We start from the raw sequence: 115,343 nt of genomic DNA on the forward strand, positions 1-115,343 counted from the left end.
TGGGTTCCCGCCTCCGCGGGAACGACGTGGTTTTTCCTATGAAGCGGGCTTATTCAAGCGCCCGAAATTATTCCGGACACCAGTGCGCCTGCGCGGGGACGACGTTTTTGAACGCTAACTCAGCAGCTTAACTGGACGGCATTAGAGCTGTGCCTTGATTATTGACGTACTGGCACTATCTATATCGTTTAGCCCTTGAGGGCAAACCGACCACCGAACACGGAGGCACCATGGATGACGACATTCTGGTCAGCAAGGCCGGCATCATCGAACGCTGCTGCCGGCGTGCCCGCGACGAGTATGAAAAAGACCCCAATACTTTCCCTGACGACATCACGCGCCAGGATGCCGCCACCCTGAACGTGCTCCGCGCCTGGGAAGCGGCGATCGAGATGGGCGATTATGTGATCGGCAACGCCCGCCTCGGCCTGCCGCAGGACGAGCGCGAAGTCATCACCTTGCTGGCCGAACATGGCTGGATCGCACCTACCCTGGCCGAGGATCTCAAGCGCACCGGCGAGTTCTGCCGCGCCGAATGGGATTATCAGGCGTCGCCGCTGCCGGCCCTGGTGACGATCGTCAAACGCGGCCTCGACGATTTCACCGATTATTCGGCTGCCTTGCTGGGCGGCGCACGACTCATCGAATAAACTTTCCAGCCAGTTGTCGGCGCGAAAAACAGGCGCCAACTGGTATGATTCGCCTTTTTCCGGGGGTGGCTCTCCCATTGTCTGACATGACAGGCAGCCATCCCGCACCTGATGACCAAGAAAAAAATGAGCACACCTACCAATCTGCCTGGCTTCTTCAGCCGCCTGTCGATCGCCTTCGGCGCCCTGTTCAAGTCGCTCGGCGACGCCGAGTTCGCCGCGCGCGTGCGCGATGACGGTGTTGGCCCGACCGCAGCACCTGCCCCGGCGCCCGTCCCGACTCCAGCCCCTACTCCAACGCCAGCCCCGGCCCCGACGCCCGCCCCGTCCCCACTGCGCGCGCCAAGCCCGGATTCGGCCCTGCAACTGCTGAGCCTATTCCAGCGCGAAGCCCGCCTGATCGACTTCGCCCACGAAAACCTCAGCGCCTATTCGGACGCCGACATCGGCGCCGCAGCCCGCGTCGTGCACGAAGGCTGCGCGCGCGTGCTGCGCGAGCATTTCGCGATCGAGCCGGTGCGCCTTGAGTCCGAAGGCAGCCGCATCACCCTGAACGAGGGCTTCGACGCCGCCAGCGTGCGCCTGACCGGCAATGTGGTCGGCAAGGCGCCGTTCAACGGCCTACTTTCCCATCGCGGCTGGCGCGCATCGAAAGTCACGCTGCCGCAACTGGCCGAGAGCCACGATGCGCGTGTGCTGGCCCCGGCGGAGGTGGAACTGTGAGCCAGCCGGAAAACGCGCGCTATGCCATCGGCATCGACCTGGGCACCACGCACAGCGCCCTCTCGTATGTCGACCTGCAGGCCAGCGACGGCGAAAAAGCCGTCGACGCCGTGCTGCCGATCCCGCAGCTGACCGCCCCCGGCACGATCGAGTCGCTGCCGCTGCTGCCGTCCTTCCTCTACCTGCCGCACCCGGACGAGATGCCGGCCGGCGAACGCGCCCTGCCCTGGAGCCAGTTCGATGAAACCGCGGTGGCCGGCGAGATGGCGCGCAGCCGTGGCGCCACCACGCCGATCCGCCTGGTGTCGTCCGCCAAGAGCTGGCTGTGCCACCCCGGCGTGGACCGCCGCGCCGCGATCCTGCCGCAGGACGCGCCTGAAGAAGTCACCAAGGTCTCGCCGCTGACAGCGTCGACGCGCTACCTCGAACACCTGCGCCAGGCCTGGAACGCGGCGCACCCGGAAGCGCCGTTCGACCAGCAATCGGTCACGGTCACCATCCCCGCCTCGTTCGACCCGGCCGCGCGCGAACTGACCGCGGAAGCGGCGCGCCAGGCCGGCTTCGCACCTACCCTGCTGGAAGAGCCGCAGGCGGCCCTGTACAGCTGGATCCAGGGCAGCGGCGGCCGCTGGCGCAAGCAAGTCCAACCGGGCGACATCATCCTGGTGGTCGACGTCGGCGGCGGCACCAGCGACTTCTCGCTGATCGCGATCCTCGAACGCGACGGTAAGCTCGAACCGCACCGCGTGGCCGTGGGCGACCACATCCTGCTGGGCGGCGACAATATGGACCTCGCGCTGGCCCATTTCGTGGCCCGCAAGCTCGCCACCAATGGCACACAGCTCGATGCCTGGCAGATGCGCGCCCTCACCTATGGCTGCCGTAGCGCCAAGGAAGAACTGCTGGCCAATCCGAACGCCACCACCCACCCGATCGTGGTGCCGAGCCGCGGCTCGAAGCTGATCGGCGGCTCGATCCGCACCGAACTCACGCGCGAAGAGGTTACCTCCTTCATCACCGACGGATTCTTCCCGCGCGTGGACGCGTCGGCACGTCCGGCCGTGCGCGCCCGCGCCGGCCTGACCCAGCTCGGCCTGCCATATGCGCAGGACGCCGCGATCACGCGCCACCTGGCCGCCTTCCTGGCGCGCCAGGCCGGCGCCACCGCCGAACTCGAAGGTTTCCAGGGCCGCGTGACCGCGGAGCACAGCTTCCTGCATCCGAGCGCGGTGCTGTTCAACGGCGGCGTGTTCAAGTCCGGCATCCTGGCCCAGCGCGTGATGGACACCATCAACGACTGGCTGTACATGGAAGGCGCGGAACCGGCGCGCATGCTCGAAGGCGCCGACCTGGACCTGGCGGTTGCGCGCGGCGCGGCCTATTTCAGCTACGCGCGGCGTGGCGGCGGCGTGCGCATCCGCGGCGGCACGGCGCGTTCCTACTATGTCGGCGTCGAATCGTCGATGCCGGCCATCCCCGGGATGGAGCCGCCACTCGAGGCCTTGTGCGTGGCGCCATTCGGCATGGAAGAAGGCAGCGAACTCGAACTGCCGGGCCAGGAATTCGGCCTGGTGATCGGCGAGCCGGTGACCTTCCGCTTCTTCGGTTCGACCACCCGCCGTCAGGACCGCATCGGCGACGTGCTCGAGTTCTGGGGTCCGGAAGAACTGCAGGAACTGAACGAGATCCAGGCCACGCTGCCGGCCGAAGGCCGCGTGGCCGGCGAAGTCGTGCAGGTGAAACTGCATGCGCTGGCCACTGACGCCGGCACGCTGGAACTGGCGGCTGTCGCCCGTGACGGCCAGCGCTGGAAGGTCGAGTTCGACGTTCGTACTGTCTCCGACGCACAGTGACGTACCTGGTAGGCATCGACCTCGGCACCACGAATACGGTGCTGGCCTTTGCCCACGACGGCAAAGGTGCAATCGAGCTGTTTTCGGTCGACCAGCTGGTGGCGCCCGGCGAAGTCGCCGGTGCGCCGCTGCTGCCGTCGATGCGCTACCACCCGGGCGCGGACGAACTCGCGCCCGGTGAACTGCAACTCCCCTGGAACATCACCGACGTGGCCGGCGTCGAACACGTCGCCCTCGGCCGCCTGGCGCGTGCGCTCGGCGCGGCCACGCCGGGGCGCCTGGTGGCCAGCGCCAAGAGCTGGCTATCGCATCCCGGCGTCGACCGCATGGCGCCCATCCTGCCCTGGGGTGCCGAAGGTGACGTGGCCAAGGTGTCGCCGGTGGCGGCCAGCGCCAGCTACCTGGCCCACCTGCGCGCCGCGTGGAATACGCGCTTTCCCAAACAGCCGCTCGAACGCCAGCAGATCGTGCTCACGGTGCCCGCCTCATTCGACGAAGGCGCGCGTGCGCTGACGCTGGAGGCGGCGAAACAGGCCGGCCTGCCGGACGTGCGCCTGCTGGAAGAACCGCAGGCCGCGCTGTATGACTGGCTGTACCGGCATCGTGCGAACCTGAGCGAAGATTTGGCTGATGCGCGCCTGGTGCTGGTGGCCGACGTCGGCGGCGGCACCACCGACTTCAGCCTGGTCAAGGTCGACGCCAAGGATGGCGAACCATCGCTCACCCGCATCGGCGTGGGCAACCACCTGATCCTGGGCGGCGACAATATGGACCTGGCGCTGGCCCACCTGGTCGAGACGCGCATGGCCGAACAGGCCGGCGAAGACGCCACCCGCAGCCGCCTGTCGAGCGCCCGCCTGGCCCAGCTCACCGAACGCTGCCGCGCCGCGAAAGAGCAGCTGCTGGCCGACGATGCGCCGGACCACGTCACCGTCACCCTGCTCGGCGCCGGCAGTCGTTTGATCGGCGCCAGCCGCAAGACCGACCTGCGGCGCGAGGACATCGAGCGCATCGTGCTGGACGGCTTCTTGCCGCTCAATGCGGCGCAGGAAGACGCGAAACGTGCGCGCGCCGGCATCGTCGAATTCGGCCTGCCGTATGCGAGCGACCCGGCCATCACGCGCCACCTGGCGCTCTTCCTGCGCCAGCACGCGGCCGCCGCGCGCGAGGCGCTTGGCCTGCCCGACGATGGCACGCTGCCGGTGCCCGACACAGTGCTGCTCAACGGCGGCGTGTTCAGGGGCGCGGCGCTGGCGCAGCGGCTGGTCGACACCTTGACGGCATGGCGCGGCGCTCCGGTGCGCGTGCTGCACAACGAGAACCCCGACATCGCCGTCGCCCGCGGCGCCGTGGCCTATACGCTGGCGCGCCAGGGCCTGGCCCCGGCCATCGAAAGCGGCGCCGCGCGCAGCTACTACCTGCTGCTCGATGGCGAAACGCAAGGAGACAAGCTGCGCACCGTCTGCCTGCTCCCGCGCGGCACACCCGCCGCGCTCGAGGTGGCATTGGCGGGCCGCAGCTTCGCGCTGCGCGTGGGCCGTCCGGTGCGCTTCCACCTGGTCTCGACCATCGCCGACAGTGGCGCCCCGCCGCAGCCCGGCGACCTGGTCGACCTGGATCCGTCAAAGGTGGTGCGCCTGCCGGCGATCGCCACCGTGCTGCGCGCCGCGCGCGGTGCGCCGACCGAGATCCCGGTGCGGCTGGTGACGACCCTGAGCGAAGTCGGCACGCTCGACGTGCATTGCGTGGCCGAGGATGGCGGCCAGCGCTGGCAGCTCGCCTTCCAGCTGCGCGGCGAAGACGACAGCGAGGCGCCGGACGAAGCGCTGCCGCTGGAACTTGATGCGGCAATTGACAAGATCGAGCGCGTGTTCGGCACCCGCTCGAAACAGGTCGAGCCGAAGGAAGTGAAACAGCTGCGCGCCGGCCTGGAACACCTGCTCGGATCGCGCGAACGCTGGACCACGCCCCTGCTGCGGCGCCTGTTCGATGCCCTGCTGGCGCGCGCGAAGGGGCGACGCCGCTCGGTCGAGCACGAGCGCGCCTGGCTGAATCTCGCCGGCTACTGCCTGCGTCCCGGCTTCGGCCATCCGCTCGACGAATGGCGCATGGAGCAGTTGTGGGCGATGTTCGAGGGCGGCGTCCAGCACCACAAGGACAGCCAGGTGCGCGCCGAATGGTGGACCTTGTGGCGCCGGGTGGCGGGAGGCCTGTCGACCGAATCGCAGCTGCGCGTGCTGGACGATTTCGCCTTCAACCTGCAGGCCGACGAATCGGAGCGCGGACGCCGGCCGGTCACCCTGGTCGACGGCAGCGAGGAAGACATGCTGCGCGTCGGCGCCTCGCTCGAACGCATCCCGTCGGCCTATAAAGCCGAGATCGGGGAATGGCTGCTGTCGCAGATCGATGACATCCCGTCCGCCGGCAAGCTCGATGCCCGTGCCAGCGCGCGCTATGGCCGCTACCTGTGGGCCCTGGGCCGGGTCGGTGCGCGGCAGTCGTTCCAGTCGAGCGCCCACGAAGTGGCCCCGCCCGAGGTGGCCGAAAGCTGGCTGGCAAAACTGCTGCAACTGGACTGGCGCAAGGTGGAGCCGGCCGGTTTCGCCGCCGCCCACATCGCGCGCATGACGGGCGACCGCTCGCGCGACATCAACGAGGAAGTGCGCGCGGATGTGCTGCGGCGCCTGGCATCCAGCGGCGCGCCTCCGATGTGGACGGCGATGGTGCGCGAGGTGGTGGAGCTGGACCAGGCCGTCGAGACGCGCCTGCTGGGCGATGCGCTGCCGCCGGGATTGAAGCTGCTGGGCTAGGCGACAGCACGTGCATCACGCAAGTGATAATTCGCGCTAATCCGTACGAATCCAAGTGATACATTGACATATTGCGCCGACCCGGACCATCGATAATGTCAATCCATCCCTCAGCGAAGATTCTCTCATTACTGCCATTAGTGGTAGCCTGCACGGCCTGCACTACCACGATGGCGCCATTACCCCCGCTTGACCCTGTCCTCGCGAAGATCGTCGGCACCTGGGGCGCCACGAACCATGCACCTTTTTCTTGCAGCGAATCTCCCCACGTTTTCACGATTTCACAAGACGGGAAATTCTTCACTACACGCAACAAGGAGAAACTGTATGCTGGCGGAGAGGGCACAAACGAAAGTGTCTCCCGCATACTTACTGTACGTGGGAATGTGGTGACCATGTTCAATGAGCGTGAAATGCGGCTTACCGAGAGTGGGGATCCTGCAGTGTGGTCACTCGTGCTCGTCAATGATGATCGATTTTACTGGCGCCGAACGGACTGGAAAGCCGATTTCGGCACCGCCCCATATGAGCGCTGTAAATAATTAAATCCGCAGCTTTACCTGGACAGCTGGCCAACCAGGATCAGCGACACAGGTTTGCCGGTGCGTGGATTGAGTAGCGCGCGGACGCCGCCATACCCAAGCATCAAGGTCGGGATACCTTGATGAGCAAAACTTACTATGCTAAGTTTTGCTCATCAGGTAATCAGGGGGTCGCTTCCCTGCATGTCCATGACCTCGTCCCCTCCACCTTCCGCGCCGGTCGAAAACTGGCATGCGATGCCGGCCGACGCCGTCCTGCGCCAGCTGACCTCCACACCCGACGGGCTCGACCCGGCCGAAGCGGCGCGCCGCCTGGCGCTGCACGGCCCCAACACGCTGCCATCGCCACCGCGCACGCCCGCCGTCCTGCGCTTTCTGCTGCAATTCAATAATGCGCTGATCCTGTTCCTGCTCGCCGCCGCGGCGCTGGCCGCCGTGCTCGGGCACTGGGTCGACGCGGCCGTGATCGTCGGCGTGGTCACCGTGAACGCCATCGTCGGCTTCGTCCAGGAAGGCAAGGCGGAGCAAGCCCTTTGGGCCCTGCAGGACATGCTGGCGCCCAATGCGCGCGTGGTGCGCGCCGGCCAGCATGCGACCGTCCCGGTGGCCACGCTGGCGCCCGGCGACGTGGTGCTGCTCGAAGCCGGCGACCGCATCCCCGCGGACCTGCGGCTGCTGCGCGCCCGCGCCCTGCTGATCGACGAAGCGATCCTCACCGGCGAATCGGTGGCCAGCGTCAAGACCGGCCACGCCGTCGATGTGGGTTCGGCGCTGGGCGACCGCGAAGGCATGGCGTATTCCGGCACCCTGGTTGCCGCCGGCCAGGGCCTCGGCCTGGTGGTCGCCACCGGCAGCCATACCGAGATCGGCCACATCAGCACCATGCTCGGCAAGGTCGAGCCGCTCACCACGCCGCTGCTGCGTCAAATCAACGGCTTCGGGCGGCGCTTCACCGTGCTGTCGATCGCCGTCGCCGCGCTGCTGTTCGCCTATGCGGTCGGTCTGAAAGGAATGGACTGGGTCGAGGCGCTGATGATCGTGGTGGCGATCGCGGTGGCGCTGGTGCCGGAAGGATTGCCGGCGGTGATCACCATCACCCTCGCCATCGGCGTGCAGCGCATGGCCGCGCGCCACGCCATCGTGCGCCGCCTGCCGGCGGTCGAGACGCTCGGCGCGACCACCGTGATCTGCTCCGACAAGACCGGCACCCTGACCCGCAACGAGATGACGGCCTGCCGCGTGGTGACCGAGGCGGGTAGCATCGGCGTGAGCGGCACCGGCTATGCGCCGCTGGGCGCGTTCGATCTACCCGACGACGGCGCCGGCCTGCCGGCCAATGCGCGCCGCCTGGTCGAAGCCGGCCTGCTGTGCAACGACGCCCACCTGCACCAGCATGTGGGCGGCTGGCGGGTCGATGGCGATCCGATGGAAGGCGCGCTGGTGGCGCTGGCGATGAAGGCCGGGCTGGAGCCGGACGCCTTGCGCGCCGGCCATCCGCGCGCCGACGAGATCCCGTTCGACGCCCAGCACCGTTTCATGGCCACCCTGCACGGCCTGGCCGACGGCGGCGCCGAACTGTTCGTCAAGGGCGCGCCGGAGCGCGTGCTGGGCATGAGCGGCAGCCAGCTCGATGTGGCCGGCGCACGGCTGCCGCTGGACGCCGCCTGGTGGGAAGACCAGATCGCCGCTGCTGCCTCCAGCGGCGAGCGCGTGCTGGGCTTCGCGCTGCGTCGCTTTCAATATGCGCCGCAGCAGCTGGACTTCGACACCGTGGACGAACTCGTATTCCTGGGCCTGGTCGGCTTCATCGATCCGCCGCGTCCCGAGGCGCTGGCCGCGATCGCCGATTGCCGCAGCGCCGGCATCGCGGTCAAGATGATCACCGGCGACCATGGCGCCACCGCCGCCGCCATCGCCGCGCAACTCGGACTGGCCAAGCAGCCGGTGGTGGCGACCGGCCAGGACGTCGATGCGGTCTCCGACGCCGAGCTGAGGCCCCTGGCGCGCCGCACCCACGTCTTTGCCCGCACCAATCCCGCCCACAAGCTGCGCGTCGTGCGCGCGCTGCAGGCCGAGGGCGAAGTGGTCGCGATGACCGGCGACGGCGTCAACGACGCCCCGTCGCTCAAGCAGGCCAACGTCGGCATCGCCATGGGCAACAAGGGCACCGAGGCTGCCAAGGAGGCTGCGCAGATCGTGCTGGCCGACGACAATTTCGCCTCCATCGTGGCGGCCGTGAGCGAAGGACGCACCGTCTACGACAACATCCGCAAGGTCATCGCCTGGACCCTGCCGACCAACGGCGGCGAGGTGCTGGCCATCGTCGCGGCAATGGTGCTGGGACTGACCTTGCCGATGACGCCTCCGCAGATTCTGTGGATTAACATGATCCTGACCATCACGCTCGGCCTGGTGCTGGCCTTCGAGCCGGCCGAACCGGGCGTGATGGGGCGCCGGCCGCGCGACCCGCAAGCGCCGCTGCTGTCACCCTTCATGCTGTGGCGGGTGGCGTTCGTGTCGGTGCTGTTCACCGCCGGCGTGTTCGCCGTGATGGCCTGGGCCGAACGGCGCGGCCTGGGCACAGAAGCGGCGCGCACGATGGTGGTCAATATGCTGTGCGTGCTGGAGATTTTCTATCTGTTCAACGTGCGCTACCTGCACATGCGCTCGTTTACCTGGCGCGGCGCGCGCGGCACGCCGGCGGTGCTGTGGGCAATCGTGGTCGTGGTGGTGGCGCAGCTGGCGTTCACCTACCTGCCGTGGATGCAGGCGCTGTTCGATACCCGCGCCGTAGCGCTGGTCGATGGCGTGGCGATCCTCGGCATCGGGCTGGCGTTCATGGTGGTGCTCGAAGTCGAGAAGCTGTTGCTGCGGCGCTGGGGCGTGTTCGCGGAAATCAGCTGACGCCGGCCAGGATCAGCGACACCGGCCTGCCCGTGCGCGGATGCAGTGGCTCACGCATCTCGACCACGCGCAGGCCGTGCCGCTCGAACAGCGCGACCCAGCTCGAAATCGTGCGGAAGTACCAGGGCGGCGCGTCCTGGAACTCGTCGCTGAAACCGGCCCAGCTGCCCGCGCGCCAGCCATCGGCATAGGGCGCGTCGCCGCAGGCCATCAGCGGATGCACGGTCTGCACAATCAGCGTTCCGCCGGCCCGCAGATAAGTCGGCGCGGCGGCGAACAGGCCGTCGACCGCTTCATGTCCGATCAGCGAGAAGTTGGCGACGGCGACGTCGGCCGCCAGCGCCAGTTCGCCGGCCGCGATCTGTTCATACGACAGCACGCGGAAGTCGCCGCCGCCGGCGGCACGCGCTTGCTCGACGAGGCCTTCGATCGCATCCACCCCAACCATTTCCACCTCGGGCAGTGCGCGTACCAGCCAGCCTTCGCCGCAGCCAAGATCGACGCCGGTGCGCGGCGCGCACGCGCGCACCGCCTCGACGATGGCGGCATTGGTCACCAGCGTGCGGCTCTCGATTTCTCCGCTACGCACTGCGCTGGTCCAGGGGTTCGCGTTGCGCGACCAGGATGCGAGGATTGCTGCGTCGGTGTGATCGGTCATGGCGTCTCCTTTGGCGCTCATTATGCATGACGCGGCGGCCCCCCCCCCAGGCATGCGGCAGCCATCGCGATCATCCAGTAGACTGGCCGGGTTTCAACGCATCCATCCTGTCGTCCATGAAATCTCCGCAACGCCTGCCGCTACTGCTCGTCGCCATCACGGCCGCCGCCATCATCTTCGCCTTCATCAAGAAGCCGCCCGAGCAGGACGTGCTTCCGCCGCCGCTGGTCTCCCTGGAAAAGATGGGCCACCTGGTCTCACTCAAGATGAACTACGCGGACGTCATCGAATTCACGCAGCCGAACGCGGTCGACATTCCCTGGTCGCAATGGGAAGTACGGCTGGGCAGCACCCGCGTGCTGCTGGTCGCGCGCGGCGACTGCACGGTGGCGACCGACCTGCGCCAGGCGCGCTATGAGGACATCGACGAGCGCGCGCGCACCCTCACCGTGGTGCTGCCGCCGCCCTCCCCATTGCAGGCGCGCATCAGCCACGAAGCGCGCAACCGGGGCGGCTCCTACTTCTATGCGGTCACCGAGCAGGGGCTGCAAGCCTTCATCCCCTCCGCCCAGACCCGCACCACGGCGATGAACAATGCACTGGGCACGGCGCAGAAGGCGGTGCAGGCGGCCTGCAGCCAGCCCGCCGTGCTCAATACCGCCAAGGAAAACGCGGCCACCGTCATGCAGGCCACCCTGGCCGCCACCGGCTGGATGCCGACCGTCATCTGGGAACCGCTGTCTGCTGCAAGGCCCTGAACGGCGATCAGGACGCGGGCGTCGCCTCAAGCAAGGCGTCGCGCGCGTCCTTGTACTGCCGCGATCCTTTCAAGCGCTCCAGGTAGCGAATTGGCCGCCGCTTGTCCATGCCGATGTCGTAATTGAGGCTGCCGCGCGCACCGCAATAAGCCTCGCAAGTACGCCCGGCATCGGAAGAGGCCCGATCGGTCAGTGTCAGCTTGCCGTTCTTCTCTCCAATCTTGAGCACGCACGGCGCATCACCCGCGGCCGGCGGCTCTGGATCGCGATAGACGAACATGCCGTCCTCGAAGCGCGCCATGCCGTATATGCCGCAGGTGTGGCCATTGAAGAAATCGAGGTGCACGCGCACGTAAACATGGTCGCGGTCGTACGGGACGATCTCGACGATGTCTTCGGCCTGGTAGGACTCTGTTTCGTCCTTGCCGGGCACGATGAATGCGCTCATGAAACGGTGCTTGTACACGCCAGCAATGCGCTCCATCGCCTGCACTGCCGGCGAGACCGGCGTAGCGGCAATGGCCGCGCCGGCAAGGATGGCGCTGGCCAGGAAAAAGCCTGTATATTTCATTTCCAACCTTGGATCGTAAGTACACACAACACTTTACAGGACAACGGAAACCGCACGTACTACTACGTACGCAATCCGCATGGGCATTCGTGTAAAATCGTTTCAGCAGGTTATCGAATAATCGCGTAATAATTCAACTATATAGGTGACAAAACCATGCGAGTCTTCCCGTCCAAAGGAAAATCCCTCGTCTTCGCTCTGGCAGCAACCGTCCTCTCCACCAGCGCCTTCGCCCAGAACTGGCCAACCGGCACCGTGACCGTGGTCGTGCCATGGCCGGCCGGCGGCCCGTCCGACATCGCGGCCCGCCCGCTGGCGAAAGGCCTGACCACCGACCTGAAACAGTCGTTCGTCATCGATAACCGCGGCGGCGGCGGCGGCAATATCGGCAGCGCGGCCGTGACCCGCGCCAAGCCGGACGGCCAGACCCTCCTGATCACCTCGAGCGCACCGATCGTGATCAACCCGAGCCTGTACAAGAAGATGGCCTTCGACCCGGCCAAGGACCTGATCCCGGTCACCAACCTGCTGCGCGCGCCGCTGGTGCTGGTCGCCCACCCATCGGTGCCGGCCAAGAACGTCAAGGAACTGCTGGCCCACATCCAGTCGAAGAAAGGCCAGTTCTCGTACGCGTCGGCCGGCAACGGCACCCCGCAGCACCTGACCGGTGAACTGTTCCGCGGCGTGACCAAGCTCGACATGGTGCACGTGCCGTACAAGGGCTCGGCGCCGGCGATTTCCGACCTGCTGGGCGGCCACATCCCGATCATGTTCGACTCGACCATCGCGATCATGCCGCACATCAAGAGCGGCAAGGTGAAGCCGATCGCCATCTCGGGCAACAAGCGCTCGCCGCTGCTGCCGGACGTGCCGACCTTCGCCGAAGCGGGCCTGAACATCGAGTCCTACGCCTGGTACGGCCTGTTCGTGCCGGCCAAGACCCCGAAAGCCATCGTCGACAAGATCAACGCCGAATCGCAGAAAGTCATGAAGCAGCCTGACTTCCAGCGCGTGCTGGCCGACACCGGCACCGAGTACGTGGGCGATACGCCAGAAAACTTCGCCAAGTTCGTGCAGGCCGAGAGCGCGAAATGGTCGAAGATCGTGAAGGACAGCGGCGCGACCGTCGACTGATCCACACGATCCTGTAGTACCCAATAAAGCGGGTGACGCGGCATGGCCGGGTCGCCCGTTTTTGCATTCAAGCCCGTTTCATCGCAACGTGGTGCAAATGCGGCGACGTCAACCTGACGCCGGCGGCATCGAACACGTCCAGCACGTTCTGATGCAGGCGGTTGCACACCTCGGCCCGGCTGCGCGGGCTGTCGGCCGCCGCGTGGGCGCACAGGCGGTATTCGATGTAGAAATCCGATAGCGCCGCCTGCACGATGAAGGGTTTCGGTTCGGCCGCGATGCCTTGCGCCGCGCCGGCTGCCTGCTCGAGCAGCGCGTGCACCGTGCGCCACGGCGTGTCGTAGCCGACCGTGACCTTGACCTCGGTGACGAAACCGTCCTCGATCACGCCGTCGCGCGAGAAGTTGCTGGTGGTGTTGGACAGCACCCAGGCGTTAGGCATCAGGACTTCTTCGCCGCTGCCGGTGCAGAGGCGTGTCTCGAACATGCCCATGTCGACCACCGTGCCCTCCTTGTCGCCCACGCGCACGTATTCCCCTTTTCTCAGCGAGCGGGTGTACATCAGGATCAGGCCTGCGGCGCCTTGCGCCACGATGCTCGAGGCGCCGATCGACACCATCAGGCCGGCCAGCACCGTCACGCCCTGGAAGGCCGCCGTGTGCGAGCCCGGCAGGTAGGGATAGGACATCGCCAGCGCGAACAGGGCGATCACGATATTGACCAGGCGCCGGGTCGGCGCCGCCGTGTCCTGGTCCAGCCAGCCCACCTGCAGTTCGCCGCTCTCGACCCGCTTGAACACCGAGGCCGCGGTCAGCATCACCAGGCGCGCCAGCGCGGCAATGACCAGCACCACCAGCAGGCCGGGAATCGCGGCCGCCATCGACTGGCCGATCCCCACCGCCATCTCGATCAGGTAGCCCTTGAGCCACTCGCCCCAGCTGCGGGTGTAGGCGAATTCGCCGAGCAGGAAGCTGATCCAGATATAGGTGGCCAGCAGGCGCAGGCCCCATACCACCGCCATCGTCACCTGGCGCAGGAAGCTCACATACAGGTGGGCGTCGAGCAGGCGCACGTTGCGGAAGCTCACCCGCGCCAGGCGCACGCCGAGCAGGCGCTCGAAGCGGCTCTTGACCGCGCTGCGCAGCAGCACCAGCGCGCGCAGCACAAAGACATAGGCCAGGGTGGCGGCGACGCACAGCGCCGCGGCTTCGACCAGCACGCGCGGGTCGCTCGCCTCGCGCCGCGCCGCCAGCGCGCGTTCCAGCTTGCGCGCGCTGTCGTGCGCGACGTCCTGGGTCGTGTCGCCGGCCAGCATATTGATGTCGGCCGGCGTCACCAGGAACAGCGGCGCGCCGTCGAGCAGCACCTGGCTGCCCTCGGCCAGCGCATTGACCGTGGCGCGCTGCGGCCCCTTGCCCGACAAGGCCTTGTCGAGGCGGCGCTGGGCCGCTTCGAGGCGGTCTTGCGGCGAGTGCCCGGCCAGGGTAGCGCGGAATACGAAGACCTTGCGGGTGGCGACGGTGAAGTCGGCGCGTACGGTCGGTTGGGCCGACGCGGCCATGGTCGCGACCGGCGCTGTTTCGGGCTGGGCGGCCCAGACGCAGGAATACAGCCCCATCAAGGCTAAAACAAGGAGTGCGCGGATGATCGCCATGGAAAAACACAAATCGGTAAAAACGAAATGTTACCCCAGAACACTTCCGCTCAGCAGGCAAACCACTTACTTACAACAGACCCAGACCAAGATCTTTCCGACAAGCTACCGTGTTCCGTGTCTTTTCGATAACGACTAACATCTTCGTCACTACCTGGCTGCGTTTGCAGCCCCACCCCATCGAGGAGCAAGCATGAGTTCGGAAGACCAGAAGCCAGAAAACGTGACGCCGTCGCGCCGCCGCTTCGTGAACACCCTCAGTACCGTTGCCGCAGGCGTGGCCGCCTCGGCCGCCGCCGTCCCGGCCCTGGCCCAGCAAGCGGCCGGCGGCAACCAGCCGGCGCCGGGCGCCGCGCGCGAGGCAGCCAAGCGCTATCCGCGTCCGCCCTTCCCCAAGCAGGACCAGCCGTGGCCGGCCCTGGCCAGCAAGATGACGCCGCGTCCAGACCACGGCGAAACCACGTATCGCGGCAGCGGCCGCCTGGCGGGACGCAAGGCCCTGATCACCGGCGGCGACTCGGGCATCGGCCGCGCCGCCGCGATCGCCTATGCGCGCGAAGGCGCCGACGTCGCCATCGGCTACCTGCCGGCCGAGGAACCGGATGCGCGCGAAGTCATGCAACTGATCCGCGACGCGGGCCGCAAGGCGGTCGCCATTCCCGGCGATATCCGCGACGAGGCTTTCTGCAAGAAGCTGGTGGAGACGGCGGTGCGCGAACTGGGCGGCCTGGACATCCTGGTCAACAATGCCGCGCGCCAGCAGAACAATAATTCGATCCTCGACATCACCAGCGAGCAGTTCGACTGGACCATCAAGACCAATGTCTATGCGGTGTTCTGGATCAGCAAGGCGGCGATTCCGCACATGTCGGCCGGCAGCGTCATCATCAATACCTCGTCGCAGACGGCTTACGATCCGCCGGAAAAACTGCTCGACTATGCGGCCACCAAGGCCTTCGAGGTGGCATTCACGAAGTCGCTGGCCAAGCAGATGGCATCGAAGGGAATCCGCGTGAATGCGGTGGCGCCGGGGCCGGTGTGGACGCCGCTGCAACTGGCGGGCGGCAATTCGCCGGAGGGGCGCGAGAAGTTCGGGGAAGATACGCCGATGAAGCGTCCCGGCCAGCCGGCCGAGCTGGCGGCAGTGTTCGTCACGCTGGCGTCGGACGAATCGAGCTATACCACCGGCCACGTGTATGGCGTGGCTGGCGGTGGCGGGCAGCCATAAGGACTCACCCCCAGCATTGATTGTAAGTATTTACTTCATTCCGCCCAGCGTTTCTGGGCGGTACTTAGTCGCAGCGCAAGATGCCGCAACATCGAAGCGAAGGAGCGAGTTCAGATCAGCTAGCCGACTAGCTCAGCTGAGACCAACTCATCTATCACACAATTCCCAGCTCAGTAGTACACCCGCCGTGGATTATCTCTCACAGGCCAGCCTTGCGCATCAGGCGTTCCACCATGCAGCGGGCGACATCGGCTCCCTCACACCGTAACTGGCGCCATAACTGATCGGCACCGCAGACCTGCATGTTCGCCTGCCAGCCCCTCTGAATATCGACGCTTCGCACGACGTCACGCTGGGCATGCATACAACGCAACTCAGAACTATGCTGGCATGACCTGGCAGATGGACTCAACGTTACAAGCACGACATACTGGTCGATAAAGCCATCATGGCTTGAAACAGCTTTGAGCTCCCCCTGGCAAAAACGCCCCTTTCAAGACACAAAGTCTCGCTGCCCTGCGCGGCTCTTGCTCTACGGCCCTGATGCATTCTTCTCCGAACCTGATCAGACTTGGATGCTGGCCGGCATCACGCTCTTGCTAGCCCACTCAGCAACGCAACGTTTCTGATGTGCAGCCGATCTTGGCCATGATCGAGGAAATCGCCGTTCATCCCGATTCGTATTAACCGCTCGCCACCTCGACCATGCATACAGAGCATTCGATGCGTTCGAGAGAATACTTGGGTTGCTATTTCATTGTGCCATTTTTAACATTGGAGCCTCTACAAACCTAAGGGGCTCACCCAGCTATTCCAGATGGCTGGAGGTAAATCAGCGACACTTCAATAGAGGCGCCTAACGTCTTCAAACCGGCATAGTGAGAAGCGCATGGGGCACTTCGTTCACAGTAAATCCGGCTTAAAGGACGTTAGCAAGCGGCGACGCAGAACGAAGCTGACAATTGCGGTGCCGTCAGAATGATAATTCGTCATTGTTCCACTTCACGAGCAGTTAACACGTTAATAAAACTACCCCGACTAACCCGCATGTGGTTGATGTGCTCGGCTGCGATGTTTTGCATGAGCGGCGGCTGCATTTCCCGCGCTGTTCCATTTGCAAAAAATATCAATAACGTGACAATTGGTGATATTTTCAGGCTGAAATATAGTTATATTTGTTCACTGAATTTCCTTAAGGCAATCAAAAAGCGCTAGCAATCAATCGCGCGTGATAGTCGGTTGAGAAAGCCAACAAGATGATACCGAGCGCCGTGGTTCAAGATGAATAGTGCGTAAGGAGGTCTCTCAGAGGAGCATGCCCCGCGGCTGCCATAATTTGAATGAAGGCACGATGCAGGGAGTCATAGCCTTTTGAATTAGAAGTATTCAAGAACATTCTGAAGTCATCAAATAGCGAGCAAATCTGTGACCAATCCCTCAATTACCGAATACCTGAAGTACTCCACGCTCCAGTTGGCGGCCGAAGCGTTTCTCAGAGATGAAAATACGTGCAAGTTGGCCACAACAGACGCTCAAATCGTCACGGCTCTTCTAAATGGCAACGGCCATGCTAGTCGGTTCACTAATACGGAGGCGGATGCGTTTATTGATAATGGCTGGAAGGTGCTGGACCAATGTGTGAATACGGGGACAGGCTTCTCTGGGACCCTATTTCAAAATATCGAGACAGACGAGTTAGTCATATCATTTCGCAGCACAGAGTTCGTTGATGACGCGGTGCGTGATAGCCTCGCTACAAATACTTACGAGATCAAGGCTACTGGCTTTGCCTGGGGGCAGATCGCCGATATGGAAGAGTGGTATGCCAAACTTCAGGCCGATCCATCGAAATTGGGAAATAAGTCGTTTTCCGTTACCGGATACAGCCTTGGCGGACATTTGGCGACAGCATTCAATCTTCTGCATACAGACGAAGCAGACCAGGTTGTCACTTTTAATGGTGCCGGTGTAGGTAAAGTTACACAAGGAACCTTGGCAAGTGCACTTGATGAGTTCAATAAACTGCGCGAAGACCCTGTTCAGATCACAGCACAGTTTGCGGACTCGGGGCTGACTGAGCTTTACAACACCATTCGCATGCATCTGTCGGATCACTCTTGGACCGCTCAGGAAGCTAAGGCGACAATAATTGAGGCCTATGTAGGAGAGACGATGAGTACTGATGCGCAAGCACTCTTGTCAGCGCTTAGCGAAATCGCTGAGTTGCAAGAGGAGGCCGCGCGTGTGCCGACTTTGCGTGCGGGCAGCTCTGGCATGGACCTCAATATTCACCCGAAAAAAGTGGATGAGAGTCAAGTTGACGCGCTTAGCTTGGACTATCGTATGGCAGTGAAGTTCGCAGCCAGGAACACGGAAGCGGCATCACTAGTGGATGGTGTGATTCAAGCGTATGGTAATAAGGAATATCTGGACATCAGATTCGCTAATCAGTATGACGTTGTCGGAGATACCAAGCCATCAGCCGTTGCACACAGCCTTTGGCACGCCGGGCAGGATGTGCGCATTTTCATTGAGGATCAGCCGTTGTACCGTGGCGGTATTGGCGCGGATCTCGCTAACGCGGCCCTCGACTACGGCTCTGTCAAGCTATTAGTGGATGGATATGCAACAAAAGGTTTTGGGGACACCCACAGTTTAATTCTGTTGGTGGATTCGCTCAGTATCCAAGATTCCCTGCTTAATCTGGTGGCAGCGAATCAGAGGAATAGTGTGCAAGCCTCGCTAGCCGAGATTTTAAGAGCTGAGTCCTATCTCAAAGGAGTAAATGGCGACCTGTTACTAGGGTCGGGCCAGGGCATGGCCGAGGGCGACGTTATGGAAAACGTTGTCAACACGCTCTCTGCACTCTTTTTTGGTCCAGATAGCCCCTATATGCTCAAAGGGGATCCTAACGGGAATACCTGGGCGCGCATTGATAACTTGAATGGCTATACTGGCCGTTCTCACTTGCATGATCGACTGGATGAAATAACTAACAGTACTGCCTACAAAAATCTTGTTGGAAAACTTGACTTCTCGTTTGCGGCCTCGCCAAGCGCCACTGCCGGACGCGAGGATTTCGGGAACTTCTTATCACTATATACGCTAAGTCCTCTCGCATTCCATTTCAGCTCTGTGACAGATGTTCCTGCAGCGTGGGATAGCGTTTATGAGGACTGGGTTGCTGACAATCTATTATTGGAGCAAGACGAGGATTCTGTGGAACTGGCCATCAGCAATAAATGGATGATTGACCGCGCCGATTTTTTGCAGCGCAAGCTCTGGTTTAATATAAATAATGTAAACCCTTCAAATGCTCGACCGATCGAGGCAAATGACTCGAATACGGGCCATCCGTATCTGACAGATTCGACTTACTTTGAGGACGCAGCCAGTGACTATATCATAGCCCAAGGTTACGCAGCAGGAAATCCATACGCCAATATTCATCGCTTCTATTTTGGCGACTCGAAGGATAATACGCATGTAGGCGGTGGAGTTGCTGACCATCTTTACGGAATGAGTGGCAATGATTATCTTTATGGGCAAGGTGGTGATGATTATCTGGAAGGCGGGAACGGGGCCGACAATCTCATAGGTGGGGCCGACAACGACGAGCTATGGGGCAATGCAGATGACGACAACCTTTGGGGGGGAGATGGTGACGACGAGCTTCATGGAGGTAGCGGAATAGATAAACTTATGGGAGGAAACGGCAACGACACGCTCTGGGGCGGTTCTGGCAACGATTCTCTTTGGGGCCAAGAAGGTAACGATGAACTCTATGGCGGCAGTGGAGACGATTACTTGTCTGGCGATGCAGGTAATAATGAGGTCCATGGCGGCAGCGGCGACGACTATGTTGACGGCGGGGCCGACTCCGACAAGCTATGGGGAGATGAAGGCGATGACGTGCTGCGGGGTTATGATGGCGACGACTGGCTTGACGGCGGCGAGGGCGACGATCTTTTAATGGGCGGCGCTGGCAACAACACATTAATTGGCGGAGGCGGGTCAGACGTGCTCAATGGCAGCGATGGAATAAACACATTCGTCGGCGATACGGGATCAACATATATAATCGGCGGCAGTGAGCACGACAAGTTTTTCTGCAATTCAGCCGGAAGCACTGAAATTCATCACGAGGATGGCGTTACTGGGACCGGAGTGATCTATTTGGATGGTGTAAAGCTTGGCGGCGTCTTCGAAACAAATTACCCTCTTGGATCATCCTGGCATGACAGCTACGGCAACTTCTATCGCCGTGATAGCTGGATGTTATATATAAATGACAGTATAACCATATTTAATTTCGCTAACGGTTCGTATGGGATAACGTATGTCGATAACTTTGCTAATGCCGATAGCGGCTATGGCCTTTCCCCAAATTTATCTACGGTTACCTCTGGCATCGAATTGGTCGGAGTTCTAAATAAAGGGGCGGGGGAAGCGCAGCTGGAGATATCGTTAGGATAAGAGGTACTCATGGTTGCCCATAAATGGGACCAGCATCGGGCGTTACTGGGAGCGCCCGACAAAACCTTCAGGGCTAATGCATCAGCGAATAACGAAGAAAACCACTTTCTCCGCCCCCCCCCCAAGTTCACCAACAAAAGGCAGACCCGATGTGATCGATCCTTGGCCAAGACGGCGGCTGTAACGTGGCCGCAACGGACTTTAACCGCGGCGCAGCAGGCGCGCCAGCAGCGAGGCGAAGGAACGGGTGCGGATCAGTTGCCCCAGGGGGCCAGCGTTGGTGCAGCGCGAAATGACAGTCATCTCTAATTCCTCCTGGACATAGCTTGGCAGATTAGCCATGCCAAGCGTACTCATCTGTGCGCTGCCTCGCATAAGTCTCCAGCCTGCTCGGCGCTAGCGCGCGCGCCCCGATCCCGTAGCGTTCTATCATGAACCCCTCGTAGGGCGAGGGTCTGCTCCAATCGGAGTGGCCGTCGCGTTGTTCGCAACGTCAATAGACAAGGAGGAACATATGGGCTACGCAGACCGCGATAAATACGGTATCTACAGGAACAGCAACAATATAGGTCCGGGACCGTCCCTGATGGGTGCAGACACCTTGATCGGCGACAGCGTCGTCAATGCCGCCGAGGAAGATCTGGGCGACATCAAGGAAATCATGCTCGACATGCAGACTGGCCAGGTGGCCTACGCCGTGCTGGCCTTCGGCGGCTTCCTGGGCATGGGAGAAAAACTGTTCGCCGTGCCCTGGCAGGCGCTGCACCTGGACACAGTCAACAAGCGCTTCGTGCTCAACGTCGAGAAAGACCGCCTCAAGACCGCACCGGGCTTCGACAAGGACGCCTGGCCGGATATGAGCGACCTGAGCTGGGCGACCGGCATCCACAGCTTCTATGGCACCGACCCGAACCGTTCGGGTGCACCGACCATGGGGCCAGGCGTGCCGATGGGCGGCATGGTCGGCGGCGCCGGCACCGGCAGCGCCACCTATGCGGGCGGCGCGATGGGCTCCAGCGTGGGCGCCGGGCACGCCGGTTCCAGCAGCCTGGGCGGCGCGGGCGCCGGCATGGGCGATTCGCGGGCCAATCAGGGTCCCGGCCATAGCACCGACCCACGCTCCGGCAGCCTGGGCGACGACAAGGACTTGAGCCGCATCCGCGGCAGCAATATCGGCTAAGACCGCATGAAGGGCGGCGGCGCGATCGCCGTCCTTCGCGTCATCACCCTGCCCTCAGCAGAACACGAAATCCTCGTTCGACCGGGGAACCCGGCGCAGTACGTCGCGCATCACATACCCTGCCAGTCCGGCCAGGGACACCACCAGTAACCACAATCCAGACATGATCGACTCCTTAAGCACAGCCCGCTTTCGCACAGGTGTGCGAAATTAAGTTAAAAAAAGGGAGCACGACGCCCTCCCCGGCCCGACCTTATTCGAGGTCGCTGAAACTCCGGTAAGTGGAAATGAGGCGGTTGAACGCCCGTTGCGCCCGCCTTGGCGCGTCTGCGTCATGCAGGAAGCGCGCGTCGTGCATCACGCCGATCACGAGGCTGTAGATCTCGAACACCAGCTGCTCGGGTTCGGTGTCGGGCCGCAGATGCCCTGCTTCCATCGCCTGCAGCACCGTCTTGCGCAAGGTCGCGCGCCAGCGCAGCACGCCCGCCTCGATGCGCTCGCGCAGTGGATGCGGCATGGGAATGTCGTCGAATTCGAAAGCGCCCGCGGTATACAGGCAAGAGCCGCGCGCGGTTTCGCCGGCAATCTTCCTGAGCCACAGATTGACCATCGTGGACAGGCGCGGCAAGCCGCGCGACGCCGCCAGCGCCGGCACGAAGATCTCCTCGGAAAAGCGGCGATCGTATTCGTCCAGCACGGCCGACTGCAGGGCCTCGAGCGAACCGACGCGCGAGAACACGCCGCTCTTGCTGATGCCGGTGCGCTTGGACAGCTCGCCCAGCGACAGCTGGCCGATGCCCTCGGTCGACGCCATCCCGACCGCCGCATCGAGGATGGTGGCGTAGGTGGCTTCGCTTTTGGCCGTGGTATTCATGCGAGTACTTTAGCACAGGCGTGCGAAAGAACAAGGAATTTATAGCGCGTAGGACGTGAGCGCGGCTGGCTGGACGACGACAATCGATCCGGCCCGCTGCCCAAAAACGTCATTCCCGCGGAGGCGCACTAGCGTCCGGAATATTTATACGCAACGTATGCATCGTCATCCCCGCGGAGGCGGGGATCCAAGTGAAGTCACAGAATGTTCATGCTCTTGCGCGACCCGAACGTTCATCGGAGGTCGATTTTTAGGCCACTGGCCGTGCACACTTGGGTTCCCGCCAAGGCGCCCGGCGAGGGCGGGAACGACGTGGTTTTTCCTATACAGCGGCCTTTTTCAAGCGGCCGAAATTATTCCGGACACCAGTGCGCGGAGGCGGGAATCCAAGGCCGATGCGTCGCCACTAAAGTCAGATCTTGTGGCGTGGCACGCAAACTTGGATTCCCGCCTCCGCGGGAATGACGTTTACAGGGTGCGGGCTGGAAGACGGCAGTCAGCCGATAACACAGCGGGCCGATGCCCATTAACGCAACATCGACTCCCACACCTTCTGCAGCCGCTTGGCCGACACCGGCATCGGCGTCCTCAGCTCCTGCGCGAACAGCGACACCCGCAGCTCTTCCAGCATCCACCTGAACTCGACCATGCGCGGATCATTGTTCTTGCCCGCCATATTCTTGAGCGTGCGCTGGAACTGGGCGGCGGCCGTCTGCCATTCGGCCATCAGCTGCGCATCGCGCGACGGATTGCCGCGCAACTTCTCGAGACGCACGTTGATCGCCTTCAGGTAGCGCGGGAAATGCGCCAGCTGGCTGTATTCGTTGTCGGCGATGAAACGCTTGTGCACCAGCGCCTGTAGCTGCGCCTGGATGTCCGACGACACCGCCGACGGCAGGGTCTGCACACGCTTGGGCAGGCCGTGGTACTCGCCCAGGATCTGCCCGGCCAGGCGCGCCACCTCGTTGATGAGCAGGCCAATGCGGCCCTTGCCCTGGTCACGGCGTTGGTTGAACGAGGCCGCGTCGACCGGCAACGGATCCTGCAGGCAGGCGATGTCGATCGCCTTGGCCACGATCTGGTCGCGCAAGTCTTCCTGCGAGCCGATGTTCATGAACTGCATGCCCATGCCCTGCAGGCCGGGGATATTCTTCTCGGCGAACTTGAGCTGTTCCTTGAACTGCAGCGCGAACAGGCGGCGCAGGCCCACGCGGTGGGTGCGCGCCGCCACGTTCGGATCGTCGAACACCTCCAGGTCGCAGTGCGTGCCCTTGTCGACCAGCGCCGGGAAGCCGATCAGGGTCAGCTTGCCCTGGTTGATCTCCAGCAGCTCGGGCAGCTCGCCGAAGGTCCAGCTGGTGAGACCCGCGTGCTGACGGCCCGATGCCGATTCCTGGGCCGATTCTTGCGCAGGCGCGGTAGCCGGTGCAGCCTGTGGCGCACCACCTTTGCCTTTGCCGGCAGGTGCGACGGGCGCGCTCGGCGCGGCCGCCACCGGCCGCGCTGCCTGCGCACGCGCATTGGCCGCGGCCGGCGTCGCTTCCGCCATCTTCTGGAAGCTCTGGCGCGCCTGTCCACCCAGCTCGGCCTGGAGCGTCGACAGATTGCGCCCCATGTCCAGCTGGCGGCCATGCTCGTCGATGACCTTGAAGTTCATGAACATATGCGCCGGCAGGGTCTCGATCTTGAAGTCGGCGGTCTTCACTCCCACGCCGGTCTGCGCGCGCACGTCCATGATCAGCACGTCGACCAGGTCGCCGCGCCCGAACGCATTCGTCGCATGGATGCGCTCCACAAAACGTGCCGCATACTCCGGCAGCGGCACGCAGTGGCGGCGCAGCTTCTGCGGCAGCGATTTGAGCAGCAGGTGCACCTTTTCCTTGATCATCCCCGGCACCAGCCAGGCCGGCCGCGCCGAGGGGATCTGGTTCAGCGCAAACAGCGGCACGGCGAGCGTGACGCCATCGCGCACGCTGCCCGGCTCGAAGTGGTACGTCAGGCCCATCTCGATGCCGGTGACGACCATCGTCTTCGGGAATAGCTCGGTGGTGACGCCGGCCGCCTCGTGCCGCATCAGTTCTTCGCGGTTCAGGTAGAGCAGCTTCGGATTGTCGCGCGCCAGGTCCTTGTACCACTTCTCGAAGCCGGCGCCGTTCACGACGTCGTGCGGGATCTCGTTATCGTAGAAGGCCGCGATCAGCTGGTCGTCGACCAGCACGTCCTGGCGGCGCGACTTGTGCTCGAGGTTCTCGATGTCCTTCACCAGCTTGTGGTTGTGGATGTAGAACGGCAGGCGCGTCTCGTAGTCGCCCGCCACCAGCGCGTCACGAATAAAGATCTCGCGCGCTTCACGCGGATTGCGCTGGCCGTAGTTGATGCGCCGGCCGCCATAGATGACGATGCCGTACAGCGTCGCGCGTTCGAGCGCCGTGACTTGCGCCTGCTTCTTTTCCCAGCGCGGCTCGCCCCAGGATTTCTTCAGCAGGTGGCCGCCGATCTTCTCCACCCACTCCGGCTGGATCTGGGCAATGGTGCGCGCATACAGGCGCGTGGTCTCGACCAGCTCGGCCGCCATCACCCAGCGTCCCGCCTTCTTGCCGAGCGTCGAGCCGGGCCAGATGTGGAACTTGATGCCGCGCGCGCCAAGGTAGACGCCGCCCTGCTCGTCCTCGGACTTGAAACCGATATTGCCGAGTAAACCTGTGAGCAGCGCCAGGTGCAGCTGTTCATAGGTGGCGGGGCTTTCGTTCAGGCGCCAGCCCTGCTCGCGCACGATGGTCAAGAGCTGCGAATGCACGTCGCGCCACTCGCGCAGGCGCAGCTGCGACAGGAAGTTGGCGCGGCAGTTGTCCTGCAGCTGGCGGTTGGTCTTCTTGTGCGCGATCGCGTCCTCGAACCAGGCCCAGATCTTCAGGTAGCTCAGGAATTCGGACTTCTCGTCGGCAAACTTCTTGTGCTTTTCGTCGGCCTGCTGCTGGTACTCGATCGGCCGGTCGCGCGGGTCTTGCGTGGACAGGGCCGAGGCCACGATCAGCATCTCGGTCAGGCACTGATTGTCGAGCGCGGCCAGGATCATGCGGCCCACGCGCGGGTCGAGCGGCAGTTTGGCCAGCTTGCGGCCCAGCGGGGTCAGGTCATTGTTGTCGTCGACCGCGCCGACTTCCTGCAGCAACTGGTAGCCGTCGGCGATCGCGCGGCCTTGCGGCGCCTCGATGAAGGGGAAGGTCTCGACATCGGCCAGGCGCAGGGACTTCATGCGCAGGATGACGGCCGCCAGCGACGAACGCAGGATCTCCGGCTCGGTGAATTTGGGGCGCTTTTGAAAATCGTCTTCTTCGAACAGGCGGATGCAGACGCCGTCGGCCACGCGGCCGCAACGGCCGGCGCGCTGGTTGGCCGCCGATTGCGCGACCGGTTCGACCTGCAGCTGCTCGACCTTGTTCCTGAAGCTGTAGCGCTTTACGCGCGCCAGGCCCGTATCGACCACGTAGCGGATGCCCGGCACGGTCAGCGAGGTCTCGGCCACGTTGGTGGCCAGGACGATGCGGCGCGCGTTGCCGCTCGGGCGGAACACGCGGTCCTGCTCCTCCACCGACAGGCGGGCGAACAGCGGCAGGATGTCGACATGCGGGGGATGGTGCTTGCGCAGCGCCTCGGCGCAGTCGCGGATTTCGCGCTCGCCCGGCAGGAACACCAGCACATCGCCCGAGCCGATGCGGCACAGCTCATCGACGGCGTCGACCACGCCATCCATCAGGTCGCGCTTTTCACGCGCGGCCTGGGCTTTCGGCACAGGCTTGCTGGCGTCGCTCGGCACGCCCGGAGTCACCGGGTCGCGGTCGATCGGACGGTAGCGCACCTCGACCTTGTACAGGCGGCCCGAGACCTCGATCACCGGCGCCGGCTTGTCGTTCGCGGCGAAGTGGCGTGCGAAGCGCTCGGCGTCGATGGTCGCCGAGGTGATGATCACTTTCAGGTCGGGACGGCGCGGCAGCAGCTGCTTGAGGTAGCCGAGCAGGAAGTCGATGTTCAGGCTGCGCTCGTGCGCCTCGTCGATGATGATCGTATCGTAGTTGCGCAGCAGCGGATCGGTTTGCGTCTCGGCCAGCAGGATACCGTCGGTCATCAGCTTGACCGAGGCGCCCTTCTGCAAGGTGTCGTTGAAGCGCACCTTGAAGCCGACGTGTTCGCCCAGCGGCGAGCCAATCTCTTGCGCGATGCGCTTGGCGGTCGACGAGGCCGCGATCCGGCGTGGCTGGGTGTGGCCGATCAGACCACGGCTGCCGCGGCCCAGTTCCAGGCAGATCTTCGGCAGCTGGGTGGTCTTGCCCGAACCGGTCTCGCCCGAGACGATGACCACCTGGTTTTCCGCGATGGCCTTCGCGATCTCGGCGCGGCGGCCGGAGACCGGCAGGTCTTCGGGAAAGGTAATCGGTGGCAGTGGATTGCGCACGAGCGGCGTCTCTTCGCGCGGCGCGCGCTCCTGGCGCGGGCGTGGCTCGCCCTGCGGCCGGCGCTGGCGGCGGTCGGCCGAGGGTGCGGTGGCGTTGGTGGCGGTGGCGCCTGCTTCGCGCGCCGGCTGTGGCGAAGGCTTGTTACTCTGTTCAGACATTGATTTTTACAAGGATTTGGTGCGCACAACGCGCAGCGAATTATAATGCGGCAAATGGAAACTCCTACCCAATTCGTCCAGTGGCTGCGCTCGGTCGCGCCGTATATTCACGCCTTTGGCGGCAAGACCTTCGTGGTCGCCTTCCCGGGCGAACTGGTGGCCGCCGGCGCCCTGCCGGTGCTGGCGCAAGATCTGTCCCTGCTGGTCGGCCTCGGCATCCGCATCGTGCTGGTGCACGGTTCGCGGCCGCAGGTGGCCGAGCAGCTGGCATTGCGTAACGTCGAGGGGCGCTTCCACAACGGCGTGCGGGTCACCGACACCGCCGCGCTGGAATGCGCCAAGGAAGCCGCCGGCGAACTGCGCCTCGACATCGAGGCCGCCTTCAGCCAGGGCTTGCCCAACACGCCGATGTCGAATGCCCAGATCAGCATCGTCTCGGGCAACTTCGTGGTGGCCCGCCCGCTGGGCGTGATCGACGGCGTCGATTTCGAGCTCACCGGCGTGACCCGCAAGATCGCCGCCGAGAAGATCCACCCGATCCTGCAAACAGAAGACAACCTGGTGCTGCTCTCGCCGCTGGGCTTCTCGCCGACCGGCGAGATCTTTAACCTGACGATGGAAGACGTGGCCGCGTCGGCCGCGATCGCCCTGCATGCCGATAAGCTGATCTTCATCACCGAGTCGCCGATGCTGACCGATGCCGGCGGCGCCGAGCTGCGCGAATTGTCGTCGCACATGGCAGAAGCCGTGCTGCAGGCGGGCTTTTTGTCCGATTCCGCCGCCTTCTACATGCAGCACGCGATCAAGGCCTGCAATGCCGGCGTCGACCGCGCCCACATCATCCCTTACGAGATGGATGGCTCGGCCCTGCTCGAGGTGTTCACCCACGACGGCGTGGGCACCATGATCAGCCACGAGAACCTGGAAAGCCTGCGCCAGGCCACAATTGAGGACGTCGGCGGAATTATCAAGCTTATCGAGCCACTCGAAGCCGATGGCACCCTGGTCTACCGCGGCCGCGAGCTGATCGAGCGCGAGATCGACCAGTTCTCGGTGATCGACCACGACGGCGTGATCTTCGGCTGCGCCGCGCTGTATCCCTTCCCCGAATCGAAGATGGGCGAGATGGCCTGCCTGACGGTGAGCCAGGACGCCCAGACCCAGGGCGACGGCGAGCGCATCTTGAAGCACATGGAAAACCGCGCCCGCGCGGCCGGTCTCACGAAGCTGTTCGTGCTGACCACGCGCACCTCGCACTGGTTCAAGAAGCGCGGCTTCGTGCCGGCCACCGTGGACGATCTGCCAAAGGATCGGCAGCACATGTACAACTGGCAGCGTCGATCACAGGTACTGATCAAGACCTTATAATAGCGGTCTTACCCGGATAACGCACAACAGGAGTACACAATGGCCCGCACCATCCACTGCATCAAACTGAACAAGGAAGCCGAAGGCCTGGACTTCCCGCCGGTCCCAGGCGAGATGGGCAAGAAGCTGTACATGTCGGTCTCGAAAGAGGCATGGCAGGGATGGCTCAAGCATCAAACGATGCTGATCAACGAAAACCGCCTGAACCTGGCCGACGACCGCGCGCGCAAATACCTGGCGACGCAGATGGAGAAGCATTTCTTCGGTGAAGGCGCCGACCAGGCGATGGGTTACGTGCCGCCACCGGCGTAATTCAAGCACCACTTACCTCAAGACCGTCATTCCCGCGCAGGCGGGAATCCAAGTCATCCGCAGACCACTTGATTCAATCGTAGTGGAACGCTGGCGAACTTGGATTCCCGCCTCCGCGGGAATGACGTTTTTGGGCCGCGGATCTACATCTTGCGGCACTGACGCAACTCACAGCGCGCCATGAATACCTTGCCATCCTGGCACTGCATCCGGTAAACCTCGATCGGCCCCGGCTCCGTGATCAGGCTGGCGCCCTGCTCGCTGGCGCAGGCTTGCGCCTTGGCCAGCTGCTCGACCGTGGTCGACGATACGCCGACCTTGAACGGCACGCGCTGGATCTCGACGACGTCGGGCGATCGTGCGGCCAACGTCGACTCCGACAAATCCACCCCACTGCCAACGACAGAACACCCGCCCAGCAGGACGGCCGCAAGCAGCGGCACCAGCGCGTATTTCATGGCCGGCCTCCCGATCAGAGCGACAGGGTCTTGACGCCGTCAAGCGTGCCCAGCAGGCAGACGTTGGCGCCGGCCTTGGCGAACAGGCCCACGGCGATCACGCCGGTGATCTGGTTGATCTGCTCTTCCAGCGCCACCGGATCGGTGATCGACAGGCCCGCCACGTCGATCAGCTCACCACCGTTGTCGGTAATGAAAGGCTGGTCGGTGCCTGGCTTGAGGCGCAGCTTCGGCTGGCCGCCGAGCGCCGCCAGCTTGCGCATCACGACGGCGCGCGCCATCGGGATCACTTCGACCGGCAGCGGGAATTTACCCAGCGTGTCGACCAGCTTCGAACCGTCGGCGATGCAGACGAACTTCTTCGACACCGAGGCCACGATCTTCTCGCGCGTGAGCGCCGCGCCGCCACCCTTGATCATCGCGCCCTGCGCGTCGATCTCATCGGCGCCGTCGATGTAGACGGCCATCGACTCGACTTCGTTCAGGTCGAACACCGGAATGCCATGGCCGCGCAGGCGGGCGGCGGTGGCTTCGGACGAGGCCACGGTGCCCTTGATGCGATCCTTGATCTTGGCCAGTTCGTCGATGAAGAAGTTGGCGGTCGAGCCGGTGCCGACGCCGATGATTTCGCCGTCGACAACGTAATCGATGGCGGCGCGCGCCACTGCTTGTTTCAGTTCGTCTTGAGTCATGATGCGGTTGGTAGAGGAAAGGAATACGCCATTTTAGCGGATTACAAGGACCTGTTCGGCCAAAACCTCCCCCCAGGTCGTCATCCTCGCGCACGCGGCCCGAGTCGTCGTCCCCGCGCAGGCGGGGACCCAAGTTTTTTACCTCATGCCACGATCATGCAATCTGCATTTGCTAATCTTTTACCAAGGCATCACACTCGATGCTTTATTTGCCGTTCGTTTGCCTGGAACCAATGAAAATCTTTACCAAGAAACGCATCGTCATCGCCACCGCCATCCTCGTCGCCGTCGCGACCGCGGCAGTGCTGCTCAAGCCCAAGGACAACGCCGTCCCGCCGTCGAAATACCGCAGCACCGCGGTCGACCGCGGCGCCATCAACCAGACCGTGACCGCCACCGGCACCATCAATCCGGTGGCCCTGATCAACGTCGGCTCGCAGGTCTCGGGCACCGTGGCCGAGCTGCACGCCGACTTCAACGACCGCGTGAAAAAGGGCCAGGTGCTGCTCAAGCTCGAGCCGACCATCTTCAATGCCCAGGTGGCGCAGGCCGACGCCAGCATCGCCTCGGCGCGCGCCAACCTGCAGCTGGCCCAGGCCACCTACAAGCGCAACGAGCAGCTGGTGGCGCAGAATTTCGTCTCCAGCCTGGCGCTCGACCAGTCGCGGCGCGAGATGGACGTCGCCGCCGCCAACCTCAAGCTGGCCCAGGCCCAGTTCGAGCGCGCGCGGGCGGACCTGAACAACAGCGTGATCCGTTCGCCGATCGACGGCGTGGTGATCAAGCGCACCATCGACCTGGGCCAGACTGTAGCCGCATCGTTCAACACGCCGAACCTGTTCCAGATCGCGAACGACCTGACCAAGATGCAGATCGATACCAGCGTGTCGGAGGCCGACGTCGGCCTGCTCAAGGATGGCTTGCCGGCGCGCTTCGTGGTCGACGCCTATCCCGACCGCGAATTCAACGCCACCATGCGCCAGTTCCGCCTGGCGCCAAACGTGGTGCAGAACGTCGTGACCTATAACGTCGTGCTCGACGTCGACAACACCGACGAACTGCTCAAGCCCGGCATGACGGCCCAGGTGCGCCTGGTGGTGGCGAACCGCCCCGACGTGCTGCGCATCCCGACCACGGCGCTGCGCTTCCGCCTGTCCGAAGAAGAGCAGGCGGCCGAGAAGAAGCGCGAAGAAGAAAAGAACAAAGGTGCGGGCAAGGAAATCAAGCAGGTCGCCGCCAGGCCGGCGCCAGCTGCGGCCGCGGCCATCGACGATGTCGCCTTCCGCAGCGACAGCGAGACCGCGCGCATGTTCAAGATTTATAAACTCGACGCGATGAACCAGCCGCAGCCGGTCGACATCCGCGCGGGTCTGTCCAACTTCCGCTACACCGAAGTGCTGTCGGGCGACCTCAAGCCAGGCGACCGCGTGGTGACGCGTGCGCTGGCGCAGCCGGAGAATCAATGAGCGGGCCGCTGATCGATATCCGCGGCGTCACCAAGACCTACGTCAGCGGCAGCGTCGAGACCCCGGTGCTGCACGGCGTCGACATGACGGTGCAGCGCGGCGACTTCGTGTCCATCATGGGCGCTTCCGGCTCCGGCAAGTCGACCCTGATGAACATCCTCGGCTGCCTGGACCAGGCCACCGGCGGCACCTACCTGCTCGACGGCGTCGACACCCGCCTGCTTTCCCGCCCTGCCCTGGCCGACATCCGCAACCGCAAGATCGGCTTCGTGTTCCAGAGCTTTAACCTTATCAAGCGCATGAACCTGGCCGAGAACGTCGCCCTGCCCCTGATCTACGGCGGCGTCTCGCGCGGCAAGGCGCATGCGCGCGCGCTGGCGGAGCTGGAGCGGGTCGGCCTGGGCAATCTTGCGGGCCGCACGCCCAACCAGCTGTCGGGCGGCCAGCAGCAGCGGGTCGCGATCGCCCGCGCGCTGGCGACCGATCCGCCCCTGCTGCTGGCCGACGAGCCGACCGGCAACCTCGACACGCAGACCAGCGACGACATCATGAACAGCTTCGCCCAATTGAACCGCGAGCGCGGCATCACCATCGTCCTGGTGACCCACGAACCGGACATCGCCGCCTGCAGCCGCCGCCTGGTGCGCCTGAAGGATGGGCGGGTGCTGTATGACGGACCGGCGGCCGAAGGCCTGCGCCAGTTCGCGCCCATGGGGACGGGAGTCGCGTCATGAACCCGGTCCAGATCCTGATCGAGTCGTTCCGCTCGATGGCGGCCAACCGCCTGCGCACGGCGCTGACCATGCTCGGCATCGTGATCGGCATCGCCTCGGTGGTGCTGCTGCTGGCGCTGGGCGACAGCATGCAGCGCTTCATCGGCAAGCAGCTGCAGATGCTGGGCACGAATATGGTCTACATCATGCCGGGCGGCGACCGCACGGCGGCGCAACGCGCGCGCGAAGGCAAGGTGGCGGTGCTGACCCAGGGCGATGCCGAAGCGCTGAACGCCCTGCCCAGCCTGACCGGGGCCGCACCCGCGCTGCAGGGCAACTTCAAGGTCAGCGCCGGCAACGAGAACCTGAGCAGCACCGTGCTCGGCGTGACCCCGGACATGTTCACGATCCGCAACTGGCGGGTCGACCAGGGCACGCTGTTCGGCGAGGCCGACGTGCGGGCAAGCGCGCGGCTGGCGGTGATCGGCCAGAAGGTGGCCGACCAGTTCTTCTACCGCGCCGACCCGCTCGGGCGCTACCTGCGCATCGAGAACGTGTCGTTCCAGGTGATCGGCGTGCTGGCCGGCGAAGGCCGCCAGCCCGACGGCACCGACCTGGCGGAACAGATCGTGGTGCCGATCACGGCGGCGAGCGCCCACCTGGTCAAGTCGCCGTTCCCGCAGAACGTCCACTACATCAATGCCCAGGGCCGGCCCGACGGCTCGATGGTCGACGCCATCGAGGATATCAAGGAAGTGATGCGCGACCGCCACCGGATCCGGGTCGACGATCCGGACGACTTCAGGGTGCAGAACCTGAACACCATCGCCGAGACGGCCAACAAGATCACCACGGGCATTGCGCTGCTGCTCGGCCTGATCGGCGCGATCTCCCTGCTGGTGGGCGGGATCGGGATCATGAACATCATGCTGGTGTCGGTGACCGAGCGCACGCGCGAGATCGGCATCCGCATGGCCATCGGCGCCCGGCCGAATGCCGTGCTGCTGCAGTTCCTGGCCGAGGCGGTAGTGATCTGCCTGGCCGGTGGCCTGGTCGGGATCGCGATCGCGGCGGGCGGCGCGGCGCTGATCACCAAGTTCGGAGGCGGCGACTTCGAGGTGTATCTCACCATGTCGGGCATCCTGGTGGCGTGCGGATTCTCGACGGCGGTGGGGGTGTTCTTTGGGTTCTATCCGGCGCGGCGGGCCTCGCGCCTGCTGCCTGTAGATTGCCTGCGTTACGAGTAGTTACGAGTAGGGTGGATGGCGAAGCCATCCACCCTACCGGATGACGACTATTTCTTGATGCTGCGCTTGCGCGGTGTTGCCGGCGCCGTTTCCACGCCATCTCCCTCCCCCGCATGCGCGTGGGTATGCGTCGACATCATCGACTGCATCTGCTCCTCGTCCGCACTCGACATCACGGTCAGCACCTCGGCCTCGTCGCAGCCTTCCGGCGTCAGGTAGGCATGCCCCATGCTCGAATCGAAATAGATCGACTGCCCTTCCCTGAGCACCACCGGATCGTAGAACTCGCTGTGCAGCACCACCGCGCCCTTGAGCACGTAGGTGAATTCTTCTCCCGAGTGATGCACCAGCTGCCCGAACTCCTTGACCGACTTCGCGCGGATGCGCGCGATCACCGGAATCATGCGCTTGCGCCTTAGCTCCGCGCACAGGTAGTGATAGTCATAGTTCGGCGTCTCGACCCGCACCGCCGATTGCAGGTCTCCCAGGCTGCGGCGCGCGGTGACGGGCGGCTCGGCCTCGGCTTCCTCCGCGAACAGTTCCGACATGCGCATGCCCAGCTTTTGGCTCAGCTGGTACAGCTTGTCATAAGTCAGCGTCAGCTGGCCGTGCTCCACCTTCGACAAGGTGGACACCGGGATGCCGCTTTTCACGCTCATTTCCTTCAGCGTCCAGCCCTGGCGGCTGCGCAGGCTGCGGATCAATGCACCGAGTGTTGGGGATTCAGATGTCATAAACCAATTTTTTTATATGTTGACACAGTCTCTGATTAGGAAGATATTTCTCCAATTAGAGAAAAATAACTCGGATCAAGCTTTATTTTATAGGCTGGCCCGGTGGATCGCAAATCAACCGAACGAACAGGGAGAAGGGAGACTCGATGAGATTTCTGAAGATTCTGCTACTTGGCATGCTGTGCTGGAACGCCGGCGCACTTGCCCAGCAGACCACGCAAACGCCCACCTTGCCGCCGCCGCCGATCACCCCGGGTCCGGCCAAGCCTTCTTCCGCCACGCCGCAGACGGCCGTCCAGTCCCCCGCTGCCAGCGGACGTACCCTCGACAAAACCGATCTCGACACCTGGCTCGACGGCTATATGCCGTTCGCGCTCAACACCAGCGACATCCCCGGTGCGGTGATCGTCGTCGTCAAGGATGGCCAGGTCCTGAGCGCGCGCGGCTTCGGCTATGCCGACGTCGACAAGCGCACGCCGGTCGATGGCGAGCGCACGCTGTTCCGTCCCGGCTCGGTCTCGAAGCTGGTGACCTGGACCGCCGTCATGCAGATGGTCGAATGGGGAAAAATCGACCTCGACGCCGACGTCAACACCTACCTCGACTTCAAGATCCCCGAGCGCGCCGGCAAGCCGGTGACGATGCGCGAGATCATGACCCACACGGCCGGCTTCGAAGAGTCGGTGAAATACCTGATCGTCTACGACAAGGGCAACGCCAGGCCGCTGGGAGAACTGCTCAAGGCCTGGATCCCCGAGCGCATCTTCGACGCCGGCACCACGCCCGCCTACTCGAACTACGCCACCTCGCTGGCCGGTTACGTGGTCGAGCGCGTATCGGGCATACCGTTCGACGACTATGTCGAAAAGCAGATCTTCGCGCCGCTGAATATGCGCACCGCCACCTTCCGCCAGCCGCTGCCGGCCGCATTGGAGCCGCTCATGGCCAAGGGCTACAGCAAGCCGGGCGAGCCGTCGCTCGGCTTCGAGATCGTCAATTCGGCGCCGGCCGGCGCACTGTCGGCCAGTGGCCTGGACATGGCCAACTTCATGATCGCGCACCTGGCTGGCGGCCAATTCAACGGCCAGCGCATCCTGTCCGCCGCCACCGCGAAGACGATGCACGACAGCCCGCTCGACAGGATCGGCAAGTCCACGCTGCTGCCCCCGCTCAACCGCATGGAGCTGGGCTTCTTCGAGACCAACGTCAACGGCCGCGACGTGATCGCCCACCTGGGCGACACCGAGGGTTTCCACAGCTCGCTGCACCTGTACATGGACGACGGCGTGGGCCTGTACCTGTCGGTCAACAGCGGCGGCCGCGCCGGCGCGTCCAATACGCTGCGCAGCGCCGTGTTCCAGGATTTCTCGGACCGCTACTTCCCCACCACCCTCCCCGCCGACGGCCGCGTGCCCGAGGCCGAGGCCAAGCGCCATGCAGAGATGATGACCGGTTCCTGGGAAAGCACGCGCCGCTCCGAATCGAACTTCTTCGCCGTGTTCAACCTGCTGGGCCAGGTGAAGGTCACGCTCGACGACAAGGGCAACCTGGTGGTGCCGGCCCTGCTCGGACCGAACGGCCGCCCGCGCGAATGGGTCGAGATCGCGCCCTTCGTGTGGCGCGACAAGAACGGCGAAGACCGTCTCGCGGCCCAGCTTGAAAACGGTCAGGTGGTGCGCTGGAGCATGGACTTCATGTCGCCCTTCATGGTGTTCGACCGCGTCCCGGCCGGCAAGGACGGCGCCTGGCTGATCCCGGCCGCCTGTGTCGCCGCCGCGGTGCTGCTGTTCGCCGTGCTGGCCATGCCGGGTGGCTGGATCGTGCGCCGCCGCTACAAGCTGCAGCACACGCTGGACAAGCCGGCGCGCCAGGCGGCGCTCGCCACCCGTCTTTCGGCGCTGGCCATCCTGGCGGTGCTGGCCGGCTGGGGCGGCGTCGTGACGGCCTTCGAGTCGACCCTGGAAAACGCGACCTCCCCGCTCGACCCATGGCTCTGGCTCCTGCAGATCGGAGGCCTCTTCGCCTTCGTGGCGGCGCTGGCCTGTGGCGTACGCAACCTGCAACTGGCCTTCAAAGAACCGGGACGCCTGCGCAAGTTCTGGAGCGTGCTGTACCTCCTGTCCGCGCTGCTGCTGGCCTACGTGGCCCTGCGCGGCGGTCTTCTTTCCATGACGGTGAACTACTGATGGCCCGCCTGACGATCTCGGTCGCGACCGAAAAGCTGCAACTCCTCAAACCATTCCGCATCTCGGGCCATGTGTTCGAGGCCTTCGAGGTGGTGGTGGTCACCCTGGGCGACGGCCGCCACCGGGGCCGCGGTGAAGCCTGCGGCGTCTACTACCTGGGCGACAATGCGGCCCACATGCTGTCCGCGCTCGATGGCGCCAGCGCCGCCATCGCCGCCGGTCCCACACGCGAAGAGCTGCGCGCCATCCTGCCTCCGGGCGGCGCGCGCAATGCGGTCGATTGCGCGCTGTGGGAACTCGACGCGGCGCGCGCCGGCGTGCCGGTGTGGCAGCTGGCCGGCAAGGCGGCGCCCAGGCCCTTGCGCACCACCTTCACGCTCGGCGCCGATACGCCGAAAGCGATGGCGACGACGGCCCTCGATTACGCCCAGGCCCACGCCATCAAGATCAAGCTGACCGGCGAGCTCGATCTAGACCTGGAACGGGTGGCGGCGGTGCGCGCCGCGCGGCCCGACGCCTGGCTCGGAGTGGATGGCAACCAGGGCTTCGTGGCCGGCCAGCTCGACGCCCTGATCGCCGGCTTGCAGGTCCAGGACGTGCGCCTGCTCGAACAGCCGCTGGCGCGCGGACACGAGGCCGAGCTGGAAGGCTTGCGCTCGCCGATCCCGCTGGCGGGCGACGAGAGCATCCTGTCGCTGCGGGACGTCGCCTCCGCCGTCGGCCGCTACGACGTGGTCAACATCAAGCTCGACAAATGCGGCGGGCTGACCGAAGGCTTGCTGATGGCACAGGAAGCACGGCGCCTCGGCCTCGGTGTCATGGTCGGTAATATGGGCGGCTCGAGCCTGTCCATGGGCCCCAGCTTCGTGCTGGGCCAGGAATGCGACATCGTCGACCTGGACGGCCCGATCTTCCTGGCCAACGACCGCCGTCCCGGTGTCGAGTACGTCGATGGCGATGTCTGGTCCGGCCCCGAAGTCTGGGGCGGGCAAGCCCCAATTGCCGGATTCACCTCCCGATGAGCGCCGGCATGCAAGCCGATGCCACCTGGTTCGGCCATCCGCGCGGGCTGACGATCCTGTTCCTGACCAATATGTGGGAACAGTTTTCGTACTACGGCATGCGCGCGCTGCTGGTCTACTTCATGACCAAGGAACTGCTGCTGGCCCAGACCCAGGCCTCGTTCATCTATGGCGCCTACACGGCGGCGGCCTACTTCACGCCGATCCTGGGCGGGGTGCTGGCCGACCGCTGGCTCGGCAAGCGGCGCGCCATCATCATCGGCGCCTCGATCATGGCGGCGGGGCACTTCATGATGACCTTCGACACGCTGTTCTACGTCGCGCTGGCCACCATCGCCCTCGGCAACGGCCTGTTCCTGCCATCGCTCCCGAGCCAGGTCGGCGACCTGTACAGGCATGGCGACGCCCGCCGCGGCTGGGCCTTTAATGTGTATTACGTCGGCGTGAACATCGGCGGCTTCCTGGCGCCGCTGATCTGCGGCACGGTCGGCGAGCTGTATGGCTGGCACTACGGCTTCGGCCTGGCCGGCATCGGCATGCTGCTCGGCCTCGTCGTCTACGTCGCCGGACAGCGCTACCTGCCGCCGGAGACACCGCGCACGCAGGCGGCCGGCGCTCCTGCCCCGCGCGGGCTGGGTCGCGAAACCGTGCTGGTCCTGGTAGGCATCGGCCTGGCGGTGACGGTGTTCCGCGCCGCCTACGAGCAGGTCGGCAACACGGTGGCCCTGTGGGCCGACAGCGGCGTCGATCGCACCCTGGGCGACTGGACCATCCCGATGACCTGGTTCCAGTCCCTCAACCCGCTGTTCGTGATGCTGCTCACGCCGCCGCTGCTGGCTTACTGGCACCGCCGGGCAGCCGCCGGCGTCGATCAGGCGCCGCTGCGGCGCATGGCTTGCGGCGCACTGATCGTGGCCGGCGCCTACCTGGTGCTGGCCACCGCCGGCTGGCGCGCGGACGGCGCCGCCACCGGCTGGATCTGGCTGGTGCTGTTCTTCCTGGTGCTGACGATCGGCGAGCTGTTCATCCTGCCCACCGGACTGGGGCTGTTCGCCCGGCTGGCGCCGCGCCACCTGGGCAGCACCACGGTCGCGGCCTGGTTCCTGGTCACCTTCGCCGGCAGCCTGTCGGCCGGCCTGGTGGGCAGCTTGTGGAGCCGCTTCGAACCCGGCTCCTTCTTCGCCCTGCTGGCGGCATTGGCCACTGTCGCCGCCGGCCTGCTGTGGCGGCTCAACGGTCCGATGCAGCACGCGGACCGGCTGCATACCGGCGGCGGCGTCGCCGGCGCCAACGCTTAGAGCCTATCCCGGTAGGTGGGGGGAAGCTCATGGCGATGCATGGCGGGCGTGGGCAAGGCGCGAGGAGGCAGCATGGCTGGCCATGCAACGACGAGCAACGCAGCACACGCTTGCCAGGCGCGTCAGGAGCGACTCCCACCTGCCGGGATAGGCTCTTAATGTCCCTGAAACGATAACGAGAAACAGGAGAGAACCACATGGCATTTCCCACGCCAAGAAAAGCAGCAGGCAGCATCGTCCTGACATCCATGGCGCTCGCGGTATCGGGCGCCTGGGCCGCCGGACAGGAACAACAGCGCCAGCGCGATGACGTCCAGCAGGTTGTCGTGACCGCCCAGAAGCGCGCACAAACCATGGTCGACGTGCCGCAGTCGATGTCGGTGGTCGGCGGCGACGCGCTGGAAAAACACCAGGCCACCGGCTTTGCCGACTACCTGAAACTGGTGCCGAGCCTGCAGCTGGTGCAGAGCACCCCGGGCGAAGGCCGGCTGGTGCTGCGCGGCCTCGATACCGGCGGCGTGGCCTCGACGGTCGCCGTGTACCTGGACGAGACGCCGTTCGGCTCGAGCAGCGGCCTGGCCAACGGCGCGATCCTGGCCGGCGACTTCGATACCTTCGACCTGGCGCGGGTCGAGGTGCTGCGCGGCCCGCAGGGCGCGCTGTACGGCGCCAGCTCGCTCGGCGGCCTGGTGAAGTTCGTGACCAATGCGCCGGACTTCGACGGTTTCGCCATGCGCGCCCGCATCGGCGCCGCATCGGTCGACGGCGGCGGCGTCTCGTACCGCACGAACCTGGTGGTGAATACCCCGATCAGCGAGACGCTCGCCGCGCGCGCCTCGGTCTCGTACCAGAAGGAGCCCGGCTTCATCGACTCGATCGGCACCGCCGGCTCGGACCTGGCCAGGGACATCAACAAGGCCGAGAACTATGGCGGCCGCGCCTCGCTGCTGTACAAGCCGCACAAGGACTTCGACCTGCGCCTGACGGCGGTCGCGCAGAACATCGCCACCGACGCGCCCAGCATGGTGGAAAGCGATCCAGATACCCTCGAAACGCTCTACGGTCGTCCGACCCAGTCGCAATTCGTGCCGCAGATGCGCGACATCCACTACCGTGTCTTCAACGGCACCGCCAACTGGAACCTGGGCAGCGCCAGCCTCACCTCATCGACCAGCTACAGCACCCAGAAGCAGTACGCGCGCGAAGACGTCACGTTCAATCTGAGCCAGTTTGTCGAAGACAACCTGGGCGTGCCCAATGAGCTGTACATGGGCATGGAACTGGAGGTCAAGAAGTTCACGCAAGAGCTGCGCCTGAGTTCCAACGGCGGCGGCCGGGTCGACTGGCTGGCCGGCCTGTACTACACCGACGAGGAAGGCGACCTGGCCCAGCGCTACCACGCCCTGGTGCCGGGCACGATGACGCCCGCCTCCGGCCTGCCGATGCTGGCCGACGTGAAACTGGGCTCGAACTACCGCGAGGTCGCGGCCTTCGCCAACACCACCATCCACCTGAACCCGGTGTACGACCTCGATATCGGCGGCCGCTACAGCCACAACAAGCAGGACGCACACCAGCTCGGCGACGGCGTGCTGACCAGCCCGGCCGACAACCGCGCGGAATCGTCGGAAGACGTGTTCACCTATGCCGTCTCGCTCAAGCGCAAGTTCAGCGAACGTACCGCCGTGTACGCGCGCGCCGCCAAGGGCTTCCGTCCCGGCGGGCCGAACGTGCTGCCCCCGAACGCCCCGCCCGGCACGCCGACCAGCTACGAGTCCGACAGCGTGATGAGCTACGAGGCCGGCCTCAAGACCCAGAGCGACGATGGCCGCTGGTCGCTCGACCTGTCGGCCTTCCACATCAAGTGGAAGGACATCCAGCTGCTGGCGAACGTGAACGGCTTCGGCATCAACGCCAATGGGGCCGGCGCGACCGCCGACGGGGTGGAGATCAGCGCCGGCTGGCGTCCGCTCCAGGGACTGCGCCTGTCGGCCAACGGCGCCTGGAACAAGGCGCGCCTGGACGACGACACCGACCCGGTGCTGGTCGGCGGCTACAAGGGCGACCGCCTGCCGTTCTCGCCGAAGTACACGGCGGCGCTGCTGGCCGACTATCGCTGGACCATCGGCGACACCACGCCCGCCTTCGCCGGCGCCTCGGTGCGACGCATGGCCGGACAACACGCCAGCTTCGATCCCGACTACCGCGTGGCCAACGGCCGCCAGCGCGAGATCCCGTCGTATAACGTGGTCGACGCCTATGCCGGCCTCGAACTGGGCAACTGGACCGTCGAGGTATTCGGCAAGAACCTGGGCAATAGCGACGGCAAGCTCTCGACGGCCGAGCTCATGCCGAACGGGATGTTCGCCTATCCAAACGGCGCCCTCGGCACCGGCGTGATCGCGCCGCGCACCGTCGGCTTCACCCTGACCCGGGAGTATTGATGCCTTCAGCACTGGAAAACCGCAGCGTCGACCGCTGCCTGCTGTTCCTCGGCGACGTCACCGAACCGGGCTTCGCCAAGACCGCCTTCGGCCTGCGCGACTGGGCGCGCGAACGTTGCGTCGGCGAGCTGCGCCTGCCGCAAGCCACCGTCTCGGCCGGCCTACCGTCGCTCACTTGCGAGCAGGCGGCAGCGCAAGGCGCGAGCGCGCTGGTGATCGGCGTGGCGGCGCCCGGCGGAGGCATCCCCGATGCCTGGGTGCCGGCGCTGGCCGCCGCGCTCGATGCCGGCCTGGACATCGTCTCGGGCATGCACGTGCGCCTCGACGCCCTGCCCACCTTGCGTGAGGCCGCAGCCCGCAGCGGCCGGCGCCTGGTCGACGTGCGCACGCCGCCGGCCGACATTCCGATCGCCACCGGCCTGCCGCGCAGCGGCCGCCGCATCCTGACGGTCGGCACCGACTGCGCGCTGGGCAAGAAGTACACGGCGCTGGCATTGAGCCGCGGCCTGGCCGCGCGCGGCGTCGACGTGAGCTTCCGCGCCACCGGCCAGACCGGCATCATGATCGCCGGCAGCGGCATGCCGATCGACGCCGTGGTCTCGGACTTCGTGGCCGGCGCCGCCGAAATCCTCAGCCCCGCCGCGGCGCCCGGCCACGTCGACGTGATCGAGGGCCAGGGTTCGCTGTTCCATCCGGCCTTCGCCGGCGTCTCGCTGGGCCTCTTGCACGGCAGCCAGCCCGATATGTTCGTGGTCTGCCACGATCCGCGGCGCGATCACCTGCTCGGCTATCCTGCGTCACCGCTGCCGTCGATCGAGACCGTGATCGCGCAGACCATCGCGCTGGGCCGGGTGACCAATCCCGCGATCCGCTGCGTGGGCGTGGCCCTGAACACCGGCGGCATGGACGCACAGACGGCCGAGGCTGAAATTGCTGCCTATGCCGCGCGCTTGCCGTATCCTGTCGCCGATCCGATGCGCGGTGGCCCCGCCTTCGAACGCCTGCTCGACGCCTGCCAGGAGACACCATGAAGTCCACGCTTTCCCTGCCGCTTTCCCTGCTGCTGGCCCTCGCCTGCGCACCCGCGCTGGCGGCGCCCCCAGCCGATTTCGAAGCCCGCGCCGAGCTGCTCCGCCAGCGCATCGGCGTGCCGGGCCTGGCGATCGCGATCGTCGAAGACGGCAAGACCACATTGGCGCGCGGCTTCGGCGTGCGCCAGCTTGGTGCGCCGGCGGCGGTCGATGGCGACACCCTGTTCCCGACCGGCTCCACCGGCAAGGCGATCACGGTGGCGGCGCTGGCCACGCTGGTTGACGATGGAAAAATCAAATGGGACGACAAGGTGACCGAACACCTGCCGGGCTTCCAGATGTACGACCCATGGGTGACGCGCGAGATCACGATCCGCGATCTGCTGACCCACCGCAGCGGCCTTGGCTACGGGGCCGGCGACCTGCTGTTCGTCCCGCGCAGCAAGCTCTCGCGCGCCGAGACCGTGCACCGCGTGCGGTTCCTAAAACCCGCCACCAGCTTTCGCAGCACCTATGCCTATTCGAACCTGATGTATGTGGTGGCCGGCCAGCTGATCGAGCAGGTCAGCGGCAAGACCTGGGAAGACTACACCCGCGAGCACGTGCTGCGCCCTGCCGGGATGACGGTATCGACCACCCACAATCTCGATAACTTCGCGACCGCGAACCGCGCCTATCCGCACGCCCGGATGAATGGCGGCCTGCGCGGCGCGGGCGACCAGGTGCGGCTCGACGAGCGCGACGACCTGGGACGCAACGCGGCCCCGGCCGGCGGCATCGCCAGCAGCGCCAACGACCTGGCGCGCTGGCTGCACACACTGCTCGGCGCCGGCGCCACGCCCGAAGGCAAGCGGGTGTTTAGCGCCGCGACCCACGAGCAGATGTGGACGCCATCGATGCCGATGCCCACCGGGCCGATGCCGCCCGAGCTCAAGTTGATCGAATCGAAGCTGTCGAGTTATGGCCTGGGCTGGGACCTGATGGACTATCGCGGCGCGCGCATGATCTGGCACGGCGGCGCGGTGTTCGGCTTCGGCACCGCCGTGGTACTGCTGCCGGAGCAGAACGTGGGCTTCGCCATCGCCATCAACAGCGAAGATGGAGAACTGGTGCGCGGCCTGATGTACGAGCTGGCCGACCACTACCTGGGTAAACCACAGGCCGACTGGCCCGCGACCTTCCAGGCCTACAAGGCGAAAAAGGTCAAGCAGGGACTCGATCTTGTGCAAGCCAGGCAGGCCAAGCCGGTGAAATCCACGCCGTCGCTGCCGCCGGCAAGCCTGGTGGGCGAATATGCCGATCCCTGGTATGGCAAGCTTGCGATCACCCAGGAAAAGAGTGGATTGCGGGTCGACTTCACCTCGACCCAGCGCATGGCGGGCCGGCTCGAGCACTGGCAGTACGATACCTGGATCACCCGCTTCGACGACCCTGCGCTGGAACCGGCCTACCTCAGCTTCTCCTTCGACAAGGATGGCAAGGTGGGCGGCATCAAGCTCGCGCCGGTGTCGCCGATCGCCGATTTCAGCTGGGATTATGCGGACCTGAACTTCACCCCGATCAAGACGACCGAATGAAAAAGACCACGACTGCCAGCCTCACCCTCGCTTCCTTGTTCGCGCTCGCCGGATGCGCCGCGCCCGGCGGCGCGCCGCAGATCGATGAGACGCACCGCCGCCTGCTCACGCTCGACGCCCACCTCGACACCCCGGTGCACTTCGGCCGCGCGGGCTGGGACTTTGGCGCCCGCCACGATCCCGCTGTCGAAGTCGCCCAGGTCGACCTGGGGCGCATGCGCGAAGGCAGTCTCGACGGCGGCTTCTTCGCCATCTTCACCGACCAGGGGCCGTTGACGCCCGAGGGCTATGCGGCGGCGCGCGCCCATGCGCTGGCGCGCTCGCAGCAGATCGACACGACGCTGGCGCGCCATGCCGACCGCATTGGCGTGGCCACCACGGCTGCCGAAGCGCGTCGCCTCGACGCCGCCGGCAAGCTGGTGGCGTTCAAGAGCATCGAGAACAGCTATCCGCTGGGCGACGGCGCCGCGGCGATGACGGCGCTGGCCCACTTCCAGCGCCAGGGCGTGCGCCTGGCCGGCATCGTCCACAGCAAGAACAACCAGTTTGCCGATTCGTCGACCGACAAGCCAACGTGGAACGGCCTATCGCCGCTGGGGCGCGACTGGGTGCGCGAGATGAACCGGCTGGGCATGGTGATCGACGCCAGCCATGCCTCGGACGCCACGGTCGACCAGATGCTGGCCTTGTCCGCCTCCCCGCTGCTGCTGTCGCACTCGAGTTCCCGCACCAGCTACGATCACCCGCGCAATATCGACGATGCGCGCATCCGCAGGATCGCGGCCGGCGGCGGCGCGATCTGCGCCTCCACCATCTACCTGAGCGAACTGAAAATGGGGCCGCAGCGCGCGGCGCTGTTCGACCGGCTCGAACACATCGGCACGCTGGCGCCGGCCGGGCAAGCCGCGTTGAGCCGCAAGTGGCTGGCGCTCGATGCGGTCGAACCCTTGTGGCAGACCAGCTTCGAACAATACATCGCCTCGCTCAAGCACCTGATTGCGGTGGCCGGCATCGATCACGTGTGCATGGGCGCCGACTTCGACGGCGGCGGCGGCCTTGCGGGACTGGACAATGTGGCGCACCTGCCGCGCATCACGGAACGCCTGAAGGCCGATGGCATGACGAATGCCGACCTGGCCAAGCTATGGAGTGGCAACCTGCTGCGGGTACTTGAAGCGGCGGAAAACGGCGCGTCGCTGTAAGCCTTTGTCGAAAATTTGTTAAAAATCGATTGCGGCCATATATATGGTGGCGATATAAATCTATACCAAAATTATATTGAATATTCAATAACTCTAATATGTAAGTGTTATTGACCGTTAGTTTCCATGCACTGTTTTGTTTCCCGATTGCAACATATCGGGCATCAAACATACTTTTGGGTTTCCTCTGCTTAGCGACAACGTGTACTTTTGACCGGATCAGATAACGCCCTCCCAACGTTACATCCTGCGATTTGACAAGTCACAAGGCTCTTCGTCCTCGGAACTGGAAACCATGAAAATCAAAGATCTCAATATCGGCATCCGCCTCGGCGGCGCCTTTGCCGTCATCCTCGCCATGATGGTCATCATGCTGGGCACCGCGCTATGGCAACTGAAGCACATCACCGCCGCCAAGGAAGCCATGGCGTCGGCCACCGAGAAGGCCAAGCTGGCCCAGGAAATGCGCGCCGGCATCATCACCAACGCCGTCAGCACGGTGGCAAAGATCCGGGCCATCGACCCGGCCGACGAAAAGTCGTATGAAGAGGGCATGAAGGCGATCAGCAAGCGCGCCGGCGAGCTGCAAAAAATCTTCGAGGAAGTGATCGTCAGTGCCGACGGCAAGGTGGTGCTGGCGGCGCTGGTCGAACAACGCGCCAAGTACAGCGCGGTGCGCAACCAGGCCTACAAGATGAAGACCGATCTCGGGGCCGGCAATCCGGAACTGCTGGCTTTCCTCGACACCAAGGTCATGCCCGAGATGCGCGCCTATACCGAAGCCGCCGGCAAGCTGGCCGACTTCCAGGAAAAGATGGCCGCCGACGCCAACGCGAGCATCGACGCCATCGGCGCCTCGGTGCAGCGCACCCTGACCCTGATCGGCGTCGCCGCGGTCGCCATTGGCGCCCTGTTCGGCTGGCTGCTCACCCGCAGCATTACCCATCCGCTGGCACGCGCCGTCGGCCTGGCCCAGCAAGTGGCGTCGGGCGACCTGACCGCCGACATCCACGTCGATTCGCGCGACGAACTGGGCACCCTGACGGCAGCGCTCAAGACCATGAACGAAAGCCTGCTCAAGACCGTCACCGCGGTGCGCGCCGGCACCGAGACCATCGTCACCGCATCGCAGGAAATCGCCTCCGGCAACCTCGACCTGTCGTCGCGCACCGAGGAGCAAGCCAGCTCACTGGAAGAAACCGCCTCGTCGATGGAAGAGCTGACCGGAACCGTGCGCCAGAATGCCGACAACGCGCGCCAGGCCAATGTGCTGGCCAAGAACGCTTCCCAGATCGCCTCGCACGGCGGCGCAGTGGTGTCGCAGGTAGTGTCGACAATGGCGTCGATCAACGAATCGTCGAAGAAGATCGGCGACATCATCGCCGTCATCGACGGCATCGCCTTCCAGACCAATATCCTGGCGCTCAACGCCGCCGTGGAAGCGGCGCGCGCCGGCGAGCAGGGCCGCGGCTTCGCGGTGGTGGCGAGCGAGGTGCGCAACCTGGCGCAGCGCTCGGCCGGTGCGGCCAAGGAAATCCGCGGCCTGATCACCGACTCGGTGGCCAAGGTCGACGCCGGTGGCCGCCTGGTCGACGAGGCCGGCACGACGATGCAAGAGATCGTGGATGGCATCACGCGCGTGACCGACATCATGTCCGAGATCGCCTCGGCCAGCGCCGAGCAGACCGTCGGCATCGAGCAGGTCAATGAAGCCATCACCCAGATGGACAGCGTGACCCAGCAGAATGCCGCGCTGGTCGAAGAAGCAGCGGCCGCAGCCGGCTCGCTGCAGGAACAGGCAGCCGCGCTGGCACAGATCGTGAGCGTGTTCAAGGTTGGCGATGAGAATGCGGTCCGCAGCGCCCGTCGCGCGCCAGCAGGCGGCGCGCTGGTCGTGCGCACGCCGCAGGCTGGCGGTCGCCGCGTCGAGCGCACCGTGCAGGCGGAAGTGGAAGAAGACGCGATCGCCTGATCCCGGCCTGTCACACCGGTCGCGGCGGCCCACCATCTGTGTGGTCGCCGCGCCAACAAACGATATCAATCGCTCACCGCCTCATATCGTTCCGCTACTTTTCTGTTCCCTCCTAGCAACAAGCATGGAAATTTGTGGACACCCGGTAGTCCACACTCCGCGATCCGTGCTTATCCTTGATGTAGAGCAATGAAATCTCACACAATGTCACACCCGTGACCTCACGTGGGATGACCGGCCACCTCGTCATTGGAACAGGAGACACAATGAAAATCAGCGACCTCAAGATTGGAATCCGACTCGGCGGCGCATTCGCCGCCGTCCTCGCCCTCGTGGCCGTCATGCTCGTCAGCGCGCTGTGGCAACTCAACCGCATTGCCGAGGCCAAGACCGTGATGGCGGACGCTGGGCTCAGCGTCAACCTCGCCCAGCAGTGGCTGCGCGGTATCGAGGGCAACGCCGTGCGCACCCGCGCCAAGGCCACCAGCGCCGATCCGGCCGAGGAAGCGCACTACGACGCCGAGATGAAGAAGACCAGCGCCGGCGTCTCCGCCACGCAGAAGCGGCTCGAGGCGATGGTCGACACCGATCAGGGCAAGGCGCTGATGGACGCTGTCGCCAGCCAGCGCAGCCGCTATACCGGCTTGCGCGACGAGGGTTTCAAGCGCAAGGCGGCGCTGGGCGCCGGGGATCCCGAGGTCCAGGTATTCTTCCGCGACAAGGTGATGCCCGAAGTCGACAAATACGTCGCGTCGGTCCAGGCGGTCGTCGCCTTTGAGGAGTCGCTGTCGGCCGAGGCCGAGGCCAATATCGACGCACTGAATGTCTCGGCCAGGCAGGTCCTGACGGCGCTCGGCGTGAGCGCGCTCGCGATCGGCGCCCTGTTCGGCTGGCTGCTCACCCGCAGTATCACGGTGCCGCTGGGCCACGCCGTGGTGCTGGCGCGCCAGGTCGCCGCGGGCGACCTGACCGCCCGCATCGACGTGGCCTCGCGCGATGAAGTCGGCCAGCTCCTCGCCGCCCTCAAGAGCATGAACGATAGCCTGCTCAAGACCGTCACCGCGGTGCGCGCCGGCACCGAGACCATCGTCACCGCGTCGCAAGAAATCGCCACCGGCAACCTCGACCTGTCGTCGCGCACCGAGGAGCAGGCCAGTTCGCTGGAAGAAACCGCGTCCTCGATGGAGGAACTGACCAGCACCGTGCGCCAGAACGCGGACAATGCGCGCCAGGCCAACGTGCTGGCCAAGAACGCGTCGCAGATCGCCGCGCACGGCGGCGACGTCGTGTCGCAGGTGGTGTCGACCATGGCCTCGATCAACGAATCGTCGAAGAAGATCGGCGACATCATCGCCGTCATCGACGGCATCGCCTTCCAGACCAATATCCTGGCGCTCAACGCCGCCGTGGAAGCGGCGCGCGCCGGCGAACAGGGGCGCGGCTTCGCGGTCGTGGCGAGCGAAGTGCGCAACCTGGCGCAGCGCTCGGCCGGCGCGGCCAAGGAGATCCGCGGCCTGATCACCGACTCGGTGGCCAAGGTCGACGCCGGCGGCCGCCTGGTCGACCAGGCCGGCGCGACGATGCAGGAAATCGTCGAAGGCATCACGCGCGTGACCGACATCATGTCCGAGATCGCCTCGGCCAGCGCCGAGCAGACCGTCGGCATCGAGCAGGTGAACGAAGCCATCACCCAGATGGACAGCGTGACCCAGCAGAACGCCGCGCTGGTGGAAGAAGCGGCCGCCGCCGCGGCGTCGCTCGAGGATCAGGCGGCCACGCTGGCGCGGTTGGTGAGCGTATTCAAGGTCGACGACGGCGGCGCCCAGTGCCATGTTGCACGCAACGCACGTCCGACGGGCGCGGGCCAGGCGCTGGCGGTGCGCGGTGCATCCGATCGCACCCGGCCAGCAACCGGCCAAACGAAAATTAACGAAACTATCGAATCCGTTCTTAATTAGTTCGTTTTATTACGTATTTGCTTAAATATCCTTTCGAATATTGATTGTAAACACAAAAGAGGTTGATTTAACGAAGTGGGGTGATTAGTATTTACGCACCATCACCCACTGGAGACACCTTTGAAACACTTCGAAGCCTTCCTCAAATTGACGGCCCCGGCCGCCGCAGCCGCGTGCCTGCTGGTCTCGACGCAACTGGCGCATGCCGCCGTCATCACGGTTGCGCCGGGCCAGTCGATCCAGACCGCGGTCAATGCCGCCGTCGCTGGCGATACGGTCCGTGTGCTGCCAGGAACCTACACGCAGAAAGTGCTCGTCTCAGGAAAGTCCGGTACGGCCGGCGCACCCATCCTGATCAAGGCCGATCCAGGCGTCGTCCTGCGCGGCGGCACCGGTGTGACACCCTCGGGTCGCCAGGGCCTGATCACGATCCGCAACTCGAATTACGTGCGCGTCGAGGGATTCGAGGTCACCGCATTCACGACCAGCAGCGTGAGCGCGTCGCCGGTCGGCATCCTGGTCGAAGGGAACGGGAGCAACCTGCAGATCGTCGGCAACAAAATCCATGGCATCAAGCATACGAGCACCTGCACGCAGGACGATGGGGATGCGTGCTGGGTCGGCGCCCATGGCCTGGCCGTGTTCGGCACCAATGCCACCGGCATCACCGACTTGCTCGTGCAAGGCAACGAGGTCTATCAGAACGTGTTGCAGTCCAGCGAGGCACTGGTACTCAACGGAAATATCGACCGTTTCGAAGTCCTGGATAACTACGTGCACGACAATAACAATATCGGACTCGATTTCATCGGTTTCGAGGGCGAGTGCAACTGCGGCGACAAGGATCGCGCGCGCAACGGCATCGTGAAGAACAACCGCGCGGTGAACAACTCGAGCAAGACCAATCCCTGGTATATGAACGTGGGCTCGGCAGCCGGCTTCTACGTCGATGGCGGCCGCTACATCGTCTTCGACGGCAACACGTCGAGCGGCAACGATCTCGGTTTCGAGTTCGCCAGCGAACATGCCGGCAAGGCGACCGAGGACATCGTGATGTCGAATAACTTCGTGTACAAGAACCGTGAAGTGGGGCTGACGATCGGCGGCTACAATGCAAGCGTCGGCTCGGCGCGCCGCATCCATGTGCACAATAACTCGTTCTACAAGAACAAGGGCTGGGGCACCGAGATCGTGTTCCAGCATAAGGTGATCGACTCGCGCCTCTCCAACAACATCTTCTTCGGCACCGGTCCCGCCGCCGACAATTATGGGAACTACGGCAGCGGCCATAGCGGCAATGTGTGGGGAACCAACCTGTGGTGGGGCACGAACGCCAGCGGCGGCAGCCTGCCGGGCGTGCGTGTGCTTGCCAATCCACGCTTCATCGCGCCGGACAGCGGCGACCTGAACCTGCAGGCGACCTCGCCCGCCATCGGTGTGGGCGCGACGAGCGTCGCATTGACGAGCTGGACCTCGCCGCTGTGGAGCCGCTACTTCGCCGGCGGCGCCATTGCCGTCAACGGCGTCACCGACATCAACGGCCAGGCGCGCATCGAAGGCACGATCGACCTCGGCGCCGACGAATACGGCTCCGCGCCGGCGGTGAAGAAGTAGCGGATCCGGGGGCGGTCATCGCCCCCTCCTCGAGCCCCGGCAGCGGCCGTCCAGCGCTCTGCCGGGCAAGGCTCTTTCGATCTCACAGTCAGGTCGGCTTCATTCAGGCCGGCTTCATTCTCACTGCCAGCCAGCGCGCCGGGCCGCGGTGCAGGTTGGCGCGATCGCCCGGCGCGCGCAGGAAGCCCGCCAGCACGCGTTCGAACAGCGCCAGACTGTCGCGGTAGCGCTGCTGGCGCATGGCGCCGGGTTTTCTCAGGAATTTCAGCACGAAATAATCGGCGAGAAGATCGCCCTGGGCTTCCATATTGTAGTCGGCCAGGGTGGCGCCTTCACACAGCGTATAGCCGTAGGACAGGCCGATGCGAAAGGCCCCGCGCAGCCGCACCGGATAGCCCAGCTGGTGCTGCCAGACGTGCACCATCTCGTGCATGAACCAGTGGATTGCCGGCGGATCGCCGCGCGCGTAGTCGGGCAGGAAGCAGGACGGGTGAAAATAGATGCTGCCGTTCGGCGTCATCGCGCAGTTGCGCGGCTGGAACGGCATATAGCGCCGGTTGTACACGCGTACCCGGCGGTAATCGATGGCGTCGCCGAACAGCAGCGACGCCATCGCCGTTTCGCCCTCGCTCAGGGGGCGAAAACAGACCCGGGGGCGCGATCGCAGCATGCGATCATCCTGCCATCAAGCCGCGCGCAGCGCCGCCGCAGCCTTGGCCAGCTCGGTGATATGCGCCCAGTCGCCGGCTGCGATCGCATCCTTCGGGGTCAGCCACGAGCCGCCGACACAGGCCACGTTCTTGCAGGCCAGGAATTTCGGCGCGGTCTCGATCGAGATGCCGCCGGTCGGGCAGAAGGTCACGTCCGGCAGCGGGCCGCCGATGGCGTTGAGCATGCCGACGCCGCCCGCCGGCACCGCCGGGAACAGCTTCAGTTGCCTGAATCCCTGCTCGCGCGCCGCCATCACTTCGGACGGCGTCATCACCCCCGGCAGCAGCGGCAGGCCGCTCGACTTGGCCGCGTCGATCAGCGCCTGGGTCAGGCCCGGCGACACGCCGAACACCGCGCCGGCGTCGCGCGAGGCGGCGAATTCTTCCGGCTGGGTCAGTGTGCCGACGCCAACGATGGCGCCTTCGACCTGGCTCATGGCGCGGATCGCGCCCAGGCCGTGTTCGGTACGCAGGGTCACTTCGAGCACGCGGATGCCGCCCGCAACGAGAGCTCGGGCAAGTGGCACGGCGTGGTCGGGGTCGTCGATGGCGATGACGGGGATGACGCTCGCCGAGCGCATGATCTCAAGCAGGTTCATTGGTTGGCTCATTGGGTGGCTCACTTGGTGGTCTTGAAAAGATGGTCTTCGTCGGAGCCGGGCATGATGTCACCGGCGTCAATGCCTTCGTGCAGCGGCACGACGGTCTGCTTCGGCGAAGGCAGCGGGAAAGTGGCAGCCCCCTCCTCCGCCGCGCTGATCGAATTGCGGAACATGGAAAACAGTTCGCGGCCCATGCCGATGTGGCTCGAAGTCAGGTCTGCGGTGGCCTGCTCGCGCTGCGCCCAGACGTCGGCCGGCACCAGCGCCTCCATGGTGCCGGTATTGGCGTCGACACGGATCATGTCGCCGTCGCGTACCAGGCCCAGCGGACCGCCGGCCAGGATCTCGGGCGACACGTGGATGGCCGCTGGCACCTTGCCGGACGCACCCGACATGCGGCCGTCGGTGACCATTGCCACCTTGAAGCCGGCATCCTGCAGATTGGCCAGCGCCGGGGTCAGCGCGTGCAGCTCCGGCATGCCGTTGGCGCGCGGGCCCTGGAAGCGGACCACGGCCACGAAGTCGCGGTTCAGCTTGCCGTCTTTATAGGCGTGCATGAAGTCTTCTTGCGAATCGAAGGTCAGCGCCGGGGCTTCCACCGAATAATGCTCTTTCTTGACCGCCGAGACTTTCATCACCGCGCGGCCCAGATTGCCCTTCACCAGCACCATGCCGCCGTTGTTGTTGAACGGGTTGGTGGCCGGACGCAGGACATTCTCGTCGCCGCTCACCGGGGTGGCGTCGCGGAACACGACCTTGCCGTCTTCGCCCAGGAATGGCTCTTTACAGTGGTTGCGCAAGCCATGGCCGAGGATGGTGTTGACGTCCTCGTGCGCCAGGCCGGCGTCGAGCAGTTCGCGGATCACGAAGCCCGGGCCGCCCGCGGCCTGGAAGTGATTGACGTCGGCATCGCCGTTCGGATAGATGCGGGTCAACAGCGGCACCACTTTCGACATCTCGTCGAAATCGTTCCAGTCGATCACGATGCCGGCCGCGCGCGCGATCGCCACCAGGTGCAGCGTGTGGTTGGTCGAGCCGCCGGTGGCGTGCAGCGCGGCGATGGCGTTGACGATGCTTTTCTCGTCGACGATGCGGCCGATCGGCATGTAGTCGCCGCCCTGCTGGGAGATCGCGACCGCGCGGTGGGCGGCGGCGGCGGTGAGCGCATCGCGCAGCGGCGTGCCCGGCGTGATGAAGGCCGATCCCGGCAGGTGCAGGCCCATGACCTCCATCAGCATCTGGTTGCTGTTGGCGGTGCCGTAGAAGGTACAGGTGCCGGCGCCGTGGTACGAAGCCGACTCGCCTTCGAGCAGTTCTTCGCGGGTGGCCTCGCCCTTGGCGTAGCGCTGGCGGATCGCGGCTTTCTCTTTGTTCGAGATGCCGGTAGTCATTGGGCCGCCCGGCACGAAGATGCCCGGGATGTGGCCGAAGTGCAGCGCGCCGATGAGCAGGCCTGGCACGATCTTGTCGCAGATGCCCAGGTACAGGGCGGCGTCGAACATATTGTGCGACAAGCCGACCGCGGTCGCCATGGCGATGGCGTCACGCGAGAACAGCGACAGTTCCATGCCCGGCTGGCCTTGGGTCACGCCATCGCACATGGCCGGCACGCCACTGGCGAACTGGGCCACGGCGCCGACTTCGCGCACGGCTTCCTTGATCACTTTCGGGAAATACTCGAACGGCTGATGCGCCGACAGCATGTCGTTATAGGAAGAAACGATGGCGACCGACGGCTCCTTGTGCTCGCGCAGCTTCAGCTTGTCGTTGGCCGGGAAGGCGGCAAAGCCGTGGGCCAGGTTGGTGCACGACAGCGCGCCGCGCTGGACGCCCTTGATGCGGGCCGCTTCGAGATGTTCGAGATAGGCTGCGCGCGAGCGCTTGCTGCGCCCGATGATGCGGTTGGTGACCTGTTCTACTACGGGGTGGAGCGCCATGTTCGTTCCTTCCTGAATTTAGTATCTGAAATTTTACTACAGATCGGTACGCCGCGCTCATCTCAGCCCTGGTTCTCTATGAGAAAAGACTGGTCGAGCGGCGCCACATGATGGGGAGAAGCAGCCTGTAAATTGAGTACGCGCTGTTTTTTGTAGTGAATTTACGCGCAGATGCTTGTATTATTCGATAATCTATTATTGCCAACATTGTGCCACGCACCCCGACCCCATGCGCCAGCCTCCTTTGACCAGTACCGCCAGCTTCCAAGCCCTCGCCCAACACGCCGACGCCGCCAGGACGTGGCAGATGCGCGAGCTGTTCGCCGCCGATCCCGATCGCTTCGAGCGTTACTCCGACGAGGCCGCAGGCCTGTTCCTAGACTATTCAAAAAATCGCCTCGACGGGCGCACGCTTGAATTGCTCGTGCAGCTGGCGCGCGAGCGCGGCCTCGATGCGCGCCGCGATGCGATGTTCGCCGGCGAAAAGATCAACAACACCGAGAACCGCGCGGTGCTGCACACCGCCCTGCGCGCGCCGCGCGGTGCGACCTTGGTGGTCGACGGCCAGGAAGTCAATGCCGACATCCACGCCGTGCTCGACCGCGTAAAGACCTTCACCGATGCCGTGCGCAGCGGCGAGTGGCTGGGCCATACCGGCAAGCCGATCACCGACATCGTCAATATCGGCATCGGCGGCTCGGACCTCGGCCCCAAGATGGTGGTGCTGGCCCTGCGCCACTATGCGCACCCGCGCCTCTCCATGCACTTCGTGTCGAACGTCGACGGCCACGACATGGATGCGGCGCTGGCCCAGGTCGATCCCGAGACCACGATGTTCATCGTGGCCTCCAAGACCTTTACTACGGCGGAAACCATGATGAACGCGCAGACCGCGCGCGCCTGGTTCCTGCAGCATGCATCTGAAGAGGCATTGGCGAAACACTTCGTCGCCGTGTCCACGAACACTGAGGCGATCAAGACCTTCGGCATCGACCCGGCGAACATGTTCCCGTTCTGGGACTGGGTCGGCGGCCGCTATTCGGTGTGGTCGGCGATCGGCTTGCCGGTGGCGCTGGCCGTGGGCTTCGGCTACTTCAATGACTTCCTGGCCGGCGCCCACGAGCTGGATGAACACTTCCGCACTGCGCCGCTCGAGCAGAACCTGCCAACGCTGCTGGCCCTGGTCGGCTTCTGGAACCGCCAGTTCCTCGACTGCGCCTCGGTGTCGATCGCGCCCTATCATCAAGACCTGAACCGTTTCCCGGCCTACCTGCAGCAGCTCGACATGGAAAGCAACGGCAAGCGCGTGACCCGCGACGGCCAGCCGGTCGATACGCCAACCTGCCCGGCGATCTGGGGCGAGTGCGGCACCAATGGCCAGCACGCCTACTTCCAGCTGCTGCACCAGGGCACCGACGTGACGCCGATGGACTTCATTGCCGCCCTGCGCCCGGCCCACGAGATGGACAACCACCACACCGCCCTGCTGGCCAACTGCTTCGCCCAGTCGGAGGCCTTCATGAAGGGCAAGACGGCGGACGAAGTGCGCGCCGACCTGCAGGCCCAGGGCCTGGCGCAGGAAGAAATCGAGCGTCTCACGCCGCACAAGACCTTCCCCGGCAACCGTCCGAGCAACACCATCCTGATGGAGCGCCTGACGCCATCGACCCTGGGCGCGCTGATCGCGCTGTACGAGCACAAGACCTTCGTGCAGGGCGTACTGTGGGATGTCAACAGTTTCGACCAGTGGGGCGTTGAGTTAGGTAAAGTGCTGGCGAAGAAGATCGAAGCCGAGCTGGCCGGCGAACCCGCGCCAGCCCAGCACGACAGTTCTACGAACGGCCTGATCGCCCGCGCCAAAGCGGCCTTCTGAACCTTCACCATCACACTATGGCAACGGAAAAATTTGAAGTAGTACACGATGCGCCGATGCTGGTCGGCGAGTCCGCGATCTGGCACGAAGTCGAATCGGCGCTGTACTGGGTCGATATCGAGGGCTACACCGTCAACCGCCTGCACGCGGCGAGCGGCAAGTTCACCTCGTGGAAGATGGGGTCGAACCCGTCGGCACTGGCGATCGACGACAACAACTTCCTGGTCGTAGCCACCCGCCACGGCCTGCTGCGCCTGAACACCACCGACGGTTCGGAAAAGCCGATCACCGACGCGCCCTATGATCCGTCCAAGGTGCGCTTCAACGACGGCCGGGTCGACCCTGCTGGCCGGTTCTGGATCGGCACCATGTACGAACCGCGCGACCAGCCGGCCGCCGAGATGTACGTGCTGGACAAGGATCAGTTGCGCCAGGCCTGGAGCGGCGGCATGACCAACTCGAACGGCCTGGCCTGGAGCCTGGACGGCCGCACGATGTACCACGCCGACACCACCACGCACCGCATCGACTGCTACGACTTCGACCCGGCCACCGGTGAGCAGAGCAACCGCCGCACCATCGTAACCTTCCCGAGCGACAAGTCGGCGCCGGATTACGGCGGCCGTCCGGATGGCGCCACGATGGATTCCGAGGGCATGTACTGGGTGGCGATGTTCGAAGGCGCGCGCATCCTGCGCATCGCGCCAAATGGCGAGATCGTGCGCGAGATCAAGCTGCCGGTGAAATGCCCAACTTCCGTCGCCTTCGGTGGGCCAGACCTGCGCACCCTGTACATCACCAGCGCCAGCCATGGCAGGTCCAAGGAAGAGCTGGAACAGTATCCGCTCAGCGGCAAGGTACTGTGCATCAAGATGGATGTGGCAGGGCGGGAAGAACCGGAATACCGCGCCTAGGCGTACCGGTGTCCGGAATATTTATACGCAAAGTATGCACGTCATTCCCGCGGAGGCGGGAATCCAAGTGAAGTCACAGGATGTTCATGCTCTTACGTCGCCCGAACGTTCATCGGAGGTCGATTTTCAGGCCACTGGCCGGGCACGCTTGGTTTCCCGCCAAGGCGCCCGGTGAGGGCGGGAACGACGTGGTTTTTCCTATGAAGCGGCCTTTTTCAAGCGCACGAAATTATTCCGGACGCGAAGGCGCCTAGACACAGATGGCGTGAGCCAGCGCACCGAAGAAGTCCGCCTTCGCAGTTATATTGCACTGCAACATAACTGCGGAGGCGGCAGTGGCAAAAACTACTTCGAGCACCCGTTTGCTGCGCGACCTGGCGCGCGCCGCCAAATCGCAACGCAAGCTGGTTGCCAAGCTGTTCGATATCTATAGCGCCAAGCCGAGCGCGCGTTCGGTGGCCAGGCCACCCAAGCCGGCGCGGCCGAAACCGGCGCCGCCTGCGCATGCGCGCCTGCCGGCCGCTTCAGGACAATGGCTCGAGGGGCATCACCTGCTCCCCTACTGGCTGTATCTTCCGCGACGAATTCCCGAGCACCCCGCACAAGCCGGCTGGCCGCTGGTCGTCATGCTGCACGGCTGCCATCAAACCGCGCCCGAATTCGCGCAGGGCACGCGCATGAACCGGCTGGCGCAGGCAAAGGGTTACGCGGTGCTGTACCCGCAACAGCCGGCGAGCGCGCAGGCGCAGCGCTGCTGGCGCTGGTTCGACCGCGCCGCTCAGGAAGGCCGTGGCGAAACCGGCGTGCTGGCGGCGCTCATCGACCATGTGTGCGCCGGGCACCGCATCGACCGCCGCCGCATCTATGCGTGCGGCCTGTCGGCCGGCGCCGGCATGGCCGCCGTTCTGGCCCTGAACCATCCCGAACTGATCGCCGCGATCGGCCTGCATTCCGGTCCCGTGTTCGGCGCCTGCAACACCCCGATCGGCGCCTTGCACGTCATGCACCGCGGCGCCGAGGCGCAGGCCGATGCGGCCATCCACACCCTGCTCGATCGCCACGCCATGGGGTCGCCGGGCACGCCAGCGAGGTCGCTGCCGCCGATGCCGGCCCTGTTGATCCACGGCGAAGACGATCCGGTAGTCAATCACGTCAACCAGCAGCAGCTGGCGCGCCAGTGGCTGCGCCTGAATGGCATTCCGCTTGCCACTGCCAGCCGCGTCGCCGTGAAACCGGCAGGACGCAGCGGCGCCAGCAACGCGCATGAAATCCACGATTTCACGGTGCGCCGCAAGGTCGTGGTGCGCGTGGTGCGCATTGCCGGCCTGCGGCATGCATGGAGCGGCGGAGATCCGGCGCTCAGGTTCAATACGAAGGCGAGGCCGGATGCCAGCCGCATGATGCTCGATTTTTTCGGCAAGCACCGGCGCTGAAGGCGAGGCCTATCCCCGCCGCGCCATCTGCCCGAACACTCCGTCACGCCTCACCCATGCATGGAATAGCGCTGCGCCAAGATGGGCCAGAATGGTAAAGAACAGGACATAGGCCAGCACGCCATGCAGCGGGCGCAGGAAGCCATACATGACCGGGCTATGCGGCAGGATCGGGGGCAAATGAATGCCGCCGAACAGCGCCACCGGATAGGCGCCGGCCGACAGCATGGCCCAGCCGATGATCGGCATCGCGAACATGAGCGCATACAGCAGCCAGTGCGAGGCCTTGGCCGCCCACACCTGGATGCGCGGCAGGTCCGCCGGCAGCGGTGGCGGTGGATGGCGCAGGCGGTTCACCAGGCGCACGATCGCCAGCAACAGGATCGCGAGCCCGAGCGGGCGATGCAGGTCGAGCAGCAGTTCGCGGTGACGCAGCGACACCACCATGGCGGCGCCGACGAACAACATGGCGAGGATCGCGACAGCCATCGACCAGTGCAGCACGCGGGCCAGCAGGTTGAAGTGAGGTTGACGGTTCATTCTGCGCTCCCGCTGCCGGACTTGGCCAGGCCCTGGCTGATTTCACGTTCACGACGGTTGAACGAGACCGAATAGACCGCCGACCGGGCATGCAGCACCGGATCGTCGGTCGCCGCGATCCCCTTCGGAAGGATCAGCGGATCGAAGTTCAGGTCGAAGCAGGCGCCGCCGGCCTGCGCCTCGGCGCGCACCAGCGTCAGGGTGCCGACGCGGGTCTCGGGCCGGGTATCGGGCCAGGCTTTCGAAGGATCCTCGATCGGGTCGCCCCGCGCGGCAAACTGCATCACCATATCCCATTGCAGCGGCCCGGCAGCCAGGCGCTGGTCGAGATCCTCGCCCAGGAAATCCCGGCTCGCGCTCTTGAGCCGTTCCGGGTCGGCCGCCACGAAAGGCGCATGCGGCCGCATCGACCAGCGCACCGCGCGCTCCGTGCCCTGGGCGTCGATCAGGCGGAATGCGTTGACGCCGTTGAAGCGCGTATTGGCCAGGCTGTCGGGCGTGGGCGCGTTCTTCGACCACGCCATGAATTCGGCGATCTCGGGATGGTTTGCCAGGACTGCCTTCATTTTTTCCGGGTCGGGCTTGCCGGTGGCCGGATCCGGCAGGCGCGCGACGTTCATCGCCTGGAAGCCTTCCGGCGTGGACGACGCGAAGAACGGGAAACTGTTCATCGCCATGCGCCACTCCTGCCCGTCGTCCGTCTTGAGCTGCAGCGCCATGCCGCGCACGGCTGCCTTGTTGTCGGGCGCATGGGGATCGTTGCCGGGATTGGAAAAGCGGCCCAGCACCGGCGTCGACGCCTGCGAGAACACGCGCGCCGTCGACAGTTGCGCCGCTGCGGGCGTCGGTGCGAAGGTGCCGGCGATGCAGATGCCCTTGCTGTGGGCGCGGCGGAAACCCGGCTGGGGCGAACCCGACGCTTCGGCCGTATTGGCCATGGCCTGCGGCGTGACGCCTTTGCCCCCGAACCAGCCGCCGACCCAGGCGAACAACAGCGCCAGGGCCGCGACGATCAGGGCGATCGGCAGCAACAGGATAAGGGAGCCGCGGTGCGGCGAGGGTCTGGTCATGGTGGACGGCTTTCTTCGGCTGATGGTGTCAGTACAGGCCGGCGAATTGTCGCATGAACATCGGGAATGGCTCGCCACGGATGGGCAGTCAGCTGGAACGCCCCATCATCCGCGCCGAGTCGTAGCCGATCCGCACCGCACCCCAGTGCTTGCCCTGGAACACGATCGGCATCGACAAGTCATTGATCACTTCTCCCGTATCGCGCAAATAAGTCTGCAACAGGAACGGCTCGCGGTTCTTGGCCAGCCGGATCCCCACCGGATCGTCGAAGATCCGTTTATTGCGGCAGTACACGAGGTCGTGCTCGCGCTGCCCGGTCGACGGCCGTGAGAACTTGGTGTTGTGGGTCGGCGCGTATCCCCGGTTGTCGACCGCCAGCGCATACGCCGCGCCCGGCAAGTCGGTCAGCACGCGGTCGAACAGCTGCTGCAGGTCGCGTTCCACCGCGCGGTCGTACGAGGTCGTGAAACGCGGCGGGTCGGATTGCGGGATCGGCCGGTACTGCTGGTCGAAGATGTTCGCGCCGCCGGCCGCGTGGCTGCTCAGGCAGGCCAGCACCTGGTCGCGCAGCGTGGTGGTGGTGTCCACCAGCGCATCGAAGGCCGTGCCGCCGGTGCGGAAGCCCGCCAGCACGCCCTGCAGCTCTTCGGTGGCCACCCGCACCTCGTCGACGCGGCGCGAAGCGTCCTGCATCGTGGCCTCGGAGCTGGAGGCGTTCTGCGCCACCTCTTCCACCTTCGCATTGATCTGCTGGTTGACGCCGTCGAGCGACTGCATCGCCGCCGCCATCTGGTCGACGGTGGCGGTCATGCGCTCGAAGTCGGCCACAAAGGCGGTGAGGTGGCTGGCCGCGCTGCCGGCTTCGCGCGCCGACACGTTCACGCCGTCGAGGATGCCGGCGGTGGCGCCGGAGGTCGAGGTCACCAGCTCGCGCATCGCGCCGCTGGCGGTTGCGATCTTGACCGCTTCGGCATTGACCACCTGCGACAGGCGCCGCACCTCGGAGGCGACTACCGCGAAGCCGCGCCCGGCCGGGCCGGCGCGCGCCGCCTCGATGGCGGCATTGATGGCCAGCAGATTGGTCTGGTTGGCCACGTTCTCGATGACGGTGCCGAACTCGCCGATCTCGCGCAGGTGGCCGACCAGCAGGGTCACGGTGTCCGAGAATCCCTGCACCTGTTCCTCGATGTGGCGCATGCGCCGTTCGAGGCTCGTCAGTTCTTCCATCGATTCGCGCGCCGCCGCCAGGTTACGCTGGGCGGTGCCGGCGATGCGCAGCGTGCCGGCATTGACGTCGGCCGACAGCTCGGCCACTTCGCGCGCGCTGGCCGCCAGCGCATCGGCCGCCTGGTGCTGCCGCGCCGCCTGGGCCTGGGCCTGGTCGACTTCCTTGCGCAGGCGCGCAGCATTGATCGCCGTGCGGATGCTGCCGTCGCGCGCCTTGACCACCAGCGTGCGCACGCTTCCGGTCACGCCGTGTCCCGCACCCGCCAGTGCGCGCGCCCTGCGGAGCAGTGCATTCATCCAAGTGTTCATTGTCCCCTCCGTTGCCATCATTGTGGCGATGCGTATTGATTTGTGGAAACTATAAGCGCAATTACCCATGATGTCATTCACACCGTACGACGAACCCAGCTTTCGTCGCTTTCGCACCACCGATTCGGGATGGCAATCCTTAAACCGAATTCTTCCGAGAGGATTCCACTGGACACATCCATATCTTGAAGATTTTCTCGGAAAGCCTTGTAGATATGTTATTTAACCTGAAAAAGAATATCTTCAATCATCGAAATCCAGTCCAATAACGCGAAAATAATCCATCGAAATTAACGACAAAAATAAATTTATCATTTTAAAACAATCACTTGTGTTTTATTGCCAAGTTATTTCGCATATTCTGAGCATTTTCCATAAATATCCCGGCATTTTGAAATGAATTCTACGAAGACTGGTATGATGAATTGACCGATGTTCGCGATTTTCGCGAAAAACGACAATCAAGGACACAATGAAAAATCATCGGCTAAGCGAATTCATTCACAGTGATATGGAACGCATCCTACAAACCTGGGAAGACTTCGCGCGGACCATCGAGCCCCCGGCCTTGACCATGGATGACGTCGAGCTTCGCGACCATGCCCGTCAAATGCTGCACGCAATCGCCGATGACCTGGCCACGACGCAGACGAGCGCCGAACGCACCGCCAAATCGCAAGGCCTGGGCAAGCGGGAACGTGCCGATACGGCTGCCGAAACACATGCCGAGGCGCGCCTGTTGTCGGGCTATACCGTGGTACAACTGGTTTCCGAGTACCGTGCGCTGCGCTCGAGCGTCCTCACCCTCTGGATCGCCGACGAACGCAAGGAATATGCAACAGACGTGGCCGATATCACGCGGTTCAACGAGGCGATCGACCAGGCGCTCGCGGAATCGGTCGCACGCTACGAGTCCATGGTGAAACGGTCTCAGAACATGTTCCTGGCCATCCTCGGTCACGACTTGAGAAACCCGCTGGGTACGGTCGTCACGGGGTCGCAACTCATCATGGCCGCGGTCGATATTCCTCCGAAGTACATCCTGGTAGCGACCCGCATGTACAACAGCGCCAAACGCATGAGCAAGCTGGTCAGTGACCTGATCGACTTCACGCGTACGCACCTCGGGCCGGGTATTCCGATTCACGTAAGACAGGGGGACCTGGTCCAGGTGTGCGAGGACGTCGCCAATGAATTGCGCACTTCGCAGCCGGAAATGCAGATCGACTTCCTTGCCCCGAACAGCATCGAGGCGATCTTCGACGGCGCGCGGATCGGGCAGATGCTGTCCAACCTGGCGGGCAACGCAATCCAGTATGGCAATGTCGACATGCCGATTACCATCAGGCTGCAACGCAGCGACGATGATGTCGTTATCACCGTCAACAACCATGGCGACCCGATCGATGCCGATGAGCTGGCGCGCATCTTCGATCCGCTGGTGCGCATTGCCGCCGAGTCCGGCACGGGCGAATGCACCAGTCTGGGCATCGGATTGTTCATTTCCCGCGAGATCGTTCACGCCCATGCCGGCCACATCAAGGTGAGCTCCAGCGCGCAGGAGGGCACCACGTTTACGGTCACCATGCCGCGCCTTCCCGCCGGCTTCTCCTCGCCTGCGACCGGGCGTAACCGGGCCGGCGAAAGAGCCGCGTGGTAGGCCCCGCGGCCGGCAAGGACGGCCGGCTGCCGCGCAAGGTCCTCGTGGTCGACGACGAGCCCGACCTCGTCGAGCTGGCACACGCCCTGCTGGGCTATCATGGCATGGACGTGTGCATTGCCCACAGCGGCGCAGAGGCACTGGAGATGCTTGCCGCCGATCCCACCATCGACGCCTTGTTTTCCGACGTCATGATGCCCGGGATGACCGGGCTGGAACTGGCTGACGCCACCTGTCTGCATCACCCGCACGTCCATATCGTTCTCACGTCGGGCTATACGGCGCCCGAACTCATCGTCCCACACGGCAGGCAATACGCGTACATCCCCAAACCGTACCGGATCGAGGATGTAATCGGGCGCCTGCGCCGCTAGGCCGTCGGCACTGCGATGGTGACGGCCAGGCCGGCGCCTCGGCAAGCTCTGCGCCCCAGGCAAACTGGATATGGCACACTGGTCGCGCGGATGCGTCTGTAGTAGATTTACTTGATCGAGAATAAATTATGTAGTAAATTTACATCAGCTTCCGATTGTCCTGTTCCTACTGCAGACCTATTCCCTATGGCTATTTCCGATTTCGACCTCGTTTTCTTTGGCGGCAGCGGCGACCTTGCGATGCGCAAGCTGTTGCCCGCGATGTACTCGCGCGACGTCTGCAATGACCTGCCCGACAGTAGTCGTATCATCTGCGTCGGCCGCGACGAGGCGACGCAGGAGGAATTCCTGCGCATGGTCGAGAACAACTCGAAGCCGCATATCAAGGACACGGTCCACGAGCCGAGCTGGGTGCGCTTCCTGCAGCGTATCACCTACGTGGCGCTGAACGCGACCGACGTCTCGACCTACCAGGCACTGGTCGAAGCCCTGCGCGACGACCCATCGCTCACCCGCGTCTATTACCTCGCCACGCCGCCGCAGCTGTTCGCCAAGATCTGCGACAACCTGGCCGCCACCGGCCTGGCCACGCCGAACTCGCGTGTGGTGCTGGAGAAGCCGCTGGGCCGCGACCTGGCCTCGGCCAAGCAGATCAACCTGGACGTCGGCAAGGTGTTCGCCGAATCGCAGATCTACCGCATCGACCACTACCTGGGCAAGGAGACCGTGCAGAACCTGCTGGCGCTGCGCTTCGGGAACATCCTGTTCGAGCCGCTGTGGCGGCGCGAATGGATCTCGGACGTGCAGATCACGATCGCCGAAAAGATCGGCGTCGGCAACCGCCTGGGCTACTACGACAATTCCGGCGCGCTGCGCGACATGCTGCAGAACCACCTGCTGCAGCTGCTGTGCATCGTGGCGATGGAACCGCCGACCTCGATCGCGCCGGACGCCGTGCGCGACGCCAAGCTGCAGGTATTGCGGTCGTTAAAACGTTTTACCCCGACCACGCTGTCGCAGAACATCATCCGCGGCCAGTACCGCGCCGGCTACATCGACGGCCAGCAGGTGCCGGGCTACCGCGAGGAACCGAATGCGCCGAAGAGCTCGCGCACCGAGACCTTCGTGGCGATGAAGGCCGAGATCGACACCTGGCGCTGGGCCGGCGTGCCGTTCTACCTGCGCACCGGCAAGCGCATGGCCGACCGCCTGGCCGAGATCGTAGTGCGCTTCAAGCCGATCCCGCACTCGATCTTCAACCAGCCGACGTCGAGCTTCCAGCCCAACAGCCTGGTGATCCGCCTGCAGCCGGACGAAGGCCTGTCGATGAACCTGATGGCCAAGACCCCGGGCGACTCGATGCGCCTGAAGCAGGCCGAGCTCGAACTCGATTTCCGCGAGCAGTTCAAGGCGCCGCGCATGGAGGCGTATGAACGCCTGCTGCTCGACGTGCTGCGCGGCCAGCTGACCCTGTTCATGCGCGGCGACGAACTGGAAGCGGCCTGGGAATGGGTCGAGCCTATCCTTGAGCACTGGGAACAGGACGACAGCGCCCCGGCGCCGTACACCTCCGGCACCTGGGGCCCGGCCGCCGCCAGCGCCCTGATCGGCCGCGACGGCCTGCAATGGCGCGAAGAATCGCTGCCGGAAGACTGACCGGCACCCGAGACATATTATGCTGCTCGACTCGATCCGCACCCAGCTCGACACGCTCTCCAAATCGGAGCGCAAGGTCGCGCTCGCGGTGCTGGCCGCGCCTTCCGCGACCGTGAGCCAGAACATCACCGCCCTGGCGCGCAGCGCCAGCGTGTCGGAACCGACCGTGGTGCGCTTTTGCCGCACGCTCGGCTACGACGGCTGGCACGAGTTCAAACTCAAGCTGGCGCAGGGCCTGGCGCTGGCGCTGCCCGGCGCCAGCGAGGCGCCGCACCAGGACGACCTGGCCTCGGACCTGATCAACAAGATCTGCAGCCGCTCGATCAACACCCTGCTCGACCTGCGCAACAACCTCAAGCCGGAACTCGTCCAGCAGGCGCTCGAGATCCTGGCGCGCGCCAACAAGATCGAGTTCTACGGCCAGGGCACGTCCGGCTTCGTGGCCGCCGACGCCCAGCACAAATTCTTCCGCTCGGGCGTGCCAACGGTGGCCTATACCGACCCGTCGATCCACTCGATCGCGGCAGCCCTGCTGCGCGAAGGCGATGCGCTGGTGGCGATCTCGCAGCGCGGCAACAACCCGGCGCTGACCCGTTCGGCCAAGCTGGCCAAGGCCGGCGGCGCCGACGTGATCGTACTGGCGCCGTCCGGCACGCCGCTGGCCGAGATGGCGACCCTGCTCATCCCGATCGACCTGGTGTTTGCGACCGATCCCTATACCCCGATCTCGGCGCGCCTGGCCTACCTGGTGGTGATCGACGTGCTGGCGGTGGGGCTGGCGCTGCGCCGCGGGCCGGAATTCCGCAAGAAGATGCAGAATGCGCAGAAGGCGCTGCAGGAATTCGATATGCAGTTCGATTCCTTCATCGGCTGACCGTGCGCTGACGGAAAGAAACGCATTTGGTCTAGAATGGACGGTTCCTGACGATTGCCGATCAACCCATGCCCCTCATTGTCTCAATGGCTGATCGGTCCTGACTAGCCAATGCCAACGTTCTACAAGCTACTCCTGTCGGCCCTTGTTGCGGCCGGCGCCCTGACGATGTGCATGGCCAAGTCCGAGCTGCGCTTGCCCGCTCCGGTCGTGATGCGCGGCGTGAGCGGCGTCGAGGACGTCGAATTGCGCCACATCGGGTTCGACCGGCCCGGCGCGGGCCCATTCCAGCCCCTGTTCGGCCTTGACGACGTGTTGTCGGCCAGCTATCCGTCCGTGCTATATCTCGACAAGGTCTATCGTCGTGCCGGCCCGGGCAGCTTCGTCGTGCATCCCCGCGGCGACGTCCGCTCGCGCTACGTGGTCGAGGAACTCGCGGACCGGTCCGACGACGGGCCCGATCGCATCACCAGCCTGTCCATCCGCGACCTCGACAGTCAAGAACTGCTCGGCCGGAAGTATCTACGCGGCCGGGTTGGCGAAGATGCGATGGCATTCGTGCGCAAGGTGCTGGGGACGGCAGACCCGGCCGGCGGCCAGCCCGACGCGCCAACGTATGGCGCAGCACCCGTGACGCACACGCCGCTTCGGGCCGGCCGCATCGACCCTCCCGTCCATGGCGGCGATGGCTGCCCTCCTTCCTACCGGATCGCGACGGCGGCGTCGCCCCAGCAGTTCGATGCCGGCGCGTGGTCGTTCCGGCCGCGGGGCGACGTCGACAGCTTTGCCTGCACCGGCAACTTCATCCTGGTGGCGTCGGGAGACGGCGCGCGCCTGCTGCTCGACCTGCTGGACCCGACCGGCAAACACCTGTTCCAGACCGAGGTTGCGATGCCGCTCGATGCGCGCGCCGACGCGACCGTGCTACGCCTGCGGGTGAACGGCGAGCGTCTGCAGACCGACGTGCATTATCGTCCTGGCAAGCTCCCCGACGGCAAGCCGAGGCTGCGCGAGCGGTTCAGGCTGCTTATTTCGATGACGCCGCCGGACGTCGGAGCGCCTGCGGCAGCGGTGGCTGTAAAATAGCGGTTTTCGACCAGCATTTTCGCCTGACATGCATATCAATCCCGAACGCAGCGACCGTCCCGACTATGACCTGCTGGTGCGTCAAGTGACCAGCGTCCTCGAGGGCGAGCGCGACCTGACCGCCAATGCATCCCAGTTCTCGGCCCTGATCTACGATACGATCTCCGACCTGAACTGGGCCGGTTTCTACTTCACCGTGCCTTCCAAGAAGGGCGAAGGCCAGGACCTGCTGGTCGGGCCATTCCAGGGCAAGCCCGCCTGCGCCCGCATCCCCTTCGGTCGCGGCGTCTGCGGCACCACCGCCGCCCTGCGCAAGACCATCGTGGTGCCGGACGTACATGCCTTCCCGGGCCACATCGCCTGCGATTCGGCGTCCGCCTCGGAAATCGTCATTCCGGTGATCAAGGATGACAAGCTCATTGGCGTGTTCGATATCGACAGCCCGAAGCCGGACCGTTTTTCGGACGAGGACCGTGCGGGGCTGGAGGCCATGCTTGCGGCGTTTGTTGCCGGTACCGATTTCTGATCAGGGCTGCGGGTTTGCAGGCAAGCTTGGGTTCCCGCCTGCGCGGGAACGACGTGCGTAGGCTTGTGGTACTGAAGCGCATCCCTTGTCTCGCAACCTAGCGACCGTCATTCCCGCGCAGGCGGGAATCCAAGTTCCGCCAACGAAGCCGCACCACCAGATCCCAAGTTCCACATCAACGAGACCACCATGAACCAACTCGAACAGCTCAAGCAATACACCACCGTGGTCGCCGACACCGGCGACTTCCAGTCGATCAAGGCCTATGCGCCGCAGGATGCGACCACCAACCCGTCGCTGATCCTGAAGGCCGTGCAGAAGCCGGAATACCGTCCGCTGCTGGAAAAGGCGATCGCCGATGCGCCGGGCGCCTCGGTCGAAGCGATCGTCGACAGCCTGCTGATCGCCTTCGGGGTCGAGATCCTGAAGTACGTGCCGGGCCGCGTCTCGACCGAGATCGATGCCGCGCTGTCGTTCGATACCGAAGCCACCGTCGCCAAAGGCCGCGAGCTGATTGCCCTGTATGAAAAGAACGGCGTGTCGCGCGAGCGCGTGCTGATCAAGATCGCATCGACCTGGGAAGGCATCCGCGCCGCCGAGATCCTGGAAAAGGATGGCATCCACTGCAACCTGACCCTGCTGTTCTCACTGTGCCAGGCAGTGGCCTGCGCCGAAGCCGGCGTCAAGCTGATCTCGCCGTTCGTCGGCCGCATCTACGACTGGTACAAGAAATCGACCGGCACCGACTATCAAGGCGCAGACGATCCGGGCGTGCAATCGGTGAAGGGTATCTACCAGTACTACCGCAAGTTCGGCTACAACACCGAAGTGATGGGCGCGAGCTTCCGCAATACCTCGCAGATCCTGGAACTGGCCGGTTGCGACCTGCTGACCATCTCGCCCGACCTGCTGCAGAAGCTGGCCGACAGCGAGGCGCCGGTCGAGCGCAAACTGGTCAAGGACGACAGCGCCAATATCGAGAAGATCGCGATCGACGAAAAGACCTTCCGCTTCATGCTGAACGAAGACGCGATGGGCACCGAGAAACTGGCCGAAGGCATCCGCGCCTTCGTGGCGGATTCGCTCAAGCTCAAGCAGATGATCGAAGGCATGCGTTAATTGCAGCGCGGGCGACTGCTACGTCAGCCGCCCGGTCAGGCCTTCTTTTGCTGGCCCTAAAACGTCGTCCCCGCGCAGGCGGGGACCCAAGGTGCGAGCGTCTCGACAGCGCAAGCAGTACTTGGGTCCCCGCCTTCGCGGGGACGACGTTTTTACGCTAACGAAGAAAAATGCGCTGGCTGCACAGCAAGCGCCTGGAGCCAGCGATAACCCTTACCGCGCCTTCAACCCCGCCAGGAAGGTATCGATCACCTCCCCGCCCAGCGCCATCAGGTCGAACGATTCCAGGTCGAACAGCCAGTTGCGCAGCAGGCCGTCGAGCATGATCCACATGCATGTGGCGGCATTGTGCGGATCGATGCTGGCCGGCAGCTGGCCGTTCGCGCGCGCTTCGGCCAGATGCGCCTCCATGCGCGCGCGCCATTCGGCCACCGCTTCGCGCTTGCGCACGCGGGCCGAGTCGACTTCGTCGGTGAACTCGGTCTTGAGGGTGGCGATCTCGAACACCCGGCGCGCCTTCTCGTCGTTGACGACGATGTGCAACACCGCCATCAGCTCGTCGCGCAAGCGCTGCAGCGGGTCGGCGACCTTGCGCTCGCCCAGCTGCTGGATGGCGGTATCCATCGGCATCGTGGCGCGGTCCATCATCGCGCTGAACAGCGCGCCCTTGTCGACAAAATGCCAATAAATCGCACCGCGTGTTACACCCGCCGCTGTCGCGATATGCTGTAATGTCGTTCGTGAAACACCCTGCTTAGCGAACAAGATTTCTGCAGCATCAAGAATGCTGTCGCGGGTCGCCGCTGCTTCTTCCTTCGTCCTGCGAACCATTTCTTTTGAGTAACCCTCGAATTAATAGGTGCTTAAAACATTTTACATACAGTCGTGATAGTATATAAAATTATTTGCAAAAGCCAGCGTTGATCTCTCATCCCATGCATATGTTGTTGACTGGGGTGTGACATTGGCGCGAATTACTAACTAGAAGGATGCACACGTAATGCGCTCTGCCAACTCCTCATCCATGTCCCTCACCCGGGTCGCGGCGGCCACCATGGCTGCGGTGGTCCTGCTGTCCGCCTGCGGCAAGAAAGACGAATCGGCCAAGGCCGGCGCCCCCGCCGGCCAGCAGATGCCGGCGCCCGAAGTCGGCGTCGTCACCGCCGCCTTCCAGACCGTCGCGCTGCAGAGCGAACTGCCAGCACGCGTGGAACCGATCCGCACCGCCCAGGTTCGCGCCCGTGTCGACGGCGTGGTGCTCAAGCGCTCCTTCACCGAGGGCAGCATCGTCAAGCAGGGCCAGTCGCTGTTCACCATCGACCCGGCGCCTTACCAGGCTCAGCTCGCCGCAGCCCGCGCCGACGTCGCGCGCGCCGAAGCCAACCTGGTCGCGTCGCGCGCCATCGCCGAACGCTACAAGCCGCTGGTCGAGGCCAACGCTGTCAGTAAACAGGAATTCGACAACGCCGTCGCCGCCCAAAAGCAGGGTGAAGCCGAAGTCGCTGCCGCCCAGGCCCAGTTGAAAGTTGCGCAGATCAATGTTGGTTACACCAATGTAAACGCTCCCATCTCGGGCCGCATCGGCCGTGCGCTGGTGACCGAAGGCGCGCTGGTGTCGGCGACCCAGTCGACCGAGCTGGCGCTGATCCAGCAGACCGACAGCATGTACCTGAATATTACCCAGTCGGCCACCGAGCTGCAGCGCCTGAAGAAGCAAGGCGGTGGCGCCGACAACGTGCCGGTGACCGTGCTGCTGGAAGACGGCACCGAGCTGCCGACCCGCGGCCGCCTGCTGTTCTCGGACGTGACGGTCGACCAGGGCACCGGCCAGATCACGCTGCGCGCCACCGTGGACAACAAGAACAATGCCCTGCTGCCGGGCCAGTACGTGCGCGTGCGCGTGGCGCAGGCTTCGCTGCCGAACGGCATCCTGATTCCTCAGCAGGCGGTCACCCGCGGCGGCCAGAACGGCGACACCGTGACCGTCATCGGCGCCGACAACAAGCCGGTTCCGCGCCAGGTCAAGATCGCTTCGCAGCAGGACGCGAGCTGGGTCGTCACCGGCGGCCTGAAGGAAGGCGAAAAAGTGATGGTCGACGGCTTCCAGAAGCTGCAGATGATGCCACCGGGCACCGCGGTCAAGCCAGTGCAGTGGACGCCGGCAGGCGCCCAGCAGGCGCCGGCCCAGGCGGGCGCGACCACACCGGCCGACAGCAGCCGATAAGAACAAGGAATAGGACTTTCCAATGGCACGTTTTTTTATTGACCGCCCGATTTTTGCATGGGTGATCGCGCTATTCATCATGGTGCTCGGTGGCGTTGCCATCAAGCAGCTGCCGATCGCGCAATACCCGACCGTCGCGCCACCATCGATCGTCATCAACGTCGCCTATCCAGGCGCATCGGCGCAGACGCTTGAAGACTCCGTCATCTCGATCATCGAACGCGAGATGAACGGCGCCCAGGGCATGATTTACATGGAATCGACCAGCCAGGCCAATGGCACCGGCTCGATCACCGTCTCGTTCGAGACCGGCACCGACCCGAACCTGGCGCAAGTCGACGTCCAGAACCGCCTGTCACGCGCCACCCCGCGCCTGCCGCCGGCGGTCACTCAGCAAGGCGTGCGCGTCGACCAGGCGCGCTCGAACTTCCTGCTGTTTACGATCCTGTCGTCGGATGACCCGAATATCACCAGTATCGAGCTGGGCGACTACGCCTCGCGCAACGTGCTGCCGGAAATCCAGCGCATCACCGGCGTTGGCCAGGCCCAGCTGTTCGGCACCGAGAAGGCCATGCGCATCTGGATCGACCCGACCAAGCTGGTTGGCCTGAACCTGTCGCCGGCCGACGTCACCGCCGCGATCTCGCAGCAGAATGCCCAGGTGGCATCGGGCACCATCGGCGACCTGCCGATCGCCAAGGGCCAGCAGATCAGCGCCACCGTGGTCGTCACCGGCCAGCTGTCGAACGTCGAACAATTCGGCAACATCGTGCTGCGCGCGAATCCGGACGGCTCGACCGTGCGCCTGAAGGACGTGGCGCGCATCGAACTCGGCGGCCAGGCCTATGCCACCACGGCGCGCCTGAACGGCAATCCGTCGGCCGGTATCGGCGTGCAGCTGGCGCCGTCGGGCAACGCCCTGCAGACCGCCGAGCTGATCAAGGAACGCATGGCGGAACTGCAGAAGTTCTTCCCGAAAGGCATGAAGTACTCGATTCCTTACGACTCGACCACCTTCATCGATATTTCGATCGAACAAGTGGTGCATACCCTGATCGAAGCGATCGTGCTGGTGTTCCTGGTGATGTACCTGTTCCTGCAGAACATCCGCTACACCCTGATCCCCACCATCGTGGTGCCGATTGCACTGCTGGGCTCGTTCGCCTGCCTGCTGGCGCTGGGCTTCTCGATCAACGTGCTGACCATGTTCGGCATGGTGCTGGTGATCGGTATCGTGGTCGACGATGCCATCATCGTGGTGGAGAACGTCGAGCGCATCATGAGCGAGGAAGGCTTGCCGCCGCTGGAAGCTACCCGCAAGGCGATGGGCCAGATCTCGGGCGCCATCATCGGCGTGACCGTGGTGCTGATCGCCGTGTTCGTGCCGCTGGCCTTCTTCGCCGGCGCGGTCGGCAACATCTATCGCCAGTTCTCGGTGGTGATGGTGACCTCGATCGGCTTCTCCGCCTTCCTGGCGCTGACCCTGACCCCGGCGCTGTGTGCCCACCTGCTCAAGCCTATCGAAGCCGGCCACAACCACGAAAAGAAGGGTTTCTTCGGATGGTTCAACCGCAAGTTCACGACCGGCGCCAAGAAATATGAAGGCTTCGTCGGCGCCATCCTCAAGCGCGCCGGACGCTGGATGGTCGTGTTCGCGGTGCTGGTGGCCGTGGTCGCCCTGATGTTCACCCGTATGCCCAACGCCTTCCTGCCGAACGAAGACCAGGGTTACGTGATCGCCAACATCCAGTTGCCGCCGGGCGCCACTGCCGAGCGTACCGGCACCGTGCTGCGTTCGCTGGAAGAGTTCGTGATGAAGCAGCCCGAAACCGCCAACATCGTGGCCGTGACCGGCTTCTCGTTCTCGGGCCAGGGCCAGAACATGGGCCTGGCGTTCATCCCGATGAAGCCATGGGACGAGCGCAAGGGCGACGGCCAGGACGCGCAATCGTTCGCCGGCCGCATCACCGGCCACATGGGCGCGGTGCGCGACTCGTTCATCTTCGTGGTGAGCCCGCCGCCGATTCCCGAACTGGGCACCGGCACCGGCTTCTCGTTCCGCCTGCAGGATCGTGGCGGCAACGGCCACAACGCCCTGCTGGCAGCGCGTAACCAGATGCTGGGCATGGCGTCGCAGAGCAAAATTCTGACCGGCATGCGTCCAGAGGGGCTGGAAGACGCGCCGCAGCTCAAGCTGAACATCGACCGCGACAAGGCGCAAGCCCTGGGCGTGACCTTCGGCGCGATCAATGCGGCACTGTCGACCTCGCTGGGCTCGTCGTATGTAAACGACTTCCCGAACGCCGGCCGCCTGCAGCGCGTGATCGTGCAGGCCGATGCGCCACAGCGCATGCAGCCGGACGACCTGCTGCGCATCAATGCCCTGAATGCCCAGGGCGAACCGGTGCCGCTGTCGTCGTTCGCGACCACTGAATGGACCACGGGCCCGATGCAGACCAACCGCTACAACGGCTATCCGGCGATGAAGCTCACCGGCGAACCTGCTCCGGGTTACTCGAGCGGCGACGCGCTGGACGAGATGCAGCGCCTGGCGGGCCAGCTGCCGGCCGGCTTCACCTTCGAATGGACCGGCCAGTCGCGCGAAGAGATCCTGTCCGGCTCGACCGCGGGCATCCTGATCGCCTTCTCGCTGTTGGCGGTGTTCCTGGCCCTGGCCGCGCTGTATGAAAGCTGGTCGATACCGGTGTCCGTGATGCTGGTGGTGCCGCTGGGCGTGCTCGGCTCGCTGATCGCGGCCAATATGCGCGGCTTGCCGAACGACGTCTACTTCAAGGTGGGCCTGATCACCATCATCGGCCTGGCGGCGAAGAATGCGATTCTGATCGTCGAATTCGCCAAGGACCTGCAGGCCGAGGGCAAGACGCCGTACGAAGCGGCGCTGGAAGCGGCGCACCTGCGCTTCCGTCCGATCATCATGACCTCGCTGGCCTTCATCCTCGGCGTGCTGCCGCTGGTGATCGCGGGCGGCGCCGGCTCGGCATCGCAGCGTGCCATCGGTACCGGCGTGATGGGCGGCATGATTGCCGCAACCGTGCTGGGCGTGATCTTCGTGCCGGTCTTCTTCGTGGTGATCCGCACGCTCTTCAAGGGCAGCGACCGCCAGAGTAAGATGTACGCGACTCAACATCAGAAGCACGTAGAAGAAGGAAGCAAACCATGATCAAGCACATCAAACTCGTGACGCCGCTGGCGCTGGCGATGACGCTGGCCGGCTGCATCTCGCTGGCGCCGGACTATGAACGTCCGGCGGCCCCGGTGGCTGCCGCCTTCCCGGAAACCCCGAAGGCCGGCAGCGAGTCGACCAGCCCGGTGCTGGCCGCGGCGCCAAGCACGGTCGCCTGGCAGTCGTTCTTTGCCGATGCGCGCCTGCGCTCGCTGATCGACGCAGCGCTGGTGAACAACCGTGACCTGCGCGTGGCAATCGCCAACATCGAGCAGGCGCGCTCGCAATACCGCATCACCCGCGCCGACCGCCTGCCGACCGTGGGCCTGGGCATCAGCGGCAATCGCCAGACCGTGGGCGAAGACCAGCCGATCGAAAGCGTGTACCAGTCGGGCCTGTCGGTTTCGCAGTTCGAGCTCGACCTGTTCGGCCGCGTGCGTAACCTGTCGGATGCCGCGCTGGCGCAATACCTGGCCACCGAAGAGGCGCGCAAGACCACGCAGATCAGCCTGATCTCGTCGGTCGCCAGCGCCTGGCTGCAACTGCTGGCCGATGAAGAGCTGCTGCGCATCACGCAAGACACGCTCAACACCCGCCTGGAATCGGACAAGCTGTTCCAGCTGCGCTTCGAGAACGGCGTGGCGTCGCGCCTGGAGCTGCAGCAATCGCGCTCGCTGGTCGAGACGGCCCGCGCCACCCTGGCCCAGCAGCAACGCCTGCGGGCCCAGGACATCAATTTGCTGACGCTGCTGGTCGGCGGCCCGCTGCCGGCCGACGTCAGCGCCGGCGCCACCCTGGCCAAGACCGAGCTGCCGGACATCCCGGCCGGCCTGCCGTCGGACCTGCTGGCCAACCGTCCGGACATCCGTTCGGCCGAGCAGCAGCTGATCGCGGCCAACGCGAATATCGGCGCGGCGCGCGCGAACTTCTTTCCGCGCATCACGCTGACCGGCAGCGCCGGCAGCGCCAGCAACGAGCTGTCGGGCCTGTTCGACAGCGGCACCTGGGGCTGGACCTTTGCGCCACAGGCGATCCTGCCGATCTTCGACTACGGCCGCAACAGCGCCACCCTGGGCAGCGCCCGGGCCCAGCGCGATATCGCGGTGGCGCAGTACGAGCAATCGATCCAGACCGCGTTCCGCGAAGTGGCGGACGCGCTGGCCGGCCAGGCGACCTTCAGCGAACAACTGCGCGCGCAATCCGCGGTGACCGAGGCCGAAGCCGACCGCTTCAACCTGTCCGACCTGCGTTACCGCAGCGGCGCGGCCAGCCAGCTCGACCTGCTCGATGCACAGCGTTCGCTGTTCCAGTCGCAGCAGTTGTCGGTGCAGGCGAATCTGCTGAGGTTGCAGAATCAGGTGGTGCTGTATCGCGTGCTGGGTGGAGGTTGGACGGAGCCGGCGGCGCCGGCTGAAGGCGGCGCGCCGGTGGCGGCGCGCTAAGCCGCTGAAAATGTTGTTATACAGACCGGGCCCATGTGGCCCGGTTCTTTTTTCGGACAGCCATAGAGAAGAATACCGTTTGATCTGACGTCGTCACCGGACTCCGTCCCCGATCAATTGTGGACGAAGTTCGTCACCGTTGAGATCAGCGTGGCACCGCAACTGGTCTTGTGGCCGTCATAAGCGACGGCGAGACCGCCAATGGTGTGGTTTGCCTCTCCGTCAACAATAGTGACTGAACCATGTACGGGGCACGTACATGTATCACCAACGCACGCCACGGCAACACCGCCGACAGTGAAGTGGGTCGCGGCGACTTTGCTTACCTTCCCACCGTGGCTGGTGGGGTCGTTCAAGCGAATCACGTTAGGCATCGTTTTCTTTCATATCATTGTCGGCCTGTGGAATGCCAGCACTTTTTGTATCGACCGAGAATGCAGATGGAGGGGCATATTCCATCAACTTCCACTCGACCGCCGCTATTTGATGCGTATTGCCGATCAGCGTGTTCCATAAACTCGCACCGCCATCTGCCAACACAGGTGGCAACTTGTCGCCTGCCTTGAAGAGTCGGCGCCGTTCACCCTCAATTTTCCGTTTTTCCAGGCATTCCCACCAACCGGACTGAGGACAGATGTCTTCCGATTTCTTCACACTTCCCAACGGTAACTTCGAAGCCTGTTTGAATTCGGCTGCATCACTTGGCTGACGTAGGCGGATAGTGGGCAATATTCGGTCCCACAGCGCCAAGGCCTCTGCATCGGTAATGCTCGGCTTAATCTTAGCTTTAGCGTTACCTTTCACACCAGAGTCCAATTGAATATCAAGCATCGGGTGAGATGCGTTATCGACCTCTCCCAAGCTGAAGAAACGAAATTCGTGAGCATTCGTATCATCTTTATATGCCGGTCTTCGTGTCAAAATTTCTTCACCGGCCCAGGCTCCTAACTGCCGCTGACTCTCGCGCAGAACTTTAATTCGAGAGAAAAAACCACCAAACCCATGAGCCTCCGCACGGATCCTTGCAGCCTCACGTGATTCTTTGAGTCCCCCGCCCTCCATCAAATAATCCTGATTCTTCCTCGCATCAATTGAGATATGAACATCTGGAAAATCGTGAAATCTCAAACCAATCGAAATTTTTTCGAAAGTTGGATCGATAGAAATAAACCCTGAATCCAAACAAATTCCCGGCGCAACTGGAATTTCTCCCTCAGCACGGCTACGCAAGCTATTTGCAACAGTATTTATAAATGGAATTTCATTGTTTTCAGGAAACGCTTTGGAGTCATAAATAAACAGATCATTGCCAACGGGGATGTAAGAGTGAATTTTATAACTTATGGAATTAGCAATTCCGAAAACCGTTTTCTGACCGGGCACAACACCATCTATAACCTTACCAACAAGAGGGAAATTGCTTAGAGAATAATCTGGAATTAGCTTTTGCTCCCTCTCAATCTCAGACAATCGAGCGGCTAGCATTTCCGGTATTTTTTCTGAGTCATCTCGATAAAATTTAATATCTCCATTGACCGTAGCGTCCCCGTACACTAGAGTTACCCGCTCTGGAATTTCCATTACAAATCTTCCAAAGCAAACTATTTTCGTCTTTTCAAACATCTTCTCAAATTTTTGGCTACGAGCTTCCATTGGCTCTCCTACGATGGCCATTTTTGAATAAAAAACATGGATGACAACTGCAACCATTAACGAAAAAGCAGCTACTATAAACTTCCTCAATGAAATCCATTTCATGGCCTAGACCATTTCATGGTGGAAATTATTTTAAATAGAACGTAAATTGTCGATGCAAGCACTATCGGGTCACTGTAGCTTGCCTGATGTTCATATCCAACTTGTCTAAACAGCCCTTTGAACTTGCCGCTGCGAAGTTGTGCATCTGCAGAGTGCAATGGGACAGTCTGATCTCCAGGCTCAGCCGCCTCACGCATATTAAGGCTATAAGGGGATGTAACACGATCGCCTTTTTCAAATCGTGACTCAATTACTTGGAGACTTCCTTTTCGATTGTCAGAGATTGTTTTCAGCAACTCCGGCTCTCGCAATTCTCCGTTACCACTGACTTCCCAGACAATTTTATGCCAAGCTCTTCTATTTATATCAGCCCCGTAGTGAGCATAGCTCTGTATATGATAAATACCATTGATTTTCTCATGGAACTTTCTAGCTTCATCTAGAAGCTTGGATGCTCTTAGAATTCCTCCATCCTTCGCTCCTGCTGGATTTATCCATTGTTCACGCAGCAGTGAGTACCACTTCCCGCGAACCTTCTATATTTCTTCATAGGGGCATTTCTCTGGCTGCAACAAGGCATGCGACGCCATTGCCCCACCCGCATATCCCGATCGCCGCTTTCACCCTGGAAGAACTTGGCTTCGTACTCCTTGCGCTGCATGCGCAGCACCCCAAGGCTCCGATAATCGTCGGCGTTGTCTCCAGCATGCGGGGAATCGATCAGGTACTCGTCGAGACTGGCCGCGAACTGGTTGCCCATCGCTCCCTGATCGGCCAGACTCGCTTCCTGACTACTCATGGACCATGTCTGGGCATAATCCCAGCTGTGGCGATTGACACGCCCAGCCGTCAGCTTACGTACCGCATGCCAGGACGTAATGCTGTCGCGTTGCTCGGTTCCGTGATCACGGTGGTAGCGCGCCGCACCGGCCGGATTCTGCTCCAGCGCGTTCGGGTTATCGAAAAGAACCAGCGTATGGACCGGGACATCGCTGCTCCCCCGTTCATTCGACGCGCCCGCCTTGATGAACCATGCGATACCTCGACGCTTCCAGAGGCGCCGCAAGAAAGCGGCATTGGATTCGTTGTACTGCATCGTGAACTCGCGAGGCGGGTACTGCTTCAACCCACCCGACTCGACACGAAATGCGGCCGCCGCGATTGGATTGGCCAGGCGCCACTCGCGCAAGATAGTCTCGGTGATGTCGATCTCGTTGCGATTGCGGAAGACCCGTGTATTACAGGTTTGCTCCAGCAGCGAAAAAGCGTCCCGAACCATCAACTGATAAGTTGCAAGCCCCCCATCGCTCTGGCCTTCGCTTACGCCACCGATAATCCCGCATACGGTACGAAGTTTGCCCGAGTCGGTTACGAACTGAAGTTCTACCGGATTGGCGATAAAGCGCTTGAGCTCCATCCCCGCCTGAAGTGAAACGCAGTGCAGCGCATATTCAATCCCCCCACAGATCGTCTCCACGCCGCTGACGTATTTCACCAGCAGCAGATCGTCGACGATACCGCTTGGGGTGGACAGACGCAGCCGTATGGCGCGGTTCATGTCGGTCAAACTGCTGACACCCGCTGCAAACTTATCGATGATCACGGTATCCACCTCATGAATGAACAGTTCGCTAGTGCCAATGAGCAAAGCCGATCATAGCCATGCCAAATCACGATGAGGTTGACAGGGCGCAACTGCGCCACGGGGCACCGTAGTTGCCTGACACCGATTGCAAATGAGAACAATAATCGATATCATTTGCGATTTACACTGACCATTCTTGCCGCAAGGCCTTTGCTCTCCCGGCGAACACCAGGCAGCGCGAAGCGACCCGCCATGTCTACCATCCAACTTCTGTACAAGGACAATCACGGCTGGCTATGCCGCTGGTTGCGTCAGCGGCTCGACAGTGCCGATGACGCGGTGGATCTCGCGCACGACACCTTCCTGCGCCTGCTGCGCCGGCCGGACGAAGTCCCCGGCATCGTCGAGCCGCGCGCCTTCCTGGCCACCATCGCGCGCGGACTGCTCAATGACCACTGGCGGCGCCGCACGCTCGAGCAGGCATGGCTGGAAACGCTCGCCGCCCTTCCCGAGGATGTCGCCTTCTCGCCCGAACAGCTCGTCTCCATGCAGCAGGAACTGCAGCAGCTGGACGCCATGCTGGGCCAGTTGGCGCCGAAGGCGCGCGAAGTGTTCGTGCTCTCGCAGCTCGAGGGTCTGACCTACGTGCAGATCGCCGCCCGCACCGGGCTGAGCGACCGCACCGTCAAGCGCTATATGGCACAGGGCTTCGAGCTGTGCCTGAACGCGATGTGCTGAACCACCGTGCCCGGGCCTGACCTCACCGCGCCGCTCGATCCCGACGTCGTCAAGGAAGCGGCGAACTGGCTGGTGCGCCTGCATTCCGGCGCGGCCGGCGAAGCAGACCACCAGGCTTTCGCGCGCTGGCGCCAGGCCAGGCCCGAACACGAACAGGCCTGGCAGCGCGCCGAACGGCTGAGCCGCAAATTCGGCGCGGTGGCCCCAGCGCTGGGCGTGCCCGTCCTCACGCGCCAACCGCGTGGCAATCGGCGCGCCATCCTCAAGACCGTGGCGACGCTGGGCGTCGCGCTGCCGGCAGGCTGGTTCGGCTACCGGGCGGCGCGCGACGAAGCGGACGGCGTCTACCGCGCCGGCGTCGGAGAACACCGACCCGTGGTGCTGGCCGACCGCAGCGTGGTGCGGCTCAACACGGCCACCGATGTCGCGGTGCGCTATTCGGAGAGCGCGCGCCTGGTCCAACTCGAACGTGGCGAAATCTATATCGAGACCGCCCGCGACACGCCCGGCCAGGCGCGGCCCTTCATGGTCGATACCGCCCACGGTCGCCTGCGCGCCCTCGGCACCCGCTTCACCGTGCGTGCGCTCGATGGCGATGGCGGCCGCACACTGTTGAACGTGCTGGAACACCGGGTCGAAGTCGTCCTGCGCGACAGCGGCGCACGCAGGATCGTGGAGGCCGGCGACAGCGTACGCTTCTCGGCCAGTACGTTCGAGGACTTCGAACCCGCCCGCCTGCCCTCGTCCGCCGCCCCGGCCTGGACCAGGGGCATGCTGGAAGCCGACGCCATGCGGCTCGACGCCTTCCTGCAGGAGCTGTCGCGCTTTCGCCCGGGGATCATCCGCTGCGCGCCGGAGGTGGCGAAGCTGCGTGTCTCGGGCGTGTTCCGGATCATTGATACCGACCATGTCCTGGACGTCATCGGCCAGACCCTGCCGGTATGCATCGTCCGGCGCACCGCCTATTGGGTCACGGTGACGTCGCAGGCCGGCTGAAAAATTTTTGCATTCTCCTGTCCCTTTTTGGTCGCCCGTTCGGCTACTACGCCGTCAAGCAAACGAAAGGAATCGAATTGGAGTCGCCGCACACCCCTGCCGCCCAGGCACGCCGCACCAGGACGGCCCTGGCCCATGTCACCCTGCCGGCGCTCATCTCCTGTATGACGCTGGGTGTAGCCGCGCATGCACCCGCGGCCCATGCGCAAGCCGCCACGCCCGACGTGCGGCACTACCGGATCGCCGCCGGTCCCCTGGCGCAGGCCTTGTCCAGCTTCGCTCGCGAAGCCGGGGTCACAGTCGCCTTTCGTCCAGAGGACATGGCCGGCCTGGCCAGCCCGGGCCTGGACGGACGCTACACGGTTGCCGACGGCCTCGCGGCCCTGCTGGCCGGCACCGGCGCGCAGGCCGCGCCGCAGCCCGGCGAGGGCTTCGTCATCGGGCGTCGGCTGGCGCCATCGAAGGCGGACGCCGCGCCAAGCGACATCGGCATGCTGGAGACCATCACGGTGGTCGGCGACTGGCTGGGTACGGGACTGGAAAACAGCGTGCAGGCGTTTGGCGGCGCGCGAACGCTGGTGCGGCGCGAACAGATCGTCGACAGCGGCGCCTCGACGATCTCCGACGTCTTGCGCGGCATTCCCGGCGTGCAAATCAGCGGCAGCACCAGCAACACCGGCAGCTCGGTCGGCCTGCATATCGGCATCCGCGGCCTGAACCCGCGCAACTCCTTCCGCTCGACCATGCTGATCGACGGGATCCCGCTGGCCATGGCGCCGTATGGCCAGCCGAACCTGGTGCTGGCGCCGACGAGTCTCGGCAACCTCAATTCGATCGACGTCGTGCGCGGCGGCGGCGCGGTGCGCTACGGCCCGCAGAACGTCGGCGGGATCATCAACTTCAAGACCCGTCCGGTGCCCAGCCAGGGCGGCCTGACGGCGGATGCTTCGGCGCGCTACAACAGCTATGAACGTGGCGGCTCGAACCGCCAGGTTTCGGCCTACCTCGGCACCGAACTCGATAACGGTTTTGGCGTCGCCCTGCTCTATTCCGGCATGGAGGGCGAGCATTGGCGTGCTGGCAGCGACGACCGCTACAACGACATCGCGCTGAAGTGGCGCCAGAAGCTCGGCCCATCGTCCGAGGTCTACGGCAAGATCGCGCACTACGACGTCAAGTCGATGACGCCGGGCGGCCTCACGCCAGTCCAGTACGCGCGCGATCCGTTCCAGAACACCCATCCCACCGACTACTGGAAGGGCGAGCGCGACCAGGTCGACGTCGGCTATGTGAATGCCATCTCGGCCACCCGCGAATTCGAAGTGCGCGCCTACGCCTACGACAGCGCGCGCGAAAGCTCGCTGGCCAATGCCGCCCAGGGCCGTATCGAATACCAGCCGCGCGACAACGAGGTGCGCGGATTCGAGCCGCGCTACACGCAGCGCCTGGCGTGGGGGCCGGCCACCCACGACGTCACGGTCGGCTACCGCTACATTCGCGAAACGGGCCAGGACCGGCGCATTCCGACGATCGCCGCCACCGGCCAGCAGGTCGGCGCCATCCAGGTGTTCGAGAACGGCACACGCGCGCACGCCGTCTACATCGACGACCGCATCGCCTACGGCAAGTGGCGGATCACACCGGGCGTGCGCTACGAAAAGATCGAGAGCGACCGCAACCCGAGCGGCACGGCCGACGACACACCCTTCCACGTGCGGAACAGCCGCGCGCTGCCGTCCATGAACGTTTCGTGGCTGCCGAGCGAGCGCCTGACCCTGTACACGGCCTATAGCACCTCGTTCGGCGCCGTGCAGTACACGCAGCTGAACTCGATGTCCGAGACCAATCCGCTCGACCCGGAAGTCGCAAAGACGTGGGAGGCCGGCGTGCGCTATGCAGGCCAGCAGCTGCGCTCCGAATTGACCCTGTTCGACCTGCGCTTCGACAACCAGATCCTGTCGATCCCCGGCACCAATCCGGCCGTGTTCCGCAACCTGGGCGCGACCACCCACGACGGCGTCGAGCTCGCGCTCGACTACGACTTCGACAAGGCCGGGCCGCTCGCCGGCCTGAACCTGTACGCCAACTATACCTATGTGCGCGCGCTCCAGGAGTCGGGCGAGTTCGAAGGCCGCGACGTGCCCTTCTACTCACGCCAGGCCGGCTCGCTCGGCGCACGCTATACGGTGAACGCATGGGCCTTCGGCCTGTCGGCCACGGCGCAGGGCAAGCACTACACCGACACCGCCAATACGGTGCCCGAGACGGCCAACGCGGCGCTCGGCCGGGTGGCGGGCTTCGGCGTAGTCAATGCGCAGTTGAGCTACAAGATGGCGGGCAAGAAGGGGCCCGACTTCCAGCTGGGGATTAATAACCTGGCCGACCGCCGCTACTACACGCGCAATACCGATACCAACGGCGGCCGCATGGTCGGCGCACCGCGCATGCTCTACGTCCAGCTGCGGCTGGCGTACTGATGACGGCATCGTTGCGCGGCCTCTGGCTCAAGTGCCACCGTTGGACCGCGCTCGGGCTGGGATGGCTGCTGATCGTCTCCGGGCTGACCGGCTCGCTGCTGGTCGTGGCGCGGCCGCTGGACCGTTTGCTGCATCCGGCCTGGTTCGTGGCCGCGCAGCAGCCGGCGGCGCAGGCGCTCTCGCTGGAAGCGCTGCGCGCGCGCCTGGCGACGGAGTTCGGTCCAAAGGCCGCCTTCTCCTTCCGTCCGCCGCGCGACGCCGGCGCCACGCTGGAGGTGCTGGTGCGCGGCGAATGGCGCGGCTCGCTCTATCTGCATCCGGCCACCGGCGCCGAACAGGGCCGGCGCGGAGAGCATGAAAGCACGGTGTCGCTGCTGCACGGCCTGCACAGCGCCCTGTGGCTGGAGCAGACCGGCAAGGCCATCCTGGCGCTGGCCGCGTTTGTCTACCTCCTGCTGGCGGTGTCCGGCATCGTGCTGTGGTGGCCGCGCCGGTGGCCGCCCTCGCTGCGGATCGAACTGGGCAAAGGATTCACGCGCGCCTCCTTCGACCTGCATCGCATCGGCGGCGTCGTGTTCGCGCTGGTCCTGGGGGTGAGCATCGCGACCGGCGCCTATCTTGCCTGGCGGCCGATCGGCGGCTGGATCAGCCGGCTCGCGGGCGCCCCCGTCGTCGCGGCCCCGAAGCTGCCCGCCGGTGACGGACCGGCGGCATCGCTCGACGCACTGGCCGCCGCCGCGCAAGCGGCCTTCCCGGATGGCCGCATCGGCCTGTTCCTGTACACGCCACACCTGGACCGTCCGCTAGCCGTGCGCATGCACGTGCCCGACGATCCACATCCCAACGGACGTTCGGTCGTCTGGCTCGACCCGCGCAGCAGCCAGGTGCTGGCGCGCCACCGCTGGGACACGCTCGATCCCGGCACGCGCATGAATTCCATCGTCTATCCGCTGCACACGGGGAAACTGGGCGGCGTCGCGGGCGAGGCGGCGGTGGCCTTGCTCGGCCTGGTGTTGGGCGCGCTCGGCGGCACCGGCCTGGTGCTGTGGTGGCAGCGCCGCCGGGCGCGCCTGGGCGCCGGTCGCCGCAAGCCGGCGCAGCCCGTCTTGTCCAAGTTGTAACGCGGAATTGCCGGTGCGCCGGCGCGTATCTGCGGCGATTTGGATACACTGGGTTCACCGACTGCTGCCAATGCGCCCCGCGGCGCAGTGTGACGCCATGCGCAATTTTTTCAACTCGCACTGGAAAGTCATCCTCGCCATCCTGCTGGCCATCGTGCTGGCGATGGTGACCATGGACACGAGTTCGAGCGTGCCGCCGCTGGCGGTGCGCATGCAGGCGCATACGCAGGCGCTGGCCGCGGTCGCGCCGGGCACGCCGAATTACACACGACAGGGCGCCCTGCGCCACGTCGAAACTTCGCTGCGACGTTACGGTTATTCCCCGCGTGTCCGGCAAGGCGGCGATGCTGCGCATCCGGGCCGCAGCATCGAGGTCACGGTGTCCAGGCTGGCGCCCGGCGAACGTCCCAGCCGCACCTTCATCGTCGGCGCCCACCTCGGCCACGACGCCGCCGCGGGCGCTGCCGGCGCCGCCGCCGTGCTCGAACTGGCGCGCGCGGCCAGGGCGCTGCATCCCGCTTACGGCACCGAGATCCGCTTTGTCTTTTTCGTGAACGATGAGCTTTCCGCAAGCGCGGAGCGACGCGCCAGCACCGGGCGCCGCGATGGCGGCAACTTCATGGCTTTCATTGGGACGCGTGAATCGTCGGCGCAGGTGCGCCAGGCATTGGCCGCCTTGCGCAGCGATCCGATGCTGGCCCACCAGGGGCTGGCGGCGCCGGCCCACGTGATGGGGCTCACCCTGTCGGGGCATGGCAGCGGGCCACAAGACGGGCCTGCGCTGGTGATCACCGATACCGGCTTCCTGCGCTTCCCCTATTTCCACGCCCAGGCGCCGCCCGGCCAGGTGCAAGGCCAGAACCAGGACCGCAACGACTACGACGGCATGGCGCGCATCGTCAGCGGCTTGTCGCTCACCCTCGGCGCGCTGGCCGGCGCGGTCGAAACGTAGGCGTTATTCGACCAGGAACATCTCCTGCAGGTCGTTCAGGAAGCGCTGCCCCAGCTCGGTGGGCTTGATCAGCTTGTGGTCGCGGTAGATCAGCCCCTTCGCCTCGGCCTCGTTGAGCGCCTTGGTGATCGCACTGATATTCATGCCGGTGCGCTCGCCGAACAGGTTCGGATCGAAGCCGCCGGTCAGGCGCAGCGCGTTGAGCATGAATTCGAAGCCCATGTCGGCGCGGCCGATCTCGTGCTCTTCCTGCACCGGGTTGCCGCGCTTGGCGGCCTCGATGAAGGACGCCGGCTGCTTGAAGCGCGCCTGGCGCAGCACGCGGTGCGGGAACGAAAGCTTCGAGTGGGCGCCGGCGCCGATGCCGAGGTAGTCGCCGAACTTCCAGTAGTTCAGGTTGTGGCGCGCGCGCCGGCCGGGCTGGGCATACGCCGACACCTCGTAGTGCTCGTAGCCGCTCGCACCGGTCACCTCGGCGATCATGTCCTGCATGTCGGCGGAGAGGTCGTCGTCGGGCAGCGCCGGCGGATACTTGGCGAATACCGTGTTCGGTTCCATCGTCAGGTGGTACAGCGACAGGTGCGGCGGCGCGAACGACAGCGCCGTCTCCAGGTCGCGGCGTGCCTCTGCCAATGTCTGCGACGGCAGCGCATACATCAGGTCGAGGTTGAAGTTTTCGAAAGTGTTCTTCGCGATCTCGACCGCGCGCAGCGCCTCGTCACCATCATGGATGCGGCCCAGCGCCTTCAGGTGCGCCGGGTTGAAGCTCTGGATGCCGATCGACAGCCGGTTGATGCCGCTCTCGCGGTAGCTCTTGAAACGCTCGGCCTCGAAGGTGCCGGGATTGGCTTCCATCGTGATCTCGGCGTCCAGTTCCAGCGGCAGCAGGGTGCGCAGGTCGGACATCAGGCGGTCCAGGCCGGCGGCCGACATCAGGCTCGGCGTGCCGCCGCCGATGAAGACGGTGTGGATCTTGCGGCCCCAGATCAGCGGCAGCGACTGCTCCAGGTCGAGGCGCAACGCGTCCAGGTAGGCCTGCTCGGGCAGTTCGCCCTTCGCCTCGTGCGAATTGAAATCGCAGTACGGGCATTTGCGCACGCACCAGGGCCAGTGGACGTACAGCGACAGCGGCGGCAAGGCGGAGAGGTTGAGCGCACCCGGCTGCAGGTATTGCAGCGCGGCGCTGGCCGGCGAACGCGGTTCGCTCGGCCCGGGGGCGGCGACTTTAATCGGAATCATGTCAGGCGGACTTCAGTTTCTCGACCAGCGCGCGCAGCGCCTGGCCGCGGTGGGACAGTGCGTTCTTTTCATCCGGCGCCAGTTCGGCGGTCGTCTTGCCGAGCGACGGAATCAGGAAGTGCGGATCGTAGCCGAAGCCGTTCTCGCCGCGCGGGCTGGCGATGATCTCACCATTCCAGCGACCATCGGCGATCACCGGCTGCGGATCGTCCGGATGGCGCACGTAGACCAGCACACAATAGTAATAGGCCGATTTATCGGCTAGCCCCGCCAGATCGCTGACGAGCTTCTGGTTGTTGCGGGCGTCCGATTTCGGTTCCCCGGCAAAGCGGGCCGAATACACGCCCGGCGCGCCGCCGAGCGCATTCACGCACACGCCCGAATCGTCGGCCAGCGCCGGCAGGCCGGTCAGGCGCGACGCGTGGCGCGCCTTGGCCAGCGCGTTCTCGACGAAGGTGCCGAACGGCTCTTCCGCCTCCGGCACGTCGAATTCGCCCTGCGGATGCAGCTCGAAACCGATGGGACCGAGCAGCTGCGCGAACTCCTTCAGCTTGCCGGCGTTGTTGGAAGCGAGGATCAGGCGTTGGGTCATGGTTATGCGGATTGGATTGAATGAGCCGGCTATTTTACCGGCTTCACGAAACGGCGGGGTCAGGTCTGACATTCGGACACAGCCTCAGCAATAATCGCTTTTACGGCTGAGATCGTGTCTGATTGTCAGACCTGACCCCGATGTGTAGCTGCAGGGCCTGCTTCTGCAGGTGGATCAGGTCGGCGATGCCGTGCTGCGCGAGGTCCAGCAGGCGGTTCATGCCGGCGCGGTCGAATGCCGCGCCCTCGGCCGTGCCCTGCACTTCGATGAAGTGGCCCGTTTCGGTCATCACCACGTTCATGTCGGTATCGCAATCCGAATCTTCCGGATAGTCGAGGTCGAGCACCGGCTCGCCGCGATACACGCCCACCGAGACGGCGGCCACGAAATGGCGCACCGGGATCGCCGGGATCAGGCCGGCCGCTACCAGTTTGGCGAAGGCGTCATGGGCCGCCACCATGGCGCCAGTGATGCTTGCCGTGCGGGTGCCGCCGTCGGCCTGGATCACGTCGCAATCGAGGTGCAGGGTGCGCTCGCCGAGGGCTTCCAGGTCGAAGGCGGCGCGCAGCGAGCGGCCGATCAGGCGCTGGATTTCCTGGGTGCGGCCGCTCTGCTTGCCGCGCGCGGCTTCGCGGTCCATGCGGCTGTGGGTCGAGCGCGGCAGCATGCCGTATTCGGCGGTCAGCCAGCCCTGGCCCTTCCCCTTCAGGAAGCCCGGCACCTTCTCTTCGATGCTTGCGGTGCAGATCACCTTGGTGTCGCCGAACTCGATCAGTACCGAGCCTTCGGCGTGACGCGTGTAGTTGCGGGTGATGGCGACGGGACGCAGCTGGTCGACCGCGCGGCCGCTGGGGCGCTGTTCAAATGTCATGGTAGTGCTTTCTTATTTGATGACTTGGGATGACTTCTCGATCGCCGCACGGATCTCGGCGATCGCTTTCTCGATATCGTCGTCGCCGAAGGCGTCCGCGCCGCCAGGAGCCGCATCGGCCTCGACGATGATCGACCTGACCATATCCTCACCCAGCAACTGGGTCGAGATCACATTGGGCAGGCCCGCATGCGCGGTGTCGGCGCCCTGCCAGGCGATGGCCAGCGCGGTCGTGTTGTCGGCCTGGGCGCCGCCGACGGCGGCCGCCATCTGCACCATCTCGGGCACGGCCTGCACCACGCTGCCGGTTGCCAGGCGGTGCACGATCTCGGCCTCGGGCAGCATCGACCACAGGCCGTCGGAGCACAGCAACAGCACGTCGCCCGGCTGCAGGCTGACCTGGTGCGACAGCTCGATCTTGGGCGCGCTCGAGGCGCCCAGGCAGTTGTACAGCTTGTTGCGGTCGGGGTGGGTCGCGCGCTCGCTCGGATCGGCGCGGCCGCGGTCGACCAGGTATTCGAAATGCGAATGGTCGCGCGTGCGCGCCAGCACCTGGTTGCGCCGCACCCAGTACAGGCGCGAGTCGCCGGCATGGGCCCATACCGCGCAGTTGTGCTGCACCAGGCAGGCCACGACGGTCGTGCGCGGCATCTCGGGCAGGCCGTGGGTGGCGGCATGGGCCTGGATATCGTGATGGGCCTGCAGCAGCGCTTCTTCCAGGAAGCGCTCGGGCCGCTTGACGTAGGGACGCGCCTGCGTGCGGAACATCATCGACACCGTCTGCAGCGCGATGGTCGCGGCGATCTCGCCGTTCATGTGGCCGCCCATGCCGTCGGCCAGCAGGAGCAGCAGCGAGTCGCGCGTGAAGCAGTAGCCCATGCGGTCCTGGTTGACCTTGCGGCCGCCGATATGGCTTTGCTGGTAGACGGAAAATTGCATGATTACCCCTGGCCGCGCCCGAATGCGCCGAGACGGTCGACAAGCGCGCGCCAGCCGCCTCGCGCCTCGCCTTGCTGCGCCGATGCCTTCATCGATGCCGATGCGGACGCCGCCGCGAGCGGCTTCGCCGGTGCGGCCTGCAACGCTTTCTGGATTGCGAACACGCTCTGCGGACGCGCGAGCGGATCGAGCGCCAGGCAGGCTTGCACGAGGTCGATCAGCTCGGGCGAATAGCGGCCCACCAGTTTATCGAGCTGCTCGAGCAGCTTGTCGCCGGCGCGGCGCGCATCGACCGACTGCGGGGTCGAACAGCTCATGCAGGCCAGCATGGCGGCGCCGAGGCTGTAGATATCGGTCCACGGTCCGAGACTGGCGCCGCGCGTGGACAATTCGGGCGCAGCGAAACTCGGCGTGTACATCGGCGCCAGCATCGGCGCATCGCTGTGCAGGGTCTGGCGCGCGGCGCCGAAGTCGAGCAGCAAGGGTGAGCCATCGGTGCGCAGATAGATGTTGGCGGGCTTGAGGTCGAGGTGCAGCAGCTTGTTGGCGTGCACCTCACGCAGGCCGGCGCAGACGCCCGTAAATACCTGGCGCACGAACTGCTCGCCAGGGCGGCTGCCTTTGGCGGCGGCGCGCGCGATGTGCTCTTGCAGCGAGTGGCCGGATTCGTAGGCCATCACCATATACACGGTGTCGTGGGCGCGGAAAAAGTTCAGCACGCGCACCACGTTCGGGTGCACGATGCGCGCCAGCGCCCTGCCCTCTTCGAAGAAACACTTGAGGCCGATGCGGAACACGGCCAGGTGCGGCTTGGCGACGACGGGCACCAGTTCGCCCGGCTGGCGCAGCGCGAGCGCGCTCGGTAAATACTCCTTGATGGCGACCGCATTGCCTTCGCTGTCATAGGCAAGGTAAACAATACTGAACCCACCGGACGCAATTTTCTTTACAATGCGGTATCCGGCAATGTCCAGCCCATCGGGCAGGGGAGCGTTATTCTGTGCAGCCATCCAAGTGGGTTTCCTTGCTAAACAGGGCGATTGTGTGGATAAATGTCGGCTTTGTAAAGAATAAAAACCGGGGATCCCATTGAGCATTTCAAGCATGACAGGTTATGCGGTCGCCACCAGCGAAGGCGCTGCCGGAACCCTCACGATCGAAATCAAGAGCGTCAACTCGCGCTTCCTCGATCTGCAGTTCCGCATCAATGACGAACTGCGCGCGCTGGAACCCGACCTGCGTTCGGCGATCATGGCCGCGATCACGCGCGGCAAGGTCGAGGTGCGGCTGTCGTTCGGCCGCAAGGTCAGCGGCGGCTCCTCGGCGCTGAACCAGGAACTGCTGGCCGACCTCGCCCGCCTGCAGGGCGAAGTGACCCGTCACTTTGCCCAGGCAACCCCGATGACGGTGGCCGAACTGCTGCGCTGGCCCGGCGTCATCGAAGAATCGACCATCGGCCAGGAGTCATTGCAGGCCGACGTGGCCGCCCTCACCGCCACCACCATCGCCGCTTTCGTCGACAGCCGCAGGCGCGAAGGCGCGGCGCTCGAAACGATGCTGCAATCGCGCATCGAGTCGATGGAAGCGATCGTCAAGCGCATCACGCCGCTGATCCCGCAAGTCATTTCGCAATTCCAGCACAAGGCCATCGAGCGCATGCAGGATGCATTGGGCCTGGCCGGCCACGGCAATCCATCGACGCTCACGCGCCAGGAAGTGCTGGAGCGGATCCGGCAAGAAGTGACGCTGTACGGCATCCGTATCGACGTCTCCGAAGAGCTGTCGCGCCTGTCGGCCCACCTGAACGAAACCCGCCACATCCTGAAAAAAGGCGGCCAGGTCGGCAAGCGCCTCGACTTCATGATGCAGGAACTGAACCGCGAAGCGAACACGCTGGGCGCCAAGGCCTCGGTCAAGGAACTGGCGGACGCGTCGATGGAACTGAAGCTGCTCATCGAGCAGATGCGGGAGCAGGTGCAGAATCTGGAGTGATCCGCTGACGTTGTTCAGCACGCACATTTATTTTTTTTGCCAGCCCCAAAACGTCGTTCCCGCGCAGGCGGGAACCTAAGTTTGCAAGCGTTATCGAGACGCCAAAAACTTGGGTTCCCGCCTTCGCGGGAAGTTATTTTTTGCAGTGCAAAAAATAACGTAGTTATGCTAGCGTGATTGTCATTATTATCGCGGCACGCACTCGCGATAAAACGTATTAACAAAGGAACCACCATGCTCCCACAAGCCTTCTCCGGCAGCCTGTTCATCGTCGCCGCCCCGTCCGGCGCCGGCAAGTCGAGCCTGGTCAACGCCCTGCTGGCGCAGGAACCGGGCATCAAGCTGTCGATCTCGACCACGACCCGCAAGCCGCGGACGGGCGAATTGGATGGCGAGCACTATCACTTCACCAGCGCCGAGGATTTCGTCACCCGCGCCGAACGCGGCGAATTTCTGGAATGGGCCGAGGTGCACGGCAATTACTATGGCACGAGCCGCCTGACCGTCGAACAAGAGATGAAAAACGGCACCGACATCCTGCTCGAGATCGACTGGCAGGGCGCGCGCCAGGTAAAGAAATTGTTCCCGGACGCGGCCGGCATTTTCATCCTGCCTCCGTCGATCGAGGCGCTGGAAGAACGCCTGCACAAGCGTGGCACCGACGAGCCGCACATCATCACGCGCCGCCTGCTGGCGGCTGGCGGCGAGATGGCTCACGCTCCGGAGTTCGAATATGCTATCATCAACGAAGAGTTTAACGTCGCCCTGGCCGAACTGCAGGCGATTGTCAAAGCGACACGTTGCCGATTCGCCCAACAAGCTGCCCGCAACGCTACGCTGTTTGCCCAACTGGGAATCCACGCGCATCAACCTCAATCCTGATCAGCGCGCCATTTAGGCGCGCTTTCACTGTTGTCGTTGCCCTCGCGTTTTGAATTTATTGCACATTAGGAGCACACATGGCCCGCATCACCATCGAAGACTGCCTCAAGAACATCCCTAACCGCTTCCAGCTGACCCTGTCCGCCACCTACCGTGCTCGTCAGTTGTTGCAAGGCCACACCCCGAAGGTCGAAGCCAAGGACAAGCCGACCGTTGTCGCCCTGCGCGAGATCGCCGCCGGCAAGGTCGGCATCGAAATGCTGAAAAAAGTGCCGATGTAATTCCCTTCGGGGTTGCCTGAATTAGCGTCATCCCGTCTTCTGTTATTCTGTACCTACTACGGCTTGACGACTAACGTAATGAACCTGTTTCCTCCAGATTCGACCAATTCACGCAACCCCGTTGCTCCACGCGAGCGGCGCGCCGACAATCGTCCGCCGGACTTTGCCGAGCCGGTCGCGCCCGGTGTGGCCTCGGTCACGCAGCTGATCGCGAAGCTGTCCGAATACCTCACGCCCGCCGAACTCAAGAAGGTCAAGGAAGCCTACCGCTTCTCCGACGAGATGCACCTGGGCCAGGTCCGCAAGTCGGGCGAGCCCTATATCTCCCATCCGATCGCCGTCGCCGAGATTTGCGCCGAGTGGAAACTCGATGCGCAAGCCATCATGGCCGCCCTGCTGCACGACGTGATCGAAGACCAGGACGTCAAGAAGGACGAGCTGATCGAGCGCTTCGGCGCCCAGGTCGCCAACCTCGTCGACGGCCTGTCCAAGCTCGAGAAGATCGAGTTCCAGAGCCAGCTCGAAGCGCAGGCGGAAAATTTCCGCAAGATGCTGCTGGCGATGGCGTCCGATGTGCGCGTGATCCTGATCAAGCTGGCCGACCGCCTGCACAATATGCGCACGCTGGGCGTCATGGTGCCGGCCAAGAAGCGCCGCATCGCCGGCGAGACGATGGAAGTGTATGTGCCCATCGCCCACCGCCTCGGCCTGAACAATATCTATCGCGAGCTGCAAGACCTCTCGTTCTCGCACCTGTATCCGCTGCGCTACCAGACGCTGTCGAAGGCGATCAAGGCCGCGCGCGGCAACCGCCGCGAAGTGGTCAAGAAAATCCTCGAGGCGGTCAAGAACCAGCTGGCCTCGAGCGGACTGCAGTTTGAAGTCGACGGCCGCGAAAAAACGCTGTACGGCATCTATAAAAAAATGCGCAACAAGCACCTGTCGTTCTCGCAGGTGCTGGACGTGTATGGCTTCCGCGTCGTCGTCGACAGCGTGCCCAATTGTTATGTGGCGCTCGGCACCCTGCACGCCCTGTACAAGCCGATGCCCGGCAAGTTCAAGGACTACATCGCGATCGGCAAGATCAACGGCTACCAGTCGCTGCACACCACCCTGATCGGCCCCTACGGCACCCCGGTCGAATTCCAGATCCGCACGCAAGAGATGCACCGCACCGCCGAAAGCGGCGTGGCGGCGCACTGGCTGTACAAGACGGGCGACTCCAACATCACCGACCTGCAGCACCGCACCCATGCCTGGCTGCAGTCGCTGCTCGACATCCAGCAGCAGACCGGCGACTCGGCCGAGTTCCTCGAACACGTGAAAGTGGACCTGTTCCCGGATTCGGTCTATGTGTTCACGCCCAAGTCGAAGATCATCGCCCTGCCGCGCGGCGCCACGGCGCTGGACTTCGCCTACTCGATCCACACCGGCATCGGCGACCACACGGTGGGCGTCAAGATCAACAACGAAGACCAGCCGCTGCGCACCGAGCTGCACAACGGCGACATCGTCGAGATCATCACCAAGCCGGAGTCGCGTCCGAGCCCGACCTGGCTCACGTTCGTCCGCACCGGCAAGGCGCGCTCGGCGATCCGCCACCACCTGCGTGCGATCGACGTCAACGAATCGGTCGAGCTGGGCCAGGAACTGCTGGCCCAGGCGCTGGCAGTGCGCAATATCAAGCCAGAACTGTCGGACGCCGTCATCGAGCGCCTGCTGGCCGAGACCTCGGCCAAGTCGCTGGAAGAAATGTATGCCGACATCGGCATCGGCAAGCGCATGCCGGCCCTGGTGGCGCGCCACATCTTCGGTCTGATGGAGGGCGACCCCGAACTGCTGCCCTCGAACAAACCGATCCCCAGCAGCGAGATCGCGCCAGTCACGATCTACGGCAGCGAAGGCGTGGCGGTGCAGCTGGCGCCGTGCTGCCTGCCGATCCCGGGCGACCAGATCACTGGCCAGCTGCGGCGCGACCAGGCGCTGGTGGTCCACACCTGCGACTGCCTGCCGGCCAAGCGCGTCCGCGCCAAGGAACCCGACCGCTGGATCGCGGTGCAATGGGGCGACGAGCTCAACCGCCGCTTCGACTGTCGCATCCGCCTGTTGATCAACAACGAAAAAGGCATTCTCGCCCGCGTGGCCGCCGAGATCGGCGAGTCGGACGCCAACATCACCTATGTCGGCATGGACGAGGATGACGAGCACAGCATGACGCAATTGCGCTTCACGATCCAGATCAAGGACCGGGTGCATCTGGCGCAGCTGATCCGTAATCTGCGCCGGGTGGCGGGGGTCAATCGGGTGGAGCGGGAGCGGTCTTAACGACCGGCCACGTGCGTAACCACGTCGTTCCCGCGCAGGCGGGAACCTAAGTTTTTACGCGTAGAGTTAAATTAAACAGCACCACTAAGCAAGCAGGCTTGGGTTCCCGCCTTCGCGGGAACGACGTGCCAGGGGTGCGTGCTACGACGAGTCTTCCTCAGGTGTTCTTGTCGACCTTGTCGATACTCAGCCCCAGAATACTGTCAAACGCCGCACACGCCCCCGCGCACGCATCCGCGATCTCGTCGGGCGACTTCACGTGCTCTTTCAGCGCCAGCATGAACGCGCGCCAGCGCGGTCCCGGACCTTCATCGGCCCCGCGCAGGTAGCGCAGCGGATGCGGCGCCAGCCGCTCCGAGAGATTCCCGTACAACACCTTCCCGCCCAGCTGAGAACCTTCGATCACGTACGCCACGCCCCAGCGGTAGGCGGCGCTGGCATCCCGCGGCCAGGCATGTGGATTGGACGGCGCGCGCAGAGGCGGCATGCCCGGCTCATTCAGATCGGCGTCGATCAGCGCCAGCCGCTCGACCGCCGGCAGCACTTGTTGCGGACCGTCGGCAAAGCCGTCCAGCCAGGTCTGCAGCGGCGCCAGCCAGTCGCGCACCATGGTCAGGTGGGTCGCGTAATCGTTCAGGTCGGGAGCAGGCCCGGACAGCGGCAGGCCGCTGTCGAGGCGTTCGTGGCGTTCGGAAGTGGCGGCGCGCAGCGCGGCCAGGGCGTCCACATCGGGCGCCGTATCGTGAGGTCGGTTCATGCCCTCATCTTAGCAGCGAACCAATAAATCAGTCGGCCACGGGCTCGGGATAGTCGACCGAGATGATCTCGAGCTCGTCCATGCCGAGCGGGGTCTGCAGCGGCACCACATCGCCCTCGCGGCACTTGGTGAGTGCGCGCGCCACCGGCGACACCCAGCTGATCTTGCCCTTCAACGGGTCGAGCTCGTCCACGCCGACGATGGTGACGGTGTGCTCCTCGCCGGCCTTGTTGATATAGCCCACCGTGGCCCCGAAAAAGACCTGGTCATTGCCGTAGTGAACAGTCGGGTCGACCACGAAGGCCGAATCCATGCGCTTGGTGAGAAAGCGGATGCGGCGGTCGATCTCGCGCAGTCGGCGCTTGCCGTAGATGTAGTCGCCGTTCTCGGAACGGTCGCCGTTGGAGGCGGCCCAGTGCACGATGCGCACCACCTCGGGACGGTCGACGTCGATCAGCTGCAGCAGCTCATCCTTGATGCGCTGGTAGCCGGCCGGGGTGATGTAGTTCTTGGCGCCGGCGGGAATCGCTTGCGCCAGGGCCAACGCGTCTTCGTCGTCGTCGTTGTCGGACTCTTTAACAAATGCCTTATTCATGACCTTATTGTAACGAGACTTGGCGTCGCCTGCGCCGGGATTCGCGCGCTTTTATCGTATGATGCAGACAACCCAAAAGCAGTGCAAAAAAAAAGAAGCGACGAGACAAACAATGAGCCTGCCCTCCTCTTTCCACACCGAACATCCTCCCACCTCCGGCCTGGTCTACCAGTTCGTCCTGCATCCCGACGGCGCCATCGGCTTTCCCTGCCTGAACGATGGCTGCAGCGCGCTGCTCGGCCTGGCGCCCGGCGAGCTGCAGGACGATCCCGCCCTGTTCGAAGGGCTGATCCTGCCGGAAGACCGGCGCGCCTACCACGAAGCGATGCAGATATCGGCCGCCGCCCTGGCGGCCTGGAACTGGGAAGGACGGATCCGCATTCCGGCCTGGAACGACGTCAAGTGGATCAACCTGCGCGCCACCCCGCACACCCGCGAGGACGGCGCAGTTCAGTGGGATGGCATCATGACCAATATCACGGCAAGCAAGCAGGAGCAGGAAGAATCGCACCGTTCGCGCGAACGCCTGGCCGAGCTGACCGCGCATATCGAGCAGGCCAAGGAAGACGAGCGCACCCGCATCGCGCGCGAAATCCACGACGACCTGGGCGGCAACCTCACCGCGATCAAGATGGCGCTGGCGATGCTGTCGGCGCGCCTGCCTGCCGATCAGCCGGACCTGATCGACAAGGCCAACTACGTCGACGGCCTGGTCGACCGCACCATCGAGGCGGTGCACCGTATCTCGCTCGACCTGCGCCCGAGCACGCTCGACCTCGGCATCGTCGCCGCACTCGAATGGCAGGCGCACGAATTCGAGAAGCAGATGGGGATCGCCGTCATCATGCGCTGCCCGGACAAAGACCTGGAACTCGAGCCCGACCATGCGTCCGCGCTGTTCCGCATTTTCCAGGAAGCGCTCACCAACATCGCCAAGCATGCCAGTGCGACCCGGGTCACGGTGTCGCTGCGACGCCAGCGCAATCTGCTCACCCTGTCGATCTGCGACAACGGCCGCGGCATCCAGCCCGCCGACCGGCTCAAGCCGCAATCGTTCGGCCTGCGCGGCATGAGCGAGCGCGCCAATGCCCTGGGCGGCACGCTGGCCTTGTCGTGTGCGCCCGGAGGTGGCACGATGGTGACCATCAAGACCAGGCTGGCACCCCGGACCTCCGCGCAGCAGGCGGCGACAGACAGGGCAGCACAAGAAGAAGAATGACCGAAAAAGTAACCATCCGCGTTTTCATTGCCGACGACCATGCCATCGTGCGCGAGGGCCTGAAGCAGATCCTGGCCGAGCAACGCGACATCAACGTCGCGGGCGAGGCCGAGAACGGCGTCGACGCCGCACGGCTGGTGGGCAAGTCCAAGGCCAATGTGATGCTGCTCGATATCTCGCTGCCCGACCGCAACGGCATCGACGTGTTGAAGCAAATAAAGAAAGACCGGCCCGAACTGGCGGTACTGATGCTGTCGATGCACCGCGAAGACCAGTACGCCATCCGCGCGCTCAAGGCCGGCGCGTCCGGTTATCTCACCAAGCAGAGCGCGCCGCGCGAGCTGGTGACGGCGATCCGCCAGGTGGCGGGCGGCCAGAAATACGTGAGCGCGGCGCTGGCCCAGACCCTGGCCAGCTCGATCGGCGCGGACCACGAGGCGGCGGTGCACGAAGGCCTGTCCGACCGCGAATACCAAACCCTGACCATGATCGCATCAGGGATGACGGTCAGCGAGATCGCGCGCGAGCTGTCGCTGTCGGTCAAGACCATCAGCGAATACCGCGCCCGCTTGTTGGTCAAAATGCAACTCAAGACCAGCGCCGAACTGACGACCTACGCCATCCGTAACGGTTTGGTGGATTGAATGTGACATTCCGTTGTGATAAGGCGGCAACCGATGCATTCACCGGCCGTGTTACCGTTTTTTAATTGATGCACGGCAAAAAAGCTGATTATCATGTCGCCAATCCCGCGAATTCGTCATTGCGCAGTAATCCATGTCCATCTCAACTCCTGCCGCGCCCGCCGTGAACCAGCCAGCCAACCCCGCTGAGATCGCTCGCGAGGCCTTCCGCCGCCTCGCCACGCGCCGCCTCGCGCCGACCCCGGACAACTATCGCGCCATCTACGACGAGATCGCCGGCACGCCATCGGTGCCGCCTCCCGTATCGAATCCCGCACCTGCTCCCGACCTTGGCGCGGTCGAGGTCCTGGCCGGCTTCGCGCGCCGCATGGCCGAAACGCCGGGCGAGCTGTCCGAGTATGGCCGCCGCATGGCGCGCGCGGTCAAGCTCGAAGACTGGACCGGCTATACCCAGGCGCTGGGGCAGATGCTTGACCGCCATCTGCGCCGCAATACCCCGGTGATGGCCCTGGGCGACGAGGAGCCGGACACCGTGCTGCTGCGCGAGATGCTGGCGCGCACCCTGTCGTTCGCCTGCGCCTCGCTGCTGAGCGGCGACGCCGAACTGTCGGCCGAGGCCGAGGCGCTGGGCGCGGCGGTCAAGACCGCCGTCGGCGAATCGGAACTGCAGGACATCGCGGCGCGCCTGAAGCAGTTGTGCTTCCAGATCGAGCTGCGCAAGGACGACGGCGCCGAACAGCAGGAACTGCTGCTGCGCCTGTTCCGCCTGCTGCTCGACAATATCGAAGGCCTGCTCGACGACGACAACTATATGCGCGGCCAGGTGCTGGTGGTGCAGGACCTGATCAAGGGCCCGCTCGACGCGCGCGCGCTGGAAGACGCCACCCGCGGCCTGAAGGACGTGATCATCAAGCAGGGCCACCTCAAGCACGGCATCGACGACGTGCGGGGGGCCATGAAGAACATGATGATGACCTTCATCGACCGCCTGGGCTCGGCCGCCGCCTCCACCAGCGACTACCACGCCAGGCTGGGCGGCTTCTCCGAGCGCATCGGCCGCGCCACCGACGTAAACGAGATCAACGGCGTGCTCGACGAAGTGCTGCGCGAGATGCGCAGCGCCCAGGACGAGGCGCTGGCCTCGCGCGACCGCATGGTCGGCGCGCATAAAGAGGTGCAGGAGGCCGAGCAGCGCATCCGCGAGCTCGAAGCCGAGCTGCAGCATATGAGCGAGCTGGTGCGAGAAGACCAGCTGACCGGCAGCCTCAACCGCCGCGGCCTGGACGACGTGTTCGAACGCGAAAGCGCGCGCGCCGACCGCAGAAAGACGCCGCTGTGCGTGGCCCTGCTCGACCTCGACAATTTCAAGCGGCTCAACGATACCTACGGCCATATGGCGGGCGACGCCGCGCTCAAGCACCTGGTGAAGGTGGTGCGCGAGACGCTGCGCTCGATGGACGTCATCGCCCGCTTCGGCGGCGAGGAATTTTTGATCCTGCTGCCCGAGACCACGGTCGACGCTGCGGCGGCGGCCATGGTGCGGGTGCAGCGCGAGCTGACCAAGCACTTCTTCTTGCACGATAACGAGAAGATGCTCATTACTTTCTCGTGCGGGGTCGCGCTGCGCACACCCAACGAAGAGCAGGCGTCGCTCATGGCGCGCGCCGACAAGGCGATGTACCAAGCCAAGAATAGCGGGAAGAATCGGGTGGTGATCGCGGATTGACCGGCGTCATGCCGGATGTAAACTCGGCTGCAATGTAGTCATCATCAAGCAGCCAGTCCATGCCCATCCTGCATCGCACCCAGTCCTTGTCCGCGCTCATGCCCCGCTTCGTCGAGCGGTTCCGCTGCATCGGCGCCAGTTGCGAAGACACCTGTTGCTCCGGCTGGGCGGTGTATGTCGACAAGAAGACCTACAAGGCCTATCGCAAGGAATCGGTCCCGGCCCTCGGGCGCATGATGGCCAATATGACGCGCCTGGACGGTGGCGGCGAGGATGCCTACGGTGCGATCACGGCGGTTGGCCAGGAACAGCGATGCCCGGCACTCCAGGATGGCATGTGCTCGGTGCAGACCCACCTCGGCGAATCCTACCTGTCCGACACCTGCCACACCTACCCGCGCACCAACCGCAGCGTGCATGGCCAGGTCGAGCAGTCGATCACCCTGTCCTGTCCCGAAGCCGCGCGCCTGGCCCTGCTGGCCGAGGACGCCTTCGATTTCGTCGAGGCCCCGGTCCAGCTCAGGCATGCGGCCATGCTCGGCGTCGGGCCGCGTTTCGGTGTATCGCCGGCGCTGATGGCCGAGACGCGCATCTTTTTCCTGAACCTGCTGCGTACCCGCGAACTATCCTTGTGGCAGCGCCTGGCGCTGCTGGGCGCCTTCTGCGACACCCTGAGCGCGCTATGCGCGAGTGGCGGTCAGGAGACCATTCCCGCCATGATCGACGACTTCGTGCGCCTGGTCGACAACGGCGAGCTGGTCGCGACGCTGGACCTGATCCAGCCCGACCATGACGCCCAGGCCATGGTGTTCGCCACCTTGTGGGCAACCAAGGGCTTCGAATCCAGCTCAACGCTCGAACAGGCCTTGATGCACCAGGTCGCCACCAGGTTCGGCGCCGATGCCCACGGCCAGGTCAGCGCCGAGCGCCTGGTGGGCGCCTACCGGCACGGCCTGGGCCGCCTCGACGAGGCGCTGGCCCAGGCGCCATGGCTGCTCGAGCATTACCTGGTCAATGAAGTCCTGGTCGAACTCATCCCGTTCAATGGCGCGACGCCCTACGACAGCTATGTGCAGCTGATGGCGCGCTTCGGGCTGTTGCGCCTGATTCTTGCCGTGCAATGCAATACCGAAGGCGAGCTGCCGCCGCTCGCCACCCTGGTGTCGACGGTGCAGCTGCATTGCCGGCGTTTCCAGCATGTGCCCGGCTATACCAAGCGCGTCAACGATTCCCTGTATGACAGCGGCTGGGCGGAACTTGGCAAACTGTACACATTACTCAAGACCTGAGCCCCAAAATAAAAATTATTTTTGCCCTCAAGTTCCTTTTTTGCCTGCCGCCAAGGCCAGCGCTTTTTGCCAGCGCCTTACTCGCAAGCCATTTTTTTCGAAACGGGGCCCTAAACTTTTTCCATAGGGCACCGTTACCAGCAACAACAGCGGTTTGAACGTCACGGAACAGCGCGACGGACCAAAGTACACAGCAGCACGGTCGCTGCACCCTGTAAGACCACGTCTCTGGAGTAGACACCATGGCATCCGTAATCAATACCAACGTTCCTTCCCTGAACTCGCAGCGTAACCTGTCGACCTCGCAGTCGCAGCTGAACACCTCGATCCAACGCCTGTCGTCGGGCATGCGCATCAACAGCGCCAAGGACGACGCCGCCGGCCTCGCGATTTCCGACCGCATGAACTCGCAGATCAAGGGCATGACCCAGGCTACCCGTAACGCCAACGATGGCGTGTCGATGGCGCAAACCGCCGAAGGCGCCCTGTCGAGCTCGGGCGACATCCTGCAGCGTATCCGTGAACTGGCAGTGCAGTCGTCGAACTCGTCGAACTCGTCGAGCGACCGTAAAGCCCTGCAGACCGAAGTTACCCAACTGACCTCGGAACTGAACCGTATCGCCAACACCACCGAGTTCAACGGCCAGAAGCTGATGGACGGCACGATGGGCACCGCGAACTTCCAGGTCGGCGCCAATGCAGGCCAGCTGATCTCGATGTCGGGCTCGAATTTCACCACCTCGACCTACGGCAATAACACCACCGACATCGCCGCCAAGAGCGCCGCTTCCACCGCGACCAACGGCGTGGTTGCCGGCACCGTCACCATCAACGGCTCGCAAGGTTCGAAGGGCATCAACGTTGCTGCCGGCGACACCGCCAAAGCCACCGCGGCCCAGATCAACAACGCCAGCGGCGAAACCGGTGTCACCGCGACTGCAAAGACCGACGCCAACCTGGACCTGGTCGCCAGCGCGTCGTACACGATGACGCTGGAGTCGGATAACGACGACGCCGTGACGATCTCGTTCTCGATCGGCACCGACGACGCCAACGGCCACGCCGGCGCCATCAGCGCTTTCAATGCCCAGTCGGCCAAGACCGGCGTCACCGCGTCGTACGATTCGAAGAACGGCGGCATCAAGCTGACCCACGCCGACGGCAACGACATCAAGGTAAAGAACACCACCACTGGCGCAACTGCCAACAACGCCGTTCTGTCCACGTACGATACGGACGGTGTCAAGGGCACCGCGGTTGACACGATGGGCGCGGACGGCGGCACCGCGATGGGCAAGATCACCATGAACTCGGAAAAGAGCTTCTCGGTGGTTGATGCGACCACCACGATGGGCCTGGGCGGTAACTCGGACCTCGATTCGGTGGCCGACCTCGATATCGGCACCTTCGAAGGCGCACAGGCTGCCATCCGCACCGCCGATGCAGCCCTGGCAGCAGTCAACAGCCAGCGCGCCGAATACGGTGCACTGCAGTCGCGTTTCGAATCGGCGATCTCGAACCTGGGTTCGTCGACCGAGAACCTGTCGGCATCGCGCAGCCGCATCGTCGATACCGACTTCGCTGCTGAAACCGCAAAGATGACCCGCGGTCAGATCCTGCAGCAGGCTGGTACCTCGATGCTGGCCCAGGCCAACTCGCTGCCGAACGGCGTCCTGTCGCTGCTGCGTGGCTAATCGCTAGCCAACGGTAGTAACAACGCGAGGTAAGCGGTTCCTCGGCCAGAGAAATCTGGCCGGGGAATTTTCATTAGGGAGTGCGACATGCAGATCCAGTCAATTGGTACGCCCAGCATCGCCAAGCCCGAGGAACGTCCGGCTGCGGCCGCTGCCACTGCGGCGGGCACGGTCAACGCTCGCCAGGTGCGTCCGGATACGCCGGATGCGCCCGATGCGCTGCCCGGCAAGGACGAAGTGTCGGCAGCCGTCAAGAAGCTCAATGAGGCGATGCCGCCCTCGGCCCAGTCTCTGGAGTTCGAGATCGACGAGGACAGCAAGGAAATCGTGGTCAAGATCATCGACCAGAGCACCAGGGAAGTGGTGCGTCAGATGCCGAGCAAGGAGGCACTGGAAATGGCCAAGGCAATCGACAAGATGCAGGGATTGCTGATCCGGCAAACCGCCTGAATCACTTTTGGGTGAAAAAGCGCCACCTCCGCGAGGACGTGGCGCTTTTTATATGGTTCTGGCCTGAACGGGATCGTAACTGTTTCGCAAAATCAAAATAAAGCCACATTTACCGCTCTTAAGTACCGTTTGTTTCTGCCGATAATCACTTACATTATCGCTTTCACGGGAGATACAAGTGGCACTCGACATCAATGGCCTGGTTTCACAGCTGATGCAGCAAGAGGCTGCACCGCTGGCCAACTACGACAAGAAGACGCTCGCGCTGCAGTCGCGCAGCGCCGCGTACAGCCAGGTCAGCGCCGCGGTCGGCACCTTCCAGTCCGCCCTGAGCAAGCTGAACACTCCCGCCACCTTCCTGGGCCTGAGCGCCAGCGCCAGCAACAAGGACATCTTTTCCGCCACTGCCGGCGCCGACGCCGTCGCGGGCAAGTACAAGATCAACGTCACCCAGCTGGCGCAGGCCCAGAGCCTCAAGAGCAATGGCTACGCCAGCACGACCTCGACCATCGGCGGCAGCGCGCCGACCACCCTGACCTTCCAGTTCGGCACCGCGAGCGGCGGCACCTTCGGCGCCAGCGGCAATGCGCTGGGCCTGGCCGCTGCATCGAGCGGCATCGGCAACGGTTCGCTGAGCCTGAACGGCGTCGCGATCGGCACCGGCCCGACCACCCGCAGCGCACGCGCCCTGGCCGAGGCGATCAATGCGCAATCCGACAAGACCGGCGTGGTCGCCACGGCCGGCGCCGCCAGCACCACCGCCGGCCTGTTCAACAACTTCGGCCAGGTCAGCGTGGACCCCGGCTCCAGCTATGCCCTGTCGGTCGGCGGCGTGCAGCTGGCCAACCTGACGCCGGGCAGCGCGCCCCTTACCGGCGCCGGCCTCGATACCGCGCTGGCGGGCGCCGGCGCCCGCAATGCCCTGGCCGCTGCCAATATCACCGTCAGCGGCAGCGCCGCAGCGGGCACGCTGCAGTTCAGCGCGTCCGACGGCTCCTCCATCGACGTGACCGAGACCGTGACCGGTACCGTGCGCGGCGGCATCGGCCTGGCCGCTACCGCGGCCAATACCGGCTCGACCGTGACGGCGACCGCCGGCGTCACCCTGAGCTCGAACGACGGTAACCAGATCACCGTCGGCGGCACCAACCCGGCCGCCGCCGGCTTCACCGCCGGCAGCGTCGGCACCCATATGGGCGCGGGCTTTTCTCTGAACGGCGCCATCAACAGCAAGACAATCACCCTCGGCACCGGCGACCAGTCGCTGCAAGGCATCCGCGACGCCATCAACAAGGGCGATATGGGCGTGACGGCCACCATCGTGTCCGACGGCAGCGCCAAGCCCTACCACCTGGTGCTGACCTCGAACAAGACCGGCGAAGCGACGACCATGAAGATTACCGTCGGCGGCGAGGACGGCGAGGCAGGCGATCCGGCCATCGCCGCCATGCTCGGCTACGACCCGGCCGGCACGCAGGGCATGACCCAGACCGCCGGCGCCCAGAGCACCAAGCTGAACATGAACGGCATCGAGATCAAGAGCGACAGCAACTCGGTCTCGGGGGCCATCCAGGGCGTGACCCTGGATGTGTCGGCCGTCGGCAGCTCGACGCTGACGGTGTCGAAGGACACCGCAGCCATCACCAGCTCGGTGAACGAATTCGTCAAGGCCTACAATGAACTAAACAAGACGATCAACGGCCTGACCGCTTATAACACCGAGACCCAGAAAGGCGCGGTCTTGCAGGGCGACGCCAGCGTGCGCGCGATCCAGAGCCAGCTGCGCAAGCAGATCAGCACGGTGATGGAAGGCACTGGCGGCAAGCTGACCTCGCTGAGCCAGATCGGCATCGGCTTCCAGAAAGATGGCAGCCTGCAAGTCAATTCGACCAAGCTCAACAAGGCGATCACGGACAATGCGGCCGACTTCGGCGGCCTGTTCGCCGCGATGGGTTCGACCACCGACAACATGATCAAGTTCGGCCAGTCGAGCGCCGCCACCAAGGCCGGCACCTATGCGATCAATATCACCAACCTGGCGACCCGCGGCAACCTGACCAGCAGCGCCGCGCTGAGCGGTTCGACCACGATCGCACCGAACACGGTCTGGAGCGTCACGCTGAACCAGACCGACCCGGTCACCGAAACCAAGACCCAGGAGATCAAGCTCCAGGCCGGCACCTACAGCAACGACGACCTGGCTGCCCTGATCCGCTCCGCGATCAACGGCAACTCGGTCTTCGCCGGCGCCGGTGACACGGTCGAGTCCGAGGTGGGTGACGATGGCCGCCTGAAGCTGTCGTCGAGCAAGTATGGCGAATTGTCGAACATCTCGATTGCCGCCGTCAGCGGCAGCCCGGTCGACAGCATCTTCGGCGGCGCCGCGCCGACCAAGGGCACGGACGTGGAAGGCACCATCGGCGGCGTCGCCGCCACCGGCAACGGCCAGTCGCTGACCGCGGCGGCCGGCTCGCCGGCCGAAGGCATCCAGGTGTCGGTCACCGGCGGCATGATCGGCGACCGCGGCAGCGTCACCTTCTCGCAGGGTTTCGCCCACCAGCTGACCAACCTGGCCGCGGGCTTCGTCGGCAAGGACAGCCTGCTGCAAACCAAGACCGATGGCCTGAGCGTCTCGATCAAGTCGATTGCCTCGCAGCGCGAACGCTTCGAGACGCGCCTGGAAAGCATCGAAAAGCGCTACCGCGCGCAGTTCGTCGCGCTCGACGCCATGATGAGCTCGATGCAGAACACTTCTAACTATCTCACCCAGCAGCTGGCGACCCTGTCGTCCAACTGGGGTTAATTCAGCATTACTGGAGAATCACATGTTTGGAACCCCGAAACGCGGTGTCGGCGCCTATGCCACGGTTGGCCTGGAAACCGGCGTTGCCGCCGCCTCGCCGCACAAGCTGGTGGTAATGCTGTACGACGGCGTGATCGTCGCCCTGCTCAGCGCGATCAACGGCATCAAGTCGTCGAACATCGCCATCAAGGGCGCCTCGATCTCGAAGGCCATCACCATCATCGACAACGGCCTGCGCGCCTCGCTCGACAAGAAGGCCGGTGGGGAAATTGCACAAAACCTGGATGCGCTGTACGACTACATGAGCCGCCGCCTGCTGGAAGCGAACATCAAGAACGACGCGACGATCGTCGAAGAAGTCCACGGCCTGATGGCCGACCTGCGCGGCGCCTGGGTCCAGATCGGCGAGCAGCAGGAAGCGCCCGAACCGATGCCGCCGGCGATCCAGAAAGCCCCTACCCTGATGAGCGTTTGAGGAAATGATGACGATGACGATGAGCGGACAGGAAGTCGTGACCACCTACGAAACCATGGTCGGCATCACCGAGCGCATGCTGGATGCAGCCAGCGCCAATGAGTGGGACCGCCTGGCCGAGCTGGAGCAGGAATGCGCGCGCCATGCCAACCGCCTGAAAGCCAATGAAGGCGGCGCGCCGCTGGGCGGCCCGGAGCGCCTGCGCAAGGTCAATGCGATCCGCCGCATGCTCGACTTCGACCGCCAGATCCGCGACCTCACCATGCCATGGATGGCGCACCTGTCGTCGCTGATGAAGAGCACCTCGACCGAACGCCGCGTCGTGCGCGCCTACGGCGTCTGATAATGGGAGGGCCCGATGCTGCCGCGTGAACTCGTCGGCAGCGTCGCGCCTGTCACCCCGGCGCGGCCGGCCGAGCAGGCCGCCGATCCGCGCCAGCAAGCCTTCGCGCGCGAGATCGCGCCGTTCCTGGGCAAGGCCATCCACGGCGCCATCCAGGCCCGCCTGACCGACGGCACCTTCGTCGTCAAGTTTGCCGACACCCAGGCCCGCATGCAGCTGCCACCCGGCGCCCAGGTCGGCGCCGACGTGCCGATGACCCTGGTCGGCCTGCATCCGCGGCCCACCTTCCAGGTCGGCTCCCAGGCCAACAACGCCACCACCGCCTTCGCCGAAGCCGGCCCCGCGCCGCAAGAAGATGCTGACGGCGCGCATGCGCCGCTATCGTACCGCGAAGGCGCCGCCGTCAGCCGCGCCAGCGCCCTGCTGGCTTCCAGCGGCGCGATGGCCGCGCAGGCCTTCGCCGGCGGCACCGAAGCGAAGAACACCACCCTGAGTCCCACCGCCCAGGCCCTGGCCGGCGTGCTGGCCGCGGCCCGGAAGGCCGACAGCCAGCTGTCCTCCATCGTCGGCCGCGCGCCGCTGGTGGGCGGCCCCGGGGCCGATCCGGCGGCGCTGGCCGCCGGCCTGCAGCAGGCCTTCGGCAAGAGCGGCCTGTTCTACGAATCGCACGTGGCCGAATGGGCGCGCGGCGCCCTGCCCATGTCCGAACTGGCTGGCGAGCCGCAGCAGCAGGCCGCGCAGGGCGGCGTGCGTCCCAATCCGCAAGATCCCGCCACCGCCCAGTTCATCAGCATGCAGCTGGCGGCCCAGGAACAATCGCAACTGGCCTGGAAGGGCCAGCTGTGGCCGGGCCAGCCGATGGAATGGGACGTGCAGCGCGAGGCCCATGGCGGCAAGGATGGCGAGGGCGAGCAGGCGATCTGGCACTCGCGCCTGCGCCTGCGCTTTCCGCAGCTGGGCGAACTCGAGGCGCAGCTGCGCATGGTGAACGGCGCCTTGCAGGTGCAGTTCGCGGCGGCCGACGACGCCACCGCCGGCCTGCTGCGCGAACACATGCCGGAACTGGCGAGCGCCCTCGATGCGGTGGGCACGCCGCTGGCCGGCTTCGATGCGCGCGCGCGCACCGGCAAGCCCGAAGCGAAGGATGCGGGCGATGACTGAATCGGCCGGCAAGCGGCGCCAGAACGCCGTGGCGCTGGCCTATGGCGCCGGCGAGCGCGCCCCGACCGTGGTGGCCAAGGGGTCCGGCATGATCGCCGAACAGATCATCCAGCGCGCCCAGGACGCCGGGGTGTTCGTGCACGAATCGAAGGAGCTGGTGTCGCTGCTGATGCAGGTCGATCTCGACCGCGAGATTCCGCCGGCCCTGTATCGGGCAATTGCGGAACTGTTGGCATGGCTATATCATATAGAGTCGGCTCGACAACATGGTGAGCTACTGCCTCCCGCGCCCGATCCGACGCCCCACCTCCCAATGGAACCAGCGGCAAGGACAGAAGCAAGCGATGAATGAAGCAGAACTGGAAGACTGGCACGATTTCGAAGTTGGATCGCGCCGCGAGATCGTGGCGCTGCTGCGCCAGATCGGAGAAAAGAACCAGCTGATTCGCATGCTGATCAAGGGCGAGGCCGACGTCTGCGTGACTTCGATCCTGGCGGTCGACGAAGACAGCGGCACGGTGGTGCTGGACCGCTCGGTCGACCGCGCCCAGAACGAACGCATCGTGGCCGCCGGCCGCGTGAAATGCGAAACCTCGCTCGACAGGATCCGCATCCTGTTCGGCGCCGACGGCCTGGCCGCCACCACCTGGCGCGGCGAGCCCGCGCTGCGCGCCGACATCCCGCCCACCCTGATCCGCCTGCAGCGGCGCGAGTACTACCGCATGCCGACGCCGGTCAGCAATCCGGTGCGCGCATTGATTCCGGTGCCGATCGACGCCGGCGGCGGCATGGGCGTGTTCCCGCTGCACGACATCAGCGTCGGCGGCATCGCCCTGCTCGACAACAAGCTGCAACTTGGCGCGGGCATCGGCCGCGTGATCGAGGGCTGCCGCATCGAGCTGCCCGAGATCGGTCCGATCGCGACCTCGCTCGAGATCCGCAACTGGCTCGACCTCACCCTGCTGAACCACAAGACCAGCCGCCGCCTGGGCTGCCAGTTCGTCGACATCTCGCGCGGCGGCCTGGCGGCCGTGCAGCGCTATATCACCAAGCTCGAACGCGAGCGGAATGCCAAGCTCGCCGGTTTGGCCTGAAATCGGCCTGAACCCTCAGGTGGCCTGACGCGCCGGCACGGCGTAGCGTGGCGCCGGCGCGGCATTGCCGAACATCCCGGCCAGCTCGCGCCGCGCCGCATCGTAGGCAGTCCATTTTTCTCCATCGTGCAGCCCCGGAATGGTGACCTGTTCGCCCTGCGCGAGGCCCGCCAGCGCGGCGTCGACCAGGTCGTCCACGCTCATCACGACCTCCGCCGGCAGGCGCTCCAAAGGATGGCCCAGCGTGTCCCAGAAGCCGGTGGCGGTCACGCCCGGCAGCACCGCCTGCACGCGCAAGCCCTTGGCGCCGAACTCGTGCTGCAGCGCCTGGGTAAATGCCAGCACATAGGCCTTGCTGGCGCCATACACCCCATTCATCATCTCGGTCGCGACCGCGACGATCGACGACACGTTGACGATGGTGCCGGCCCCGCGCGCCGCCATGCCCGGCGCCACCGCATAGCACAGGCGGGTCGGCGCGGTGACGTTCAGCGCGATCATCCGGTCCATTGCATCGACGTCGTCGCCATGCAGCGGCGCGACCGAGCCGATGCCGGCGTTGTTCACCAACAGCGTGACGTCGCCGCGCACGCGCAGCAGCGCTTCGACGCGGCGCAGCGCGTGCGGATCGACCAGGTCGGCGGCCAGCACCTCGACCTTGCGGTCGGTGGCGGCGCGCACCAGGCTCGCCACGCGCCCCAGGCGCTCTTCGTCGCGCGCGATCAGCACCAGGTCGTAGCCCTGGCGCGCCAGGCGGTCGGCATACACCGCGCCCATGCCAGTCGATGCGCCGGTGATCACGGCGGTTCCCTTGTTTGCGTGCGTCATTGGATGTCCCTTTCAGAAATTGGCGGGACCAGTGTAGCGAGCCGCCCAAAAAGATGCAATCTTGATGCCTCTTTAATCGGAGGGAGGCCGGCATCGCGCATCGGCAGGCCCGGGGCGGCGCGCTCCTCCTTTTGGGAGAGCTTCGAAAAAAAATCGCTCCGCATGTCACAGCCGCGCGCGCCCGCTCGTCTTATCTGCAAGAAGGCCGCACAGTGCGCCCTCGCCACCCTGAAAGGAACACATCATGTCCGCACGTCTGAACCTGTTCACCCTGGCCCCCGCCAACCTGAAAGCCATGGTCAACCTGTCGATGACCAACCGCCAGAGCTCGATCGGCGAGCGCCTGTTCGAGCTGGTGCAGCTGCGTGTCTCGCAGCTCAATGGCTGCGGAGTCTGCATCGACATGCACTGGCGCGACCTGATCAAGCAGGGAGCCGATCCACGCCACCTGAACTCCTTGGCCGCATGGCGTGAATCGCCGTTCTTCAGCGAGCGCGAACGCGCCGCCCTGGCCTGGGCCGACGCTGTCAACGCGCTGCCGCACCGCGACGACACCGACGCCGCGTGGCCGGCACTGCGCGAGCATTTCAGCGAGAACGAGATCGCCGAACTTGGCTATACTATCGCGGCGATTCGCGGTTGGAACGTCATCAACCTGAGTCTGCGCAACCAGATCCCGGTGCATCCCGCCCCGGGCATGTAAACGACGATCGATGGACACGGCCGCGCGCGAACCCTCTTCTTCCCTGTCGCTTCCCACAGCATCGCTGCACGGCCACGACACCGCGACCCTGTCCCAGGCGATGGGACTGCTCGCCATCGTCGGCGACCTGAGCATGGGCCAGCCGATCGACGGTTCGGAGCGCGCCGCGCGCCTGGCCGCGCGTGTGGCCGCGGCGGCCGGCTTTGACGCCGCGGCCTGCGAGCACGCGCGCATGGTCGCGCTGCTGCGCTGGTCGGGTTGCACCGCCAACGCGGCCGGCTTCGCCGCGATGATGGGCGACGACGTCGGCGCGCGCCATGCGCTGGTGAGCCGCACCCTCAATGCCCAGCAGATTGCGCGCCTCTCCGACACCACCGAGCTGGCCGAAGTCCACTGCGAAGTCGCGGGCGACATTGCCGCCATGATGGGCCTGCCGGCCGCGGTCGAAAGCGGCTTGCGCCACGTGTGGGAGAACTACGACGGCAGCGGCCTTCCGTTCCACCTGCGCGGCGACGAAGTGCCGACCGTGGTGTACCACGCGGCGCTGGGCGGCGACCTCGAGATCCTGGCGCGCGTGCATGGCGCCCCCCGCGCGCTGGAGATGATCGCGCAGCTGGGCGACGTCAAATATCCGGCGCGCCTGGTGGCGCTCGTGGCGCCGCATGCGCGCGCCTGGCTCGACGAGCTGGAGACCGCGGAAGCGCCATCGTCGCAGCCGGATTTTCTTCCGGTATCGGTGCCGCTCACGCTGGTGGCCGACATGATCGAACTGAAGCTGCCCTGGCTGGCTGGCTATTCGCGCCGCGTCGCGCTGCTGGCGCAGGAGGCGGCGCAGCTGGCGGGCCTGCCCGAGGCGCAGCAGCGCAGCCTGGCGCGCGCCGCCCTGCTGCACGGGATCGGGCGCGCGGCGGTGACCAACACGGTATGGGAGCGCAACGGCAAATTGAACGCCGCCGACTGGGAAGCGGTGCGCCTGGTGCCCTACTGGACCGCACGCGCCGGCAGCCGCATCGACGGCCTGGGGCCGGACGCGCAACTGGCGTCGCACGTCTACGAGCGGCTCGACGGCAGCGGCTACTTTCGCAGCCTGGACGCGAGCGCCCTCGGCGCGCCCCAGCGCCTGCTGGGCGTGGCCGCCGCCTGGGTGGCGCTGCGCTCGCCGCGGCCATGGCGCGCGGCCCACGAGCCGGCGGCGGCCCGCGCCCTGCTCGAGGCCCAGGTGACGGGAGGACGCTTCGACCGCGCCACGGTAGACGCCGTCCTGGCCGCGGCGACGGGCGTTCGCGCCGCGTCGGGCAATGGCGCGATTGGTGGAGGTAGTGGGGGTGGCGCGAACGGAAGTGCCGACGCGCCGGCGCGCGCCACGCTGTCGGCGCGCGAGGCCGAGGTCTTGCAGCGCATCAGCCTCGGGGAGAGCAACAAGGAGGCCGCGCGCGCCATGCGCATCAGTCCCAGCACCGTCCGCACCCACGTCGAGAGCATCTTCCGCAAGCTCGATTGCTCGACCCGCGCCGCCGCCACCCTCAAGGCCCTGACCCTGGGCCTGATCTGAACCCGACATCTGCTCGAGGGGGCCGCGGAACATATAGCCGCGCAGCGGCACGTTGACGATCCAGGCGCCGGCATCGGGCGCCGCCGCGCCCAGCGCCTTGCGCAGGTTCGAGACGTGCACGCGCACGTTTGCTTCTTCCACCACCAGGCCCGGCCACACCAGGCGCAGCAGTTCATCCTTGCCCACCACCTCGCCGGCGCGCCGTACCAGGCACACCAGCAGGTCGAAGGCGCGCGAGCCCAGCGCCAATTCGCGCCCGCCGGCTTCCAGCCGCCGCCGCCGCGGGAACAGCACGCATGGTCCGATGCGCCAACCTGTCTTCACTATCGTTCTCCTGCATGGCGCTGCATGGCCGCGCCATGCAGCGCCATAAATCGTGATGCTATGCCGCGGTATCGATCGCGCGCACCATCGCCCCCAGCACCGCCGCGGCGTCGTACTGCGCCGCATGGCGCCGGTGCAGCGCGCCCATCGCGGCCGGGTCCATGGCGCCGCGCCGGTCGAGCTGGCGGCGAAAATCCGCATCGCGGAACGGGTCTCGCACGCTGTCGCCGAATTCTTCCAGTCCCAGGCGGCCATCACCGTCGACGTCGAGCATTGAGTGAAGCTGCTTGGCGCGCTCCATGCCTTCGTCGCCGCCAAGCCCGGCAGCCAGTTCGTCGACGCCGATGATGCCGTCGCCATCGGTGTCGATCGACTTCGCCACCTCCTGCTTGTACAGCATGGTGTACGAGCCCTGGGTCATGGTCATGCCCTTGGCGGCGAAACCGGCGATTGCGTCGGCGTGGCGCGCCTCATTCTCTTCAAGGCGGCGCTTGTCTTCGGCCGAGTCGGCGCGCGCCTGGGCGATCGCAAACGGGACCTGGCTGCCCGACGGCTTCGCACCCGCGATGCGGGGCATTGCCGACGACAGCGCCGACGACAGGCTGGAAGAAATCTGCATGGCTGCTCCATCATGGATGAGGGACTGTCATCGTCGCGCCGAATGCGTGCTGGATAAAGAGCCAAGATCGGGCCAATGACTGGGGCCATCGCGCCGCCGATGCGAAGTCGCGTAGGGCACTACCGGCGCCCTGGACCAAGATCTGAATTTAAGACTGAGCCAAGCCGTTCTTGGCCCAATCCGATCTTTCGTAACTACCAGTCCAAGTGCATAATCTACTACCAGGGAGGTAACGTTTCCAATGCAAGACCTGTCCGTCAGCGACTACCTGAGATTCGACGCCGGCAGCCCCGTCCCGCTGTACCGCCAGATCCACGCGCGCGTGCGCGAGGCGGTCGACACCGGCGTGCTCAAGGCAGGCGACCGCATCCCCGCGACCCGCGTGCTGGCCGAGGAACTCGGCCTGGCGCGCGGCACCGTGGCCGCCGCCTATGCCCTGCTGTCGGCCGAGGGCTACCTGGAAGTGCGCGGCGCGGCCGGTTCGGTGGTCGCGCGACGCGATCCCATCAACCGCCCGCCGGCGCGCGCCAAGGTGGCGCCGCGCGCGCGCCCGCTGCCGCTGGACGTCGGCGGCGCCGTCGCGCCGCTGCCGTTCCAGATGGGATTGCCGGCGCTGGACGCCTTTCCGCGCAAGGTGTGGGCGCGCATGGCCGCGCGCACCGCGCGTTCGCTGCAGACGCGCCACCTGCTGAAGGAATCGAGCTTCGGCGCGCCCGCCCTGCGCACCGCCATCGCCAGCTACCTCAAGCTCTCGCGCGGGATCGACTGCACGCCATGCCAGGTATTCGTCAGCGCCGGCTACCGCGAGGTCCTGGGCCTGGTCGCGCACGCCCTGCTGTCGCCGGGCGACATGGTGTGGACCGAGGAGCCGGGCTTTCCGCCCACGCGCCACCTGCTGGCGGGCCTGGGCTACGTGCCGCGTCCGGCCCCGGTCGACGAGCACGGCCTGGACGTGGCGCGCGCCGCGCTGCTGGCGCCGGGCGCGCGCATGGCGGTGGTCACTCCCGGCCACCAGTGCCCGCTCACGGTCGGCATGCCGCCGGCGCGGCGCCGGCTTCTCCTCGACTGGGCCGGCGCCCACGATGCCTGGATCGTCGAGGACGATTACGACGGCGAGTTCCGCCACAGCGGACGGCCGCTGCCGGCCCTGGCCAGCATGGACCGCGCCGGCCGCGTGATCTACAGCGGCAGCTTCAGCAAGGTGATGTTCCCGGGGCTGCGCCTGTCCTACATGGTGGTGCCGCCCGAGCTGGTCGAGCGCTTCGAGGATGCCGCGAGCCTGCTCAGCAACGGCTGCCCGGCGCTCACCCAGTCCATCCTGTGCGAGTTCATGCAGGACGGCCACTTCGTGCGCCACGTCCAGGCCATGCGCCGCCTGTACGCCGAGCGCTGCGAGCTCACGGCGCGCGCGCTGGCCCCGGCGTTCGGCGCCCGCGCCAACATCCTGCCCCAGGCCGGCGGCCTGCACCTGGTGGCCGAGGTCGCGCCGGGCACCGATCGCCTGCTCGCCGCGCGCCTGCGCGAGCACGGCCTGGCGCCCGTGGCGCTGGCCGATTTTTATGCCGGCACGCCCACGCGCAGCGCGCTCCTGATGAACTTCGTCAACGTCGCCAGCGGCTCCCAGGCCGAGGAACTGGCGCGGCGGGTGGCGCAGGCGATGCAAGCGCCTCTCCCTTAGGCGCATGGCGCAGGGGGCGGCACGCGCCGCTCTACCCTAAGGCGTATTGCCGCGCCCCGCTCCTATTTCGTATCTTTGAGGCATCTTTTTTACAGGCCTGCGCATTCCCGCCAGGGCCGATCTTCCTTCGCCTGGACCCGCCATGAATACCATGACCATCCTGCTGTCCTCGTTCATCCTTTCGGTGACGGGATTGGCGATCTTCATCTGGTCGCTGCGCAACCGCCTGTTCGAGGCCAGCCCCGCCGCGGCCCGCACCATCTTCTCGGAAGGCGAGATCGGCCGCAGCGACGACCCCGCCGCCACGCCCAGCCAGGCCGCCGCCCAGGCCGCGCACGACGCCGCCCCGCCCCTTACCGAGGACGGGGCGCGGCAGTTGGGCGAGGAACTGCAGGCGCGGGTCGAGGCCGACCGTTCGAGCTCGCTCGTGACCTTCCTGTTCCTGGCCTGCGCCGTCGTGTGGCTGCTGGTGGCGACCGCCGCGGGCCTGCTCAGCTCCATCAAACTGCACGAACCCGACCTGCTGGTGAACCAGGCCTGGCTCACCTTCGGGCGCATGCGCACCATCCACCTGAACGCGGTCGCCTATGGCTGGGCGCCGATGGCGGCGCTGGGGCTGGCGATGTGGCTGCTGCCACGCCTGCTCAAGACGCCGCTGGTCGGCGCGCGCTACGCGATCGCCGGCGCCATGGTGTGGAACGCGGGCCTGATCGCGGGCCTGGGCTGCATCGCGGTGGGCCTGTCCGACGGCATGGAGTGGCTCGAGATCCCGTGGCAGGTCGACATCCTGTTCGTGGTCGGCGGCGCCCTGGTCGGCCTGCCGCTGGTGTACACGCTGCAGGCGCGCACCGTGCGCCACCTGTACGTGTCGGTCTGGTACATGGGCGCGGCGCTGTTCTGGTTCCCCACCCTGTTCCTGGTCGGTAACCTGCCGGCGATGCACTTCGGCGTGCAGCAGGCGGCCATGAACTGGTGGTTCGGCCACAACGTGCTCGGCCTGTTCTACACGCCGATGGCGCTGGCCTGCGTGTATTACTTCCTGCCGAAGATCATCGGCCGCCCGATCCAGTCGTACAACCTGTCGCTGGTGGGCTTCTGGTCGCTGGCCTTCTTCTATGGACAGGTCGGCGGCCACCACCTGATCGGCGGCCCGGTGCCGGGCTGGCTGATCACGCTGTCGATCGTGCAGAGCGTGATGATGATCGTGCCGGTGCTGGCGTTCTCGATCAACCAGCACCTGACCATGAAGGGCCACTTCAGGCGCCTGTGGGATTCGCCCACGCTGCGCTTCATCGTGCTGGGCGGGATGATGTACACGCTCAGTTCCGTCCAGGGTTCCATCGAGGCGTTGCGCAGCGTGAACACGGTGGCGCACTTCACCCACTTTACCGTGGCCCATGCCCACCTCGGCCTGTACGGCTTCTTCACCCTCGTGATGTTCGGCGCGGTGTACTTCGTGATGCCGCGCGTGATGGACTGGGAGTGGCCGTATCCGAACCTGATCTCGCTGCACTTCTGGCTGGTGGTGGTCGGTTTCGGCATCTATTTCGTCGGCCTGTCGATCGGCGGCTGGCTGCAGGGCCTGGCCATGCTGGACGCGGCGAAGCCGTTCATGGATTCGGTCAACGTGACCATCCCCTGGCTCAAGAGCCGCTCGGTGGGCGGCGCCATCATGGCCCTCGGCCACCTGGTGTTCGCGATCCACTTCGTGCTGATGGCGACCCGCCGCGGCGTGGCGCGCGAAGGCGCGGCGCTGCTGAACGAACCGCTCAAGGCCACCTCGATCCCCACGGCCGCCTAAAGGAAGATCATGCAAGACGAACTCAAACTGCTGGGCGGCGCGATGGTGACGCTGGCGCTGGCGACATCGGCGCTGGTGGTGGTGCCGCACATGCAGCTCAAGGACGGCGAACCGCCGCCGGGCCTGAAGCCCTATTCCTCGGCCGAGCTGCGCGGACG

Annotated in this window: 92 protein-coding genes and 2 pseudogenes (1 of these 94 running past the window's edge); 64 read left to right on the forward strand and 30 right to left on the reverse strand. The window is 64.7% G+C overall.

Translation table 11 applies throughout. The annotated features are described in order from the left end of the window. Positions 1–230: 230 nt before the first annotated feature. From hepT to SOM61_RS21275, 5 genes are all read left to right on the forward strand, one after another. Positions 231–650: a type VII toxin-antitoxin system HepT family RNase toxin gene (gene hepT, locus SOM61_RS21255; protein ID WP_320475927.1), complete on the forward strand. Its 420-nt coding sequence runs from the start codon at positions 231–233 to the stop codon at positions 648–650. A 126-nt stretch (positions 651–776) separates the two neighbouring features. Next, positions 777–1,373, forward strand: a complete 597-nt coding sequence (locus tag SOM61_RS21260) for a DUF2760 domain-containing protein (RefSeq protein ID WP_320475928.1) — start codon at positions 777–779, stop codon at positions 1,371–1,373. Continuing rightward, positions 1,370–3,226 (forward strand): Hsp70 family protein, encoded by a 1,857-nt coding sequence (locus SOM61_RS21265; protein ID WP_320475929.1) that lies wholly within the window; start codon positions 1,370–1,372, stop codon positions 3,224–3,226. Before SOM61_RS21260 ends, SOM61_RS21265 begins: the two co-directional genes overlap by 4 nt. Continuing rightward, a complete protein-coding gene (locus SOM61_RS21270) occupies positions 3,223–6,036 on the forward strand; it encodes an Hsp70 family protein (RefSeq protein WP_320475930.1) in 2,814 nt (937 codons plus the stop codon). Before SOM61_RS21265 ends, SOM61_RS21270 begins: the two co-directional genes overlap by 4 nt. 725 nt (positions 6,037–6,761) lie before the next feature. Continuing rightward, positions 6,762–9,482, forward strand: coding sequence for an HAD-IC family P-type ATPase (locus tag SOM61_RS21275; protein WP_414675055.1), 2,721 nt, complete (start codon positions 6,762–6,764; stop codon positions 9,480–9,482). Here the strand turns inward: SOM61_RS21275 and SOM61_RS21280 are convergent. Next, on the reverse strand, positions 9,475–10,140 hold the full coding sequence (locus SOM61_RS21280; protein WP_320475932.1) for a class I SAM-dependent methyltransferase: 666 nt from the start codon (positions 10,138–10,140) through the stop codon (positions 9,475–9,477). The genes SOM61_RS21275 and SOM61_RS21280 overlap by 8 nt on opposite strands. Positions 10,141–10,256: 116 nt before the next feature. Between SOM61_RS21280 and SOM61_RS21285 the strand changes: the two genes are divergently transcribed. After that, positions 10,257–10,898: a DUF4230 domain-containing protein gene (locus tag SOM61_RS21285; RefSeq protein ID WP_320475933.1), complete on the forward strand. Its 642-nt coding sequence runs from the start codon at positions 10,257–10,259 to the stop codon at positions 10,896–10,898. Between the two features lie 7 nt (positions 10,899–10,905). Here SOM61_RS21285 and SOM61_RS21290 read toward each other — a convergent pair whose 3' ends face one another. Beyond that, positions 10,906–11,475 (reverse strand): hypothetical protein, encoded by a 570-nt coding sequence (locus SOM61_RS21290; RefSeq protein ID WP_320475934.1) that lies wholly within the window; start codon positions 11,473–11,475, stop codon positions 10,906–10,908. Between the two features lie 150 nt (positions 11,476–11,625). On the opposite strand from SOM61_RS21290, the gene SOM61_RS21295 reads away from it, so the two are divergent. After that, complete coding sequence (locus tag SOM61_RS21295) at positions 11,626–12,603, forward strand: Bug family tripartite tricarboxylate transporter substrate binding protein (RefSeq protein ID WP_123070935.1); 978 nt, start codon at positions 11,626–11,628, stop codon at positions 12,601–12,603. Positions 12,604–12,670: 67 nt separating this feature from the next. Here the strand turns inward: SOM61_RS21295 and SOM61_RS21300 are convergent, their stop codons facing one another. After that, complete coding sequence (locus SOM61_RS21300; RefSeq protein ID WP_320475935.1) at positions 12,671–14,257, reverse strand: mechanosensitive ion channel family protein; 1,587 nt, start codon at positions 14,255–14,257, stop codon at positions 12,671–12,673. Positions 14,258–14,450: 193 nt separating this feature from the next. Between SOM61_RS21300 and SOM61_RS21305 the strand changes: the two genes are divergently transcribed. After that, on the forward strand, positions 14,451–15,485 hold the full coding sequence (locus tag SOM61_RS21305) for an SDR family oxidoreductase (protein WP_320475936.1): 1,035 nt from the start codon (positions 14,451–14,453) through the stop codon (positions 15,483–15,485). A 199-nt stretch (positions 15,486–15,684) separates the two neighbouring features. Here SOM61_RS21305 and SOM61_RS26495 read toward each other — a convergent pair whose 3' ends face one another. Further along, positions 15,685–15,849, reverse strand: coding sequence for an IS3 family transposase (locus SOM61_RS26495; RefSeq protein WP_414675056.1), 165 nt, complete (start codon positions 15,847–15,849; stop codon positions 15,685–15,687). Positions 15,850–16,910: 1,061 nt separating this feature from the next. Between SOM61_RS26495 and SOM61_RS21310 the strand changes: the two genes are divergently transcribed. Continuing rightward, entirely contained in the window at positions 16,911–19,961 is a 3,051-nt protein-coding gene (locus SOM61_RS21310) for an alpha/beta hydrolase family protein (RefSeq protein WP_320475937.1), read from the forward strand. 586 nt (positions 19,962–20,547) lie between these two features. After that, a complete protein-coding gene (locus SOM61_RS21315) occupies positions 20,548–21,141 on the forward strand; it encodes a PRC-barrel domain-containing protein (RefSeq protein WP_320475938.1) in 594 nt (197 codons plus the stop codon). 253 nt (positions 21,142–21,394) lie between these two features. Here SOM61_RS21315 and SOM61_RS21320 read toward each other — a convergent pair whose 3' ends face one another. Further along, on the reverse strand, positions 21,395–22,015 hold the full coding sequence (locus SOM61_RS21320) for a TetR/AcrR family transcriptional regulator (RefSeq protein WP_320475939.1): 621 nt from the start codon (positions 22,013–22,015) through the stop codon (positions 21,395–21,397). A gap of 526 nt (positions 22,016–22,541) precedes the next feature. Continuing rightward, entirely contained in the window at positions 22,542–26,627 is a 4,086-nt protein-coding gene (gene hrpA, locus SOM61_RS21325; RefSeq protein ID WP_320475940.1) for an ATP-dependent RNA helicase HrpA, read from the reverse strand. Between the two features lie 54 nt (positions 26,628–26,681). Here hrpA and argA point away from each other — a divergent pair, with 54 nt between their 5' ends. Continuing rightward, positions 26,682–27,995 carry an amino-acid N-acetyltransferase gene (gene argA / locus SOM61_RS21330; protein ID WP_123071473.1) on the forward strand — a complete coding sequence of 438 codons (1,314 nt, stop codon included), beginning with the start codon at positions 26,682–26,684 and terminating at the stop codon, positions 27,993–27,995. A gap of 39 nt (positions 27,996–28,034) precedes the next feature. After that, positions 28,035–28,307, forward strand: coding sequence for an oxidative damage protection protein (locus SOM61_RS21335; RefSeq protein WP_123071474.1), 273 nt, complete (start codon positions 28,035–28,037; stop codon positions 28,305–28,307). 143 nt (positions 28,308–28,450) lie between these two features. On the opposite strand, the gene SOM61_RS21340 is transcribed toward SOM61_RS21335, so the two are convergent. After that, on the reverse strand, positions 28,451–28,765 hold the full coding sequence (locus tag SOM61_RS21340) for a hypothetical protein (RefSeq protein ID WP_320475941.1): 315 nt from the start codon (positions 28,763–28,765) through the stop codon (positions 28,451–28,453). Between the two features lie 14 nt (positions 28,766–28,779). After that, positions 28,780–29,457 carry a ribose-5-phosphate isomerase RpiA gene (gene rpiA / locus SOM61_RS21345; RefSeq protein WP_123071476.1) on the reverse strand — a complete coding sequence of 226 codons (678 nt, stop codon included), beginning with the start codon at positions 29,455–29,457 and terminating at the stop codon, positions 28,780–28,782. A 233-nt stretch (positions 29,458–29,690) separates the two neighbouring features. Between rpiA and SOM61_RS21350 the strand changes: the two genes are divergently transcribed. From SOM61_RS21350 to SOM61_RS21360, 3 genes are read left to right on the forward strand one after another with little or no spacing between them, the layout of a single operon-like run. Beyond that, the gene (locus SOM61_RS21350) at positions 29,691–30,923 is read left to right on the forward strand and encodes an efflux RND transporter periplasmic adaptor subunit (protein ID WP_320475942.1); all 1,233 of its coding nucleotides are present in this window, start codon (positions 29,691–29,693) and stop codon (positions 30,921–30,923) included. Then, positions 30,920–31,657 (forward strand): ABC transporter ATP-binding protein, encoded by a 738-nt coding sequence (locus tag SOM61_RS21355; RefSeq protein ID WP_320475943.1) that lies wholly within the window; start codon positions 30,920–30,922, stop codon positions 31,655–31,657. The genes SOM61_RS21350 and SOM61_RS21355 overlap by 4 nt, the downstream gene beginning before the upstream one ends. Further along, positions 31,654–32,883 (forward strand): ABC transporter permease, encoded by a 1,230-nt coding sequence (locus tag SOM61_RS21360; protein WP_320475944.1) that lies wholly within the window; start codon positions 31,654–31,656, stop codon positions 32,881–32,883. The genes SOM61_RS21355 and SOM61_RS21360 overlap by 4 nt, the downstream gene beginning before the upstream one ends. Positions 32,884–32,930: 47 nt before the next feature. Here SOM61_RS21360 and SOM61_RS21365 read toward each other — a convergent pair whose 3' ends face one another. After that, the gene (locus SOM61_RS21365) at positions 32,931–33,617 is read right to left on the reverse strand and encodes a helix-turn-helix domain-containing protein (RefSeq protein WP_320475945.1); all 687 of its coding nucleotides are present in this window, start codon (positions 33,615–33,617) and stop codon (positions 32,931–32,933) included. 146 nt (positions 33,618–33,763) lie between these two features. Here SOM61_RS21365 and SOM61_RS21370 point away from each other — a divergent pair, with 146 nt between their 5' ends. From SOM61_RS21370 to SOM61_RS21415, 10 genes are all read left to right on the forward strand, one after another. Beyond that, positions 33,764–35,803 carry a serine hydrolase domain-containing protein gene (locus SOM61_RS21370; protein WP_320475946.1) on the forward strand — a complete coding sequence of 680 codons (2,040 nt, stop codon included), beginning with the start codon at positions 33,764–33,766 and terminating at the stop codon, positions 35,801–35,803. Continuing rightward, on the forward strand, positions 35,803–36,825 hold the full coding sequence (locus SOM61_RS21375) for a dipeptide epimerase (protein WP_320475947.1): 1,023 nt from the start codon (positions 35,803–35,805) through the stop codon (positions 36,823–36,825). The genes SOM61_RS21370 and SOM61_RS21375 overlap by 1 nt, the downstream gene beginning before the upstream one ends. An 8-nt stretch (positions 36,826–36,833) precedes the next feature. Further along, complete coding sequence (locus tag SOM61_RS21380; protein ID WP_320475948.1) at positions 36,834–38,123, forward strand: peptide MFS transporter; 1,290 nt, start codon at positions 36,834–36,836, stop codon at positions 38,121–38,123. A 197-nt stretch (positions 38,124–38,320) separates the two neighbouring features. Beyond that, a complete protein-coding gene (locus SOM61_RS21385; RefSeq protein WP_320475949.1) occupies positions 38,321–40,567 on the forward strand; it encodes a TonB-dependent receptor in 2,247 nt (748 codons plus the stop codon). Further along, positions 40,567–41,598 (forward strand): N-acetyltransferase DgcN family protein, encoded by a 1,032-nt coding sequence (locus SOM61_RS21390; protein WP_320475950.1) that lies wholly within the window; start codon positions 40,567–40,569, stop codon positions 41,596–41,598. Before SOM61_RS21385 ends, SOM61_RS21390 begins: the two co-directional genes overlap by 1 nt. Next, positions 41,595–43,175, forward strand: a complete 1,581-nt coding sequence (locus SOM61_RS21395) for a serine hydrolase (protein ID WP_320475951.1) — start codon at positions 41,595–41,597, stop codon at positions 43,173–43,175. Before SOM61_RS21390 ends, SOM61_RS21395 begins: the two co-directional genes overlap by 4 nt. After that, a complete protein-coding gene (locus SOM61_RS21400) occupies positions 43,172–44,377 on the forward strand; it encodes a dipeptidase (RefSeq protein WP_320475952.1) in 1,206 nt (401 codons plus the stop codon). The genes SOM61_RS21395 and SOM61_RS21400 overlap by 4 nt, the downstream gene beginning before the upstream one ends. A 295-nt stretch (positions 44,378–44,672) precedes the next feature. Continuing rightward, on the forward strand, positions 44,673–46,349 hold the full coding sequence (locus SOM61_RS21405) for a methyl-accepting chemotaxis protein (protein ID WP_320475953.1): 1,677 nt from the start codon (positions 44,673–44,675) through the stop codon (positions 46,347–46,349). Positions 46,350–46,615: 266 nt separating this feature from the next. Continuing rightward, positions 46,616–48,307 carry a methyl-accepting chemotaxis protein gene (locus SOM61_RS21410; RefSeq protein ID WP_320475954.1) on the forward strand — a complete coding sequence of 564 codons (1,692 nt, stop codon included), beginning with the start codon at positions 46,616–46,618 and terminating at the stop codon, positions 48,305–48,307. A 120-nt stretch (positions 48,308–48,427) separates the two neighbouring features. Continuing rightward, a complete protein-coding gene (locus SOM61_RS21415; protein ID WP_320475955.1) occupies positions 48,428–49,921 on the forward strand; it encodes a right-handed parallel beta-helix repeat-containing protein in 1,494 nt (497 codons plus the stop codon). A gap of 103 nt (positions 49,922–50,024) precedes the next feature. Here SOM61_RS21415 and SOM61_RS21420 read toward each other — a convergent pair whose 3' ends face one another. From SOM61_RS21420 to edd, 3 genes are read right to left on the reverse strand one after another with little or no spacing between them, the layout of a single operon-like run. Beyond that, entirely contained in the window at positions 50,025–50,591 is a 567-nt protein-coding gene (locus tag SOM61_RS21420; protein ID WP_320475956.1) for a Rhs element Vgr protein, read from the reverse strand. 15 nt (positions 50,592–50,606) lie between these two features. Next, on the reverse strand, positions 50,607–51,230 hold the full coding sequence (eda, locus tag SOM61_RS21425; RefSeq protein WP_320475957.1) for a bifunctional 4-hydroxy-2-oxoglutarate aldolase/2-dehydro-3-deoxy-phosphogluconate aldolase: 624 nt from the start codon (positions 51,228–51,230) through the stop codon (positions 50,607–50,609). A gap of 20 nt (positions 51,231–51,250) precedes the next feature. Next, positions 51,251–53,170, reverse strand: a complete 1,920-nt coding sequence (gene edd, locus SOM61_RS21430; protein ID WP_320475958.1) for a phosphogluconate dehydratase — start codon at positions 53,168–53,170, stop codon at positions 51,251–51,253. A gap of 229 nt (positions 53,171–53,399) precedes the next feature. On the opposite strand from edd, the gene pgi reads away from it, so the two are divergent. The 3 genes from pgi to SOM61_RS21445 all read left to right on the forward strand — a co-directional run bounded on the left by pgi (position 53,400) and on the right by SOM61_RS21445 (position 57,390). Beyond that, positions 53,400–55,043, forward strand: coding sequence for a glucose-6-phosphate isomerase (gene pgi / locus SOM61_RS21435; protein ID WP_320475959.1), 1,644 nt, complete (start codon positions 53,400–53,402; stop codon positions 55,041–55,043). Between the two features lie 17 nt (positions 55,044–55,060). After that, positions 55,061–55,957: an SMP-30/gluconolactonase/LRE family protein gene (locus SOM61_RS21440; protein ID WP_320475960.1), complete on the forward strand. Its 897-nt coding sequence runs from the start codon at positions 55,061–55,063 to the stop codon at positions 55,955–55,957. 335 nt (positions 55,958–56,292) lie between these two features. Then, positions 56,293–57,390 carry an extracellular catalytic domain type 1 short-chain-length polyhydroxyalkanoate depolymerase gene (locus SOM61_RS21445; protein WP_320475961.1) on the forward strand — a complete coding sequence of 366 codons (1,098 nt, stop codon included), beginning with the start codon at positions 56,293–56,295 and terminating at the stop codon, positions 57,388–57,390. Between the two features lie 9 nt (positions 57,391–57,399). On the opposite strand, the gene SOM61_RS21450 is transcribed toward SOM61_RS21445, so the two are convergent. From SOM61_RS21450 to SOM61_RS21460, 3 genes are all read right to left on the reverse strand, one after another. Next, a complete protein-coding gene (locus tag SOM61_RS21450; RefSeq protein ID WP_320475962.1) occupies positions 57,400–57,930 on the reverse strand; it encodes a cytochrome b in 531 nt (176 codons plus the stop codon). Next, on the reverse strand, positions 57,927–59,000 hold the full coding sequence (locus tag SOM61_RS21455; RefSeq protein ID WP_320475963.1) for a catalase family peroxidase: 1,074 nt from the start codon (positions 58,998–59,000) through the stop codon (positions 57,927–57,929). Before SOM61_RS21455 ends, SOM61_RS21450 begins: the two co-directional genes overlap by 4 nt. Positions 59,001–59,088: 88 nt before the next feature. Continuing rightward, positions 59,089–60,525 (reverse strand): methyl-accepting chemotaxis protein, encoded by a 1,437-nt coding sequence (locus SOM61_RS21460; protein ID WP_320475964.1) that lies wholly within the window; start codon positions 60,523–60,525, stop codon positions 59,089–59,091. Between the two features lie 523 nt (positions 60,526–61,048). Between SOM61_RS21460 and SOM61_RS21465 the strand changes: the two genes are divergently transcribed. From SOM61_RS21465 to tal, 7 genes are all read left to right on the forward strand, one after another. Further along, positions 61,049–62,197: a sensor histidine kinase gene (locus SOM61_RS21465; protein ID WP_475439534.1), complete on the forward strand. Its 1,149-nt coding sequence runs from the start codon at positions 61,049–61,051 to the stop codon at positions 62,195–62,197. Further along, the gene (locus SOM61_RS21470) at positions 62,191–62,571 is read left to right on the forward strand and encodes a response regulator (RefSeq protein WP_320475966.1); all 381 of its coding nucleotides are present in this window, start codon (positions 62,191–62,193) and stop codon (positions 62,569–62,571) included. The genes SOM61_RS21465 and SOM61_RS21470 overlap by 7 nt, the downstream gene beginning before the upstream one ends. A 186-nt stretch (positions 62,572–62,757) precedes the next feature. Next, positions 62,758–64,227, forward strand: a complete 1,470-nt coding sequence (zwf, locus tag SOM61_RS21475; protein WP_320475967.1) for a glucose-6-phosphate dehydrogenase — start codon at positions 62,758–62,760, stop codon at positions 64,225–64,227. A gap of 19 nt (positions 64,228–64,246) precedes the next feature. Continuing rightward, the gene (locus tag SOM61_RS21480; protein WP_123067741.1) at positions 64,247–65,101 is read left to right on the forward strand and encodes an SIS domain-containing protein; all 855 of its coding nucleotides are present in this window, start codon (positions 64,247–64,249) and stop codon (positions 65,099–65,101) included. A 111-nt stretch (positions 65,102–65,212) separates the two neighbouring features. Beyond that, positions 65,213–66,187, forward strand: a complete 975-nt coding sequence (locus SOM61_RS21485) for a hypothetical protein (protein ID WP_320475968.1) — start codon at positions 65,213–65,215, stop codon at positions 66,185–66,187. Between the two features lie 28 nt (positions 66,188–66,215). Further along, the gene (locus SOM61_RS21490) at positions 66,216–66,713 is read left to right on the forward strand and encodes a GAF domain-containing protein (RefSeq protein WP_320475969.1); all 498 of its coding nucleotides are present in this window, start codon (positions 66,216–66,218) and stop codon (positions 66,711–66,713) included. Between the two features lie 189 nt (positions 66,714–66,902). Continuing rightward, positions 66,903–67,832 (forward strand): transaldolase, encoded by a 930-nt coding sequence (tal, locus tag SOM61_RS21495; RefSeq protein ID WP_320475970.1) that lies wholly within the window; start codon positions 66,903–66,905, stop codon positions 67,830–67,832. Positions 67,833–68,045: 213 nt separating this feature from the next. Here the strand turns inward: tal and SOM61_RS21500 are convergent, their stop codons facing one another. Beyond that, positions 68,046–68,456, reverse strand: a complete 411-nt coding sequence (locus SOM61_RS21500) for a TetR family transcriptional regulator C-terminal domain-containing protein (RefSeq protein ID WP_320476057.1) — start codon at positions 68,454–68,456, stop codon at positions 68,046–68,048. Between the two features lie 33 nt (positions 68,457–68,489). After that, positions 68,490–68,663 (reverse strand): annotated as a pseudogene (locus SOM61_RS21505) (TetR family transcriptional regulator); the annotation flags it as partial. A 169-nt stretch (positions 68,664–68,832) separates the two neighbouring features. Between SOM61_RS21505 and SOM61_RS21510 the strand changes: the two are divergent. Genes SOM61_RS21510 through SOM61_RS21520 form a run of 3 tightly spaced genes read left to right on the forward strand, consistent with a single transcriptional unit; the run spans position 68,833 to position 74,682 of the window. Next, the gene (locus SOM61_RS21510; RefSeq protein ID WP_320475971.1) at positions 68,833–70,056 is read left to right on the forward strand and encodes an efflux RND transporter periplasmic adaptor subunit; all 1,224 of its coding nucleotides are present in this window, start codon (positions 68,833–68,835) and stop codon (positions 70,054–70,056) included. Positions 70,057–70,078: 22 nt separating this feature from the next. Continuing rightward, on the forward strand, positions 70,079–73,237 hold the full coding sequence (locus SOM61_RS21515) for an efflux RND transporter permease subunit (protein WP_320475972.1): 3,159 nt from the start codon (positions 70,079–70,081) through the stop codon (positions 73,235–73,237). Further along, the gene (locus SOM61_RS21520) at positions 73,234–74,682 is read left to right on the forward strand and encodes an efflux transporter outer membrane subunit (RefSeq protein ID WP_320475973.1); all 1,449 of its coding nucleotides are present in this window, start codon (positions 73,234–73,236) and stop codon (positions 74,680–74,682) included. Before SOM61_RS21515 ends, SOM61_RS21520 begins: the two co-directional genes overlap by 4 nt. A gap of 113 nt (positions 74,683–74,795) precedes the next feature. Here SOM61_RS21520 and SOM61_RS21525 read toward each other — a convergent pair whose 3' ends face one another. The 3 genes from SOM61_RS21525 to SOM61_RS21535 form a co-directional block, all read right to left on the reverse strand. Beyond that, the gene (locus SOM61_RS21525; protein ID WP_320475974.1) at positions 74,796–75,056 is read right to left on the reverse strand and encodes a PAAR domain-containing protein; all 261 of its coding nucleotides are present in this window, start codon (positions 75,054–75,056) and stop codon (positions 74,796–74,798) included. After that, the gene (locus tag SOM61_RS21530; protein WP_320475975.1) at positions 75,049–76,440 is read right to left on the reverse strand and encodes a T6SS immunity protein Tli4 family protein; all 1,392 of its coding nucleotides are present in this window, start codon (positions 76,438–76,440) and stop codon (positions 75,049–75,051) included. Before SOM61_RS21530 ends, SOM61_RS21525 begins: the two co-directional genes overlap by 8 nt. A gap of 490 nt (positions 76,441–76,930) precedes the next feature. After that, positions 76,931–78,043 (reverse strand): type VI secretion system Vgr family protein, encoded by a 1,113-nt coding sequence (locus SOM61_RS21535; protein ID WP_320475976.1) that lies wholly within the window; start codon positions 78,041–78,043, stop codon positions 76,931–76,933. Between the two features lie 234 nt (positions 78,044–78,277). Here SOM61_RS21535 and SOM61_RS21540 point away from each other — a divergent pair, with 234 nt between their 5' ends. The 5 genes from SOM61_RS21540 (at position 78,278) to SOM61_RS21560 (ending at position 84,309) form a co-directional block, all read left to right on the forward strand. Beyond that, complete coding sequence (locus SOM61_RS21540; protein WP_320475977.1) at positions 78,278–78,763, forward strand: sigma-70 family RNA polymerase sigma factor; 486 nt, start codon at positions 78,278–78,280, stop codon at positions 78,761–78,763. Positions 78,764–78,769: 6 nt separating this feature from the next. Then, positions 78,770–79,759 carry a FecR domain-containing protein gene (locus tag SOM61_RS21545; protein ID WP_320475978.1) on the forward strand — a complete coding sequence of 330 codons (990 nt, stop codon included), beginning with the start codon at positions 78,770–78,772 and terminating at the stop codon, positions 79,757–79,759. A 77-nt stretch (positions 79,760–79,836) separates the two neighbouring features. Further along, entirely contained in the window at positions 79,837–82,236 is a 2,400-nt protein-coding gene (locus SOM61_RS21550; RefSeq protein ID WP_320475979.1) for a TonB-dependent siderophore receptor, read from the forward strand. Then, a complete protein-coding gene (locus SOM61_RS21555) occupies positions 82,236–83,357 on the forward strand; it encodes a PepSY-associated TM helix domain-containing protein (RefSeq protein ID WP_320475980.1) in 1,122 nt (373 codons plus the stop codon). Before SOM61_RS21550 ends, SOM61_RS21555 begins: the two co-directional genes overlap by 1 nt. 97 nt (positions 83,358–83,454) lie before the next feature. Further along, positions 83,455–84,309, forward strand: a complete 855-nt coding sequence (locus tag SOM61_RS21560) for a zinc-binding metallopeptidase family protein (RefSeq protein WP_320475981.1) — start codon at positions 83,455–83,457, stop codon at positions 84,307–84,309. 3 nt (positions 84,310–84,312) lie between these two features. Here the strand turns inward: SOM61_RS21560 and hemW are convergent, their stop codons facing one another. The 5 genes from hemW to SOM61_RS21585 all read right to left on the reverse strand — a co-directional run bounded on the left by hemW (position 84,313) and on the right by SOM61_RS21585 (position 88,960). Then, positions 84,313–85,548: a radical SAM family heme chaperone HemW gene (gene hemW, locus SOM61_RS21565; protein WP_320475982.1), complete on the reverse strand. Its 1,236-nt coding sequence runs from the start codon at positions 85,546–85,548 to the stop codon at positions 84,313–84,315. Between the two features lies 1 nt (position 85,549). Beyond that, positions 85,550–86,140 carry an RdgB/HAM1 family non-canonical purine NTP pyrophosphatase gene (gene rdgB / locus SOM61_RS21570; RefSeq protein WP_320475983.1) on the reverse strand — a complete coding sequence of 197 codons (591 nt, stop codon included), beginning with the start codon at positions 86,138–86,140 and terminating at the stop codon, positions 85,550–85,552. Positions 86,141–86,240: 100 nt separating this feature from the next. After that, positions 86,241–87,011, reverse strand: a complete 771-nt coding sequence (rph, locus tag SOM61_RS21575; RefSeq protein ID WP_320475984.1) for a ribonuclease PH — start codon at positions 87,009–87,011, stop codon at positions 86,241–86,243. 12 nt (positions 87,012–87,023) lie between these two features. Then, complete coding sequence (locus SOM61_RS21580) at positions 87,024–87,950, reverse strand: PP2C family protein-serine/threonine phosphatase (protein ID WP_320475985.1); 927 nt, start codon at positions 87,948–87,950, stop codon at positions 87,024–87,026. A 2-nt stretch (positions 87,951–87,952) separates the two neighbouring features. After that, the gene (locus SOM61_RS21585) at positions 87,953–88,960 is read right to left on the reverse strand and encodes a serine/threonine protein kinase (protein ID WP_320475986.1); all 1,008 of its coding nucleotides are present in this window, start codon (positions 88,958–88,960) and stop codon (positions 87,953–87,955) included. A gap of 94 nt (positions 88,961–89,054) precedes the next feature. Here SOM61_RS21585 and SOM61_RS21590 point away from each other — a divergent pair, with 94 nt between their 5' ends. From SOM61_RS21590 to SOM61_RS21605, 4 genes are all read left to right on the forward strand, one after another. After that, complete coding sequence (locus SOM61_RS21590) at positions 89,055–89,942, forward strand: YicC/YloC family endoribonuclease (RefSeq protein ID WP_320475987.1); 888 nt, start codon at positions 89,055–89,057, stop codon at positions 89,940–89,942. A 234-nt stretch (positions 89,943–90,176) separates the two neighbouring features. Continuing rightward, the gene (gene gmk / locus SOM61_RS21595) at positions 90,177–90,824 is read left to right on the forward strand and encodes a guanylate kinase (protein WP_320475988.1); all 648 of its coding nucleotides are present in this window, start codon (positions 90,177–90,179) and stop codon (positions 90,822–90,824) included. A gap of 77 nt (positions 90,825–90,901) precedes the next feature. Further along, complete coding sequence (rpoZ, locus tag SOM61_RS21600; protein WP_123069763.1) at positions 90,902–91,105, forward strand: DNA-directed RNA polymerase subunit omega; 204 nt, start codon at positions 90,902–90,904, stop codon at positions 91,103–91,105. Between the two features lie 78 nt (positions 91,106–91,183). Next, positions 91,184–93,430 (forward strand): RelA/SpoT family protein, encoded by a 2,247-nt coding sequence (locus SOM61_RS21605; RefSeq protein ID WP_320475989.1) that lies wholly within the window; start codon positions 91,184–91,186, stop codon positions 93,428–93,430. A 157-nt stretch (positions 93,431–93,587) separates the two neighbouring features. Here the strand turns inward: SOM61_RS21605 and SOM61_RS21610 are convergent, their stop codons facing one another. Both SOM61_RS21610 and greB read right to left on the reverse strand, forming a co-directional pair. Next, positions 93,588–94,187: a biliverdin-producing heme oxygenase gene (locus SOM61_RS21610; protein WP_320475990.1), complete on the reverse strand. Its 600-nt coding sequence runs from the start codon at positions 94,185–94,187 to the stop codon at positions 93,588–93,590. A 28-nt stretch (positions 94,188–94,215) separates the two neighbouring features. Then, positions 94,216–94,782, reverse strand: a complete 567-nt coding sequence (gene greB / locus SOM61_RS21615) for a transcription elongation factor GreB (RefSeq protein WP_123069760.1) — start codon at positions 94,780–94,782, stop codon at positions 94,216–94,218. 112 nt (positions 94,783–94,894) lie between these two features. On the opposite strand from greB, the gene SOM61_RS21620 reads away from it, so the two are divergent. The 12 genes from SOM61_RS21620 (at position 94,895) to SOM61_RS21675 (ending at position 107,680) form a co-directional block, all read left to right on the forward strand. After that, positions 94,895–96,001: a sensor histidine kinase gene (locus SOM61_RS21620; protein WP_320475991.1), complete on the forward strand. Its 1,107-nt coding sequence runs from the start codon at positions 94,895–94,897 to the stop codon at positions 95,999–96,001. Next, positions 95,998–96,645, forward strand: coding sequence for a response regulator transcription factor (locus tag SOM61_RS21625; protein WP_320475992.1), 648 nt, complete (start codon positions 95,998–96,000; stop codon positions 96,643–96,645). Before SOM61_RS21620 ends, SOM61_RS21625 begins: the two co-directional genes overlap by 4 nt. A 133-nt stretch (positions 96,646–96,778) precedes the next feature. Next, on the forward strand, positions 96,779–98,371 hold the full coding sequence (locus tag SOM61_RS21630) for a GGDEF domain-containing protein (protein WP_320475993.1): 1,593 nt from the start codon (positions 96,779–96,781) through the stop codon (positions 98,369–98,371). A 59-nt stretch (positions 98,372–98,430) separates the two neighbouring features. Beyond that, positions 98,431–99,660: a flagellin lysine-N-methylase gene (gene fliB, locus SOM61_RS21635; protein WP_320475994.1), complete on the forward strand. Its 1,230-nt coding sequence runs from the start codon at positions 98,431–98,433 to the stop codon at positions 99,658–99,660. A gap of 242 nt (positions 99,661–99,902) precedes the next feature. Continuing rightward, a complete protein-coding gene (locus SOM61_RS21640; protein ID WP_320475995.1) occupies positions 99,903–101,354 on the forward strand; it encodes a flagellin N-terminal helical domain-containing protein in 1,452 nt (483 codons plus the stop codon). Between the two features lie 87 nt (positions 101,355–101,441). Next, positions 101,442–101,804 carry a flagellar protein FlaG gene (locus SOM61_RS21645; RefSeq protein ID WP_320475996.1) on the forward strand — a complete coding sequence of 121 codons (363 nt, stop codon included), beginning with the start codon at positions 101,442–101,444 and terminating at the stop codon, positions 101,802–101,804. A gap of 178 nt (positions 101,805–101,982) precedes the next feature. Beyond that, on the forward strand, positions 101,983–104,607 hold the full coding sequence (gene fliD / locus SOM61_RS21650; protein ID WP_320475997.1) for a flagellar filament capping protein FliD: 2,625 nt from the start codon (positions 101,983–101,985) through the stop codon (positions 104,605–104,607). 22 nt (positions 104,608–104,629) lie between these two features. Beyond that, positions 104,630–105,082 carry a flagellar export chaperone FliS gene (fliS, locus tag SOM61_RS21655; protein WP_320475998.1) on the forward strand — a complete coding sequence of 151 codons (453 nt, stop codon included), beginning with the start codon at positions 104,630–104,632 and terminating at the stop codon, positions 105,080–105,082. 13 nt (positions 105,083–105,095) lie between these two features. Continuing rightward, positions 105,096–105,425 carry a flagellar protein FliT gene (locus SOM61_RS21660; RefSeq protein WP_123069766.1) on the forward strand — a complete coding sequence of 110 codons (330 nt, stop codon included), beginning with the start codon at positions 105,096–105,098 and terminating at the stop codon, positions 105,423–105,425. 15 nt (positions 105,426–105,440) lie between these two features. Further along, on the forward strand, positions 105,441–106,586 hold the full coding sequence (gene fliK / locus SOM61_RS21665; protein ID WP_320475999.1) for a flagellar hook-length control protein FliK: 1,146 nt from the start codon (positions 105,441–105,443) through the stop codon (positions 106,584–106,586). Further along, entirely contained in the window at positions 106,579–106,938 is a 360-nt protein-coding gene (locus tag SOM61_RS21670; RefSeq protein ID WP_320476000.1) for an EscU/YscU/HrcU family type III secretion system export apparatus switch protein, read from the forward strand. The genes fliK and SOM61_RS21670 overlap by 8 nt, the downstream gene beginning before the upstream one ends. Further along, on the forward strand, positions 106,931–107,680 hold the full coding sequence (locus SOM61_RS21675; RefSeq protein ID WP_320476001.1) for a flagellar brake protein: 750 nt from the start codon (positions 106,931–106,933) through the stop codon (positions 107,678–107,680). The genes SOM61_RS21670 and SOM61_RS21675 overlap by 8 nt, the downstream gene beginning before the upstream one ends. Before the next feature lie 15 nt (positions 107,681–107,695). Here the strand turns inward: SOM61_RS21675 and SOM61_RS21680 are convergent, their stop codons facing one another. Beyond that, a complete protein-coding gene (locus SOM61_RS21680) occupies positions 107,696–108,508 on the reverse strand; it encodes an SDR family NAD(P)-dependent oxidoreductase (protein ID WP_320476002.1) in 813 nt (270 codons plus the stop codon). A gap of 244 nt (positions 108,509–108,752) precedes the next feature. Between SOM61_RS21680 and SOM61_RS21685 the strand changes: the two genes are divergently transcribed. Both SOM61_RS21685 and SOM61_RS21690 read left to right on the forward strand, forming a co-directional pair. After that, complete coding sequence (locus SOM61_RS21685; RefSeq protein WP_208279055.1) at positions 108,753–109,211, forward strand: carboxymuconolactone decarboxylase family protein; 459 nt, start codon at positions 108,753–108,755, stop codon at positions 109,209–109,211. 10 nt (positions 109,212–109,221) lie between these two features. Then, on the forward strand, positions 109,222–110,763 hold the full coding sequence (locus SOM61_RS21690) for an HD domain-containing phosphohydrolase (RefSeq protein WP_320476003.1): 1,542 nt from the start codon (positions 109,222–109,224) through the stop codon (positions 110,761–110,763). 39 nt (positions 110,764–110,802) lie between these two features. Here the strand turns inward: SOM61_RS21690 and SOM61_RS21695 are convergent. Together SOM61_RS21695 and SOM61_RS21700 are read right to left on the reverse strand one after the other, a co-directional pair. Further along, positions 110,803–111,213, reverse strand: a pseudogene (locus tag SOM61_RS21695) (winged helix-turn-helix domain-containing protein); the annotation flags it as partial. After that, on the reverse strand, positions 111,146–111,706 hold the full coding sequence (locus SOM61_RS21700; protein ID WP_320476004.1) for an EF-hand domain-containing protein: 561 nt from the start codon (positions 111,704–111,706) through the stop codon (positions 111,146–111,148). The gene SOM61_RS21700 and the pseudogene SOM61_RS21695, both read right to left, overlap by 68 nt. Positions 111,707–111,947: 241 nt before the next feature. Between SOM61_RS21700 and pdxR the strand changes: the two genes are divergently transcribed. From pdxR to SOM61_RS21715, 3 genes are all read left to right on the forward strand, one after another. Continuing rightward, entirely contained in the window at positions 111,948–113,384 is a 1,437-nt protein-coding gene (gene pdxR / locus SOM61_RS21705; RefSeq protein ID WP_320476005.1) for a MocR-like pyridoxine biosynthesis transcription factor PdxR, read from the forward strand. Positions 113,385–113,526: 142 nt separating this feature from the next. After that, the gene (locus SOM61_RS21710; protein ID WP_320476006.1) at positions 113,527–115,185 is read left to right on the forward strand and encodes a cbb3-type cytochrome c oxidase subunit I; all 1,659 of its coding nucleotides are present in this window, start codon (positions 113,527–113,529) and stop codon (positions 115,183–115,185) included. 9 nt (positions 115,186–115,194) lie between these two features. Then, positions 115,195–115,343, forward strand: the start of a protein-coding gene (locus SOM61_RS21715; protein ID WP_320476007.1) for a cbb3-type cytochrome c oxidase subunit II. The gene runs 454 nt beyond the window's last position; only the first 149 of its 603 coding nucleotides appear in the window; the start codon lies at positions 115,195–115,197; the stop codon falls past the right edge of the window.

It is taken from the genome of Massilia sp. CFBP9012, assembly GCF_034045115.1.
Classification (GTDB): domain Bacteria; phylum Pseudomonadota; class Gammaproteobacteria; order Burkholderiales; family Burkholderiaceae_D; genus Telluria.

Coding starts and splice junctions, on each gene's coding strand:
- hepT (WP_320475927.1), top strand. CDS start 231: ATGGATGACGACATTCTGGTCAGCAAGGCCGGCATCATCGAACGCTGC.
- SOM61_RS21260 (WP_320475928.1), top strand. CDS start 777: ATGAGCACACCTACCAATCTGCCTGGCTTCTTCAGCCGCCTGTCGATC.
- SOM61_RS21275 (WP_414675055.1), top strand. CDS start 6,762: ATGTCCATGACCTCGTCCCCTCCACCTTCCGCGCCGGTCGAAAACTGG.
- SOM61_RS21280 (WP_320475932.1), bottom strand. CDS start 10,140: ATGACCGATCACACCGACGCAGCAATCCTCGCATCCTGGTCGCGCAAC.
- SOM61_RS21285 (WP_320475933.1), top strand. CDS start 10,257: ATGAAATCTCCGCAACGCCTGCCGCTACTGCTCGTCGCCATCACGGCC.
- SOM61_RS21295 (WP_123070935.1), top strand. CDS start 11,626: ATGCGAGTCTTCCCGTCCAAAGGAAAATCCCTCGTCTTCGCTCTGGCA.
- SOM61_RS21300 (WP_320475935.1), bottom strand. CDS start 14,257: ATGGCGATCATCCGCGCACTCCTTGTTTTAGCCTTGATGGGGCTGTAT.
- SOM61_RS21305 (WP_320475936.1), top strand. CDS start 14,451: ATGAGTTCGGAAGACCAGAAGCCAGAAAACGTGACGCCGTCGCGCCGC.
- SOM61_RS26495 (WP_414675056.1), bottom strand. CDS start 15,849: ATGCATGCCCAGCGTGACGTCGTGCGAAGCGTCGATATTCAGAGGGGC.
- SOM61_RS21315 (WP_320475938.1), top strand. CDS start 20,548: ATGGGTGCAGACACCTTGATCGGCGACAGCGTCGTCAATGCCGCCGAG.
- SOM61_RS21320 (WP_320475939.1), bottom strand. CDS start 22,015: ATGAATACCACGGCCAAAAGCGAAGCCACCTACGCCACCATCCTCGAT.
- hrpA (WP_320475940.1), bottom strand. CDS start 26,627: ATGTCTGAACAGAGTAACAAGCCTTCGCCACAGCCGGCGCGCGAAGCA.
- argA (WP_123071473.1), top strand. CDS start 26,682: ATGGAAACTCCTACCCAATTCGTCCAGTGGCTGCGCTCGGTCGCGCCG.
- SOM61_RS21335 (WP_123071474.1), top strand. CDS start 28,035: ATGGCCCGCACCATCCACTGCATCAAACTGAACAAGGAAGCCGAAGGC.
- SOM61_RS21340 (WP_320475941.1), bottom strand. CDS start 28,765: ATGAAATACGCGCTGGTGCCGCTGCTTGCGGCCGTCCTGCTGGGCGGG.
- rpiA (WP_123071476.1), bottom strand. CDS start 29,457: ATGACTCAAGACGAACTGAAACAAGCAGTGGCGCGCGCCGCCATCGAT.
- SOM61_RS21350 (WP_320475942.1), top strand. CDS start 29,691: ATGAAAATCTTTACCAAGAAACGCATCGTCATCGCCACCGCCATCCTC.
- SOM61_RS21355 (WP_320475943.1), top strand. CDS start 30,920: ATGAGCGGGCCGCTGATCGATATCCGCGGCGTCACCAAGACCTACGTC.
- SOM61_RS21360 (WP_320475944.1), top strand. CDS start 31,654: ATGAACCCGGTCCAGATCCTGATCGAGTCGTTCCGCTCGATGGCGGCC.
- SOM61_RS21365 (WP_320475945.1), bottom strand. CDS start 33,617: ATGACATCTGAATCCCCAACACTCGGTGCATTGATCCGCAGCCTGCGC.
- SOM61_RS21370 (WP_320475946.1), top strand. CDS start 33,764: ATGAGATTTCTGAAGATTCTGCTACTTGGCATGCTGTGCTGGAACGCC.
- SOM61_RS21375 (WP_320475947.1), top strand. CDS start 35,803: ATGGCCCGCCTGACGATCTCGGTCGCGACCGAAAAGCTGCAACTCCTC.
- SOM61_RS21380 (WP_320475948.1), top strand. CDS start 36,834: ATGCAAGCCGATGCCACCTGGTTCGGCCATCCGCGCGGGCTGACGATC.
- SOM61_RS21385 (WP_320475949.1), top strand. CDS start 38,321: ATGGCATTTCCCACGCCAAGAAAAGCAGCAGGCAGCATCGTCCTGACA.
- SOM61_RS21390 (WP_320475950.1), top strand. CDS start 40,567: ATGCCTTCAGCACTGGAAAACCGCAGCGTCGACCGCTGCCTGCTGTTC.
- SOM61_RS21395 (WP_320475951.1), top strand. CDS start 41,595: ATGAAGTCCACGCTTTCCCTGCCGCTTTCCCTGCTGCTGGCCCTCGCC.
- SOM61_RS21400 (WP_320475952.1), top strand. CDS start 43,172: ATGAAAAAGACCACGACTGCCAGCCTCACCCTCGCTTCCTTGTTCGCG.
- SOM61_RS21405 (WP_320475953.1), top strand. CDS start 44,673: ATGAAAATCAAAGATCTCAATATCGGCATCCGCCTCGGCGGCGCCTTT.
- SOM61_RS21410 (WP_320475954.1), top strand. CDS start 46,616: ATGAAAATCAGCGACCTCAAGATTGGAATCCGACTCGGCGGCGCATTC.
- SOM61_RS21420 (WP_320475956.1), bottom strand. CDS start 50,591: ATGCTGCGATCGCGCCCCCGGGTCTGTTTTCGCCCCCTGAGCGAGGGC.
- eda (WP_320475957.1), bottom strand. CDS start 51,230: ATGAACCTGCTTGAGATCATGCGCTCGGCGAGCGTCATCCCCGTCATC.
- edd (WP_320475958.1), bottom strand. CDS start 53,170: ATGGCGCTCCACCCCGTAGTAGAACAGGTCACCAACCGCATCATCGGG.
- pgi (WP_320475959.1), top strand. CDS start 53,400: ATGCGCCAGCCTCCTTTGACCAGTACCGCCAGCTTCCAAGCCCTCGCC.
- SOM61_RS21440 (WP_320475960.1), top strand. CDS start 55,061: ATGGCAACGGAAAAATTTGAAGTAGTACACGATGCGCCGATGCTGGTC.
- SOM61_RS21450 (WP_320475962.1), bottom strand. CDS start 57,930: ATGAACCGTCAACCTCACTTCAACCTGCTGGCCCGCGTGCTGCACTGG.
- SOM61_RS21455 (WP_320475963.1), bottom strand. CDS start 59,000: ATGACCAGACCCTCGCCGCACCGCGGCTCCCTTATCCTGTTGCTGCCG.
- SOM61_RS21460 (WP_320475964.1), bottom strand. CDS start 60,525: ATGAATGCACTGCTCCGCAGGGCGCGCGCACTGGCGGGTGCGGGACAC.
- SOM61_RS21465 (WP_475439534.1), top strand. CDS start 61,049: ATGGAACGCATCCTACAAACCTGGGAAGACTTCGCGCGGACCATCGAG.
- zwf (WP_320475967.1), top strand. CDS start 62,758: ATGGCTATTTCCGATTTCGACCTCGTTTTCTTTGGCGGCAGCGGCGAC.
- SOM61_RS21480 (WP_123067741.1), top strand. CDS start 64,247: ATGCTGCTCGACTCGATCCGCACCCAGCTCGACACGCTCTCCAAATCG.
- SOM61_RS21485 (WP_320475968.1), top strand. CDS start 65,213: ATGCCAACGTTCTACAAGCTACTCCTGTCGGCCCTTGTTGCGGCCGGC.
- SOM61_RS21490 (WP_320475969.1), top strand. CDS start 66,216: ATGCATATCAATCCCGAACGCAGCGACCGTCCCGACTATGACCTGCTG.
- tal (WP_320475970.1), top strand. CDS start 66,903: ATGAACCAACTCGAACAGCTCAAGCAATACACCACCGTGGTCGCCGAC.
- SOM61_RS21500 (WP_320476057.1), bottom strand. CDS start 68,456: ATGGATACCGCCATCCAGCAGCTGGGCGAGCGCAAGGTCGCCGACCCG.
- SOM61_RS21510 (WP_320475971.1), top strand. CDS start 68,833: ATGCGCTCTGCCAACTCCTCATCCATGTCCCTCACCCGGGTCGCGGCG.
- SOM61_RS21515 (WP_320475972.1), top strand. CDS start 70,079: ATGGCACGTTTTTTTATTGACCGCCCGATTTTTGCATGGGTGATCGCG.
- SOM61_RS21520 (WP_320475973.1), top strand. CDS start 73,234: ATGATCAAGCACATCAAACTCGTGACGCCGCTGGCGCTGGCGATGACG.
- SOM61_RS21525 (WP_320475974.1), bottom strand. CDS start 75,056: ATGCCTAACGTGATTCGCTTGAACGACCCCACCAGCCACGGTGGGAAG.
- SOM61_RS21530 (WP_320475975.1), bottom strand. CDS start 76,440: ATGAAATGGATTTCATTGAGGAAGTTTATAGTAGCTGCTTTTTCGTTA.
- SOM61_RS21540 (WP_320475977.1), top strand. CDS start 78,278: ATGTCTACCATCCAACTTCTGTACAAGGACAATCACGGCTGGCTATGC.
- SOM61_RS21555 (WP_320475980.1), top strand. CDS start 82,236: ATGACGGCATCGTTGCGCGGCCTCTGGCTCAAGTGCCACCGTTGGACC.
- SOM61_RS21560 (WP_320475981.1), top strand. CDS start 83,455: ATGCGCAATTTTTTCAACTCGCACTGGAAAGTCATCCTCGCCATCCTG.
- hemW (WP_320475982.1), bottom strand. CDS start 85,548: ATGATTCCGATTAAAGTCGCCGCCCCCGGGCCGAGCGAACCGCGTTCG.
- rdgB (WP_320475983.1), bottom strand. CDS start 86,140: ATGACCCAACGCCTGATCCTCGCTTCCAACAACGCCGGCAAGCTGAAG.
- rph (WP_320475984.1), bottom strand. CDS start 87,011: ATGACATTTGAACAGCGCCCCAGCGGCCGCGCGGTCGACCAGCTGCGT.
- SOM61_RS21580 (WP_320475985.1), bottom strand. CDS start 87,950: ATGCAATTTTCCGTCTACCAGCAAAGCCATATCGGCGGCCGCAAGGTC.
- SOM61_RS21585 (WP_320475986.1), bottom strand. CDS start 88,960: ATGGCTGCACAGAATAACGCTCCCCTGCCCGATGGGCTGGACATTGCC.
- SOM61_RS21590 (WP_320475987.1), top strand. CDS start 89,055: ATGACAGGTTATGCGGTCGCCACCAGCGAAGGCGCTGCCGGAACCCTC.
- gmk (WP_320475988.1), top strand. CDS start 90,177: ATGCTCCCACAAGCCTTCTCCGGCAGCCTGTTCATCGTCGCCGCCCCG.
- rpoZ (WP_123069763.1), top strand. CDS start 90,902: ATGGCCCGCATCACCATCGAAGACTGCCTCAAGAACATCCCTAACCGC.
- SOM61_RS21605 (WP_320475989.1), top strand. CDS start 91,184: ATGAACCTGTTTCCTCCAGATTCGACCAATTCACGCAACCCCGTTGCT.
- SOM61_RS21610 (WP_320475990.1), bottom strand. CDS start 94,187: ATGAACCGACCTCACGATACGGCGCCCGATGTGGACGCCCTGGCCGCG.
- greB (WP_123069760.1), bottom strand. CDS start 94,782: ATGAATAAGGCATTTGTTAAAGAGTCCGACAACGACGACGACGAAGAC.
- SOM61_RS21620 (WP_320475991.1), top strand. CDS start 94,895: ATGAGCCTGCCCTCCTCTTTCCACACCGAACATCCTCCCACCTCCGGC.
- SOM61_RS21625 (WP_320475992.1), top strand. CDS start 95,998: ATGACCGAAAAAGTAACCATCCGCGTTTTCATTGCCGACGACCATGCC.
- SOM61_RS21630 (WP_320475993.1), top strand. CDS start 96,779: ATGTCCATCTCAACTCCTGCCGCGCCCGCCGTGAACCAGCCAGCCAAC.
- fliB (WP_320475994.1), top strand. CDS start 98,431: ATGCCCATCCTGCATCGCACCCAGTCCTTGTCCGCGCTCATGCCCCGC.
- SOM61_RS21640 (WP_320475995.1), top strand. CDS start 99,903: ATGGCATCCGTAATCAATACCAACGTTCCTTCCCTGAACTCGCAGCGT.
- SOM61_RS21645 (WP_320475996.1), top strand. CDS start 101,442: ATGCAGATCCAGTCAATTGGTACGCCCAGCATCGCCAAGCCCGAGGAA.
- fliS (WP_320475998.1), top strand. CDS start 104,630: ATGTTTGGAACCCCGAAACGCGGTGTCGGCGCCTATGCCACGGTTGGC.
- SOM61_RS21660 (WP_123069766.1), top strand. CDS start 105,096: ATGACGATGAGCGGACAGGAAGTCGTGACCACCTACGAAACCATGGTC.
- fliK (WP_320475999.1), top strand. CDS start 105,441: ATGCTGCCGCGTGAACTCGTCGGCAGCGTCGCGCCTGTCACCCCGGCG.
- SOM61_RS21670 (WP_320476000.1), top strand. CDS start 106,579: ATGACTGAATCGGCCGGCAAGCGGCGCCAGAACGCCGTGGCGCTGGCC.
- SOM61_RS21675 (WP_320476001.1), top strand. CDS start 106,931: ATGAATGAAGCAGAACTGGAAGACTGGCACGATTTCGAAGTTGGATCG.
- SOM61_RS21680 (WP_320476002.1), bottom strand. CDS start 108,508: ATGACGCACGCAAACAAGGGAACCGCCGTGATCACCGGCGCATCGACT.
- SOM61_RS21685 (WP_208279055.1), top strand. CDS start 108,753: ATGTCCGCACGTCTGAACCTGTTCACCCTGGCCCCCGCCAACCTGAAA.
- SOM61_RS21690 (WP_320476003.1), top strand. CDS start 109,222: ATGGACACGGCCGCGCGCGAACCCTCTTCTTCCCTGTCGCTTCCCACA.
- SOM61_RS21700 (WP_320476004.1), bottom strand. CDS start 111,706: ATGCAGATTTCTTCCAGCCTGTCGTCGGCGCTGTCGTCGGCAATGCCC.
- pdxR (WP_320476005.1), top strand. CDS start 111,948: ATGCAAGACCTGTCCGTCAGCGACTACCTGAGATTCGACGCCGGCAGC.
- SOM61_RS21710 (WP_320476006.1), top strand. CDS start 113,527: ATGAATACCATGACCATCCTGCTGTCCTCGTTCATCCTTTCGGTGACG.